Origin of the sequence: Candidatus Flexicrinis affinis, assembly GCA_016716525.1 — a bacterium.
GTDB classification, from domain to species: Bacteria; Chloroflexota; Anaerolineae; order Aggregatilineales; family Phototrophicaceae; genus Flexicrinis; species Flexicrinis affinis.
The window spans coordinates 230,687-346,029 of record JADJWE010000010.1; the positions used below are offsets into that span (position 1 = coordinate 230,687).

The following is a 115,343-nucleotide window of genomic DNA, read 5'->3' on the forward strand; positions in this document are numbered from 1 at the left end:
GCGCCGACCACATCTTTATCCACGAGAACAGCGCGTACTTCCAGAACTAGGTGGCACGCCCCTCTCCCTGCGCAGCGCGCTGCCCCGTCCCACAGGGGCGAGGGGCCGCATCAAACAACAAATCCCCGGCGCTGAGCAAAACGGCGCCGGGGGCGTGGGCCGAGGGGCATCGATTGAGCACTAAAGGGACTCGCTAATGCTTCAATTCGGACGAATGCTAGTTGACCGTATTGAGAACCGCATTCTGGTTGGGATCATCGCCTTTGTCGGCATCATGGTCCTGGTCGGATGGGTTGCGATCAACGAGAACGCGCGTATGGCCTCGTTTACCCGGCAGTACAACGCGCGGTCGATCGAGCGCGGCGCCGAGTTGTTCGCTGCCAACTGCTCGACCTGCCACGGCACCGATGGCCGCGGTGTTTCACTGCGTGCGCCGGCCCTCAACAGCCCGCACCTCTTTGGTTACGACTTTCTCGCGCAGTGGGACGATGAAATCGACACGCTCAACCGCGAGATTGCAGCACTGGAATCCGAGAAGCTCGCGCTTCAAGACGAGCTGGCGGCGGACGGCGTAACCGACCGCCGCCGCGAAGCGATCGAGACGCGTATCGCCGAGATCGACGCCGAATTGGCCGATCCGGAGCGTCAGGCTCGCATCGAGGAGCTTCAGTTCGAGCGGCAGCAGCAGGTCACCGCGATGGTCGCGGCCGTCGACAAGGGCTACGACCCCGACGTGCCGTCGCGCCTCGTTCAGCTCGGTTGGGGTGGCACGCGTGAGAGCTTCATCCAGACGACGCTGATCCACGGTCGGCCGACCAGCATCAGCTACTGGCGCGCTCCGATGGTGTCGTGGGGCCAGCGCTCCGGCGGGCCGCTGCGCGACGACCAGATTCAGGACATCGTCAATTACATCCTGAATTGGGACAAGGGCACCGACTGGACGCTTGAGGATCTCCTTGCGGTTCAGCAGTTCCCGATCATCCCCGGTGAAGGCGGCGGTGGCGAGATCACCGCAGAAGCTGTCGGCAGCGATGTCGACGCGGCGCTCGCGGCGTTGACGACCGTCGTCGGCGATCCCGTCCGCGGTCAGGCGCTGTACGAAGGCTCGGAGCGCACGCAGCGCGCGCAGCGTCTTGGCTGTTCAGGCTGCCATTACGGCGGCGTGCAAGGCCCGGCGTATGATGGTCTGTGGGAGCGTATCCTCGATGAACGCCTGACCGACCCTGCCTTGGCGGGCTACACGCCCGAGCACTACGTGATCGAGAGCATCCTGGCTCCCGGCGCTTACGTTGTCTCGGGCTGGGCGGCAGGCCAAATGCCGGCTCAGTTCGGTCAACAAATGAGCGCACAGGACGTAGCCGACATCCTCGAATTCATTAAGGCGAGCGATCCGAACTACGTCGCGCCGGAACAGCCGGCCGAGGAACCCGCCGCCGAAGGTGAAGGCGACGGCGGCTAACCGGTCCGCAGCTCTCGCGCCCGCTCGTCTGGGGTGCGCCACTGACACTGACGCAAGACCAGCCCCCGTGACGTGTTCCGGGGGCTTTTTGTCGGGCCGTGCCGGCCTCCCGAACAATCGGAAAGGACAACATCGTGTACCGTACCCTGATCGTAATCGCCGGCCTGCTTATGCTTGCGGCTGGCCTCGCCCTCGCGCAGGAGCCTGCGCCGACCGAGACACCCAACCTGTCATTCTCGTGCGACCCGGACGCGCTGCAAACGTACGCCGCAGCACGGATCATCAGCGCGCAGGTCGCGCTTGCCGAAAGCACCGACCCCGAAGGGATCAACGCGGCGTTGGGGCAGATGTACCTGATCGGCGAGGAGTTCAAGGCGCGCGCGCTGGCCTGCGGGTATATCCCCGAAAACATCGGCCAACTGCCGATCGGGGAGGATACGTCCACCGAGCGCGTGCTGGAGGTCATGGACACGCTCACCGGCGATCCGCTGCGCGGCCAACTACTGTATCTCGGGCAGGAACGCAGCAGCCAAAACGCGACGCTAGGCTGCTCCGGCTGTCACGAGACGGGCGACGTCGCGCCGATCACCGAAGGCACGTGGACGCGCTGGGACGAGGAGCGCCGCCTGCTGCCCGAGTACGCCGAACAGGAGTTCGCGTATTACGCCGTCGAGTCGATCCTGCACCCCAACGTCTACGTCGTGCCGCCCTACGGCGAAAACCTGATGCCGGCGATCTATACGCTGGCGCTCGGCTATCAAGACCTGCTCGACCTGATCCTCTTCCTTGAGAGTCAGGATCAACTTCCGTAGGCGGGGGGAAGCGATGAGGTAAGCGCGGGCGGGCCGCCCACCCGCACCTCTATCTCTCCCGAGGAGAGGGGCTTTCGGCTTGTGTCTTGCACGCCGCGCATACTCCGCAAGCCTCTGCGGTGTGGTAGGAACGCGATACATCGCGTCCGAGCAGGCAGGCACAGAGCACACAGACGATGCCGAGCTCGTAGGTCAGGATGCCGGCGTATCGCGCGATCTCGACTTGGCCCGTGCCTCGGCGATCATCCGCCGCGCGTCGTCGAGGGTCGGCGCGGTCAACACCGTGTTGGCGCTCGACGGATCGAAGCGCCGAAACGCCTCCATGATCATGTTGGCGAGCTTTGACGTCACCACCACGCCCATGCGCAGGTTCTTCGGCGCGTTCGCGATAATCTGCTTCGTATTGGTGATCGCCGAGGCCGCGTTGGTCGCCCAGCCGCGTGTGTAATCGGTGATGATGTAGCAGCGGTGCGGCTTGCTGCTAATCTTCGCATAAGCGTCTTCAAACGCCGTGAAATAGTCTATCCACTGGAACTGACCGATAAACTCAACAATCAGGACGGTCTCCTCCGGATCGTCCCACGCAATACGTATGTCAGCCATAATGCCGCAGCCTTTCACTTCAAAAATTCTTGGAACTGCGCGCCGCTCCTCGGTGGGCGCCGCTTGGCATAATTCTATAGGGATTCCCGGCCGCTAGGCTTTAGATATGGCGGAAGGGACTCGGCTATGACCTCACATCCCCGGCCACAAAGAATGCGTAAACGGTGAGGCGAAACCCGTGAATCACAGGGGATCGCCTTCCCCGCCCGCCGGCACCTGCAACCGGCGCAGTTCGTCGACCTCGATGTGGCAGCGGATCAGATGGCCGTCGCCGGCATCGCGGAACGGGGGCGCTTCGGTGCGGCAGATGTCGCCCAGATAACGCGGGCAGCGCGTGTGGAAGCGGCATCCGGTCGGGATGTTGCGCGCGCTCGGCACGTCGCCCTCAAGGCGGATGTCGGTGCGCGACGCGGTCGGGTCGGCCACCGGCACCGCCGATACCAGCGCCTCGGTATACGGGTGCGACGGCCCGACGTACACGTTCGCCGACGGCCCCTGCTCGACAATCTCGCCGAGGTACATCACACAAATCCACTCGGCCAGATACGCCACGACGTCAAGATCGTGCGAGATCAGTAGGTAGCTTGTGCCGGTGCGGGCGCGCAGGTCTTTGAGCAGGTTGAGCACGACGGCCTGCACGCTCACGTCCAGTGACGAGGTCGGCTCGTCCAGCAAAATCAGCGCCGGCTCGGCGGCGAAGGCACGGGCGATGGCGACGCGCTGTTTCTCGCCCCCGCTGAGTTCGGCCGGATACCGGTCGGCGTGCGAGGCAGGCAGTCGCACGCTGGCGAGCAGTTCTTCGACACGGGCCTTCACCGCGCCGTTGGACATCGTACGGTCGAACATGCGCACCGCCCGGCCGATCCCGTAGCCGATCGACTGGTACGGGTTGAGCGCCTCCTGCGGGTTTTGCATCACGAGGCGCAGGTGGCTGAGCATGTCCGGCGTGCGCTTGCGGACATCGTACGGGATGTCTGCGCCAAGCAGTTCGATCGCGCCTGAGTCCGCCGGTTCCAGCCCGACGATCAGGCGCGCAAGCGTGGTCTTGCCGCTGCCGGACTCTCCGACGAGGCCCAGCGTCGCGCGTGCATTCACATACAGCGAGACGTCGTCGACGGCGCGCACCGGTTTGGGCATCTGGCCCATCAGCCGTGCCAATACGCCGCCTTCCTGAAAGTGTTTGGTCAGCCGGTCGATTTCCAGCACCGCGCCCTTCCGGGCACTGTCCTGCGCCGGCAGCTCGCGCTCCGGCGGATGGATCAGCTCGAGTTCGTCACGCGCGATTTCCTGCCAACGGTGGCAGCGCACGGCGCGCCCGTCCGGGGTCTCCTCGAGCGCCGGCTTGACCTCGCGGCAGATGGCCTGCGCGACCGGGCAGCGGTCGGCAAACACACACGCCGGCGGGCGGTCGGCGAGGCTGGCCGCCACGCCGGGGATCACCGGCAGGCGCGACTCGTTCTGGTCGGCATAGCTGCGCGGCAGGCTCGCCAGCAGGCCGGCGGTGTACGGATGCAGCGGGCGGGCGTACAGCTTGGCGGCGGGCGCGGTTTCCATCACCTCGCCGGCGTACATGACCGTCACGCGTTCGCACAACTGCGCGACCGTCGCCAGATCGTGCGAGACGTACAAGGCCGCGGCGCGGTTCTCGTGAATCAATTCGCGGAACAAGTCGAGGATCACCGCCTGTGTCGTGACGTCGAGCGCGGTCGTCGGCTCGTCCAACACGAGCAAGCGCGGCTGCGTGCTGAGCGCCATCGCGATCGACACACGCTGGCGCATGCCGCCCGACAACTGGTGCGGGTAGCGCCGCGCGACCACGTCCGGATCGGCGATCTTGACCTTGCGCAGCATCTCGACCGCTGCGTCCAGCGCCGCCTTCCGGCTCAGTCCTTCGTGCAGGCGCGTGATCTCGCTGATCTGCTCGCCGATGGTGTACGACGGGTTGAGCGCGGCCAACGGATTCTGCGGCACGAGGTTCAGCTTCCGGCCCCAGATCGTGCGCATCTGCTCGGGCGATTTGGCGGCCAAGTCCTCGCCGTCCAGCAGGATCTGTCCGCTGCTGATGCGCGCGTTCGGCGCGAGGTAACGCATCAGCGCCAGCCCGAGCGTGCTCTTGCCGCTGCCCGACTCGCCGACCAGACCGTGAATCTCGTCCGGTTGAATGTCGAGCGTGATGTCGTTCAGCGCGTTCAGCCAGCGCCGCTCGATTTGGTAATCGACGCGCAGCGCACGCGCCTCAAGCACAGTGGACATGGTTAGTTTCCAATGGCCAGTAGACAGGTGTCAGAGGAAGGGCGAAAGGGGAGATGCGCCCCCTCACCCCCCAGCCCCCTCTCCCTCAAGGGGCGAGGGGGAGAAGGCGGGCGCTGCAACTTACCCCTCGCCTCCCGGAGAGGGGCGGCGGAGCGCCAGCGACGCGGGGTGAGGTTTGTGTCAGGGAGAGGGGCAAAAATACGGACGCGGGATGCGGTATGTACGTAGGGACACGGCACTGCCGTGTCCGGGGGACGCGCCCCCTCACCCCCCAGCCCCCTCGCCCTCAAGGGGCGAGGGGGAGAAGCCGAGACCCGCAGTTTGCCCCTCGCCTCCGGGAGAGGGGCGGCGGAGCGCCAGCGACGCGGGGCGAGGTTGGCTTCAGGGAGAGGGGCAAAAATACGGACGCGAGATGCGGCATGTACGTAGGGACACGGCACTGCCGTGTCCGGGACATGCGCCCCCTCACCCTCCGGCCCACTAACCCTCACCCCCTGCCCCTCTCCCTCAGGGAGAGGGGCATAACGTGCGTGACACGCCGAGTCGTGTTGTAGGGGCGACCCGGCGGGTCGCCTGCCGCGGCTCGCGTTGACTCGTGCGTAGGGACACGGCACTGTCGTGTCCGGGGGACGCGTCCCCTCACCCCCCGACCCCCTCTCCCAACCTTCGGTGCTCCCGTCGGTCGTCAAGGAGAGAGGGGGAGAAGTTACGTGGTGCAAAACCTGACACCTGGCGACTGAGAACTGGTCGCTCATACGAGACTGCCTTCGTACCGGAACACGCGGCGCAGGCCGTCCGCCATCAGGTTAACGCTGATGACCAGCACCGCGATCGCGCCGGCGGGGAACCACAGCGCCCACGGCGTCTGGTTGACGTCCAGACGCGCTTCGTAGACCATACGGCCCCAATCCGGCGACGGCGGCTGAACGCCCAGACCCAAAAACCCCAGCGACGCGGTGAGGAAGATCGCGTAGCTAAAGCGCAGCGCGGCCTCGACGGCCAGTGCCGGCAGCACGCCGGGCAAGATCTCACGGGTGAGGATGAACAGCAGGCTTTCGCCGCGCAGGCGCGCCAGTTCGACGTACGCCGCGCTGCGTAGATTCAAGGTGGCCGAGCGAATCACGCGGGCCACGATCGGCGTATACAGAATCACGATCACCAGCACCAGCCCCGCAGACGACGGTCCAAGCGTTGCCAGTACCGCCAGCGCCAACACCAGCGCCGGAATCGCCAGCAGGCCGTCGAACACGCGCGATACCACCTCGTCGATCCATCCGCCGGCGTACCCGATCGCCAAGCCGATGCTCGTGCCGACGATCACCGCCAGCACGGTCGCGACGCCCGGCAGCCCGACGATGTCTCGCGTGCCCCACAACACCCGGCTGAACACGTCCCGTCCAAGCCGGTCGGTGCCGAACGCAAACTCCACACCCGGCGCCTCTCGCCGCGCGACCCGTCCTTCCTCGTTTCGCACGAACTCGTCATACGGGTACGGCGCGACCGCCGGCCCAAGCAGCGCCAGAATCAAAAACATCAGCGTCACGCCTGTCCCCACAAGCGCCAACGGCTGACGTACCAACGGTTTCAACCGATTGAACAAAGAAAGAATCCTTGTGTTTTGGGCTCCGCCCAAGCCCGGCAGGGGTTGTCACCCCTGCACCCCGTATCGGCGGATGTGGCCGGCACGCCGGCCACATCCGCAGTACGCGGGTCAAGGGATGCAAATCCCTTGCGGGGGTTTGGGGGCAGCGCCCCCACGATACGCTACTCGGTGACGCTGACGCCGCGCAGGTCGGTGAGGCCGGGGACAGGGTTCATGTCGAGGCCTTGCACGCGGTTGGTGACGGCGCCGAGGACGGGCGCGAAGTAGGGCACGATGATCGGGCCGCGGTCGGCGAAGATCTGGGCGATCTGCTTATAGATCTCCGCGCGGGCGGCCGGATCGGTGGTTTCGGTGGCTTGGGCGGCAAGGGCGTCGAGCTCGGCGTCGTTGAAGTTGCTCTCGTTGTAAGGTGCGCCACTGATGTACGCTTCGACGAGGTACTGCTGCGGGATGGCACGGCTCGACCATCCGGTCAGGCCGAGTTCGGCATCGAGCCACTCGTTATCGCCGTAGTAGACGCCTTCGGGCCGGACGAGCAGTTCGACATCGATGCAGGCATCCTGCCACTGCTGCTGCATGACGACGGCGAGGTCGGGGTAGCCGAGGGCATCGACGACGTAGAAGTCGAAGCTGATGCGTTCGTCACCGGTCGCTTCGAGGATCAGCGCGCAGGCGGCGGCGGGATCGTACGTTTCGGGGATCGGCTCGTAGAAATCGCCGTAGATCGGCCCGATCGGGTCGTTGTTGCCGACCGCGCCGAGGCCGTCGATCGCCAGCTCGTTGAGTTCCTCACGGTTGACGCCGAGCTTGAGGGCTTGACGGATTCGCGGATCTTCGCCGCGGAAGCCCTCGGCCGTGCGGATGCGGATGACCGGGTGGATGTTGGTGGCCTTGTTCAGCACGGTGATTCCGTCGGCGTTCTCGAGGGTTGAGAGCTGCGTGACCGGAATCTTGAAGATGAAATCGGCCGCGCCGCTGGTCAGCGCCTGAATCTGCGCGAGCGGGTCTTCGATGTAGACGTGGGTGACGCCGGCAAGCTGCACGGCATCCGGCTTGAAGTAGTTCGCGTTGGCGCTGAAGACGGCGCGCTCGCCGGGGAGGAACTCGGTCAGGACGAACGGACCGGTGCCGGCGAAGTTGGCGTAAGGAGCGTCGCCATCGGCCAGCACGTTCGGCGTGGCGATGTCTTCGCTGAGGATATAGGCCAAACGCCCGCCAATACCGTATAGGAAGTCGGCATTGGGCGACTCGAGCGTGAAGGTTACGGTGTCGTCATCGACGGCTTCAATGGTGAACGCGCCGCCGCTGAGCAGGCCAAGCGCGGGCGATTCGAGGGTCTTCAGGCGCTCGAAGGTGTACACCACGTCCGAGGACGTGAACGCCGCGCCGTCGTGGAACGTGACGCCCTGCGCCAGTTCGAAGGTATAGACGAGGCCATCGTCGCTGATGGTGTAGCTGGTGGCGAGGTTGGGCGCGATCGCGTTGTCGGGCGTGACGTCGAGCAAATAGTCGTAAATGGTGCGGTTAAACAACAGTTCGGGGTCGTTCGAACCGAGGGCCGGTTCGAGATTGACCGGCGCATTGGTGGCGATAGTCAGGGTGCCGGACTGTGCGCTTGCCGGTAGGGCAATGAGCGACAGCAGCACGGCGGCAATGAGGGTCACCACGATCAGACGCGGCGCTGTGCGTGAGATGCTGAATTCCATTATTCCTCCTCAAGGGGATTGAGTGGGGGAAACGTCGACGGTGCCTATGTCCGTCAGCACGTCAGACAATTCCAAGTCTACCCGTCTTACGGATTCAAACAAGCCGCCTTTACGGGAAGGCTCGGCGGATTCTTCAAGAATACTCACGACGTGTTCTATGGTTGCGAGTGGTTGTGGGCATCCCGAAATGCCGTATACTAATCCTGTAACGTAACGTGTGAGGTGCGCCGTGCTGCCGCTGTCCAAGACCCCTAACCCGAAGATCGCCGAAGAGCGTGTGCGACGCGGCTGGGCCGAGTCGGTCGAGGAGGCATTGGTCGAACTGACGCCCGAGCAGCAGCGCAACCGCGCCGAGACGATCGATCACCTCGCGCAGCAGGCGGCCGAGAATCGGGCGAACCTCAAGTCGCTGCCGCGTTCGCCGCGGCGCGCGCCTGCCCGTCAAGGATAGCGGCAGGCGTGGCCGATCGACCGGACGCCGCGCGGCTGAAGCCCCCGCTTGCCACCCTGCATCGTGTGATTGCCGGCGGCGAGCTTGGCGCCGACATCACCTGTGAACCGCTCGCAGTCACCCACCCCCAACGCACGCTGCTGACGATCACCGACCGGCTGAACGGCGAAATGTACGTCGTGGCCGATGTCGAGGCGGCAAGCCGCGATGTCATCCTGCTGCTGGCGCTGACCGGCCCGCTGCACGTCGCCGCCGACGATCCGGCCTTTCTGCGTGCGCTCGAGTACTTCGCGTGGACGGCCAGCACGACCTCGATGATCCTGCGCGTGGCAGAAGATGCAGATGCCGGGACGCTTCAATTCGCGCTCGGCACGCGCTTCCGCGTGACTCAGGACGGGTTGGCCGTGACACTCGAACACAACCTCAGCCTACTGCGCGCGATTTACACCGAGCTGGGCGACAACATCGACGTCGTGCTGTACGAATGCGGATTGGATTGACGACATGGCCGGACAGACCGGAATATTCATCAGCCACGCGCACGCCGATCAGGAGATCGCCGACGTGATCCGCAAGAAGCTGCGCCGGTTCTTCGCCAACGGCGTGCCGATCTTTCTGTCTCCCAACACCATCGCCGCGGGCAAGAACTGGCTGCCGGAGATCGAAAAGGCGCTCAAGTGCCGCGTGCTGTTGGTGTTGCTGACGCCCAATTCGTTGTCCCGGCCGTGGCTGTGGTTCGAGGTCGGCGCGTGCTGGGACGCCCACCGCAGCGACCAGACGACCATCTTGCCTGTCACCGTCGGGCTAAACGCCGAGGATATCCCCGCGCCGCTCGACCAGATTCAGACGCCCGACCTCACGACCAAAGACGGCTGCAAGGCGTTCTTCTCCAGCCTGCACGACGTGTTCGCGCCGCTGGGGATCGTCGAGGACATGCGCAACAACCAGTTCATCAAGGCGCTGCAAGCCAAGCTTAAGCCCTCGGCCGACATGCTGCCTGCGCCGGCAACCGACGCGCTGATGGAGGCGCTCGGGCATCTGCTCGAACAGGATGCGCTCAAGCACGCCGACCTGTCCGTGTTCGGCGACGCCAACCTACTCACCGCGCAGCAAATCCGCCAGCTCAAGCGCAAGTCGTCAGGTTAGGCGGCGTTTCGGAGTGCAGGGATTTCTCGGTGCCGTGTCCGAAAGAAGAAGAACCACCGAGGCCACGGAGGACACAGAGCACACAGAGGCGGTCTGTAGGGGCGACCCGCCGGGTCGCCCGCGTAAAACCTCACTCCGGGCACAGAGAATTCCCGGTGCCGTGTCCGAAAAGAGAAGAACCACAGAGCACACAGAGAACAAAAGAGCACACAGAGGCGGTCTGTAGGGGTGACCCGGCGGGTCGCCCACTGTGATTGTTGCGCAAAATGTCGCGGTGTCGTAGGGACACGGCACTGCCGTGTCCGAGAAGAAACACGGGCACAGAGCATGCAGAGACCCTAGCGGGTCGTCCACGTAAACCCTCACCCCCGGCCCCTCTCCCTCAGGGAGAGGGGAGTTACACGACCGGACTTGCCTCACCTCAGCACCAAACTGGAGGAGGGGCCGGGGGTGAGGTTGTCTTCCTTTGCCTCATCCTTACCCGCGCACCCAACCGCCCGAAATCACCGCGCTTTGCGGCGGAAGGTCGTGAGGTGGCGCTGCGCGTCGGCCTTGTGTTTGTCGCCGGTGGCGTCGAAGCGATCATACGCGCGTTCCATCCATTCGACGGCGTCGAGCGCGTGGCCGGCCTTGTCGTGCGCGAGTGCTATCGCATAGAGCGTCTCGCCCCGCTGGGGATCGAGCCGGTACGCCGCGTCGAGGTGTTTGAGGGCATCGTCCGCTCGGTTGTCACGCAGGGCGACCAGTCCGAGGCCGTAATGTGCCAAGACCTCACCCTGAAACGACCGCAGCGAGCGCTCGAAATCGGCCTGCGCGAGGTCGTCGGTACCCAGTTCGTAGTACATCAGGCCGCGCGCCGCCCAATACTCTGCGTTCGACGGCAGCAGACGGATCGCCTCGTTGAGCTTCTCGACCGCGGCCTTCGGATTGTTCTTCATATACGCGGCAAGCGCGTCTTTGTACAGCAGGTCGGCGTCGTAACGCGCCGTCAGGCGTTGACCAATCGAGGGCATCGGCGGGTTTCCTCATGACCGTACTTTCCCAGAGGGTTTCCACCCTCTGGACTCCCGAATCTGCAATTTGATGCAGCCTGAGGCATCAAATTGCGTGAAACGAGGTGCAGGAGTGCAAACTCCTGCCGGGGTTTGGGGCAGCGCCACAAGACGAAGGCGCTTCAATCGACTATCAATTATAACGTCGGTCGGAGGCTCTACGCTGAAAACGGGAGATGCCTCCTATACTGCTGATAGGCGCTGAAGAAAATGTATCCGCTGGGCTTCGGCGCGAGGAGAAACACGGGATGGCAAACTGGCGTTCGTATACGCTTGCCCGCAAGGAACACACGGTCGTCGGAGAGCTGTTGATTACCGACGACGTCCACAGCCCGCAGCGCGACAACCGGCGCAGCGTGCTGGTGTGGCTTCCGCCGACGTATCGCCTGAGCGAGCGGCGCTATCCGGTGATCTACATGCACGACGGCGACAACCTGTTCGACGCGCATGGCAGCTACGCCGGCGAATGGGGCGTCGACGAGACGCTGACCGCACTTGCGCCGGGCGGAATCGAGGCGATCGTGGTCGGCCTGCCGAACATGGGCGAGCAGCGTTTCCTCGAATACAACCCGTTCGGCGGCGCGGGCGAAGACTATATCCGCTTCATCGTCGACACCGTTAAGCCGATGATCGACGATGAATTCCGCACCCTGCGCGATGCCGCCCATACGTGTATCGCGGGCTCGTCCATGGGCGGCTTGATCAGCCTATTCGGTTACCTGCGGTTTCCAGAGGTTTTCCGGCTGTGCGGCGCGTTCAGCCCGGTGTTCTGGCTTGAGCACGATGCGCTGGTTCAGATGGTGTTGGCCGAGACCGCCGAGCCCGGGCGCGTATATCTGGACGTGGGCGGCAAAGAGGGCGACGTCATCATGCGGCTTGCACCTGAGATGTTCCCCACGCTCGACGACGCCCACAACGCCTACCGGGATGGCGTGCGCCAGCTGCGCGACGGATTCAAACAGAACGGTTACGGCAAGAACCTGCTGTACCTCGAGGATCCGAACGCCGCGCACAACGAGCCGGCGTGGGCCGCGCGCTTGCCGTCTGCCTTGCGCTTTCTGCTGGGATAGGATTCGGGCTTCAGAGGGCGACCCACGAACCCTCACCCCTAACCCCTCTCCCGACCTGCGGTGCTCCCTACGGTCGTCAGGGAGAGGGGAACCTGACACGTGTGTTGTGTGCGAAGGGACACGGCACGGCCGTGTCCGGGAGAAAAGCGGGCACAAAGCCATCAGCGCGGGACAAGCCGCCAGATTGCCCCGCCGTCGGAGTCGACGCTGCTCATGTACAGCCCGCCGTCCGGCCCCTGTGCGATGTCGATTCGGCAGCGCGCCTCGCCGAGCGGGATCTCGACCACGGCCTCGACGGCGCGCCGGTCGTCGTCCAGCGTGACCATGCGCAGCGACGGATAGCCGTCGTTCCACACGCAGAAGAACAGCTTGCCGATCCAGTCCGGCGCGGCGTCATTGTCATACACGAGGATTCCGGTCGGCGCCTCGGTCGGCGTAAAGCTAAGAAGCGGCGCGACGTAGTAGGTCATGTTGACGCCCGCGGCCGTGCCGCCACAGCGGTAATTCGCGCCGTGGCCGTAGTGGAATCCGCGCAGGATCAGGTTAATCTCATCGTCGCACTGGTCGCCATTCTCGGTGGCGAAGATGGCCGTGCCTTCGAGGTCGAAATCGAAGTCCCACGCGTTGCGCAGGCCGTAGGCGTACACACTGCTGCCCTCGATCGGGTTGCCTGCCGCCGGCACGAGGCCGTCATCGGTGACGTCGAAGCGGTGAATCTTGCCGGGGATGACGTCGAGATCCTGCGCGTTGGCCGGGTTCTCGTAGTCGCCGACGGTCAGGTACAGCCGGCCCTCGCGGTCGAACGCGACGTGCCCGCCGTTGTGGATCAGCGGGCTGCCGACCAGCGGCACGCTGAACATCACCTCCGGGTCGCGGCCGATGCCGTTTTCCTCGGTGAAACGCACGAGCCGATTGGCCGGATAGTCGCGCTGGGTGCCGGGGTTGGTGTGGACGACCCAGATGTGTCCGTTCTCGTCGTAGTTCGGGTCGAGTGCGATGCCGAGCATGCCGCGCTCGGCCAGCCCATCGACCGGCAGCGTGATCACCGGCTCGGGCTGGAGCACGCCGTCCGCGCTCACGACGCGCACATTGCCCGTGTTCTTCTCGGTGTAGAACAGCCGGCCATCCGGCGCGAACGCCAGCTTGACCGGATAGTTGGCGGCGATGTACCGGTCGACGGTATAGGTCACGCCGCCGGCGGTGAACGTTTGCGCGGGCTGCGCGCCGGCGAGCGCAACCGTCAGCGTGAGCAGGACAAGGAGAGCGATGGAACGGCGCATGGCGTACAGCTTTCTACGTGCAGCGCGGGGCGCTGCCCAACCCACCTCACCCCCGTCTCACTGCGTTCGACTCCCCCTCTCCAACTTGGAGAGGGGGTTGGGGGTGAGGTCATCGTCGTGCCCGATTGTACCGCAGCGGCCCGAATCGGCTTGTCAGAGCGGGCGGATGCGCGGTACACTTCGTGCAGATTTGCACTACCGCCGGAGCTTCGTGGACGTGGACATTTTCACCCTCATCGTGATCATTGCGCTGATCGGCATTGACATCATCGCCGTGTATTACATCATGCGGCTGGGCCTCAAGCACGAGGGCTTGCACGAACCGCTGAAGCCGGACGAATCGGTTGCCGTGCAGCGCCTGCGCAAGCTCAATGCCGAGCGGCTGGAGAAGATCGAAGCCGCACGCGCCAAGGCGGCCCTGCCTGCTGGTGGCGAGCCTGCGCCCGAAGCGTAATCCGGCAGTGCCCGCCGGGGCGACTATCCACAACAGTCCGTATGACGCAGCAGGGCGAACTGCCTGCTGCGTTTGATTCACGGAGGGCGGCGTGCTGCGCTGCGGAATTGACTCGATCGACATTCAGCGGATAGAGGACGGCATCGCCCGATTGGGCGAGCGCTTCCTCGATCGGTTCTTCACCGCCGCCGAGCGCGCCGAGTGCCTCGATAAGCCGCACCGCCTTGCCGCGCGGATCGCCGCCAAAGAAGCGGTCGGCAAGGCGTTCGGCACCGGCATCGGCGACGTGAGCTGGAAAGAGATCGAGATCACCAGCGACCCGCGCGGACGGCCGGTCCTCACCCTGCACGGCGCGGCCGCCAAGCTTGCTGCCGAAATGGGCCTCACGGAGTGGGACGTCAGCCTGACCCACACCGACACCACTGCCTCCGCCGTGGTGGTCGCACTTGGTCATTGAGCAAACCCGCAAATCCGGGTAGCCTTCTACCAACACGTCATGGAAACGATTCACTCCAAAGGGCTTGCGCCCTCTGGACTCCCAATTCTGCGATTTCGAGCCGCGCGCGGCTCGAAATCGCGAGAGATGAGGTGCAGGAGTGCAAACTCCTGCCGGGGTTTGGGGCAGCGCCCCAACACGCCATAGCGGATACCGAGACCGTTCGTTGAACCCACAGGTCGCATAGATGCACAAATCTCCTGCCAACCGCCCGGCGCGGCGTGACCCGTACGCGGCGCTGCGCTATCGCAACTTTCGCCTGCTGATCGCGGGGCGCATGCCGGCGCAGATCGGCGAGATGATGGTCAGCGTGGGCGTAGGCTGGGAGCTGTACGAACGCACCGGCGACGCCTTCGCGCTGGGGCTTGTCGGGCTGGTGCAGATCATCCCCGTGCTGCTGCTGTCAGTGTTCGGCGGGTACGCGGCCGACCGCTACGACCGCAGGCGAATCGCGCTCATTTCGCAGCTCGTGCTGATCGTGTGTTCGCTGGTGCTGGCGGTGTTGTCGATCACCGAAGGACCGTTGGTGCTGCTGTACGGCGTGCTGATGATCATCGGCGCGGCGCGTGCATTCAACAACCCGGCCGAGGGCGCGCTCACGCCGCTGACGGTGCCGCAGGAGCAGTATCTCAACGCGGTGACGTGGAACTCGACGGTGTGGCAGTCGTCGGCCATCCTCGGGCCGGCGCTGGGTGGCCTGCTGATCGCATTGGCGAACGACGCGGCGCTGGTGTACCTCGTCAACGCGGCGGCGGGCTGTGTGCTGGTGGCCGCCCTGCTGATGATCGACGTCAAGCAGAAGACCTTCATCTCGGCCAACGAACCGCCGCTGCAAGCCATCCGCGGCGGATGGCAGTTCCTGCGCCGATCGCCGGTGATCCTCGGCGCGATCACACTCGATATGTTCGCTGTGCTGTTCGGCGGGGCGGCGTTCCTGCTGCCTGTGTTTGCCAAGGACATCCTGATGGTCGACGCGACCGGCCTCGGCCTGCTGCGCACGGCCCCGTCCGTCGGCGCGCTGATGATGGCGGTGTACTTGAGCCGGCGCGCCCCGTTCGAGCGTTCCGGTCATACGCTGCTGTGGGCGGTGGCGGGCTTCGGCGTCGCGACGATCGTGTTCGGCGTGTCAACGTCGTTCGTGCTGTCGATGGCGATGCTGTTCCTGCTCGGCGCGCTTGACAACATCAGCGTGGTGATCCGCCACACGCTGGTGCTGACGTACACGCCGGACGAGATGCGCGGGCGCGTGTCGGCGGTCAACAGCGTGTTCATTGGCGCGTCGAACGAACTCGGCGGATTCGAATCCGGCGTCGCCGCGGCGCTGCTTGGGCCGGTCGGGGCGGTCGTGACCGGCGGCATCGGGACGATTCTGGTCGTGTTGGGTATCGCGCGGTGGATACCGGCGCTGCGGAACTTCGGGCTGCTCAGCGGGCCTGCTGCGTCACCGGCCGAGCCTGCGCCGGAACCCGAGCCGGCGGAGCAAGCGGCGTAACGTCCCGCCACGCGAAGCACCGGGTATACTCTCGATTCATCACTCTCCACTCATCGCTATTCTTGAGGAGGCGGTCATGGAACACAGATTGCTTGGTGGATCGGGACTCAAGGTCCCCGTGCTGGCATTCGGCACCGGCACGTTTGGCGGACGCGGCAACTTCTTCAGCGCGTGGGGCAACACCGACGTCGCCGAGGCCAAGCGGCTGGTCGACATTTGCATCGACCACGGCGTGACCCTGTTCGATACCGCCGACGTGTACTCGCGCGGGGCGTCGGAAGAAATCCTCGGCCATGCGCTGGCCGGCAAGCGCGACAAGGTGCTGATCTCGACTAAGGCGACCTTCCGCATGGACGACACCGACCCCAACAACGTCGGATCGTCTCGCTTTCACCTGATTAAGTCGGTCGAGGGGAGCCTGCGCCGCCTGCAGACCGACTATATCGACATTTACACCATGCACGGCTTCGACGCTAAGACCCCGGTCGAGGAAGTGCTGTCGACGCTCGAGTCGTTGGTACAGAGCGGCAAGGTGCGCTATCTGGCGTGCTCGAACTTCTCAGGCTGGCACCTGATGAAGTCGCTCTCGATCAGCGAACGCTACGGATGGTCGCGCTATGTCGGGCATCAGGCGTACTACTCGCTGATCTGCCGCGACTACGAGTGGGAACTGATGCCGCTGGCGCTCGATCAGAAGGTCGGCACGCTGGTGTGGAGCCCGCTGGGCGGCGGGCGGCTGAGCGGAAAAATCCGGCGCGGCCAAGCGGCGGGACCGAACACGCGCGTCGGGCAGATCGGCGGCGAGGGGCCGGCCGTGCCGGAGGAGCGCCTGTACCGTGTCATCGACGCGCTCGACGAGATTGCCGCGGAAACCGGCAAGACGGTCGCGCAGGTCGCGCTCAACTGGTGCTTGCAGCGCCCGACGGTCAGCACGCTGGTGTTCGGCGCGCGCAACGAAGAGCAGTTGATGTCCAACCTCGGCGCAATCGACTGGAACCTGACGGCCGAGCAGGTCGACAAGCTGGACACCGCCAGCGCTACGCCGCCGGCATACCCGTACTGGCACCAGTGGGGCTTCAAAGAGCGCAATCCGCGCCCGGTGCCGGGGGCGTAGCCGGAGTAGGCCGCCTATGACCCTCACCATCCGCCCGGCCGTGCGCGAGGACGCGCCGGTACTCACGCGGCTGACGATGCGTGTGCTCCGGGCGCACGCAGACGCCTATCCGTGGCGCTTCAAGGCGCTCCACCCCGACAACCCGGCGGTGACCGCGTGGTACGAGTCGATGCTCGACAGTCCGCTGAACCCGATCGCCATCGCCTTTGACGGCGACATGCCGGTCGGGTACGCGGCGTGTTCGCTGCACATGGCGCTCGACCATCCACTGGTGTTCGGTTCGACGTCGCTCGTCATCGAGCAGATTTCGGTCGAACAGGCGTACGAAGGTAAGGGTGTGGGCCGCCGCCTGCTCGAGTGGGCGCTGGATGTCGCGCACGAGCGCAAGGCGCAGCGCGTTCAGTTGGTGGTGCATGACTTCAACACGCGCGCGATCGCCTTCTACGAGCGCCACGGGTTTGAGCGTCTTTCGCATACGATGGTCAAGCTGTTGTGAGCGTGCCGCTTTCGGTCTGGAAATCTCGAGGTCATGCCGATGTCCATTGTGGTTCGCCCTGCCCGACTCGAAGATGCCGCCGTGCTGGCACGCCTCAACTTGCGCGTGCATCAGCTTCACGTCGACGCGCTGCCGGCGCGCTATAAACCGATTCGGCCCGACCAGTCCGAGGTGATCGCGTGGCACGCGCAGCACTTGATGGACGAGAACGCTTATGTCGCCATCGCCTACGACGGCGACACGCCGGTGGGCTACATCCTCGCCTTTGTGCAGACGATTCCGGACAACCCGTTCGTGTACAGCACGCCGAATTTCCACATCGATCAGATGTCTGTCGAGATGGAATACGAGGGGCAAGGGGTGGGGCGTCTGCTGCTGGAGGCCGCGCTTGCTGTCGCCCGCGAGCGCGGGGCGGAGACGATCTCGCTGGGCGTCGCTGCCTTCAACGAACGCGCCATCGCTTTCTATGAGCGGCACGGGTTCGAGGCGCTGTCGCTGCGCATGGCGAGGCGGGTGTAGAAAACTGGGGCGCTGCCCCAAACCCCGCCAGAAGGCTTTCGCCCTCTGGCCTCCCTTTTCCGCAAATTCGATGCGCGTGCGCATCGAATTTGCCGTAATGGGGTCAAGGGGTGCAAACCCCTTGTGGAGGTGCGGAGGCGAAGCCTCTGCAAACCACTGCGAAACATCACGCCGGACGGGGGCCATTCGGCACTACAGAGTGCGACAACTTCGGGGCTACGCTGGTCACTGGGGGTAACTCAGGCCGGGACGCCTATATTTCGGCGCGCCTCCCGGCAGAAAGCGAATCGCTCGTGGCGGAGAAACGCATTCTGATCATCGGCGCGGGGATCGCCGGTCTTGCGGCCGGATGCTATGCCCGCATGAACGGCTACGACGTGCAAATCCTCGAGCAGCACACCCTGCCCGGCGGCCTGTGCATGTCGTGGAAGCGCAAGGACTACATCTTCGACGGCTGTATCCACTACCTGTTCGGCACGGCGCCGGGCAATTCGTTCTACCGCATGTGGGAGGAACTCGGCGCGATTCAGGGCCGCACGATGATCTCTCATACCGAGTATCAGCACATCACCGACGGCCAGCGCACGCTGATCGTGTACGCCGACCCGGACCAGCTCGAAGCGCACATGCTCGAACTGTCGCCGCAGGATGCCGGCCCGATCAAGGCGCTGTGCCGGGGAATTCGTCACTTCCAGACGTTCGATCTCGGTGTGTTGTACGACAGGCCGCGCAATCTGATGACGGGCAACGAGTGGCGGCGGTTCGGCATGAAGATGATGCCGTTCCTGCCCGCCATGCTGCGCTGGGGCATCTCGGCCAAGCAGTTCGCCCAGCGCTTCCGCGACCCGTTCCTACGCCGCGCCGTCCCGCAGATGTTCTCGTGGGAGGACGCGCCGGTGATGATGGGCATGATGCTGTTGGCCTATCAACATACCGGCAACGCCGCCTACCCGCAGGGCGGCTCGCTGGAGTTCGCGCAGGCGATCGAAAAGCGCTTCCTGGCGCTGGGAGGGCGCGTCGAGTACAACGCGCAGGTCGAGCGCATCCTTACGCGCGACGGGCGTGCCGCCGGCGTGCGCCTGTACGACGACCGGGAGATCGAGGCCGACTATGTCATCTCCGCTGCGGACGGACGGCGCACGATCTTTCACCTGTTGGACGGCGAGTACGCCGACGCCAAGGTGCGCCGGATGTATGACGGTCACCTGCCGATGCACACGCAGGTACAGGTCTCGCTCGGTGTCAAACGCGATATGCGCGAGCATCCGCATTGGACAACCTACCTGCTCGACAAGCCGATGACGCTGATCGGCGACCCGCGCAGTGAGATCGGCGTCAAACACTACAGCTTCGACCCGACACTGGCGCCGGAAGGCAAGTCGGTCGTGCAGGTGATGATGCGCTCGGACTACCACTACTGGGACAACATCCACGGCCGGCGTCTGTACGACACCGAACAGCGGCAGGTGACCGATCTGCTGCTGGCACGGATCGAGGCGTGGCATCCCGGCATCACCGCCGACGTCGAGTTCAAGGATGAGGCCACGCCGCTGACTTATGAACGATTCACCGGCAACTGGCAGGGCGCGACATGCGGTTGGCTCCTCACGCCGGAAACGATGCGCATGCTGATCTTCGGCGTCAAGCGCACGCTGCCCGGCCTGAAGAACTTCTGGATGGCCGGCCAGTGGGTCGAGCCGGGCGGCAGTGTGCCGATGGCCGCCGCGTCCGGCCGCACCGCGATCCAGCTCATCTGCGCGCAGGAGGGCAAACCATTCACCGCGACCGTGCCGTCGGGCACTCCGCCTGTCTACGCCCCCGCGGATACGGAAGCCGTTCACGCCTGACATTTCGGGCGCTGCCCTAACTCCACTCAGACCTCACCCCCGGCCCCTCTCCCGAGGAGAGGGGAGAAAAACACGCCGGACTCGGCCGCCCCTCTCTTCGGGAGAGGGGTTTGGGGTGAGGCAGAGACGGGTGCAAACCCCTTGTTTGCGGTGCGGAGGCGAAACCTCTGCAGGCGTGTCCCTCATTTATAGACACGTGCGCGTGAATAGCGTTACACTGAGCGGCATAGTGCTTCTTTAGACTCCCGGCAGCGACCTTATGGCAGACCCGCAGAATTTCCCGGATATCCTCGGCTACATCTCGAAGAACTTGCGCGCCGACTTCGGCCCGGTACAGGCCGTGATTGCGCTGGCGCCGAACCCGGTCAAGGCGGGGCGCGCTGTGACGGTTGTCGTCGTGCTGCAGAACGTGGTCGATGCGCCGGTCGAAGTGTTGACGACGTTGGAAGTGCCCGAGCGCGACCTTGACGGCAAACCGAAGCGTTTCATCGCGAAGTCGCAGCGGCTGGCGATCGGCATGCAGGCGGCGGAGGTCGGTATGGTGACGCTGCCGGTCACGACCATGCCGGTTACGGTGCCGGGCGTTTACAAGCTCGCGATCTCGGTGTCGGCCAAGTTGAACGGCCGCGCGACGCGCATCCGCAAGCAGGACGGCGGCGGCGAGGTGTCGATGGCGGTGCTCCCGCGCCAGCAGCAGCAGCAGATCGAAACGCTTAAGAAGCTGCGTTACTTCGGCGCGGTGCAGCGCAAAGGCGGACTGTTCGGCGGCGGCGGGCAGGTCTTGGAGGCCACGCTCAAAGTCGAAGAAGGGACAATCGGCGCGGTGGTCGACCTCAAGGCCGACTATCGCACACTGTGGTCACGCCATGACCTGCGCGAAGATTCGCGCGTACTGCTGCAACGGCATAAGGCGGCGGTGCTCGAACATCTGCTGCCTTCGCTCGATCGTACGCGCCTGCTTGAGCCGCTGACCCAGCGCACATTGGCGCGCTTCCGCGACGGCGGCTACAGCCTAACCGACGTCGAGGCGTCGCTGATCGCGCGGCTGATGGTGCACATCGTCGAATACGCATGTACGGGCGAGCAGACCTACGGACGCACGTACTTGCCGCGCTCGGAATATGAGGTTGCGCCGCTGCTGCAGCGTCAGACCAAATCGCTGACAACCCCGATCCGGCTGAATTGGCTTGACGCAATTTTGCGGCTGATGGATGACGACGACCGAATCGCGCGGTTCGCGACGAAGTTCCTGCCCGAACGCTGCTACGATCCACTGCTCCAAGATACGCTGCTGTACGCGATGCACACCGTCGAGGCGGCAGCAGGTGTCGAGTTGGGCACCGACGAAGAGCTGGAAAAGGCCGCCGAGGACTGGATGGCGAAGCTGCAGGACGGCGGGCCGTTGACCTTCGCCGACGTGTACTTGCCGCTGGTGGTGGCCGGAATCGCGCTGCACGACGATATCGTGCTGCCCGAGGAGAACGTCAAGACGCTGCAAGTGCAGATCCAGCGACTGTTGAGCAACCGCGCCGAAGAACGCACCGAAGACAATGCCGCGCTGTTCGAGATGACGCGCGGCGTCACGCAAAAAGCCCTGCTCAAGTACGGCCTTTAGGGCAGTGATGAGTCGGGAGTGATGAGTGATGAGTAAGGGCAAGAACGGGTACACAGCACACAGTGGCGGTCTGTAGGGGCGACCCGCCGGGTCGCCCGCGCCGAACCTCACCCCGATATCCCTCTCCGCCTCACGCCGGACGGGGCACGCCCCCTTCCCTACCACATCGAGACGATTTGCGGTTTCCGTGCCCGGGCACAAACGCGGGCGCAAATTGAATGTAGGGGCGATCCGCCGAGTCGCCCGCCGCGTGGAATACGCGCACGCCCAAACTTCGCGCGCTGGGGCGGGCGAGGCTGTCTCAGGTCAACCCTACGCGAACGTCGCGGCGTAGATCGGGAGATCGTAGCCGGTGCGTGCGAAGCCGAGGGCTTGGTAGGTCTTGAGTGAGCGCGTATTGCTGGCCTGCGTATTGACCGACACGGCGTCGACTTGGCGGCGCAGGAAAGCCGCCACGCACTCGCGCGTGAGCAGCACGCCGATGCCGTGGCCCTGCAGCTCGGGCAGGACGGCAAGCCGGGCCAGATGCCCCTGATCGCCGTGCCGCGTGCTGATCTGGAAGCCGACCATCCGGCCATCGAGGCGCGCGACGGTGGAGATCGCGGACGTCCGGTACGCCCGCCGCATGTCGTGCGCGCTCATCGGGTACGGCGGCGCAAAGGCGGCTTGGTCGATAGCGGTCATTTCTTCCACATCGTCGATCGTCGCGGTGTGGAGCGTCACGCCATGGGAGTCGACGGGCGGGAGCGCAGCGCCCTCGCGGCGCAGTGTGACCAGCATTTCGACCTGTCGCAAGCCGAGCGGGGCCAGCGCGTAGTCGAGCCACGGCTCGAGCGCCAACACCCAGCACTGGCGGACGCCAGCGACCACCATCGCATCGACCAGCGGCACCCACAGGCGATCCATGACCTCCTGCTCGTGGACGCCGTCGGCCAGCGCGGCCAGCCTCAACCACGCCATGCCATCGGTCGGATAGGATGCGCCGAGCATGCCGACCAGATGCGTCCCGCGCCACGCCAACTGGACGATTCCGCCGATATGGTCGAGCCACTCGTCGGCGTCGTACCAGTCGAGATGCACGTGCCGCTGATAGCTGTAGCTAATCAGGTCGAGCACTTCGGCACGGTACCGGCGCTCGTAGGGGACGACCGTCAACGGCGTGACGCTGCTCACCATCGGCCGCGTTATCTCCGGCGTTGGCGCATGACGTACGGAGGGACGGTCACTTCGAAGCGCGCGCACAGCCGTTCGTCCAGCAAGCGGACCTGCAGGCGCTCGTTGAGGCGCTCGAAATCGCCCAGCGTGACGACCGTCGGAAGGCGTTTGACGTAGCGGTAGTCGATGAGCTGGAACAGTTTCTCGCGAGCCCATTCGGTATGGCCGGTGCTGCTCAAGTCGTCGAGGATCAGCAGGCCGACGTTCTTGACCTTGTTGAACCGTTGGTCGAAGGTCGAGGCGGCGCCGGGCGAGAAGGTCGTGCGCAGGTCGTCGAGCAGGTCCGACACGGTGATAAAGAACACGTCGTCGCGCATCTGTTCGCGATACAAGCCGATAGCGGCGGCGAGATGCGTCTTGCCGGTGCCGGGGCCGCCCGCCAGCACGAGCCAGCGACCGTTGGGGTTCTGCGCATAGGCGACAGCCGCGTTGGCGACGTTGACGAGGTTGCGCTGTTCTTCGACAGACAGGCCGCTTCTCGAGTCGAACGTTTCGAAGGTCTGTTCGCGGTGGAGCGATAGGCTGCTGGTCAGGTGGTCGCGCTGGTCGACGTCGGTGTTGCGGTAATCCGGCGCGTCGATGATCACGCGACTGGCGTGGTCGACGTCGTGCAGGCGCGAGCTGATGCGCGGGTCGAGCCGTTCCAGTTCGGCATTGGTGGTGATGACCGTCGGAAGTCGGTGCATGTAGCGGTGATTCAGAAGCTGGAACAGCTTCTCTTTCGCCCATGCGCTCGGGTTCTCGACGCCGAGGTCGTCGAGGATGAGCAGGTCGCAGCCGCGGATGCGGTCGAACGTCTCGTCGTAGCCGCCGTCGGCTTCCTCGCCGTAGCTCACGCGCAGGTGATCGAGCAGGTCGGGCGTGGTGATGAACAGGACGACATCGCCGTGTTGAAGCCGCTGCAAGCCGATAGCGGCGGCGAGGTGGGTCTTGCCGCATCCGTACGGGCCTTGCAGCAGAATCCACTTGCCGGCGGGGTTGTCGGCAAAGCTGCGGGCGACGCTGAGCGCCATCGCCAGCGAACCGCGCTCGGCCGGAGTATGCATGGGGAGCTCGGTCTGGAAGGCGGCGAAGGTCTTGTCCGAAAGGGCGTCGAGATTGCTCAGCGCACGCAGGCGGTTCTGGCGTTCGACATCGCGCTCGACGGGGAAATTCGGGCAGCGGTGCAGCTTGCCCCAGCGCGGGTCGTCCATCGGGACGTCGTAGCGGATAACGCCCAGCCCCTGACAGATCGAGTCGGCCGCGCCGCACAGCGCGCACGGGCCGCCCGCGGCAAGATCAGCGCTCGAAGTACTCTGCATATTTTCCGGTTGCGGTGCGCCCATCCCGCTCAGAAGATCGTTGATCCGCCTCACGCCGCTTACCCTCCTTGCGCCAGCGCCGCAGCACCCCCCGAACATACGCCAGACTGCGCTTTTCGCGCTCGACGGCGATCTGGATTGCCTCGCGCAGCCACGCTTCGCTGAAGTCGTCGCTGAGCGCCACCAGTTCCTCGCCGATCAAGCCGGTGAGCGGGCCGATGTTTTCTTCGTACAGTTTGAACACGCTGGGGCGCGGCGGCAGGATGATCAATTGGCCGGCCGCGTCGAGGCGCGCGGCGCAGTCCCCACTGCCGACGGCCGCCGAAGCGCCCGGCGTATGCAGCACCCACACCAGTTCGATCCCGCCGTCCGGCGCGTTGGCGTAGACAGGCAGAAGTGTACCGCGTGCGACGGCGCGCGCCAGCCCTTCGACCGCGGCGGATTCCTCCAACCCGTGCACTTTGCGGTGCGTGTCGATGTCGGCTTTGCGCAGCCAATACAGCCCGCCGACCGGGTCATGCTGGCTGAAGGCCCAGATGCAGAACAGGGTCATCTTGAGTTCGGCCAGCGAATCGATCGCGGACAACAGGCCGCCGGGAATGGCATCCGGCAGGCCGGACGCGCCCAGCACATCGGGGAACGGGGGTGTGATTCGCGTCATCGCTGATCCCCAAGGTCGACTTTCTTCACCGCAGCGTCCATGAACTTGGTCAGCGCCGAGTCGAAGTACAAGTGTACCGTATCGGTGCGGCCGTTGCGGTGCTTGGCGACGATCACGTCGGCCTGATTGGGGAACTCCGTCTCCCGGTTGTAGACCGAGTCGCGGTAGAGGAACATCACCACGTCGGCGTCCTGCTCGATGCTGTTGTGAACGACGATGTCGTTGGCGACGAAGTTGTGATGCCCCGGCACGGTGAGGTCGTAGACGTCCGTCCAGCCCTCGGCGGCGATCTCCGCGATGGATTCCCATGCGGCGGCGACGGGTGCAGCAGACGTCTGCCGCGGGGCGGCGAATCCGGCCGGTTCGACCGCGCGCGCCTCGACCGCCATGGGCACGGCAATCGACATACCCGTTCGCAGGGCATCGAGGCGTGTCCAGCCGTCCGGCGTCAGGAATTTGTGGTTGGCCGTGGCGCGGATCGTCCGCCCGTCCGCCGTGATCAGGCGGAAGACCGGCTTGATCCCGGTGCAGAACGCCGCACTGACCTCGGCACGCTCGAATGCGTGCGTCTCGATGTTGAGCGCGCGGACGGCGAAGCCCGAACGCCCCGCCAGCGCGCGGATCGGCAGGGTCGTGCCGTCGGCCATCGTGACCCGCGCGTCGCCGGACAAACAACCGGACTCGCGCAGGTCGGAAAGCTGCGGGCGCTTGTCCTGCCGGCTCTCGACCGCGCGCGAAAGCTGGGACGCGCTGAACAGCGGCACGTTCAATTCGCGGGCAAGTTCCTTCAGCGCGCGGCTGATGTAGCTGATTTCCTGCACGCGGTTATTCTGGAAATTGCCGCCGGCGGACATGAGCTGCAGGTAGTCGATGACCACCATATCGAGGCCGAACTCGTGCTGCAAGCGGCGGCACTTCGTGCGCAGTTCGATGGGCGTGAGCTGGCTGGTCTGATCGAAGAAGATCGGCAGACGGCTGAGCCGCCCTGCCGCCTCGACAAACCGTTGGTATTCGCCCTGCGTCAGGCGGCCAAGCCGGAGCGCCTGACTGTTTATGCCGGTCTCCATCGACACCAGACGCTGCACGAGCTGATCGCTGCCCATTTCCATGCTGAACACGGCAATCGTGCGGTTGAGGCGCGCGGCATTGAGCGCCGCCGAGAGCAAGAACGATGTCTTACCCATGCCGGGGCGTCCCGCGAAGATGACGAGGTCGGTGCGCTGGAAGCCGCCCAGCAGTTGATCGAGGTCCTGAAAGCCGCTGGGCACGCCGTACTGGTCGTGCGGGTTGTTGATGAGGTGCTCGATGCGGTCGAAGTACTGGTTGACCGCCTCGTCCATCTGAATGAAATCGCGCCGGATCTGGCGATCCGTGACGTTGTAGAGCGCGGTCTCGGCCTTGCCGATGACGCTGTCGAGGTCGAGCGTTTCGTCGGCGGCGACGGCTTTCATCTCGTCGGCGGCCTTGAGCAGGCGGCGGCGCACGGCGGCGCGTTCAACCAACTGCGCGTAGAACTCGGCATGGATCGAGGTGGGCGAGCTGTTGGCAAGCTGCGCCAGATAGGCCGCCCCGCCGATGATTCCCAACTGTTGGGCCGCGTCCAGCTCTTCGGACACGGTCAGCAAGTCGATCGGCTCGCGGCGCTCGGACAGCCGGCTCATCGCGGCCCAGATGTGCTGGTGGCGCAGCAGGAAAAAGTCGTCCTCGCGCACGTACGAAGCGACATTGATGTACGACGCCGGCGCGATCAACACCGCGCCAAGCAGCGCCTGCTCCGCCTCGATCGAGGCAGGGACGGACAATTCGTTTGAGGTACCGCGGGGAACAGAGTCAGTCATGGTCGACACGAATACGGCGGGCGGCCACGCGGGCCGCCCACACGAACTGCGAGAATGGTGCGAAATGGCTTACTTGTCGTCGTCGCCCAAGTCTTCGAGATCGAGCGTATCGAGAAAATCGGCGAACGCGCTGAGCTTGCGGGTATCGACCGGCGGCTCGTCGGTTTCCACGTCCTCGGCTTCGACATCGACTTCGATGTCGCTCTCGGGGCGGATTCCAGCGCGATCCAGCACCGACTCGGCCACGAAGATCGGCACGCGGACGCGCACCGCCAACGCAATGGCGTCGCTCGAACGGCTGTCGATCTCGACGCGGCGGTCGTCACCGAGGTTGATGACCAGACGGGCGAAATAGATGTCGTCCTTGATGTCGCTGATGAGCACGTACGCCAGCGTTCCGCCCAATTCCTCGATGACGGTCTTGAGCAGGTCGTGGGTCAGCGGCCGGCGCTGCGCGATCTCCTGCAGCTCGTAGGTGATTGCGTCCGCCTCGAACGGCCCGATGAAGATGGCAAGGTAGCGGTCGGACGTGTTGTCCTTCAGCACCACAATCCGCTGCTGCGTCGTCAAACTGACGCGCACGCTGTCTATCGTTACTTCGATCATACGCGGAAATCCTCGCCACTCACTGTCGACGCCGCAACTGCGACCCTGATTTCATTATACCCGCCGATTCTAACACGGTCCAACAAGCACGGCGTTAGAATCTGGGGGCGTTCAACCTACGCAGAGGCTAGCCGGCGCCGGTTTGGACGCTGACGTCGGGGCTCTGCGATTCGCCTTCGTAGCGCGCGAAGATGCGCCGGTAGGCGTCGCTCTCGGCCAGAAGCTGCTCATGCGCGCCTTGCGCCACGACGCGCCCGTTGCGCAGCACCACAATGTGATCGGCCCAGCGGATTTGGCTGAGACGGTGCGTGATCAGGAGGGTGGTGCGGCCCTTGGCGGCGGCATAGATCGCGCGCTGGATTCGGTCCTCGGTGGCGCTGTCGATGGCGCTGGTGGAGTCGTCGAGGATCAGAATGGGCGGGTTGGTCAGGAAGGCGCGGGCGATGGCGAGGCGCTGGCGCTGCCCGCCGGAGAGGGTCACGCCGCGCTGGCCGATGACCGTCTCGTAGCCGTGCTCGAAGCCGGTGATGAAGTCATGCGCCTGCGCCTGCTTGGCGGCCTCGATAATCTCCTCCATCGACGCGTCGGGCTTGCCGAAGGCGATGTTCTCGGCGATGGTGCGGCTGTAGAGGAAGATGTCCTGCTCGATAATGCTGATCTGCGCGCGCAGGGCTTTCAGGTTCCACTGGCGCACGTCCACGCCGTCGACGGTGACCCGGCCGCGGCGCGTGTCGTAGATGCGGTTGATGAGCTTGGTGACGGTCGACTTGCCCGCGCCTGTCTGGCCGACGATGGCGACCGTTTGGCCCGCCTGCGCAGTGAACGAGATGTCGTGGAGCACAAGGTTGTCGGGGTCGTAGCCGAAGTCGACGTGCTCGAACACGACATCGCCGTGGACGGGCGCGCTGTGCCCCGCTTCGTTGCGGTCGAGGTCGGTCTCGGTGTTGATGATCGCCAGAATGCGTTGGGCGCTGGCGAGGCCGAGCGCGAGGCGCGACAGCGAGTTGAGCGACGTGAACACCGGGAAACCGAACAGCGACAGCAGGCCGTTGTAGGTGACGATACCGCCGATGTCGATCAGCCCTTGCTGGTACAACAGCGCCGAGTGAATGAGGCCGGCGGCGATAGACAGGGGCAGCAGCAGGTTCGAGAAGTACTGCGCCTCGATTCGGCCCTGCCGGATGAACGCGCTCTTGACCTCGTCCACGAGGCCGTCGAAGCGATCCGATTCCTGCTGTTCCTGCGCAGAACCCTTGATGATCTGCAGGCCGTCGAGCGCCTCGGCCAAGCGGGCGTTCATGAGGCCGAAGTTGCGGCGCACCTGCTGCGCGATCGGGTGGAGACGGCGGACGAAGATGTATTGGACGATAATGTGCAGGCTGACAAACGTCAGCGGCGTAAGGATCAGCGCGGGGTGGATGCCCGGCGAGAAAATAATCGGCATGATCAGGAACATGCTGCTTCCGATAAGCAGGTTCATGCCGGGGTTCATAAAGAAGTTGACCTCGCGCACGTCGTTGGTGACGCGGGCCATGATCTCCCCCACGGCCTGACTATCGTGGAACGACATGCTTTTGCCAAGCAGGCTGGCGTACAACTCGTCGCGGACGTCGCGTTCGAGGCGCTGGCTGAACGTTTCGGCGGAGCCGTTGCGCATGAGCTGCAGCACGCTGCGAATGAGCTGCGAGGCAAACAGCGCCAGCGCGATCGAGCCGATCGTCTGCATGACGGCCTGCGTCTGGTCGGCGAGCATGGCGTTGAACGCCTGCCCCGTGAAATAGGGTATGGCCGAAGCCAGCGCCGCGTTGCTGATCGCCCCGATCAACATGGTGATGATAAGCACCGGCTGACGGCGGACGTGGCTCCAGATGAAGCGAACGGGCGACCGGCGGTCGGACTGATAGGGACGTTGCGTCACGAATTCGGCTGCAGCTGCGACCATTACGCGGAATCTCGGGATCGGTTTAGAACGGGACCCACCGATGGTACAACAGGCCGACATACCAAGTTAGTCCAATGTCTTACCACAGGCTCATGTCCGGGTTCGTCAGTCGTCGGCGTCGTCGATCAGCCAGATTGCACGGGCACGTCGCGGTTCGCGGCGCAGCAGGCCGCGCGCCTCAAGGATTTCGAGGTGGATGCGCACCTGATTGATCGACATATAGCACGCCTTCGATACTTCATTCAGTGCTGGCGCCATGCCTTTACGCTCCGTGACGTACTTGCGCAGATAGGCCAATACCCGCGCGGTTTCGGGTTTCATTTCCGAGGTGTAGCCCATGATCGATCGCTCCTGATCATCACATTACAGAATTCAAACGCCAACATCGTATCACATATTGGAAAATATGTTCTATATTTATCTCTCGAATTGGGCCGAAAATGCGTGCGCAAATCTGTGCGCACAAACTTGCGCACGTCCGTGACTCGTGACGAAAGCGGCCCATGCTAGCCTGAGTCATGTCCGGGGCTGCCGGCACGGCCCGTTAGATCGCCGCGCCGTCACCAAGCTGGAGAGCAAGACGGCGGCCCCGGATCGACCGCCTTTTGCACGCCGATATATCAATGTCGAAACATCCACGCTGCAGCGCCGCGCGGTTATCGCACCGCCGGCGCAAGTCGACTACAATCGACCCGGTACGGTACGATCCGGCATCAAGGCCTCATGACCCAACCCCCTTCCTCGCGTCCCAAGGCCGTCAGTACATCGACGACTGTCCCAGTTTGGCTTGCCGCTTACCTCGAGGCGGCGCTTGACGGGATCATCGTATTGGACGCGAGCACAGGCAAAGTCACCGACGCCAACCCCGCCGCGCTCGCGCTGCTCGGCCACGAGAGCGCCACCGTGCGCGCCGCGCATTTCTCGGAACTGCTGCCGTGGGGAACGGCGAACCTGCGCACGCAGATCTCGCGCCGGTTTCGCCTCGACGGACAAGTGGCCGAGGCGCAGGTGTTCCGCCGCGCCGACGACAGCCCGGTCGAGTGCGATGTCGCGGCCACGCCCGTCAACATCGCTGGCCGCGAGCTGGTGGTGCTGCACCTGCGCGATGCCAGTGGGCGGGTAGACGCGCAGCGCGAACAGCTCGACCACGAGCGCAATCAGATGCTCACCGAGCTGGATGAAACGATCGCCAAGCGCACGGAGGAGTTTGTCGCGCATGTGTCGCACGAGCTGCGTACGCCGCTGGCGGTCATCCTGTCCTCGTCGTCGATGTTGGAACGCTACTATCTGAGGCTGAACGAAACCAAGCGCGACGAGCACTTCCGGCGTATCCACACGCAGGTCCATTACCTGACCGAATTCATCGACAAACTGCGCCTGCTCAGCCGCCTCGACGCATCGCTGATCCCGGTCCGCCGCGAGATGATCGACGCGCGCGAAGTGGTGCAGGAACTGATCTCGGAGTTCGCCAACAGCCCCCGCTTGCCGCACTTTCACTTGGCGTACAGCGAAGGGGTCGATCGGGTGACGCTCGACGGCACGCTTTGGAAACGCGCACTGGCCCAACTGATCGACAACGCGGTGAAGTACGGCCCGATCGGCGGCGCAGTGACGATTCAGCTTCGGCGGCGCATCGACGGCCTGTTGGAAGCGACCATCACCGACCACGGCCCCGGCCTGCCAGACGACTACTTGCCGGTCGCGTTCAAGCCGTTCAAACGCGGCGACAACAGCCGCGAGATTCAGGGCGCCGGCATCGGCCTCGTCATCGCGCGGCGGTGCGCCCAAATGCTGAGCGGCACCGTCACGTTCGACCAAGACCCGGTGCGCGGTACGGTCTTCACACTGCTCGTCCCCGTCGACTGAGAATTGTTGGGGCGCTGCCCCAAACCTCGCCAGAAGGCTTTCGCCCTCTGGACTCCCTTTTCCGCGAATTCGATGCGCACGCGCATCGAATTCGCAGTAATGGGGTCAAGGGGTGCAAACCCCTTGCGGAGGTGCGGAGGCGGAGCCTCTGCTACGTTTTCGCGGCCATAAGGGTCGCAGTCGCGTGAACAGCGAGTGTCCCGTCGGCGGCGAAGAGTTTGCCTTCGACAAACGTCACGCTTCGGCCCGAACGCAGTACCTGTCCCTCGCCGACGGCCGGCGCGATGGGCATGGGTGTGACGAAGCTGGTCTTGATCTCGACGGTGGGTATCCATTGGCGAGTTTTGACGAACGCCGCTAGCGATACGACGACATCCATCATGGCGACGCTGAATCCGCCCTGTATGTTTCCAAAATGATTCTCAAAGGCCGGCTGTGGGGAAAATTCGACGCGCACAATTCCGGCGTCTCCGTCTGCAAATAGGACGCGGAATGGCGTCAACTGCGCGCATACGGGCTGAGGTTGGCCGGCGAGCAGCGTCTGAATCTCGGTCGTAGAGTCCATGGGACGCGCCTCTGAACCCGACAGGATAACTGCAAGCATAGCAGATGATCGGCCGTGGGGCGCCGCGTGTGGTCGGCCAATTTGGACTGATGCGGTAGGTTTCAACCGTTGTCGGCCGTGCTACTGTAGTCCCATTGAGCGATTCGCACGCGTACCGAGGCAGACATGGCAAATCCGAAACACGAGCAGGTCAACTACGTCCGGCGGCGCGACCGCGCTGTGGAAGACGACGCATGGATTGTCGAGTTCTTGCAGCGCGCGGCAGTCGGTACCACGGCGACAGCGGTCGGAGATCAGCCGTTCGTCAACACGAACCTGTTCGTATATGACGCCGAACGCGACTGCATCTACATTCACACCGCAATGGCCGGGCGCACGCGTTCCAACTTCGAGCAACCAGAGCCGGTCAGGGTGTGCTTTTCGGTGATGGAGATGGGGCGTCTGCTGCCTGCCGACGAGGCGTTGGAGTTCAGCGTCGAGTATGCCGGCGTGGCCGTGTTCGGCACGGGATGCGTGATCGAGGACGACGCCGAGGCGACCGAAGCCCTGCAACTGCTGTTGGACAAATACGCGCCGCATCTGATCCCCGGCGAGGATTATCGCCCGCCGGTGGTCGAAGAACTGCGCCGGACGACGGTCATGCGCATCGACATCGAGTCGTGGAGCGGGAAGAAGAAGGAAGTGGGCGATTTCGAGGGCGCGTACTGGTATGCCGCGCCGTCGATTCTGGCGTCGGTGAGGGCGCGGAACGCGAAGTAGGCGATTCTATGCGTAGGGACACGGCACTGCCGTGTCCGAGAAGATAGAGGAGGCACAGAGGGTGTCGTAGGGGCGACCCTCGCCCCCTCACCCCAAACCCCTCTCCCTCAAGGGGAGAGGGGCTTTTATCCTGTGCGTAGGATTGCATTTCGACTTGATTACCATGTGTCTGTCTCACTGAGACGGCTGCTGCTTTTTGCAGCGTCTTGCTTCCTCTCCCAAGGAGGGGGCTCTAGTTCCGGCACGTCTTTCTCCCCCTCTCCTCGCTTGCCAAGGGAGAGGGGCCGGGGGGTGAGGGGCCGCGAATCGAAAAGGGCCGGTACATACACCGGCCCTTTCTGATTGCAGACGCCTGAGTCCTGAAGACTTCCCTACTGCTCGTGGATGACGCTCATTACGAGCGGGCGACGGCGGGTCTCACTGTAAAGCACCTTGGACAGGTTCTCCTCCAGCATCGACTGACGGCGTCCGTTCATGCGCCCGGCGGCGAGCGTGTCGGCCACGACCGACTTAATCTGACGCATCAGGTCGGGGTCGTTGGCCTCATAGGCGAAGCCGCGACTGACGATTTCGGGATCGCCCAACATCGTGCCATTCTGGCGATCGATGTTGACGACGACCACGAGGAAGCCGTCGCGCGAGAGGATTTCACGGTCGCGGATCACGGCACGGCCGACGTCTCCGACACCGCTGCCGTCCACGAACACGTAACCGCCCGGCACGCGCTCGGCCCGGCGCACGCCCTTATCGTTGATCTCGATCACCTGTCCGTTTTCGCACATGAACACGTTCGACTCGGGGATACCCGCCTCTGTCGCCAGCTTGGCGTGCGCGCGCAGATGGCGCAGTTCGCCATGGACCGGCATGAAGTGGCGCGGCTTGACAAGGTTGATCATCAGGCGCATTTCGTCCTGGCTGCCGTGGCCGGACACGTGGACGGGCAGCACCGGATCGTAAATGACGTTGGCGCCGCGGCGGATGAGCTGATTGATAGTGCGAAACACCATCTCCTCGTTGCCGGGGATCGGATGCGAGGAAAGCACGATTGTGTCGCCATCCTCGATTTCGAGGTTGCGATGGCTGCCGTTGGCAAGGCGTGCCAGCACGGCCGATGGCTCGCCCTGCGCGCCGGTGACCATGATGACGACTTGATCGTCAGACAGGCTGTCGATGCGCTGCACGTCGACGAACAGGCTGTCGGGGGCCTTCAGGATGCCGAGATTACGCGCGATCTTGATGTTCTCGTTCATGCTGTAGCCGGCGATGGCGAGCTTGCGCCCGTAACGCATCGCGGTGTTTGCGACCTGCTGCACGCGGCTGATCAGCGAGGCGAAGGTGGCGACCATGATGCGCCCCTTGGCCTCGCGGAAGACCTTGTCCAACGCGCCGTCGATGACGGCTTCGGACGGTGTCCATCCGGGCCGGTCGGCGTTGGTGCTGTCGGCCATCAGCAGGACGACACCGCGCGCCTTGTCGGGGTTGGTGGCGTTGTGCGGCACGATGGACTGGAACGCGGCAATGCGCGCGTAGTCGGCGGGTTGGCCGTCGACAGGCGTGTTGTCGAACTTGTAGTCGCCGGTGTGAACGATAATGCCCCACGGCGTGTGAATGCCGAAGCCGACACACTGCGGGATGCTGTGGTTGACGTGGAAGCTGTCGACCGTAAACGGCCCGACCTTGAGCGTATCGCCAGCGTTGAAGGTGTGTACCTTCGTCATCTGGGTGAGGCGCGCTTCCTTGAGCTTGTTGCTGAGGAGGCCGGCAGTCAGCGGCGTGGCATAGATCGGCACGCCCTGAAACGCGTTGATGACGTGCGTCACGGCGCCAGTGTGGTCCTCATGGCCGTGGGTGTACAGGATGGCATGGATCTTGAGGTCCTTGCGCTCCTGTAGATAGCGGAAGTCCGGAATGATGTAGTCCACGCCAAGCATGTCGTTGGCGGGGAACATCAGGCCCGTGTCGACAATGATGGCATCGTTGCCGAGTTCAAACACGGTCATGTTCTTGCCGATCTCGCCCAAACCGCCAAGCGGAATGATGCGCAGCTTCGGCTGCGTACTGCTGTTATGTGATTTTGCCATAACGTGGAACGGCCCGGCGCATCAAAGCGGCGGGCAGAATGTCCTTTCTACTCCAGCGTTGATCGTACGATAGAAGTCACTTCGTCAAACGTCGTCGGATGTCCCGTACAACGTGAATGGCCGATGATTTGAGGCGCATTTTGGGGCGCCCTGCCCAAGATTTCCCAAGTATATCACAACTTTTTGACTGCGGACGATCGGGGTGGGCGAGGCCGAAGGTCAGTCTTGGCGATTCATCGGCAACGTGCGAACGCGAACCCGCGAGGGTTCAATGACGACGACCGCTCCAGATACCAAGTCTGCTTGCACAGCCGGTAGATTGGCCGTGATGACTCTCACGTGATCGGAAGAACGCCGAAGACCCGGCCAGCGTAGCAAAATGAAGGAGGGATACGGTGTATTGGTTCGGGCGAGAAGCGTTGTCAACCAGGAACTTCACAGCGTTACGATTTGCGGAAGTTGCCGTTCGCGCACGGCAGCAGACGCGTACCGCAACGCCTCGGTGATGTCCTCTCGTTCGAGATCCGGAAAGTCAGCGAGAATCTCGTTCGGGGTCATTCCTGCGGCGATCATATCGACAACCGTTGCGACCGGGATACGCAATCCCCGGATGCATGGTACGCCATTCATCTGCGCCGAATCTATCGTAATTCGTTCGAACACGGAAACAGCCTCCACTACATCCTCACATTCTACCATGACCGGCGGCGGGCTGAGGGAAACGCAAAGAAGCCCGCATGAACGCGGGCTTCTTTGGGCTAACGGTAAGCGTTGGGAAGGGTTCGAGCTAGTCGCCGACGGCCGGGGGAGTCGCTGCGGTGGTGCTGGCAGGGGAGCGGCGGATACGAGCTAAAAGGTGCGTGGGCCGGAACCAATGACCACAACATGCCCCGGTTGAATGGACGCGAGCGACTGTTCGACCTCGGCCATCAGGGGCTGCAATGTGGCCAACGTGTTGTCAGGAGCACGAAGCACCACAACGGCAAGCGGGTACCGATCGAGATTCTGTTGCGCTCGGAGATTGCCGTCAACGGTAACAAACGCGTCGAACTCATCTGCCATAAGCCGCAGCAGTTCACCGTTCTTTTTGCCCGCCCAACCGGCTTCGGGCACGGTCGTGACGTCGTGATCTGGCAACGCATTCTTGAGTCTGCGCGGCAGACACTCGTCAAGGAGTACTTTCATGTACGATCGCCGACTCGGCAAGTTGAAGAAATGCGATGACTTGGTCACGCGATACTGTGGGGAAATCGACGAGGAATAAATCGATCGATTCGCCGGCAGCTAGATAGTCTATGAGCGTCTTCACCGGAACACGCGTGCCCCGAAAAACAGGTGCGCCGCTGAGTATCTCGGGATCTTTGGTGATGAGTTTCTCTGCCATCGTAGAATGCTCCACTACATCGTCACATTCTACCATGACCGGCGGCGGGCCGAGGGAAACGCAAAGAAGCCCGCGTTCATGCGGGCTTCTTTGGGCTAACGGTAAGCGTAGGGAAGGGTTCGAGCTAGTCGCCGACGGCCGGGGCAGTCGCTGCGGTGGTGCCGGGCACGGGAGCCTCGTCGCCGGGGACCGGAAGGATGTCGGGCCAGACGGTGGTGCCGTGTTCGTATATGTCGATACCGATCTCGTCGGCCTTCTTGTTGACGCGCAGGCGGCCGACGGCCTTCAGGCCGAGGAACATGAGGGTCGAGGTCACGCCGACCCACAGCGCCACACCGACCACACCGATCGCCTGATTGACGAGAACGGTCGCGCCGCCGCCGGTGAACAGACCGGCGTTACCGCCCATCAGTTCCGGTGCGCCGAACAGGCCGATGGCGAGCGTGCCGAACACGCCGCAGACACCGTGCACCGCGAAGGCGCCGACCGCGTCGTCAATCTTGAGGCTTTCGATGACGTCCATCGCCAGCACGACGATGATGCCAGCGGCGATGCCGATCACGACGGCGAAGACCGGGCCGACGAAGGCGCAACCCGCGGTGATGCCGACCAGACCGGCCAGCGAGCCGTTAAGCGAGTACGCCAGATCCCACTTCTTGGTGCGAAGGAAGACAAAGATAGCGGTGCCGAAGGTGCCGGCGCAGGCGGCAAGCGTGGTGTTGAGCGAGACCAGACCGACCAGATCGTGCTGCCCGACGACGCCGAGGGTCGAGCCGGGGTTGAAGCCGTACCAGCCGAACCACAGGATCATCGTGCCGAGGGTGGCCAGCGCGAGGTTGTGCGGGCGGGGCGGCTTGCCCCAAACGCGGCCCGGGCGCGGGCCCATGATGATGGCGCCGATCAATGCTGCGAAGCCGCCTACAAAGTGCACCACCGTGCTGCCGGCGAAATCGTAGAAGCCGCGCTGCGCGATCCAGCCCCCGCCCCAAATCCAGTGCACGACAACGGGGTAGATCAGCGCGCCGATGATGACCGACTTGGCCTGATCGCCGAAGAAGTCGGTGCGCTCGGCGAGGGCGCCGGTGGTAATTGTCGCGGCAGTAGCGGCGAACGCGAACTGGAAGACGAAGAACACGAGGATGGGGATGTTGAAGGCGAACGGCGCCTGACCCATCTCGCCGATGCCGACGGCGAACATCGAAGTGCCGAACAGGCCGGAGCCGTTGTCAGCGCCGAAAGCGATGCCAAAGCCGACCAGCCAGAAGACGAAGCCAGTGATCGTCGCGTCGACGAAGTTGACCGACAGGGCGTTGACGGCGCTGGTCTGGCGGACCAACCCGGTCTCCAGCATCGCGAAGCCCGCCTGCATGAAGAAGACAAGGAAGGCCGTCAGCATCACCCAACCGGTGTCAATAGCGATCGACAGGTTGAGGAAGTCTTCCGCGCTCGGGGCCGCGACTTCGGCGTCCTGCGCAAACGTAATCTGAGTGCCGAATGTTGCCAGAATCAGGGCGGCGATACCGATGACCAGTACGCGGCGCCAAAGTGAGGAACGGAAACGCATCTGGGTACTCCTCCTGCTGAATGCGGTAGTCACAGGTGGTGTGGCGTGACATGGGCGAGTCTAGGAGGTCGGCGGATGCGATAAAACCGCAATGAAGACCCAACTTTAACCGGTGTTTTTGTGGACTGCTGTCAAAGGCCTGCCTGTTTTTCAGCACTTCTATCCAAAAACGCGCGACTCGTTATTCACACTGCACGTTGCGCTTGGAGATTTATTCGTCAAGACATACAAAGCCTATCGAGCGACAAGGATGCGGTAATCCGTTTTGGCATGGCCGGCATTGGCAAAACGTGCTAGTTCTCGAGAGTCCGGCGCGCATCGCAGGCTTCAGGGAGGGTCGGAACTCGTACAAAATCCCCGAAGGCCGGCCCCTTTGCGGGGTGTAATCGTGCAAACCGCGATTCGGCCGAAGGTAAGACGCGATCACCACCCTCCATCAGAAGTGAAATCGACCGAACCCACCCGCCCCCGCTAACCCCATCGCACCCGGTGCTGCCGAGCACGACCTGCTAGACTGCGGGGCGGCTTGTACGAATGCGCAACGAGCTATGACAACTCTACAGAAGCAACTCACCACCTATCTTGCCGCCCAACCCGGCGTCTACACCGACGTGAAAGTCGAGGACTTTCGCAAGGTCGGCGGGCGCTGGACGACTGGCGTCTACGCGTTCAAGCTGAGCTACACCGAACAGGGACAACGCAGCGTGCAGCGGCTCGTCCTCAAGACCTATGCCAACGACGCTGAGGGCATAGACCGGGCCATGAAGGAACGGCATGCGCTGTTCAACCTGCGCGCGGCGCGCTATCCGGTGCCGGGTGTGATGCTGGTCGAGATCGACCCTAAGCCGCTGGGCCGGCCGTTCGTCGTCATGGAATATGTCGAGGGCACGGTGCTGGCCGACTTGCTGAAGGCGGCCGATCCGCAGCAGCGGCGCGCGCTCATCACGCAGTTCGTTGGCCTGCTGGTCGACCTGCACGAGCGCGGCCCGAAGGTGCTGGTCAAGACGCTCAGCGCGATGACGCCGCTGGCGTTGATCAACCGCGAAATCCACGTGATGCGCGGCCTCGCGGACAAGCGCCAGCAGCGTGAGTTCCTGCCTGCGATCGATTGGCTGTACGCCAACCGCGACCGCGTCCCGTGCACGCAGCCCGTCGTGACTCACCGCAACTATCACCCGTGGAACGTGCTAATGACTGACGACGGCACGCCCTACGTAATCGACTGGATGTGGCAGATCAGCGACGCACGCTTCGACCTAGCATCGACGCTTCAGAGCCTCGAACGCGAAGGGCTGGGCGAGCTGCGCGACGACGTGCTGGCCGAGTACGAACGCGCGACCAGCGGTCCGGTCGCTGATCTCGATTACTTCGAGGTCGCGGCGGCCCTGCGCTGGCTGATGAGCGTCTCGCACGAGGCGCGCCAGCAGCTCGGCTACGGCAAAGCCAGCCATGCGCCGTTTATGTTGTCGATGCGCGAGCCTGTCGCGGCCGCTACCGCGCTCATTGCGGACATCAGCGGCGTCGAACTACCCGATCCCGACGTGCTGCTCACTTGAATGAGACGTTGCAAGTGCTGAGTGATGAGAATCGGTCAGCATTCACCGTGTTGAGGCAGACTTGAAACAGACTCACGCAGTTGGGGCGCTGCCCCAAACCCCGCCAGAAGGCTTTCGCCCTCTGGACTCCCTTTCATGCAAACGAGGCCGCACGCGGCCTCGTTTGCAGAGACGGGGTCAAGGGGTGCAACCCCCTTGTGGAGGTGTGGAGGCGAAGCCTCCGCATACACGCTACGCGGCGCCCATGCCGCGGCGGACGGAGTCGATGAGGGCGACGAGCGTGGTCTGCGTATAACCGCGGCCGTGCAGCGCGTGGATGAAGGCGGCGACGGCGGTGCCCAGACCGTAATCGAAACGCGGCCCGGCGACCTTTTCGGCGATCAGCACGGCGGAAAAGCCGGCGACGTCCATATCCTCGGCGCACAGTGTCACGATGACGGCAGCAGGCAGCAGCGCCCACGGCGGCAGCGGACGATGGTCGAGGGTTTGGCGCTGGCGTGCGGACTGCCATGTAAAGACGGCGCGCCCGCCGCGATCGGGGCAGGCCAGCGTGAACCGGCCGTCGTCGGTAGGGATGGCGGCGATCCATGCGTCGTAGCCGGGCGCTTGCAGCGTGAGCAGCGGCGTGCGCTGCGGGAAGTATCGCTCAAATGATGACAGCAGGTTCAGCGGGATATCTTGTTGCACGATGGTTCCTCTACGAGGGCGGGGATAACGATACACTCTCACGACCAAAGACGGTATTATAGCAAAGCCCAGCCGCCAATATGATCATGGACTCTGCATTGAAACGACTGACCGCTGCCCTCGCCGCCGTCCTGACATTTGCCTCCGTGATCGTCATGGCGCAAGACACCGCTGCTCCGCAGATTGTGCCGGCCGATCAATGTGCCGAGCCGTATGCACTTGCCCTGCTCAACGCGAGCAATGCGTGTGTCGGCCAGCCGTTCGGCTATGTGTGCAACGCAGGAGGCGCGCCGGCAGTCGAGCCGCCGGGGCCGGTGGCGAACTCGCTGGCCGCGACCGGCTCGCTGGTCGAAACCGGCGTGATCGAGTCGGTGCGTACGCCGCCGCTGAGCGCGCCAAGCGGGCCGTACGGCCTTGCGTACCTGCGGGTGGCGGTCGAAGACTCGCCGGTCACGTACAGCGCGCTGCTGTTGGGCGACGTGAGCGTCCGCAATGTGACGCCGCCGGACTTTCCGGCGTGGCAGGCGATTCAGGTCGAAACGATCGATCCGCCGGTGCAGTGCGAGTCGGCGCCGTTCAGCACGCTGGTGCTGCAGAATCCGGTTGCCGGCAACCCCGCGCGGCTGGTGGTCAACGGCGTCAGCATCGACCTGAACGGCACGCTGGCCGTGCAGACGACGCCCACAACGACAATCTTCTTTACGCTGTCCGGCACGCTGCGCGCGGTCGCCAACGGCGTGATTCAGACCGCCAGCCCGGGACAGGAAATGCGCGTCGATCATGCGCCCGGCGACGTAAGCCGCCCGCTCGGGACGTTGAGCGTGCCGGCGGCGTTCAACCAGCAGCGGGTGGATCATCTGCCGCTGCCGTTGTTCGACCGGCCGATTCTGGTGGCGCAAGGCGGCGTGGCGACGACGACCGGCGCAGTCAACCTGCGCACGGGGCCGTCGACCGACTTCGGCGTGATCGTGCAGGTGCCGGCGCAGACGCGCGTGACGCTGTTGGGCCGCAACGAGGCGGCGACGTGGTATCACGTGCGGATTCCGGACGGCGCGACGGGCTGGATGCTGGGCGAGCTGTTGATCGGCGACTTCTCGCAGGTGACGAGCGCGTACGAGGCGACGCCACAGCCGGTGCAGCGGTTGGGCGACTTGGGCCAGAAGGCGCGCGTGATCGCCCCGAGCGGGTTCGATTTGCGCGTCGCGCCGGACATCGGTTTTCCGGTCATCAACTACGTTCCGGCCGGCACCGAAGTCTCGCTGATCGCGCGCAGCCCGTACAGCCCGTGGGTGGAGATCAACGCGGCCGACGGGGTGACCGGATGGATCGCGCTGCTGGCGATCGAGACGCGGGCGGTCATCGACGCGCTGCCGATCGACTTCGACGTGCCGCCCCCGCCCGAGCCGACGCGCATCCCCGGCACGTTCGGCAACGCCTTCCCCGACCCGAACTGCTACCCGAACTGCACGTTCGACGACTAACGACCAAGCGCGCCCGAGACCTCCAACCGGGCGCGCTTTTTTCGCCTGAATACCAGAACAAATGTGCGCACGAACTTGCGCACGTTTTTGAATCTCGAAGTGCGCGGATGGCCGTACCGTGAGGGTATGCACCTTACCAACGGCCGATCGGCCGTACATCGCCGCCCACACGCCCCGGAACGGCCACGCCCGGCGCGCGGAACGTGGCGGCACACGATCAACGACGTGACGACGGCCCGGGCCTCCCCGCGGCCGCAGTGTTCTGCGAGGAGGGATCTATATGACGGCACGTGCCGCGCCACGCACCGTAAAGGCGCTGGATGCGACCGGTCGCATCGGCGGGTACTTGGCGGTGTGGGGAAACGCCGATCAGCGCGACCTGCACGACGAGTACTTCACCCCGGCGACCGACTTTGGATTGGACTGGTACGAGACCCGTCCGGTGCTGTACCAGCACGCGCTGGACGACGCGGTGAAGACGGCCGCGCTCGGCGTGATCGACACACTGCGCAAAGACGAGGTTGGCCTGTGGGCCGAGGCGCAGCTCGACAAGCGCAACCGATATGTGCAGGCTGTCCTCGACCTGATCGCCCGCGGGGCGCTGAGCTGGAGCAGCGGCAGCATGCCGCATCTGGTGAAGACCGCGCCCGACGGCGGCATCGAACGGTGGGTGATCGTCGAAGGCAGCCTGACCCCCACCCCGGCCGAACCCCGGCTGACGGACGTCCGCACGCTGAAAGCGGCAATCAACGCCCTGAACTTACCGGAAATTGGAGGACTCATGAACGACATGACCGATTATCGCCCGACCGAAGCAATCCCTCACACGCCGAAGCGCCTGCCGTCCGCCGTGGACGAGGCGGTCAAGACCGGCCACGTCGAGGTCGGCAGCCCGTACGACACGCTCGACGCGTTCGACCTGCTGCACGGGTGCCTGCTGCTGGCAGGGACACGCACCGGCAAGGGCGTCAGCGAACGTTACGCCAACGCGCTGGCCGCGAAGGTGCGCCGCGCGGGGTGGTCGGCGCGCAAGAGCGACGAACTGAGCTACACCGCCCAGTCCGACTACGGCGCGGAGTGGGTGCCGGCGCTGTGGAGCGCGCAGTTGTGGGCGAAGGCACGGCAGGAGAACGTCGTGCTGCCGTTGTTCCGGCAGTTGGAGATGCCGAGCAACCCGTTCTACGTGCCGGCCGAAGGCGTCGACCCGAAGGTGGTGTACGTGCCGGAGACGCGCCACGAGGCGCAGTTGGCGCTCAACGCCGCCAGCCCCGCCATTCCGTCGGACAAGATCGGCACGGCGAAGGTCGAACTTACGGCGCAGAAGCTGGCGCTGCGGGTGGGCTTCAGCGCCGAACTGGTCGAGGACGCCGTGCTGCCGGTGCTGGGGATCTACCGCGAGCAGGCCGTGCGCGCGATCCTCGACAGCATCGACAACGTGCTGCTCAACGGCGACACGACGACCGGCGGCGGCAACTTGAACGACAGCGACGGCCTGCTCGACGATACCGAGGCGTTTCTGGCGTTCGACGGCCTGCGTCATCTGCCGCTCGTGACCAACACGGCCAACGCGGTCGACTTTGCCAGCGCGCCGACCCTCGCCAAAATGCGCTCGGTGCGCTTCAAGATGGCCGCGCGTTACAGCGCCAAACCGACCGACCTCGCATGGATTGTCGATTCGAACACGTACGCCGCCCTGCTGGCGCTTCCGGAGTTCCTGACGATGGACAAGGCCGGCGTGCATGCCACGGCGCTGACCGGACAGCTCGGCTTCATCGACGGGATTCCGGTGCTGGTGTCGGCCGAGATGCCGCTCACGCTGGCGACCGGACTGGTCGAGTTCGCCGGGGCGAACGACAAGGGCACGGCGGTGCTGGTATACCGCCCGGGCTGGCTGATCGGGACGCGCCGGCGCGTGGCGGTGAGCGTGGACTATCTGCCGTACTACGACGCCTATCAGATGACGGCGACGGTGCGGCTGGCGTTCGCGCGCTACGACGACGACGTGGCGGCGGCGGGGTACAACATCACGGTTTAGCGACAGTTGACAGGAATCAGGAGTCAGTTGTCAGTGTAAGGGCGGTAGACCGCACCCTCTGGCCCGAAAAGCCAACCTCACCCCCCCGGCCCCCTCTCCCGAGGAGAGGGGGAGAACGCCAAGTGCAGAATCCTGCCGCCGGACGCGATGTATCGCGTCCCTACCACACTGCCACACTGCGTCGATTTACGGCACAGGCAGCAGATCCCCTCTCCCCGTTTGCGAGGGAGAGGGGTAAGGGGAGAGGGGCTAGGGGTGAGGTCTCGCCGGGCGACCCGCCGGGTCGCCCCTACGCGCGGAGTTCTCGTTGGCGGCGCAAATTCTCGCACCCACTACGCCCTGAACACTGAAACCTGACTCCTGACTCCTTCCTATCGGGCCAGCGTAATGCTGAAGCGATAGATCAGGCCGGCCTCGTCGCCGGCGCCGGACATCGCGGCGCTCTCGAACACGTCGGTGATCTCGGCCGGGATTTCCGCGAAGCCCTCTAGCGCAGGTACGTTGATGAAGCCGATGAACTGCGCGCCCGGCAGCAGTACCGACTCAAGGAAGTGTTGGTACGCCGGGGTATCGAACAGCGAATCGCCGTCCGGCGACAGCGCGAACTCGGCGGCGGACGTGCTGCCGACGATCATCAGCGAGTCGTTGTGCGCAATGGCGAAGTCGTAGGCCGGGTCTCGGGCGGCAAGCGGGTTGAACTCGGCCTCCAGCAGCGGATCGGTCAGCGGCGACAGGTCGAGCAGCGCGCCCGCGCTGTCACGCACCGTAGTAATCGTGACGGGCAGTTCGGCTTTCTCGAGCGCGCCCGAGAACGCTTGCAGATAGCGCGGGCCGGCCGCGCCGTCGGCGGTGAGCAGGCCGAGCGACGGGGCGAACCGCAGCGACGAGCGGACCGGCAGAATGCTGGCGAACAGCGCGAAGTCGCCGTCGAGCAGGTTGATGACATCGTCGTCGATGTCGAGGCCGAGCGCGGCGGTCAATCCGAGGTTCGCCGCCGCCTTGAGCGTATCGCCGAGGCGGTCGCTGCGGACGGGCAGGTCACGCAAGCCGCGTTCGAAGCCGGGCATGTCGGACGCGAACGCGCCAAATCCGTTGAGCGACTCGAACATCTGATTGATTGCCCCGCCGAGGTCACGGCTGTGCAGCACGAACTGCGTGTTGGCGGGCAGGTTCGCCATGAATGCCGGATCGACCGCCGGGCCGGAGTACAACGCGCTGGACAGGCCGTACTCCTCAAGGCCGGACAAGTCGCCGTAGGTGAAGGCGAAGTCGAGCAGCAGATCGCGGCCGCCGCGGTTGACGCCAGCCACGGCGATCGAACCCAGCGCGTCAAGGTATGCGGCTGGCAGTTCGAAATCGCTCCCGTTCATCTCTGCCGCTTGGGTGAATACCGCGCCGACGTCGACATAGGCGGCGAAGTCGTAGGCGGATTCGGACAGGCGGGCGATGACATCCGTGAAGGCCGGCGCGTCGGCGAGCGAGGCGTAGTCGCCGCTGAGCACGGACTGGATGTAGCCGGCATCGGGCGTGACGATCAGCAGGTCGTTTTTGAGGGCGGCGAATACGGCGTTCTCGACCGAGTACAGGGTCCAGTCGCCGCGCTGTTCGGTGACAACCATCTCCAGCTCGGCCAACGCCGGTTCGAGCGCCACGCGGTCGCGGACGCCAAAGAGGAAGGCGGCCTGCGCGTCCATGTCGGTGAGTTCGTCGAGGTTAGCGGTCGCGGCGGTCGTGCCGACACCGATCCACGAGGCGGCGTCGATCAGCGGCTCGGCATCGGGGCCGAGGCTGTCGATGAGAGCCTCGCGCACGTCGGCCTCGGCGCCGAAGTCCTCAAAGCGCGAGAGCAAGGCGGTGGTCTGTTCCAAGTAGCCGGGGTCGAGGCGGATGGCCGCGAACAGCGACGCATCGGCGGGGAGGTAATTGGCGCCATCGAGGATCGGGATAGCGGCGTCCGATCCGGTCTGCGCAGCGGCCGGAAGCACGATCACGGCCACCAGCAGGAATACAGCGATCAGGCGGTGCATGAGAGGTCCTCCAAGTAACGGGTTATGACTCCATCATACGCCGAAAGCATGAGCCGGGTTGTCGACTCCGGCCCGACTTTACCGGACTTTTACATGCTTTTTACGAGTCATCAGGGATCAGGAGTCAGTTGTCAGGAGTCAGGGGAAAGATAGTGCGCATTACGTCACTAACCTCCCCCGGCCGGGAAGAAACCTCACCCCCGGCCCCTCTCCCAAGGAGAGGGGAGAAATGCCCGGGTGAACCGTTCGAAGCCTTGCGGGACGGGCAGCGGAAGTCGTTGCTGCCGCGGCCTGACGACTGACTTCTGACAACTACAAGGCAATCTCCCGGCCTTCGTACACGAGGGTGAGCGTGCCGTAGCTTAGGGTGGCGGCGAAGTGCGCGGTAAGCAAATTCGCATCGCGGCGGTGGCTGCCGGCGCCGGGGGCGAACTCGATCAGCTCGGCGATGGGGAGCAGTTCGTCGAAGGCGGCGTGGGCGTAGGTCTTCCAGCGCAGCTCGCGGCAGTCGGTGAAGCGCAGGCGGAACGGGATAGGTGGAGCAGGCGGCGCGATGTACTCGCATACGAACACCAGCTCTCGCCCCCACTGGTTCATCTCGAGATCGGTAATGAACATGTCGCCGGCAGGGTCGAGTTGCATCGCTTCCGCGAGCTGAATTCGGCTCATCCGCTGGCTCCCCGCGCCACCAAAGTCGGCACATTATAGCACTTCAAAGGAGCAGACGATGCAAGACACACGCTGGCTGACGCCGGACGCACTCATCCGGCGGCTTGGCCTAGAAAACGTGACGTTGAGCGAGACCGACAGCGCGCGCATCGAGACGGCGCTGCGAGCCGCTCAAGCGGAAATCGAAACGCTGACAGGGCGGCGCTACGTGCCGCTGATGAAGACCGATCATCCATTGGGCCCGCCCCGGCGATACAGCCCTTGCGCTGCGCGACGATCTGCTCGAATTGACATCCGTGCGCGCTGCGGACGGCGTCGAGTACGCCGTCGCCGATGTCGGTTGGCACGGGGGACTGCTGTGCCTGCCCGACGGCGTGCAGTTCCCCGGCGGGCCGGTCGAGATCGGCGGGCTGTGGGCGTACCATCCCGCGCCGGATCAGGCCTTTCGCGAGACGGGCGCGGTGCTCGCTTCCTCCGCAGACAGCGCGGCAGTGACGATCACCCTCGACGACGCGGACGGCACCGATGCGTGGGGCGACACGCCGCGCGTGCGGGTCGGCCACATCCTCCGGCTTGGCGACGAACTGCTGCGCGTGACAGCCATCGCCGGCGACACGCTGACCGTCCGCCGCAGCGAGAACGGCACCACCGCCGCCAATCACGCATCCGATACGCCCGTTCTGCGCTTCGTGCCGGCCTATCAGGCCAAAGCTCTCGCCCTCAGGCTGGCAAGCTGGCTGTACCGCGAAAGCGACGGCGAACACGGCCGCGCGTGGCCGGCAGGCATCGACCGCGGTCTGGCGCATCTGCGCCGCGTGACGGTGTAGCACAACCGCCACAAAGGGTTTACACCCCTTGACCCCTTCTCTGCAAACGAGGCCGCACGCGGCCTCGTTTGCGGGAACGGGAGTCCAGAGGGCGTAAGCCTTCTGGCGGGGTTTGGGGCAGGGCCCCATGTAGTTAGGACAAGGAGGACGTATGACGGCATTTGAGGACGCGCTGGAGGCGTTGGCGAGCTTGGACGTGGCCGGCGTGGCGCACAGGTTCGGGATGGAGGCGCTGCCGGGGCCGGTCGATCCGGCGCTGCTGCCGGCGTTGATGATTCAGTTGGCCGACCCACGTGACCGGTTGTTTCCGCACTCGTCGGGCGGGTTCGACGTGCTGCCGTTCGAAGGCGGGCCGGCGCGTTACAGCGTGTCGGTGCGGCATCACCTGTTGGTGGCGGTGTCGGGTGCGGCGGCCAATCCGCAGCCCAAGCTGGCGCAGATGATCGACGCGTATTTCGCGGCGCTGGAGGCCGACCCGATGCTGGGCGGAGCGCTGGCGCTGCCGGCGCGTGTGCAGGTCGAGATCGGCGAGGTGCGGCAGGGTGCTGGGCGGTTCGTCGGCGCGGTGTTTCGCCACGTGTGGGCGTTGGAGGTCGAATGAGTGTGCAGGTGACGTTGAGTGACGGGATCATCAGCCGCGAGGTCACGGCGCAGGTGCGCGCGCTGCGCTGGCGAATCGGGATGCGTGCTCCGTACGACGTGGTCGCTCCGCCGGCCGAGTGCGAGGTCGTGCTGCGCAACGCCGACGGGAGCGCCAGCCCGGCGCTGGACGAGGACGGACTGCTCGACCCGGGCACGGAGGTGAGCATCACACGGTTGACGGAGCTCGGGACGCAGGGGTTCTTCGCCGGGCGGATCATCGCGGTCGTGCCGGATACGGGCGGGCGTGGACGGCGGCAAACACGGCTGATCGTACGCAGCGGCGATTCGTGGCTGGACGACGTGCGGGTGCGCGTGCCGGTGATGGCGAACGTGCGCAGCGACGTGCTGTTGGACGCCGTGCTGGACGTGCCGCCGCTGGATCAGTTGACGCGCTCGCTGGACACCGGCACGCAATCCTTCGCCTACGCTGGCGATCAGTGGGGCGGCGGACTCCGCGCGGGGAACGCGGTGCGGCAGATCGTCGAGGCGGAGCGCGGACGGTTCTATGCCACGCGCGGCGGCGTCATGCGGTTTCTGGCGCGCGATGCGCTGGCGAGCAGCCCGACGCCGGACGCGACGTTCGACCGGATGGCGGAGAAAATGGAACTTCTGCACGGCGCAGACGTCATAAACAGCGTGCGTGTCCACGTGCGCCCGCGCGCGCTCGGGGCGGCAGGCTCGACGCTGTGGACGCTGGCGAGCGCGCAGAAGGTGCGCGCTGGCGGATCGCTGCGGCTGGTTGTGCCGATGCGCGACGCGCAGGGACGGCAGGCGGGCGCGACCAGCGTCATCACGCCGGTGCCGGTGACCGATTACAGCGCCAACACCGCGCCGGACGGCAGCGGCACGGACGTCACGGCCTCGCTCAGCGTCACCGTGCTGTCGCTGGAAGGCAGCGCGGCCAAGCTCAAGTTCACCAACGCCAGCGGATCGCCGATCTACGTGCTGCCGGGGGCGACCCTGCGCGGGACTCCGCTGCTGGGCGGTCAGCCGGCGGTGATCGAAGCGACGGACGACACCAGCGCGGCACGTTACGGCCCGCGTCTGCTGGAGATCGACGCGGCGCTGATCGACACCCTCGACGACGCCGACCAGACGGCAGCGCTCGAACTGGCGAGGCGCGCGGAGCCACAGTCGAACGTGCGCACGCTGACGCTGAGCGAACGGGTGCGCTATGACGACGCGCTGGCGCTCACGCTGTTCGACGCAGTCCGCGTGATCGACACGCACTGCGGCGTCGATGGCGTGTACTGGATCGTAGGCGAAGCGCATGAGGTCACGCAGGGCGGCGCGCGGCATACTGTGGCGTGGACGCTGGAGCCTGTGGGCTAGCGTGTTTCAAGACTGAAACACCTAACGAAGATTTAACACAAATGTGCGAATCTGTTGTTGGAAATTTGCACATTTGTGCTACAATTACGGGCGTAATCAGCGTGGATCACCGAGGGGGACGGTATGGCAGAACAGAACGATCCACTGCGCCAGTATATGATCGCCGCGCATTTCAACCTCGATGGCGTCAAAGCCGGGCTGAAAGACCATCCGGAATGGCTGACCGTCGAATACGACTGGGGGCCGGAAGGCGGCCTAGAGACGCCGCTGGGCGCAGCGGCCCATGTGGGTAACCGGCGCATCGCGGAGTATTTGCTGGGGCTGGGCGCACCGCTCACCCCCGCCGCCGCCGCGATGCTCGGCATGACGGGCGCGCTCGAAGCGTTCATTGACACGGATCCGGCCAACGCCAACGCACGCGGCGCGCACGGGATCCCCATACTGGGACACGCCGCCATGAGCGGGCGCGTCGACGTCTGCGATCTATTGATGGCCAACGGCTGTGACGGCGCCGGGGTAACGCTCGGCCTGCTGAACGCGGCCACGGATGGAGACCTCGACATGGCGCGCTGGATGCTCGAACACGGCGCCGATGCCACCAAGACGAACTATCAGGGTAAGACGGCGCTCGAGCTGGCCCAAGCCAGCGGCAACGCCGACCTCGCAGCCCTCATTGAGCAGCACCTCTAATTCAACCTGCACGGCCAAGCAACAGTCATCTAAAAGCCTCAATCGAACTCACGTCGACGCCGAGCGCCGCACCCTCACCGGGGCGGCGTTTTGCTTTTGAGGAGTCAGGAATCAGGAGTCAGTTGTCAGTTGACAGGGCGATGTGCCGAGCGCGTTGACTTGTCACGCGGCGCTCAGGGTTCCGCACTCCAACTGGCGCTATACTTGTCGCCATGCGCCGACTGATCGCCGTCCTCGTGTTGATGCTGTGCGCCTTCGCTCCGGTTCGGGCGCAGGACGTGCAGGCATTGACGTTCGGCCAATCGGTCGATGGGCGGCTGGACGGCGCGACGCCGACCGCGGCCTATTCGTTCGATGGTTTGCGCGGCGAGTACCTGCGGATATCGCTGCGCGTGACGCGCGGCGACCTCGACGCGACGCTGGCGTTGTTTGCGCCGGACGGATCGCTGGTGCTGCAGCGCGACGACAGCCCCGACAGCGACACCCTGACGGTACAGTTCCGGCTGACGGCCAGCGGCGTGCATCGGCTGGTGGCGGCCCGCTTCGGGCACGGGCGCGGCACGACGGCGGGCGACTTCACGCTGTCGATCGACCGCGTAGGCGTGAGCGCGGAGAGCGGCTCGGCACTGCGCTTCGGCGATACGGTCGCCAACAGCATCACCGACGAACAGCACGAGGTGTACTACAGCCTGCGCGCGCGCCGCGGAGACTTGATCACGCTGGCGATGCGGCTTGACAGCGGCAACCTCGACCCACTGCTGCAGATCGTGGACGCCAACCGGCGCATTCTGGTCGAGAACGACGATTTCGAAGGCAACCCCGACGCGCGCATCGAACGCTGGCTGGTGCCGGAGGACGGGCAGTATCTGATCGTCGCAGGCCGATACGGCGGCGCGGCGGGCACGACGACCGGCACGTTCCTGCTGACGGTGGATCGCGTGCCGGAGTCGGCGTTGGGCAATACGCCGCAGGCGGCCGTGCGGCTGTTCCCCGGTCAGCCGGAAGAGCGCGACATCACGGCCGACCGCTCCGCGATCTGGTACGTGTTCGAAGCCCGCGCCGACGATCTCATCACCCTGAGTTTGAACCGCGTGAACGGCACGCTCGATCCGTTCCTCGTCCTGCTCAATGCCGACTTGCAGGAACTGGCGACGCACGACGACATCGTGGACGGTCAACAGCGCGACAGCCTGATCTCCGGCTATCGCATCCCATCCGACGGGTTGTATTACGTGCAGGCGACACGCTTCGAGCGCGCGGCGGGCACAACCATCGGCCGGTTCCGCCTCACGCTGACCATCCTCGGCAACGCGTTCGACACGGTCGAGCCGGATGTCGAACGGATCGCCTACAACGCCTCGGCGGGTGGCGTGTTGAACGTCGCGCTCCCGCGCCGGCGCTACGCCTTCTACGGCAACGGCGGCGACACGCTGACGATCGTCGTCAACCGCGTGGACGGCGACCTCGCGCCGACGGTCGTGCTGCTGGACGAAGGCGGCGCGACGATTGTCGAAGGCAACGCCAGCGGCTCGAACGCGGTGATCCCGCGCATCACGCTGCCCCGGAGCGGACTGTATACGATCATCGTCAGCCGCTCGGATGGGGCCGGGGGATTCCTGCTGGCCGTCGCCCAGAGGCAGTAGGCAGTTGTCAGAAGTCAGGTTTCAGTCGTCAGATGACAGGTCATGCTGGACGCTGGAGATTCCGTAGGGATACGCCCCCTCATCCCCCGGCCCCCTCTCCCACAAGGGGCTAGGGGAGGAACGCGGCGCTGAGTCTCGAGAGAACCGTACTGCCCGAACGTAAGGACACGGCAGTGCCGTGTCCGCCCGATGTTTGAACCACAGAGGCTGCGGGGGAGGGCCTCACAGGGACGCGATACACGCCCGGCGGGCAGACCGGGGCGCGAGCGGCGAGGAAAAGGAACCCCCCCCGGACGCCAAGTCTCGCGCCCGGCAACGCCTGTCGATGCGTTCCGGTCGAAGTTTCACGCCACTTCCAGATGGAGGTCGTCGACGAGCGTACGTATCCTGCTAACCGCAGGCGGTAATCACGAGATAGCAGGGCCGGGAGACCGGCCCTTCGCGTTGAGGATACGCCCCTCATCCCCCGGCCCCCTCTCCCACAAATAGGGGAGAGGTAGACGAACGGACGCCGACATGGCTGAGACTCTGACAGCCGGGCCCAGTACCGTCATCGGTAGGGACGCGATATATCGCGTCTGGTGATGCACTGATCTCTGACAACTGGCCCCTTATACCTGACTCCTTTCCCCAGAAGTTATCGACATCGCTGCCGCATCTGCGATAAGCGGTTGCGATAACGCATCCCGATATATCCCAAACTTATCCCAAATATCGCAGATATCCCAAGTTCGTGCGCCGATTCGATTGCGAGTCCGGCGCGTTCGTGTTCGTCCACACTGTGTAGGAGGGTCCCGTGTTCAAGCTGTTGTCGAGTGTGTTTCCGTCGTTTCCGACCCATCGCGGGCTGCGGCCTGCGCTGCCGATCACGGCGGCTCCCCCGCTGCCCGCACCGCCGGCGGCCCCGCGCGATCTGGACGCGTATGCCGGATCGCCGTGGGTGTACGTCGCCGTCAGCCGCATCGCCGAGGCCGGCGCGCTGGTCCCGCTGCACGTTTACCGGCGTGAAGGCGAGCGCAAGGTCGCGGTCGAGAATCATCCGCTCGAGCTGCTGCTCGAACGCCCCAACCCGTTCCTCAGCCGGTTCGAGCTGTTCGAGCAGACGTTGGGCTTTCTAGAACTGACCGGCAGCGCGTACTGGTACCTGTCAGGCAGCGGCGGCGCGCCGCAGGAAATCTGGCCGCTGCGACCGGATCGCATCAGCGTGGTGCCGCACCCGGAACGGCACGTCGCCGGCTATGTGTATGAGGTCGGGTCGATGCGCGTGCCGCTGGCGGCGGAGGAGGTCGTGCACTTCCGGCGCTGGCACCCGACCAACGACTACCTCGGCTTGTCGCCGGTGCAGGCGGCGCGCACGAGCATCGACGGCGACCGCGCAATGGCGCAGTGGAACCGGTCGGCGTTCAGCGAGGATCGCGGCATCCCCGCCGGAATCGTCACGATCAACGACCCGATCACCGACGCCGACTTCGAGCGCATCAAGCGCGAGTGGCGGGTCAACTACGGCGGCGGTCAGCGGCGGACGGCGTTCCTGCGCGGCGGGTCGGTGCAGTGGCAGGCGATCGGGTTGAGCCACACCGACCTCGACTTCCTGAACGGGCGGCGCGCCCACCGCGACGAAATTCTGAGCATCTTCGGCGTACCGGTCGGGCTGATCGACGCGAACGCCACCGAGGCCAACGCGACCGTCGCCGAGCGGCAGTTCGTCGAGCGAACGCTGTGGCCCAAGCTCGTGCGCGTGGCGCAGAAGATCACGTCAGATGTGCTGCCGTTCTGGGGCGCGGGCTATCTGGCCGAGTTCGCCGACATCCGCCCGACCGATCACGCGGCGCGTCTGGCGGAGATCGAGGCGGCGCGCGGCGTGCTGACGACTGACGAACTGCGTGCACGGTTTTTCCAGCTCGGGCCGGCAGACGGCTGAGCCTTACGTGCGCCGTAGAGACGGGCGTGCTGCGTGCGGTACAATGGCGCCGTTTCGCCGTCTTGTCAGGCCAATACGCCTCGATGCTCGACTTTGCTCTGCTGCTCATCCTGCTCGTCTGGTTCATCGCGACGGTGATTCGCGTTTATCGCCTCGCGCGGTTCTATCAGATCGACGAGTACAAGTCGAACCGGTTTGCGCGCTGGTGGTTCGGCAAGCTTGACCGCGTGCTGCCGAACCGCTCGCCAGTGATCGCAGGCGTGGCGGCGGCGTTCGGCGTGTTGTTCGGCGAGGGCGGCCCGCTGCTCCCGTTGGCGATCTGGCTGGTCGCGGCGGCGTGGATCGGGTGGCCGCGGCCCGAACGCGAGGTAAAGAAGCGCTTTGTGGCGACGGCGCGGGCCAAGCGTATCCTCGGCGCGGCGTTCGTCATCGCGGCCCTCGGCAGCGTCGCCTCCGGCTTGTTGATCGGCGGAGCGGTCGACTCCGACCGGCTGACGATTGTGATGGCCGGCTTGTCAGGCTACCTGACGTGGCTGCTGGCCCCGCTGTGGCTGATGCTCGGCAACATCGTGATGACGCCGGTCGAATCGCTTTACCGGCGCGCCTACATTCGGCAGGCCCGCGCGATCATCCAGCGCATTAACCCGACCGTGATCGGGATCACCGGCAGCTACGGCAAGACGACGACCAAGAACTTCATCGCCGACCTGCTCAACGGCCGTTACCGCGCCTACGCCACGCCCAAGAGCTTCAACACGATGATGGGCATTTGCCGGGCGATCAACACCGATCTGGCCGACAACTACGCCATCGACTACTTCATCGTCGAGATGGGCGCGTACTTCCCGGGCGAGATCAAACGCATCGCCGACCTCACGCCGCCGCATATCGGCATCGAGGTCGAGGTCGGCCCGCAGCATCTGGAGCGCTTCAAGACATTGGAGCGCACCGCCGAATCGAAATACGAGGTGATCGCCTCGCTGCCGCCGGACGGCGTGGGCGTGTTCAACTGGGACAACCCGTACATCCGCGCCATGCAGGAAAAGGGCTATCCGGCGACGCGCATCGGCGTCAGCCGGCAGATCGACCCGGCGACGGCCCCGCGCGACGTGCGCTTCGTGGCGGCGGACGCGCGCGAGTCGCTCGATGGGCTGACGTTCACCGTGCATGACACGCACACCGGCGACGTGCAGGCGTTCGAGGTGCCGGTGCTGGGCATCCACAACGTGACCAATCTGCTGATCGCGATCGCCGTGTGCGTCAACGAGCGCATGTCGCTCAAGGAAATTGCCCAGCGCGCGCGGACGCTCAAGCCGGCCGAAAGCCGCCTCGTGCGGCAGTCCACCGCGCAGGGCATCACGATCCTCAACGACGCGTACTCGGCCAACCCGGTCGGGTCGCGGAGCGCGCTGGCGGCGCTGGCCCTGCACACCACCGGGCGGCGCGTGTTGATCACGCCGGGGATGATCGAGCTTGGCCCGCTGCACGCGCAGGAGAACAAGGCGCTCGGCGAGGCGGCAGCGGGCGTCGCAACCGACATTCTGCTGGTCGGGCCGGAGCTGACCGCACCGATCAAGGCCGGGGCGCTGGAGGCGGGATTCTCCGAGGCGAATCTGCACACCGTTGACGTGCTGAGCGAGGCGGTCGCGTGGACTCAGCGCGAGCTCAAGCCGGGCGACGCGGTGCTGTACCTGAACGATCTGCCCGATACGTACTAGAGTCGGCAGGAGTCAGAAGTCAGTTGTCAGAGGATGCGTGGCGGGGCACGGTCCGGTAGAGGCGACCGGTCGGTCGCCCTGCTGTTACGGGATGTGCGGATGTAGGTGGCGGGCGACCCGCCGGGTCGCCCCTACACCGTTCTCTGGGGTTCAATCAGCCCGGCGGACACGGCACTGCCGTGTCCCTACGTCAGGGCGGTAGGGTTCTCTCGTGACAGGGCGAGGGGGCGGCACGAATCACGAGGGGCGACCAATTGGTCGCCCCTACGGCGGGATGTGCGGATGTAGGTGACGGGCGACCCGCCGGGTCGTCCCTACACCGTTCTCTGGGGTTCAATCAGCCCGGCGGACACGGCGGTGCCGTGTCCCTACGTCAGGGCGGTAGGGTTCTATTGTGACAGGGCGAGGGGGGTACGAGTCAAGACGGGCGACCGATCGGTCGCCCCTACGGGTGCGGTGCGTGCGGATGTAGGTGTCGGGCGACCCGCCGGGTCTCCCCTGCACCGTTCTCTGGGGTTCAATCAGCCCGGCGGACACGGCGGTGCCGTGTCCCTACGCACGGGCGGTAGGGTTCTCTCGTGACAGGGCGAGGGGGCGGCACGAATCACGAGGGGCGACCAATTGGTGGCCCCTCCGATTGGATGGGAGTTGTGGGTTTCCTTTCCCCTCAACCCTTTCCCCGTTGCCCTTAGTTTTGGCCGCGGAAGGTCGCGGCGTCGCCGGAGCGCCACGCCGGCGCCGGCAGCGGCAGCAGGCCGTCGCCCTTGCGCTCGCGGGCCGGGTTGCCGGCGTAGTCGAGCGATATGTCGTCCACGCGAATCTGGCCGCTGGTGCTGCTGTTCTTGAACATCATGGAGACCTTGTTGACGTTCTTGCTGGCGATCGGCGCCACCAGATTGATGGTCTGGTAGCCCGCCGTGATGCGCAGCGTGTTGTACGTCAACTTGGTGGTCGGCGTGCCGTCGGTGTAGGTCACCTTGAGGATGAACTTGGCGTTGTTCGACAGCGAAACGGCGTTGTAGTTGGCGAACATGCGGAACGCGCCGCCCTCTTCCGCCTTGTCCAGCAGCACCGTCGACGGTGTAACGCTCTGCTTGATCTTGGCGTTCTTGTTCAGCGCGCCGAAGAACCGGAAGACGTTGTCCCCACCGTCATTGAAAACGCCGTCCGACCCGGACGTGTTCTTGAGTGTCCAGCCACTCGTGCCGGAGTCAAAGGCGGGGTTCGTGCCGAGGCCGCTCATGTACTCCGGCGAGATCATGATGCGGTACTGCGACCCGGCCAGCAGGTTCGCACTGCTGAACGTGCCAACACGCACATACACCTCGGTGCCTTGGCTGATGAATACGCCGTTCACCACGCTGTACAGCGTGCCGTAGCTGTCGTCGCTGCAGCCTAACTGCGTGAGGTTGGCGAAGACCGGCCCGCCGCTCGAGCTGTAAACCGCGAGCTTCGTGTCCTGCGACTCGAATGCCCGCACTAACCGCGAGCCGTAGGTCGAGAAGGTGAAGTACCCCGAACGCGGCGCGACGAAGCGGTGCCAGACCGAGTGGTACATGTTGCAGGTTGTAAGGTCAGGGTCTGTAGTTTCGAGCGTCTCGCGCGATGCAAAACCGATGTTATCCACCTTGACGGCCTTGTTGAACGTGATCGGCTGATTGCCTGCGAGATTGTTGCTGTTAGGTGTGGCTCCGATAGGCGGGATGAACGAGATCGACAGCGCGAGGTCGATTACTCCGCCGCAAAGATCCTTGCAGGAGATACGGACTAGGTATGGCGCGCTGCCAAGGATAGTGTTTACACGGGCGTCGTTGCCAGCCGAGCCGCCACCGCTGTCGTCGTCACACCGGACCTCCAGAAGATCCGTAATTGACTGCGTATCGTAGGCGAAGACTTGGATGACTGTGTCGTAGGCACTACCAGTAGCATACGCCGTATTGATATCCAGTGTTCCGCCGGGGTGATTGAGGGCAAACCAGACGCTGTATGTCCCCAATACACCGCCGCTGCAAGATGGGGTTGGCTCACTTGCCTCGGTCGGGGTGCCCGCAGAGATGTCGATGGCATCGCCGGTGTCTGGCATGGCGTAGAAGGCTGAGACGCCGCTGGCAAATGTCGTCGGCAGGCTCACGATGGTACGCGGGGTTTCCGCGCGCTCTTCTTGCGCTGTCGAGACGAAGGCGCTCCCCAGCAGCAAGGCACAGATGAACAGGATGAGTATGGAATGATGTTTGCGCATGTTTCCCCCAAATCAGTGGTGCAATGGTCAGGATTGACCAGCCTATGCTCACATTATATGCGTGTTTTTAATCGCGTGCTCATTTTAGCCGGGTTTGAATCAGGTGGCGTTTCGGTATGTACGGTGGGCGCCCGGTGCAGCATGGTGGGCCATGCGCTGGCCGGGCGCCCTATGGCGTTGTTGTCAGCCTCCAACAGCACCTCCTTTAACGGGCCGCGGGCGGGACTGGCAGCACGCCGTCCGGCACGCTCCGCAGCAGGCCACCGTCGTAATCGAGCATGACGTAGTCCAAGTAGGTCGAGCCGCTGGTTGCCTTGTTCTTGAACATGACCTTGATCGCGGCGACATTCGGGCTGTCGAAGGTTGCGCCGACTTTGCCCCACACGATAGTTGGCTTGGACGGTGCTGTAGACCACGCTCGCTTTAGTGGTGGGCGTGCCGTCCGAGTAGCTGATGCACAACTGCATTTTCAGGTTCGGGGCTGTCGACGCTTTGTAGTAGCTGTAGACCTCGAGGCGGTGCGCCTCGTGCCCGACGACGATCCAGATCGACCACGTCCGCGACTGTTGAATCTTGGTCGCTTCGTCAACCCCGCCGACGAACTTGAACGAACAGGTACCCACGGCAGCGGTCGTGCAGTCGCGCCCATCGCCGTTGTAGGCCTTCTTGACGGTCCAGTCCGCGGGCGAAATGGCGCTCTCAAAACTCTCGTTGACCAAGCCTACCGGATCCCAGTCGCGGGCGTCGAGGATAACCGCGCGCACCTTGAGCGTGCCGTTGAAGACGTCGTTGTATCCGGTGCCAACCCGAACGTAGTACTTGTTGCCGCCGACGATCCCGACAGACCCGATGTTGGCGATTCCGCTGGCATCTTCCAGCGCACATGCTTGCTGAGTGAGGTTCGCGAGAGTCGTTCCCGTGTAGATCGCCATTCGGGTCGACACGTCAAGCCTATCGGGTAGGCTGTACACCGTGCTGCCGGCGGTCGAGAGCGCGAGATACCCGCTGAACGGCGCCATGAAGGTGTACCACACGGTGTGATACATCGGGCATGACGTCAGGTCGGGGTCGGAGGTCTCGAGCGACTCGAGCCCCGCGAACCCGAGCAGGCCGATAGTCTTGGCGCGCTGGTTCAGGACGAGATCGGCCGCGTTGACGAAGGTGTCATTGGGCGGGTTGAGCGGCGGGATGAAGCTCGGTTCCTCAGCGGCGGTCACCGGCGACACCACAAGCAGCACAAGAATCAGGACTGCGCTTCCCAAACTGAGCAGGTGAATCAAACGTGACATACGCATGATCGGAACCTCCTTCCGGCAGGCCCCGGCGTTCTGCCCTTAACCCTATGATACGCCCGTAATGTGTTTCGTAATGCGGTCCCGCCTCAGACCCCCAATTTGTGGGGGTGGGACTGAGGGGAAAGGGAAACGGGCAAAGGGGAAAGGTTACAGGGTGTGCAGCTTGCGGACGCGATTTATCGCGGTTCTACCACGCCGCGACGACGTGCGAGTGGCGGGCGATCCGGCGACCCCTGTTACATGTCTCTCTGTGGATCAATCAACCAAGCGGACACGGCGGTGCCGTGTCCCTACGGACGGGCGGTAGGGTTCTGCCCCTCGATCGTTGACGACCAACGGGAGCACCGAAGGTCGGGAGAGAGGTGAGGGGGCGTGCGGCACAGCTTGCGGACGCGATGTATCGCGTCCCTACCACGCCGCGACGACGTGCGAATTGGCGGGCGACCCAGCGGGTCGCCCCTGCGTCTCTCTGTGTGGTTCAATCAGCCCGGCGGACACGGCGGTGCCGTGTCCCTACGGACGGGCGGTAGGGTTCTATCGTGACACGGAGCCCGAGTCTCTCCCCCCGCGCCCTTTGTGGGAGAGGGCGGCACGAATCACGAGGGGCGACCGATCGGTCGCCCCTGCTGTTACGGGATGTGTGGATGTAGGTGGCGGGCGACCCAGCGGGTCGCCCTTAGGGGGGGGGGCGGGGGGGGGGGGGGCTTTAAAGTCTACGTCTCTCTGTGTGGTTCAATCAGCCCGGCGGACACGGCGGTGCCGTGTCCCTACGGACGGGCGGTAGGGTTCTGCCCCTCTCCCTGACGACCAACGGGAGCACCGAAGTTCGGGAGAGAGGTGAGGGGGCGTGTTCCTTTCCCCTTACCCCCCGGCCCTTTTCCCTTAGAACACTTGCCAGACCACCAGCAGGCCGTCGTCGGCCGAGGAATACAGCGTCGTGCCATCGGGCGAGAACACCAGCCCGTTGATCATGCCGATGTGGCCCCAATTCGACGTGATTCGCTCGCCGGTGGCGGTGTTGAACAGCGCGAGTTCGCCGTCCGACATGCCGACTGCCAGCACGGTCGTATCTGGCGACCATGCCACAGCGCCGATCACGCGGCCGAACGGCGGTTCGATGGTGAGTTCAGGCGATTCGCCCCGCCCGACCGTCCAGATGCGCACCGATCCGCTGTCCTGACCGGCGGCGAGGCGGCGGCCATCCGCGCTGAACGCGACGCTGGCGATGCCGGAGTCGGCGCCTTCCAGCAGCGAATCCCATGAGCCGGTCTCGACGCTCCAGATGAACACCGTACCGCTGGCATCGGCCGACACCATCCACTGCCCGTCCGGGCTGAAGCCGACGACCGTCACCGGCGCGGGATGCGTATCGACTGCGCCATTCTGCGAACCGCTGACGGCATCCCACCAATACAGGCTGCCGTCGGCGAGGGCGGCGTTGATCACCGGATTGGTGGGATGGACGGCCAGTGCGGTGATGCTTTGGCCGGCGTCATACTCGACGCTGGAGGTTGTGCCGTCGACGCGGCCGACACCGAGGCGCGAATCGGCGGTTGCGGCCAGCACGGTCGAGCCGTCGGCGCTGAACGCCAGTCCGCGCAATGGCGGAAGCCCCAGCGCGAGGTCGCGGCTTTGCTTGCCGGTCAGTGTGTCGTAGAGCCGGATGTGACCGCTGGGTTCGCCGGCGGCCAACAGCGCGCCGTCGGGGCTGAGCGCGATCGCGGCGATGGCCGGCACGTAGGCAATGCTGCCGATCTCCTGTAGGGTGCGCACGTCGTACAGGGTGACTCGTTCGCTGCTCACGGAAGCCAGCAGCGAGCCGTCCGCGTTGAACGCCATGTCGAGCAGCGGTCCGTCGTGCTGGCCGATTTCGGCAATCTGCGCGCCGGTCTGCGCGTCGACCAGCAGCACGCGTCCGTCGCTCCCGCCGACCGCTGTCGTGCGGCCGTCCGGGCTGAACGCGCCCGCCGCCGATCCGGGTTCGCCCTCAACCAGCACGAGCAGTTCGGCGCCGGTCTCCCGGTCCCACACGCGCACGCTGCCGTCGTCGCTGCCGGTGATCAGCCGGTCGCCGTCGTCGGAAAAGCCCACGCTGCCGATCGGCGCGTCATGGCCGAGCAGCGTGAGGGTTTCCACGCCGTCGGCGCCGTTCCACACCTTGACCGACCCGTCGCTGCTGGCGCTCGCCAACCACTTGCCGTCGGCGCTGTAGGTCATCGCCAGCACGCGGCCGGCGTGGCCGGTCAGGTCGCGCACGGGCTGATCGGTGGCGGCGTCGAACACGCTGATGACCTCGCCGCCCGAGATGGCGTAGAAGCGGCCCTGCGGATCGTACGCGGCGGACCCGGGCGACCCGCCCAACGGCGGATACAGGTCGCCGACCTTGTCTCCGCTGAACGGATCGAACTTGCGCACGTTGTAGCCGAGGCTGGAGGCAATCATCACTGCGCCGTCCGGGCTGAAGTCGACGCCGGTCGCGGGGAACGGGTCGCCGTCGAGCGTGTCGCCCGCGCCGATCGCGCCGACCTCGAACAGACGTACGCCCGAACTGGACGCCACGGCCAGCAGTTTGCCGTTCGGCGAAAACGCGGCCGATCCTGCGCGGCCGGGGCCGTACAGCCCGGTCGGCACGAGATCGGCGGCGGTCTGCGAGGTAATCGGACGGCCGCTCTGGGCGGTGCTTGCCCCAACCCATACCAGAATGACGATCAGGATCGCGGTGATGCGTCGCATAGCGGCCCCCGGTCAGTGTCTACACCCGCGTTGAATTCGAGTGTACCCCGGCTTTGACAAGTGCGCGCGGTCATCTGCTGCAAAGTGTGTTACCTTATAGTCAGGCTGTGTAACCTTGATTGCCACCTACACCCCTCACCCCCTGCCCCTCTCCCTCGCAAGCGGGGAGAGGGGAGCAAAACGTTGTGCGAAGCAACGGGCGTCTGAGGGAGAGAAGAATATCCAGCAATCAAGGTACATGCAGGTATACACTGAAAATCACCATCGTCCGATGACCCCCTTAAACGTCCTGATTCTCGATGAGAGCGCGGAGGATGCTCTGCTGCTGCAAAGCGAACTGCAGCGTGCAGGGTACGACCTCAGCGCCGTCGTGGTGCGGACAGAGGACGAGTTCGTCAAGCATCTGAACCCGGCACTGGATGCGATCCTCGCCGATGTCGAGACTCCGGAGTTCAGCGCAGAGCGCGCATTCGACCGGGTGCAGGAAGGCGCGTTCGACATTCCGTTTATCGTCGTGCATGGGCCGGAAGGCGAGCCGACCAGCGCCGAACTGGTCGAGCGTGGCGCGGCCGATCGCGTCTCAAAGGATCACCTTGGCTTGTTGGGGCCGACAGTCAACAAGGCGCTGGCCGACCGCGAAAGCCGGCGTGCGCAAATGCTCACCGCGCGCGAACTGGCCTTGTCCGAGCAGCGCTTCCGCCGTATGTTCGAGGTCTCGCTCGACGTCATCCTGATGATCGACGCGGCAGACGGCACGGTGCTGGACGCCAACCCTGCAGCAAATATCGCGCTTGGCTACCCGCTGGCGGATTTGATCGGCAGCAGTTGGTCGCGGCTGTTCAACAAGCGCTACCCGCCCTACGCCAACGACGTGCGCAACGCCGCGGCGGCCGGCGATACGGTCGTGCTGACGCATCGCTTCCGCCACGCCAACGGCCGGCTTGTGCCGATGGACTTGACGGCTATCCTGCTCGAGCCCGGCGACGAGACGCGGTCGGGCCGCCTGCTGGTGACGCTGCGCGATGTCAGCGAACGCCTGCGCGCCGACTTGCAGCGCGAGGAAGCGCAGCGCATGCGCGGTCAGTTCGAGCGCGAGCGCGTGCTCAACGATCAGCGCCAGCAGTTTCTCAATTTCGCCGTGCACGAGTTCAAGAATCCGCTGTCGGCCATCCGGTCGTCGAACGCCACGCTGCAAGAGTACGGCGAACGGATGACCGAACCGGCGCGCCAGCGGCACTATCAGACGATCGAGGCCGAAGTCCAGCGCATGCTGGAGCTGATCAACGACATGCTCACGCTCGGCAAGCTCAACGCCGGCGCGACCGCGCTCGATCTTCAGCAGCTGGATCTCGAAGCGACGACTCGCAGCGTGCTGGACGAGGTACGCCGCGTGCATCCTGAACAGACCTTCGACCTGACGATACAGCCCGGCGTATACGCGATGAACGCCGATACCAAGATGATTCGGCAGGTGCTGTTCAACCTGTTGGGCAACGCGGCGCGCTACTCGCCCGACCACCTGACGATCCTCGTCGACGTGCGGCGCGAGGGCGCGGCCATCGTGGTGACGATTACCGACCGCGGGATCGGCGTGCCGCCGCAGGACTTGCCGACGCTGTTCGACCCGTTCAAGCGCGGCAGCAACGTCGGCTCGATCGCCGGCACGGGCCTCGGTCTGAGCATCGTGAAGCAGTCGGTCGAGCTGCACGGCGGCAGCATTGGCGTGCAGTCCGAGCTAGGCGTCGGCACGACGTTCCGTATTCGCCTTCCGGCGGCGGTGGCTTCGTAGACCCTCACCCCCAACGCCTGTCCGAAGAAACCTCACCCCAACCCGGTTACCGAAACCTCACCCTAACCCCTCTCCCGAGGAGAGGGGCTTTCCGTTCTGGCGTGTCGGGACACGGCATTGTCGTGTCCGGGAGAAGAACCGACACAGAGGCGCTGTAGTGGCGACCCGGCGGGGCGCCCTCGGTATGCTCCACTCGCCCTAACCCGGTTACCGAAACCTCACCCCGACCCGGTTACCGAAACCTCACCCCAACCCCTCTCCCGAGGAGAGGGGCTTTGCGTTCTGGCGTGCTGGGACACGGCATTGTCGTGTCCGGGAGAAGAACCGACACAGAGGCGCTGTAGTGGCGACCCGTCGGGTCGCCCTCGGCATGCTCCACTCACCCCAACCCGGTTACCGAAACCTCACCCCAACCCCTCTCCCGAGGAGAGGGGCTTACGGTTCCGGCGTGTCGGGACACGGCATTGTCGTGTCCGGGAGAAGAACCGAGACAGAGGTGTCGTACGGGCGACCCGACGGGGCGCCCTCGGCATGCTCCACTCGCCCCGACCCGGTTACCGAAACCTCACCCCAACCCCTCTCCCGAGGAGAGGGGCTTTGCGTTCTGGCGTGTGGGTCTCCCCTCTCGAGGGAGAGGGGCCGGGGGTGAGGGCTTCATCGTCGGGACTCTAGATCCATCCAATCGTTCAGAAAGGTCGTCCATGAACATTCAACTGCCGCCCCTGCACGCGGCGCAGGCGGCGATCTATGCACATCCCGCGCGCTTTAAGGTCGTCGCTTGTGGCCGGCGTTTCGGCAAGACCGAGTTGGGCAAGCATCTTCTGCTCCAGCACGCAATAGAAGGCGGCACGACGTGGTGGATCAGCCCGACCTATGGCATGGCCGGGCAGGTGTGGCGCGACTTGCGCAGCGTGCTCGCTCCGCTCAAGCCGACGGTAACGACTGCCGAGAGGCGCATCGACCTCGAGAACGGCGGCGTGGTCGCCGTGCGCAGCGGATTGAATCCGGAGTTTCTGCGCGGGGCGGGGCTGGACTACGCCGTGCTGGACGAGGCCGCGTTCCTGCCTGCCGACCTGTGGCCGGAGGTCGTGCGTCCCATGTTGATCGACCGGCGCGGTGGCGCTGCGTTCCTGTCGTCGCCGAACGGACGCAACCACTTTTACCACCTGTACGCGCAAGGGCTTGACCCCGCGCTCTCCGAATGGGCGGCCTTCCACCATCCCAGCCACGACAATCCGCTGCTCGACCGCGTCGAACTGGAGGCACTGCGCGCGACGCTGCCGGACACGGTCTACAGGGCGGAGATTCTGGCGGAGTTCGTCGACAGCGCCGGGCAGGTGTTCCGCAACGTCGACTTGCGCGCCACCGCGCCGATTGACGCCGTGCCGCATGCGGATCAACGCGTGGTGATCGGCGTAGACTGGGGCAAATCGGTCGACTTCACGGTGTGCGCCGTTGTCGATGCCAACGGCGGCACCATGCTCGCGCTAGACCGCTTCAATGGCTTGAGCTGGGCCGAGACACGGTCGCGTGTCGCCGATCTGGCGCGATACTGGAACGCGCAGGTGGTGTGGGCCGAGGCGAACGCGGCGGGCGACGTCAACATCGAGGCGCTGATCGCTGACGGCGTGCCGGTGTGCGCGTTCACCACGACCGCGCGCAGTAAGCCCGTGCTGATCGACAAGCTGGCGCTGGCGCTCGAACACGGGGAGCTGGCCCTGCTGCCCGATCCGGTGCTGCTGGCCGAATTGAACGTATTCCGGGTCGATCCGATGCCGCTGGGCGGGTATCGCTATGGCGCGCCTGCCGGCATGCACGACGACACGGTGATCGCGCTGGCGCTGGCATGGCACGGCGCGCGGACGGGAGGCGCGGGGATCGGTTTTGCATAGGGGAAGTCGTCAGGAGTCAGACATCAGTTGTCAGGAAGGGCACGCCAGGGCGGGGTGTGTTCGCGCGACGAAGAAAGGATTGAACCACAGAGAGGGCACAGAGGACACAGAGATAAGGGAGCACACTGAGGGGAAAGGGGAGAACCTCACCCCTAGCCCCTCTCCCGACCTTCGGTGCTCCCGTTGGTCGTCAAGGGGCGAGGGGGACTTCTAACCTGCGTGCGTTTCCCTCTCTCTCCCCCTGCACCTTACCCCTGTTCCCTCGTCCCTATTCGCCCCTCACCCCCCGGCCCCCTCTCCCTCGGCAAGCGGGGCGAGGGGGAGACAGGCGTGCGCCGGAACAAAAGCCCCTCTCTGTGGGAGAGGGGTTGGGGTGAGGTTTCGGTGGGAGAGGGTGCTGAGGGCGACCCGCCGGGTCGCCCTCTCTGTGATCTCTCTTGTGCTCTGTGCGCTCTGTGCCCGCTTTTCCCTTTCCCCCTGCACCTTACCCCTGTTCCCTCGTCCCTATTCGCCCATCGGCACCCAGATGTTCTTGATGTGAGTGGACTGGTGCAGGAACTCGTGACCTGCGCCCTGCTGCTCGTCGGCCCAATCGCGCGACTCGCCGTAGTTCACCCACGTGCGCTTCATGTTGTAGGCCGAGAGCTGCTCGACCATCGCGCTGCCGACCGCCGACCCGAAGTACCACATGCCGTCGATGTCGTCGTGCTCGACCAGCGTCTTGGTCAGGTGGTCGCGGTCGCCGGTGACAATGTTGATCACGCCGGCGGGCAGGTCTGATGTCTCCAACACCTGATAGAAGTCGGTGGCGGCCAACGGATGCGCCTGCGACGGCACGACCACCACGGTGTTCCCCCGCGCAACGGCCGGCGCGACGAGCGACACAAACGCCAGCAGCGGGTGCTCGTCCGGGCAGGCGATTCCGATCGTGCCAAGCGGCTCGGTGAGCGCGATGGTCAGCCCGCGCAGCTCGGTCTCCTGTACGGTGCCGCCGTACTTGTCCGCCCACGCGGCCCACGTGAACCAGCGCGAGATGCTCAATTCGACCTCGCGGCGCGCGGCATCGGGCTTAGCGCCGGTCATGGCGGCGATGCGCTGCGCGAATTCCTCGGCGCGGGCCGACAGGTTCTCGGCAATGTAATACAGGATCTGCGCGCGCTGATGGCCGGTGCGGAAGCCCCACCCTTCGGCGCTGCGGGCGGCGCTTACGGCATCGCGGATGTCCTTGCGGTTGCCGTCACCGACGAGGCCGACCTCGTGGCCGTCCGGCGACAGGATCGGGCGCGAGTAGTTGCCGTCCGGGCGCTTCTGTTTGCCGCCGATGAACATCTTGGCGGTGCGATCGACCGCGAACCCCCTCACCCCTAGCCCCTCTCCCTCAGAGGGGAGAGGGGAACCTTTCGCCCCCTCGGCCCTTGAGGGGGCAGCGCCTAGCGCCGCGGGGCCGGGCGGGGTGGCCTTGCCCCAATTCTTGAACGCCTTGCTGTCCTTGCCGGGCAAGTCGGGGTGCGGGCGCGCATGCCACTTGGGACGCGTGTACTCGTACAGCCCTTCCTTGCCGCCTTCGCGCCCGAAGCCGCTCTCGCGGTAGCCGCCGAAGCCGCTGGCCGCGTCGAACAGATTCGTGCTGTTGACCCACACGCTGCCCGCCTTGACCGCGCGCGCGACCTCCATGGCAAGGTTGATGTTGTCCGACCACACGCTGGCGGCGAGGCCGTAGCGGGTGTTGTTGGCGAGTTCGATTGCCTCGGACGGGGTGCGGAACGTCATCGCGACCAGCACCGGCCCAAAGATTTCCTCCTGCACGACGGTCGACGCGGGCTGCACGTTGGTGAGCAGCGAGGGCGGGTAATAGCACCCGTTGGTCGGTATCGGCGTCTCGGCCTGATAGAGCAGCGCGCCTTCGGCCAAGCCCTTCTTCACGAGCCGGTCGATCGTCTCGTACTGCACGGGCGCGACCACCGGCCCCATGTCGACCGCCTTGTCGAGCGAGTCGCCGACGCGCAGCATGTTCATGCGGCGGCGCACCTTGTCGAGGAAACGGTCGGCGATGCTCTCCTGCACCAACAGGCGCGATCCGGCGCAGCACACCTGACCCTGATTGAACCAGATCGCGTCGACGAGGCCTTCGACCGCCGCGTCCTGATCGGAGTCGTCGAACACGACGTACGGTGACTTGCCGCCCAGTTCGAGCGACAGCTTGACGCCGCGGCCCGCCGTCACGCGGCGGATGATGCGGCCGACGTTGGTGCTGCCGGTGAAGGCGATCTTGTCGAAGCCGGGATGCGCCGTGATGGCCGCGCCGGTCTGGTCGCCGCCGGTAACGATGTTGACGACGCCCGCCGGCAGGCCGGCCTCGGCGCAAATTTCCGCGAACAGCAGCGCACTCAGGTTGGTGAACGGCGCGGGCTTGAGCACGACCGTGTTGCCCATCGCCAGCGCCGGCGCGATCTTCCACGCCAGCATCAGCAGCGGGAAATTCCACGGGATGACCTGCCCGATCACGCCGACCGGCGCGTAATCGCGCATCTCGGTTTCCATCAACTGCGCCCATCCGGCGTGATGGTAGAAGTGGCGCGCGACCAGCGGAATGTCGATGTCGCGGCTCTCGCGGATCGACTTGCCGTTGTCCATCGATTCGAGGACGGCCAGCAGGCGCTGATGACGTTGGATGCCGCGCGCGATGGCGTACAGATAGCGGGCGCGGGCGTGTCCGCTCAGCGCCGACCACGACTCGAACGCCGTGCGCGCCGCCTGATACGCCGCGTCGACGTCCTCGGCGGAGGCGTCCGCGACCTCGGCGATCTTCTGCCCGTTGGCCGGGTTGCTGGTGATCAGCGTCTTGCCGCCGGACGGCGCGTGCCACCTGCCGTTGATGAACAGGTCGAACTTGCGGTCGTGGGCATCCAGCCACGCGTTGGCCGCCGACGGCGACTCCGGCGCGGGCGCGTAGTCGAGGCTTTCGAAGTAGTCTTTGACGGTCATGAATCGGTCTCCAGTTTTTCGCGCAGAATGTCGAGGAGGTCGTTGGCGATCGGATCGTAGGTATCGGGATCGCCACCGCTGAAGTAATCGCTGCGCTGTAAATGGAACAGCATCAGGCGCAGGTCGAGAATGGGAAAATCGCGCAGATCGTCGGGCGAGAAGGTGTGACGGCCGCGATACACGGCCCGGTTCACCCATGTGTTCAAATCCTCGCCGTGGACTTCATAGGCGATGTTGTAACCGTCGAACGGGAAGGCGAAGCGGACCCACCAGCCCGGCGTGCGTTCGGCACGGGGCGGAATGTTCAAGGTCTGCGCCTCGGCCATGGCGCGCGTGCGCACGATGTTCCGGCCAAGCTCTTGATCCTGCTTGAGAATGCGCGCGAGTTCCTCAGCAGAGTAGGGCGGCTTCACGACCATACCCGTTAGCCTAACCGACTGCCTTGTAGATCGCCGGACGATAGCGCGGCTCGGGGATCGGAAGTCCTTCCTCGGCAGCAACGCGGAGCCACAGATCTCTTGCGATCTGCACCTCGCGGACAGCGTCTTCAGGCGTTGCGCCAGACGCCGAACAGGGTTCGAGGTCTGGAATATCGGCGATCCATTCGCCGTCCGCTTCGCTCCAGAATACGTTGATGTGATAATCGTGCATGGGTCACGGTCCCACGAGCGACTCAAGGTCGATGACCGCCACAGGCTCAAATCGATCAGGTACCGCGCCGTCATGAATCGAGTGCACGATCATGTCGTGTACGTCCGGTCTGAAGTACTTCTCGCCACACTGACTGCACACAAGAACGGGCACGTTCTCGAACAAGTAGCGCGTACCATCGACTTCGAGAAAATGCGTAATTCGTCGTTCAATCAACTCGCCGCCGCAGTGGCACTTGTCATCCATGCTGCTTCCTCGTCCTCATGTCTGCTTCCCAGCGATCGGAACTGGGTTCGTATACGGTGATCACTTTGCGATGTGGCGGATACGAGACCTGTATATGAAGCGGCCGTCCAGCCTTCGTTAAGCCAAGCAGAAGGCAAGAAGGTCCGTACTTGTCGTTCGGGTAATCCTCTATCACTTCACCTGCCTGTATCGCCTCGTCGATCTCGTCACTTAGGATACGCCGCTGAGCGGACTTCTCGTGTGCGTGTGCGCTCAGTATGAAATTGCGGTCTCTATAGTGTTTGCGAATTTCTTCGTCCGCCGGTGGCATTTAGCCCTCATCCCATCGGCATGTGGTGCTTGGCGGCGTAGCGGCCGGTAACGTGGTGCGACAACTGCCGTTCGATGTCCGTCAGCAGGCCGGACGCGCCGAAGCGGAACAGGTCGGGCTGCATCCAGCGCACGCCGAGCTCTTCGCGCATCAGGGATTGATAGTTGAGCGCGTCTTTCGCCACGCGGATTCCGCCGGCCGGCTTGTAGCCGATCAGGTAGCCGGTGCGCTCGTAGTATTCGCGGATGGCGCGCGTCATCACGAGGCTGACCTCCAGCGTCGCGTTGACCGACTCCTTGCCAGTGCTGGTCTTGATGAAGTCGGCACCGGCCATCATGGCGACGAGGCTGGCTTTGGCGACGTTGGTCAGCGTCCCCAGTTCACCGGTCGCCAGAATGGTCTTGATGTGCGCGTCACCGCACGCCTCGCGGAACGCCTTGACCTCGTCGTACAGCTTCTGCCACTCGTTGCGCAGGGCGTATTCGCGGGTGATGACGATGTCGATTTCGCGCGCGCCGGCCTCGACCGACGCGTGAATCTCTTCCACGCGCTGCTTGAACGGGCTGAGTCCGGCGGGGAACCCGGTGCTGACCGCCGCGACCGGAATGTCGGTGCCTTGCAAGGCGGCGATCGCGTCCGCTACGCGCTGGTGGTAGACGCACACCGCACCCACGGTAATTCCCGCGTCTGCCATGCCCAGCGCTTCGAGGATGTCCTCGCGGACGGGATTGCGCGCCTTCGCGCAGAGGCGCTGCACATTCGAGGGCGTGTCGTCGCCGCTGAGGGTGGTGAGGTCGATGCAGGTCACGGCCTTGAGCAGCCATGCGGCCTGCGCGTCCTGCTTGACGCTGCGACGGGCGGGGATCGTCTTGGCGCGGCGCTCGGCGGCGCTGCGGTTGACCCGCGCCCGGTTCACCCAGCCGAGGTCGAGCGGCATGCCGGGGTTACGTTTGAGTTCGGCGGACGGTTCAGGGACGGCGGCCTGCTTGACGCCGTTCCCGTTGATCGAGGCTGTTTTTCGGGCCATCGCACGCGCCTTTCAAAATGATCGTATAATCCAGTATAGCACGGCGGACTATCGCTGCGCGGCACCTCCCCCCGTCGGTCGATCGAGGAGGCCTGCATGCCGGTCACCAGCCAGTGGGACGACTCGGACGAGACGATCGTCCGCAACGAGTTTTCCGGAAAATGGACGTGGGACGAGTTCTTCGCGGCCAATAAGACGGCGGCGGATTTGATTGCGTCCAAGCCCTATCGCTGCGACATCATCGCCAATATGCGCCCCGGCGTGATGGAATCGGCCGCGCCGGCACTGTACAACGCCCGCGAGGTGATGCGCACCTACCCGGGTAATTTCGGCCTGCTGGTGGTCGTCATCAACCCGTTGATCGGGATGCTCGCCAACGTGTTTAAGCGCTTCGACGCCGAGTTGGGCAACAAGGTCGTCAGCGTCGCCTCGGTCGAACAGGCCCGCGAGCTGATCGCACGAGAGCGCGCGCAGTAAGCCGCCTGATCAACGCACATCCTGTCCCTTTGGTTCGGACAAGCTTGAGAGGAGGAGGCACGTCATGGATGATGCGAGCAAACTTCTGATTCTCGGTGGAGTCCTCAATATCGCGTTTGGCTTGGTCAACGGGATTCCCATTGCGTTGCAGCGCCAATCGCAGCCGGACTACTCGAAATATCTCCGGCTGATCCATGTCGGCGCGCTGATGTGGGGACCGATTCTGATCAGCCTTGTGCTGGCGCTGCAGCTGTCGCCGCTTGACGCAGGGATTGAACTGGTCGCGGCGGGTCTGATGGTTGCGGCGTCGATCCTGCTCAACGTCAAAGATACGCTGAACTGGCGCATGGGCGTAAAGGACGAGTTTGCCGAGAAACCGCGCATTCCGCAGGTGATGGGCGGGCTGTTCTTTCTCACGAGTCTCGTGAGCATCGCGATCATCACGCTGGGAGTCGTGCAAGGGGTCTTCAGCACGTAAGCGCATCCGACGTCCTTAATCTTTGCCGTCACAATCGTGACCTATAATCCTGCCAACTGCGTTCTCAAGTGTGAGAACGACTCTAGTGTCCGAATGATTGGCTGGAAGGCAGTGGCGATATGGCGGATGTAACGGTAGAGTGGGACGACGCCGACGAGACGATCGTTCGGGTGACGTTTATCGGGCGCTTCGCGTGGGACGAGTTTTTTGCGGCACAGGAACAGGCTAACGTCCTGATCGCAAGCAAGTCCTACCGCTGTGACCTGATCGCCGACCTCAGCCGCGGCCGCTCGACCAACGCCGCCCCTGCGCTGATGAACGCCAAGAAGGTCCTCGAGACATCCCCCGACAACCTCGGCCTGTTCGTCGTGATCACGTCGACTCTGGCGAACATTATCATCACGGCGCTCAAGCGCCTCGATCCGGCGCTCGCGGCCCGCGTCCTGACGGCGACACGGCTTGAGCAAGCGCGCCATCTGGTCGCCATGTCGCGCGAGCGGGCATAGCGGGCAGCCGGACCGCGCCCTCCGGAGAGACCGAGCGAGCGACACGTGAACACGAGGCGGTTCGTCGCGAATGCTTTCGATTGTCACCCCGGGAGGCATACCCCGTTGAACCGGCAGAGATGTAACTTGGCGGGTAGACGACACGAGCAGGCCGCGGAACGGCTTGTAGAGGCGACCCGCCGGGTCGTCCCGTGGGGGGGGGGGGGGGGGTGCGGGCCCGCGGCCCCGGGCCCCCCCCCCGCCCCCCCCCCGGGGGGGGGGGGGCCCAGCCCGCGGGCGCCCCCCCCCGGGGGGAGGGGGGGGGGGGGGGGGCGGGGCAGGGGGGGGGGGGGGGGGGGGGGGGGGGGGGGGGAGGGCGGCCGCCGGCCGGCCCCCCGCCCCGGCCCCCCCGCCCCCGGGGGGGGGGGGGGGGGGGGGGGGGGGCCCCCCCCCCCCCCCCCCCGCCCGCCGCCGGGGGGGGAAGGGGAAAGGGGGGGGCCGGAGGGCGGAGGGCGGCCGGGGGGGGGGGGGTGAGGTCTGTGCGACGCGGGGTGAGGCGCCATGACTCGCTTCCTGATCCGCCGTATCGCCCTGCTGGGCGTGACTATGCTGTTCACGTCGATCGTGATCTTCGCGCTGACGCAGGTGCTGCCCGGCGACATCGCGCGCTTGCAGCTCGGGCGTGAGGCGTCCGAGGCCGCACTCGAGGCCTTCCGCGATCGGGCCGGCCTGAACGATCCGCTGCCAATGCAGTACGTCCACTGGCTGGGCGGATTCCTCACCGGCGACTGGGGGATCAGCTACAGCGCCGGCAATCCACCCGTTCAGCCGCTGGTGCTGGCGCGCCTGTCGAACACGCTGCGCCTCGCCGCGCTGACGCTCGTGATCGCCGTGCCGCTGTCGATCGCGCTGGGCGTGGTGGCGGCGCTGCGCCAGAACTCGTGGGTCGACAACCTCATCTCGCTGCTGTCGCTGTCGGTCGTCGGCCTGCCCGAGTTCGTCACCGGCGTCGTGCTGATCAACGTGTTCGCTACGGGGTTGGGCTGGTTCCCGCCGACCGCGCTGATCGCGCCCGATTTCACGTTCGGCGATTGGCTGCGCACGCTGACCCTGCCGGCCATTACGGCGACGTTCGTGCTGCTCGGCTACGTCGTGCGCATGACCCGCGCCGGCATGCTGGAAGAACTGCGCCAGCCCTACGTGCAGACCGCCACGCTCAAGGGGCTGCCGCGGCGCACGGTGATCGTCAAGCACGTGCTGCGCAACGCCCTGATGCCGACCGTGACGGTGGTGGCGCTCAGCGTGGGCTGGCTGATCGGCGGGCTGATCGTGATCGAGAACGTGTTCAGCTTCCCCGGCCTCGGCGCGCTGCTGATCGAGGCGGTGGAGGGCAAGAACATCCCGCTGCTGCAAGCGTGCGTGATGGTGGTGATCTTCTTCTTCGCGCTGGCGAACCTGATCGCCGACCTGCTGTACGCCGCGCTCAACCCGCGCATCCGGTTGGGATAGGGGCGCGGCGGCGCACACGTCGGCCACCTTTCGTGCTAGAATCAGCGGGTAGAATTTGCCCGGACAAAGCTAATCTATGCCTAAAGTCAGCAAGCTCACGTTTATCGATCTCTTCGCAGGTATCGGCGGGTTCCGAATCGGGTTTGAACGTGCCGGATGCACCTGCGTGTTCTCGTCGGAGTGGAATAAGTATGCGCAGGAGACGTATGTTGCCAACTACGGCGAGTGCCCGGCAGGCGACATTACGAAAATCGCTTCGGAGATAATTCCCGATCACGACATATTGACGGCCGGATTCCCCTGCCAGCCATTCAGTATTGCTGGCGTCAGCAAGCACAACGCGCTGGGAAGTGCGCACGGGTTTGAGCACGAGACACAAGGCACGTTGTTCTTTGATGTCGCGCGGATCATTCGCGACAGGCAGCCGGCGGCATTTGTTCTTGAGAACGTCAAGAACCTGAGAACACACGATAAGGGCCGGACATTTCGAGTCATCATGGAAACGCTTCAAGATGAGCTGGGATATCACGTCGAGTATCAAATCATTGATGCCCGGCGTGTTGTGCCACAACATCGTGAGCGGATCTATATCGTCGGATTCCGCGAGCCGCGTGCGTTCAAGTTTCCGGAGCTGACGGACGCAAAACACAGCGTTGCGGACATTCTGGAGCCAGAGGTTGAGGACAAATACACTTTGACTGACAATCTTTGGGCGTATCTGCAGGACTATGCCCGTAAGCACAAAGCAAAAGGCAATGGCTTCGGTTTCGGGCTGGTCGACCTCGCTGGAGTGACCAGAACGTTGAGCGCCCGATACTACAAGGATGGCTCGGAAATACTCATCCCGCAGGACGGCAAGAATCCACGGCGCCTTACACCGCGCGAATGCGCGCGGCTCATGGGCTATCCGGACACGTTCAAGATCGTTTGCAGCGATATGCAAGCCTACAAGCAGTTTGGAAACTCTGTCGCTGTACCGGTCGTGGAGGCCATTGCGAGGGAGGTCGTAGCGTGCCTGAACAGCCCCGTGGTCGACACACAGGATCGAGAGAAGCTACCAACACAGCCGATCTTGATCTAGGCACAATTGAGACAATTCGCGATGTCTTGATCCGCTGGGGTGCCGAAAACTACCGCGAATTTCCCTGGCGCGCCCCGGAGCAACCATGGCACGGTCTGACTGCGGAGATTCTGCTGCAGCGGACGCGCGCGCAATCGGTTATCCCGGTATATCTTAAGTTCACGAACAGGTTCCCCACGCCACTTGATTTGGCAACAGCATCGGTAGAAGAAATCGAGGATGTCATACGTCCGCTCGGGCTCCGGTGGCGCGCGCCACTGCTCAAGCGGCTCGGAGATACTCTGCAGCGGCTGTACGGCGAGGTGCCGGAAACCGAGAAGGCGCTTCGGAAGCTCCCCGGCGTGGGGCCGTACGCAGCTGGCGCGTATCTCAGCCTTCACGCGAACAAGCGCAGCACCATTATCGATGCTAACATCGTACGCTTCGTGGGGCGATTGATGGATCGACCGACCGACGCGGAGTCGAGACGCAAGAAGTGGGTCCGTGACGTTGTTGATGCGCTTACGCCCGGTGACGAGGTGCGCAATTTCAATTACGCGCTCTTGGATTTCACGATGGAGATTTGCGCACCGAAACCGCACTGTGATAAATGTCCTGTCGGAGAGCAACTATGCGCTTACAAACATCGACTATCTGTTGGAAGTGTGACTCCAGATGAGACTGACTGATCTATTTTCCTCAGTTGCAGTAAAGGTCTTGCGCACTGTAGATCTACCTGGCCGAGGTTCCAATCAACACGAAGTGAACGGTGCGGCCGCGCTGCGAGACTTCTTCCAGACGAGCGAACGACTTCAAGGCGAAATCAAGTGGTATTACTTCAGCGAAGACGAAGAGGTTGTGACTGCTGACAGTACGTTCACGTTTTATGACGCCAGAGTGAAGAGTGCAGCCCGTACAGGCCGCTCTGAGTGGCGACTGTACTACTACGGTGATTTTCTCTCAAGGGCAACCGAAGGCGACTTACTTGTGCTTGCCCGCGACAAGAATTCGAGCGTTCACGCTCTTGTGTTCGAGAATGATTCCAGTTGGGTACATGCTGCACGTTATCTCTTCGGGTTCGATAGCGAAGCGGAACAGCTCGTCCTGCTTCCGGAGGAGAGTTTGTCAGCGACTTCCATCGAGTTTGCAAGATCACAGATTCTTGAAGCTCTCGAGATCGCAGTGGACATGTTTGATGGCGATCGCTACCTGGACCTTGTCACGCGAAGGTTCGGGAACCACTTTCCATCAACCAAAGACATGTCCGACTTCGCGCGATCAGTTGAAGAAGTTGATGCGAAGGTCGATCCAGACACTGCACTCACAACCTGGATTCAGTGCGAAGAGAATCTGTTCCGGGCTATTGAGGCCGTGCAGGTGAAGGAGAAACTTGCGGTTGGTTTCGAGGATGTCGATGACTTCATAAGCTACTCGCTTTCGGTGCAGAACCGCAGGAAGTCAAGGATGGGGCATGCGCTCGAAAACCATCTGGCTGCCATCTTCGACGCACACGGCCTAATGTACGAGCGTCAAGTGAGGACTGAAAAGAAGAAATCGGCCGACTTTCTGTTTCCCGGCGGCAGCGAGTATCATGATCCAGACTTCAACGCTTCGCTGCTGGTTATGCTTGCGGCGAAATCCACACTAAAGGATCGATGGAGGCAGATACTCACCGAAGCTGACAGGATTCCTTCAAAGCATCTTTGCACGATCGATACGCGAGTTTCTCGTGAATCGATAGATGAAATGCGCAGCAAGGACGTGATTCTGATCGTGCCCCAAGCTGTCAGACCTGCATATCTCCCCGACCTGCAACGGGTCATGCTTTCAGTTGGTGACTTCATCGCGCAGGTGCAGCAGAAGCAGTTACATTGAATAGAGAGTCAGGACATTGCCGCACGTACGAATCCTACGGTAGAAACAGACACAAGGGATAGAGATGCAATTCGATACCAAGTATGATGACCCGTTTCGACGTATCTCCTCACTTGATCTGCGGCGCGAAGCGGACAATGTATCAGTGCTTAAGCGAGACAATTATTCATCTCATGTTTTCGACCGGCACGCGGCGAAAATCAGATCAGAGATTCTAGTCCAGAGGAAGTAAGTTCTCAGGAGAGGCGAGGAAGCGATGTCTCCGCGCACGTCTCGGAAAGCCTCCTAGTCGCCGCATCCCCGCCACCCACCTACGGCTTGATAACGCCGTGCGGCGCGCACTTGCATCCCCTCGCGCGGTGCGCCAAAATGGACGCCTGCTGCCCCGGTCTGCACGCAGGTCACAGGATCCGAGTCGACATGGAACTTCCGCTGCCGTCTAACGAAACGCTTGTCGAGTACAGCGAGTCGATTCCGTGGCAGATGATCGAAGACCGAAAGCGCGCCTTCAACGACGCCGTCAAGGAATTGGCCGACTCTGGCAGCGACGCCCCGCTCGACCTCGACGCGCTGCATAACCACGTCGGCCTGCCGATCACCGCCTACTATCCCGACGCGCCGCCCGAGCAGGGTAACGTGTTCCTCGCCGAGCACAACGGCCACACGTTCGTGATGGGCAGCACGGTCAGCGCGCGCTACCGCAGCGGCAAATCCCACGCCAAGGCCGTCGTGCCGTACAACTTCAACCCGTCGGTCAATCACACCAATCTGGCGGTCACCGACGCGCCGACCACCCAAATGCGCGCGCTGGGTGCCGAACTGGAGCTGGGCCTGCTGCACCCGGACGGGCGCGGCCCGGTCGAAAACGAGATGCAGACGTTCATCCGCGCGTACTCGCAGCACGCGCGCCGGATCGGCGTCACCCCGCAGATCGACCGCGAGGCGTGCCAGTATCAGGTCGAGTGCCACGTCGCGCCCGGCGTCGGCTATCAGCTCACGCGGGCGTCGCTCGACGGCATCATGGCGTCGCTGATCGCCGCCAGCGAGGTCACCGGCCTGACCACGGCCATCCTGTCGGCCTACCCGATCCTGAGCGACTTCAAGCTCAGCGAAGACTCTAAGGTGATGACCGCGCGCGATCTGATGGTGTGGGTCAACGCCGCGGTCCCCGAATACGGCGAAAAACTGGCGCGCACGAAGGATAAGTACGGCATCGACCCCGACGCCAACGTGATCGAGGTCTTCCGTATTCAGGGCTGCCACATCCACCTCGACGTGGCGGCGCGCTCCGGAGGCGCTCGGCCTCTTGCAGTTCATGACCTTGCTGCGCAGCGCCACGGCCATCGCCAACAGCGCGATCCTCAAGGGCGGGCCGTTCGTCAACGGCACGTGCGACGCCGAGCTGTTGTGCGTCCGCGAGTCGATCCGGTCGACCACCATCACCGGACGCACGCTCGACATGCCGCTGACGCCGCACCTGCGCCCCGGCGACCTCGACAAATACGCCGATTTGCTCAAGAGCGAACGCGTCAACTCGGTCGTGCGCGCGCTGTTGTACGAGGACGGCCTCGGCATCCCCAACAGCGCCATGCACAACCCGATGGGCCGTCTGCGCCCCGACCTGGGCAGCACCAAGCGCATCTGCACGCTGGAGTCGACGGGCATGCCGGTCAACATTTCGGCGTCGCGGCAGGCCGCCGTGCTGACCGACTTCGAGTTCAGCCACGCGCTGATGGAGAACTACTTCCGCGAGCACGGCCTCAACCTCGACCCGATGCGCGAGGACAAGACGCTGTGGGCGATCCTCGGCCCGCTCGACATCGACACCTTCCACGCGCAGCACGCGCAAAGCGACCGTCTCGGGCATGAATTGACGCTCACGACCGCCGCCGGCACCGAGATGAGCGTGCCGGAGTTCTATGAGATGAAGCGCATCTACCTGCACAAGCATCTGGTCGACGTGGCGCAAATCCGCCCGCGCGACATCGACGACGTGTACAGCAGCTTGCAGCGCATGCTCGTGCCGCCGTCGGGTCAGCAGGCCCAGACGGTCGAGCAGTATATCTGCGACACCAAGCTGCGCAGCACGGGCAACTGGGGCCGCATCCTGCGCAACGCGTTCATCGAGGAAGGCGGCACGCCCGGCACCTCCAACCCCGACGCCGTGCTGCGTGTCGTCACGCGCATGCACGCCGCACTGCGCCAGCGCTACCTGCAAGATTGAGGCGCGCAAAACTGGTGCAGCAGTCGATCTCCGTCGTCATCCCGGTCTACAACGGCGCGCTCAGCATCGGGGAACTGGTGCGCCAGCTTCACGAGGCGCTGCCGGCGCTGGCCGCACGGTTCGAGATCGTGCTGGTCGAGGATGACGGGCGCGACAACAGTTGGGACGTCATCCAGCAGCTTTCCGAGCAGTACCCCGGCACCGTGCGCGGCTTCAAGATGGCGCGCAACTTCGGGCAGCACAACGCGCTGCTGTGCGGCCTGCGCGCCGCCACCGGCGACGTCATCGTCACGATGGACGACGACTTGCAGCACCCGGTCGATCAAATTCCGCTACTGCTGGCCGAACTCGACAAGGGCTTCGACGTCGTCTACGGCACGCCGCAGCGCGAGGAGCACAACCGTCTGCGCGCGCTCGCCAGCCAAATCACTAAGCTGGCGCTGCAGAGTACGATGGGCGCGGAAACCGCCCGCAACATCAGCGCGTTCCGGGCGCTGCGCCGGCACATCGTCGCCGCGTCGAACGACTACAACGGGCCGACCGTCGTGCTCGACTCGCTGCTGACGTGGGGCACGCGGCGCTTCTCGGCGGTGAAGGTGCGTCACGATCCGCGCACGCTCGGCGCGTCGAACTACACGTTCCGCAAGCTGCTGAACTACGCCGCCAACATGGTCACCAGCTTTAGTATCGTGCCGCTGCGGATCGCCTCGGTGCTGGGCTTCGGCATGACGCTGTTCGGGATCGGCGTGCTGATCTACGTGCTGGTGCGTTACATGTTCGAAGGCAGCCCGCCGGGGTTCCCGTTCCTCGCGTCGATCATCGCGCTGTTCGGCGGCGCGCAGCTCTTGGCGATCGGCATCATCGGTGAATACCTCGCCCGTATGCACCTGCGCACGATGGGTCGCCCCTCCTACGTCGTCCGCGAGACGACGTCCCCCAAGCCGCCGAGCGTTGAAACGCCCGGCTAAACGAGGTGGCAGTCGTCAGGTGCGGCGCAGCATGCTGCGCCCCCTCACCCCAAACCCCTCTCCCTCGCAAGCGGGGCGAGGGGCTTACAAAGACGCGCATATAGTGCGTAAGGATGCGGCGGCCGTGTTAGAGTGAAAGACGGACCCAGAGGCCACAGAGAGTGCCGTTAGGGTGTCCCGCGGCGGGGTATGCGCCCCCTCACCCCAAACCCCTCTCCCTCGCAAGCGGGGCGAGGGGCTTCAGAAATCTCACGCGTGCCCTACACCCCTCTCCTCGGGAGAGGGGCCGGGGGTGAGGTCAGCGGGGTGAGGGCTTTGTCTGCGGGCGCAGCATGCTGCGCCCCTACGACTACGACGCACGATCGGCCAGCGCGCACTCCGCGTGATGGCTGACGACTGATTCCTGACTCCTGACGACTATTCCCGCGATGACCAGACGACATCGGGCACGCCGGCGAGCATATTCTCGAGGCGGGCCAGCGTAAACAGCCAATCCGACAGGCGGTTGAGGTAAACCGCGGCGGCGGCGTTGACGGGTTCGTTGTCCGACAACGCGACAGTCAGGCGTTCGGCGCGACGGCACACCGTCCGCGCGACGTGCAGTTGGGCGGCGGCGGCGGTGCCTCCGGGCAGGATGAACTGCGTCAGCTCGGGCAGGCGCTCGGTCATCGCGTCGATGTCGCGCTCCAACGCCGTCACGACCTCGTCCGTGATGCGCACGACCCACGCCGGTTGGGCGTCGAGCGGCGTCGCGAGGTCGGCGCCGAGGTGGAACAGCGTATTCTGCGCGGCGACCAACGCTTGCCCAACCTCGGCCTGCGGGCTGCACGTGCGCGCCACGCCGATCACCGAATTCAACTCGTCCACCGTCCCGTACGCCTCCACGCGCAAATGCGCCTTGCTCACGCGTCCTCCTGCGAATAGGCTGGTATAGCCATCGTCGCCGGTCTTTGTGTAGATCTTCATTGTTGGACTCTCCACTCGGTGATCGACCGTTGACCGATATAGACCAAATGTGCTAAAATTTGGCGGTAACATTCCATGCGATAGACTCACGACTATGTATACCACATACGCAGAGAAGGACGATCGAGCGATGGCACCTCGGCGCAAGGCAAAGCAGGACGACGGCGATCTGTTTGACGGCGCCGACGGCGCACCGGTCGAAGAAGGCAAGCGCAAGGCGCTCGAAAGCGCGCTTTCCGACTTGACCAAGCGGTTCGGCGACGGCACGATCGTCGCGCTCGGCGAGGCGACGCACATGGTCGTCGACACCATCCCGACCGGGTCGCTCACGCTGGACATTGCGGTCGGCGTCGGCGGGGTGCCGCGCGGGCGCATCACTGAGATTTACGGGCCGGAGTCGTCGGGCAAGACGACCCTCTGCTTGCACGTGGTGGCCGAAGCGCAGAAGCGCGGTGGCCTGGCGGCGTTCGTCGACATGGAGCACGCGCTCGACCCGACCTATGCGGCGCGTATCGGCGTCGACCTCAATCGCCTGTACGTCAGCCAGCCCGATACCGGCGAGCAGGCGTTGGAGATCACCGAGACGCTGGTGCGGTCCGGCGCGTTCGACATCATCGTGATCGACTCGGTCGCGGCACTGGTCCCGCGCGCGGAAATCGAAGGCGAGATGGGCGACAGCCACGTCGGTCTGCAAGCTCGTCTGATGAGCCAAGCCCTGCGCAAGCTGGCCGGCGCGATCAAGCAGAGCAACGTGTCGGTCATGTTCACCAACCAGATTCGCGAGAAGGTCGGCATTATCTACGGCAGTCCAGAGACTCAGCCGGGCGGGCGCGCGCTCAAGTTCTATGCGACCGTGCGCCTCGACATCCGCCGTGTGCAAGCGATCAAGGTCGCCGGCGAAACGATTGGCAACCGCACCAAGGTGCGCGTGACCAAGAACAAGGTGGCCGCGCCGTTCCGCGAGGCGGAATTCGACATCATGTTCACAGCCGACGAGGCCGGCATCAGCAAGACCGGCGAGATCGTCGACTTAGGGGTGGACCTCGGTATCATCGACAAGCGTGGCGCGTTCTTCCGCTATGGCGAGTTGATGTTGGGGCAAGGGCGCGAGAACGCGAAGGTGTTCCTGCGCGAAAACCCGCAGACGGCCAGCGACATCGAGGCGCAGATCCGGGCCAGCAACGTACGGTTGGCGGTCGGCGGAGACGAGTAGCGATCGCGTGATTTGTGGGCGAGTCCGTCAGCAAACGGCGGATTGAACCACAGAGGACGCGGAGAACACAGAGAAGGACACAGGGCGAGCCCACGGCTCGCCCTGATGATTCCCACGATATCGTGGTCTCCGTCGGACGCGATGTATCGCGCCCCTACGAATCACCGCGCCGGATTGCGGAGCATGCACGCGGGCGACCCGCCGCCGGGTGCGCTGCAGCCTTTGTGGATCAACGTCTTTCCCGTGGACGCGATGTATCGCGTCCCTACGACACCGCGCCGGTTTCGCCCCTCTCCCTCAGGGAGAGGGGGTTGGGGGTGAGGGCTAGTGCCGGTCGCCCCTACGACCCACCGCTGGGTGCGCTGCGTCAGTTCTTGCCCTTACTCATCACTCAAGACTCATCACTCATCACTTCCCCTACCCCCGGCGCGCCTGAGCGAACAGGCTGACGAGCAGTTGGGCGGTGTCGCGCAGATAGTCGATTTGCGCGGGCGAGCCGTCGAACCGGCGCGAGACCAGCGTGCTGCCGATGCCGAACGCGACCGCCCCGGCGCGCACGAAATCCGCGAGGTTCGGATCGTCGATGCCGCCGGTGGGGACGAAATGTACGTCGTCCAGCGGCGCGCGAAGCTGCGCGAGGTACTTCGGGCCGGCCGGCATCGCGGGGAACAGCTTGACGTAGCGCGCCCCTGCTCGAACGGCCGTGCGCACCTCGGTGGCCGTATACGCGCCGGGGATCGGCTCGATGCCCCGCTGGCGCGCGCGTTCGATCACCGGCGGGAACGTGTCCGGCATCACCACGAACTGTGCTCCGGCCCCGACCGCTGCGTCGAACTGCTCGACGGTCAGCACGGTGCCGGCGCCGACCAGCATGCGTCCCTGCCACTGACGCGCCAGTCCGGCGATCATGTCGAGCGCGCCCGGCGAGTTCATCGTGACCTCGACCGCGCGGACACCGCCTTCGTGCAGCGCGGACGCGATCGCGTGGACCTGTGCCGCGTGATCGCCGCGTACGATGGCGATGATGCCGGTCGACGTGATGATCGACATATCGGTCATGGAACATTCCCTTTCAACGCAGCAGTTGGGGCGCTGCCCCAAGCCCCGGCAGGAGTTTGCACTCCTGCACCTCGTCACTCGCGGTTTGATGCCGCATGCGGCATCAAACCGCAGAAACGGGAGTCCAGAGGGCGAAAGCCCTTTGGAAATCGTCTTCTCTTGTTGCCCCTCACCGCCGAAGCAGCGCGGACTGATCGCGCATGACGCGCTCGACCTCGGCGCGGGTGACGAAGGCGATATCGCCGGCCAGCGACAATTTTAGCGCGGCGAGCGCGGCGGCAAAACGCAGGGCGGTCTCCAGCGGTGCGCCGGCCCGCAGTTGGTCGATCACGCCGGACGTGAAAGCGTCACCTGCGCCTAGGCGGTCGATGATCGTGGTCGGCACGGCGTCGACATGATGCGCCGTCGTACCGTCATACGCCGCCGCACCCTGCTCGCCGGACGTCACGATCACCGTACCGCCCCAGCGGTCGTGCAGTATGTGCGCGACATCGCCCAACTCGCCTTTGACGCCAAACAGCGCATCGGCGTCACGGCGGGCGACGAACGTGATGTCGGCAGCTTTGCACAACGGTTCGAGGGCCGCGCCGGCGGTCTGCGGCGGCCACAGCAGCGCGCGATAGTTGACGTCGAACGAGACTGTCAGGCCGGCAGCGCGCGCGCGGTCGAGCGCGGCGCGTACGGTCTGCGCACACGTGTCGCTCAACGCCGGCGTAATGCCAGTGAGATGCAGCCAGCGCGCCTGCTCGATCCATCCGGCCGGGACGTCCTCGGGGCGCATCAGGCTGGCGGCCGAGTGCTTGCGGTCGTACCAGACCTGAATCCCGCGCGGTGACGGCCCCAGCTCCACGAAATAGAGCCCAAGCCGCGCCTTCGGATCGAACGCGACGGCGTCGCAGTCGACGCCGTAGCCGCGCATGGTGCGCACGAGTTGATGTCCGAGCGGGTTGTCCGGCACGCGCGAGAACCACGCCGCACGATGGCCGAGCCACGCGAGGTTGGCCGCCACGGTCGACTCGGCGCCGCCGAAGCTGATCGCCAGCGTTTCGGCCTGACCGAGGCGCAGCGGCGGCGGCGGAACGATCCGCAGCATGGTCTCGCCCAGTGTCACGACATCGAAGCGGCGTGGTTCGTTCATCGTCACACGCTGGCGACGACCCGCCGCGTCGCCGCGTCGTCGATCATCTTGAAAATGTCGTACTCCGGCACGTAGCCGAGCACGTCCATGGCCTTCTGGATGCTGGTTTCGTAGCGGTAGTCGGTGGTGAACAGCCGCACCTCGCGCACCGGCAGGCCGGTGATCCGCGACATGTAGCGGATCGCCTCGTCGAACTTGAAGCTGTGCCGCCCGCCGATGTTGAACGTCTCGCCCACGGCGGCATCATGCGTGAGGCCCAGCGCGATCCATTTGCACAGGTCGCGCACGTCGCACACGCCCATCATGAACGGCTCGCCGTTCTGGTTGAGGCTGATGTAGTGCTGCTCGGATTCGGTGGCTACGGCCTGTAACGCCGCGATCGTCTTCTGCACCGGCTCGGTCTGCGGCATGCCCTGAAGCTGGCGAATCTTGGCGTTGACGTGGAAGCGTGGGCCGGAAACAGGCCCGGTCGCGTCGAGCAGCTCGTCAGCCGTCTGCGTGTGCGAGAAGCGCAGGATGACATACGGGATGTCGTGCTGCTCGCCGAGGTTGCGCACCATCGTCTCACCCAGCAGTTTGGTCATGCCGTACGGGCTGGTGGGCAGGGTCGGGTGGTCTTCGGTGATCGGCAGGCTGCGCGGGTTCAGCTCGGGATAGACCTCGCCCGAGCTGGCAAACGCGAAGCGCTTCAGCCCGCGCCCCTTCGCTGCCGACAGCAGTTGAAACGTGCCGGTGACGTTGATCTCGAACAGCCGCGTGAGATCCTTCGGATGCCACGCCATGAGCGCGGCGAGATGCGCGACCGCCTCGACCCCGTCCAGCGCCCGTTCGAGCGCATCGTTGTCGTTGAGGCTGCCTGCGAGGGCGTCGTCCAGTCGGTCCGACGGCTTGACGAGATCGAAGCCGCGCACCCAATGGCCCTGCGATTTCAGATAGTCGGCCAGCGCGGAACCGATCCGCCCGCTGGCCCCGGTAACGAGGACACGCATAGTAACGCTTTACCCTTTCAGGCCGCCTAGCGCGAGGCCGCCCCGCAAATACCGCTGCATAATCGCAAACACGACTAACGCCGGCAGCGCAGCGACTACCGACGTCGCCATCATTTGCTCGATCTCGATCACGTATTGGCCGATGAACGAATACAGGCCGAGGGAGATCACCCACTGCTGCGTGTTACTGGTCAGCACGAACGCCAACAGGTAGTGATTCCAGCCTTCGAGGAAGATGAACAGCGCCGTTGCGGCGATGCCGGGCATCGCCAGCGGAAGGGTGACGCGGATGAAGGCTTGAAAGCCGTTGCATCCGTCCACCAGCGCCGCCTCTTCGAATTCGTGCGGGATGGTTTGGATATACCCCCACAACACCCAGATCGCCATCGGCAGCATGAATGTCGTGAACGCGATCGTCACGCCCAGCGTCGTGTCGATCAGCTTGAAATCCCGGAAGATCAGGAAGATCGGCACGATCAGTGCCGACGCCGGCAGCAGTTGACACAACAAAACCAGAAAGATGAAAACCATTCGCCCGCGGAAGCGGAAGCGATTGAGGCTGTAGGATGCCAACAGCGCGGCAGGCAGGACGATAGCCGTCCCGCCGAGCGTAATCGCGATGGTGTTGCCGAGCCACGTCGCCAGCGGGCGTTCGGCGAAGATCGACTGATAGGCTTCGATACTGAACTGGTCGGGCAGCAGCAGCGGCGCGTTGGTGAGGCTGTACCCTTCCGGTGTGAACGAGGCCATCACCATCCAGTAAAACGGGTAGACCACCGCGATGGTCGATGTCACCACCAACACGAAGAAGCCGAAACCGGCGATCATGTGGCGGCGGCGAGCTTGCGCCTTGAGTGCGAGGTCGACTTCGAGGGGAGTGGGCGGCAAAGGCGCTCATGTTTCAACCCTCTTCTCGTCGCGGCGCAGGATGACGAAGTAGGTCACGACCAGCACCAAGCTCAGCACGAACGACAGCATCGCCAAGGCCGAACCGCGCCCGAGACGGTTGTTGATGAACGCCTCTTGATACGTGTAGACCGACAGCACGCGCGTCGCATCGCCCGGGCCGCCCTGCGTCAGCGTCCATGCGATCGTGAACAGCTTGGACGACCAGATCGTCAGCAGCGTGATCATCGTGATGCTGGCCGTACGGATCGACGGCATCGTGATGTGCAGGAAACGCTGGCGGGGGTTGGCCCCATCGACCTCGGCCGCCTCGTACAGCTCGGCCGGGATGCTCTGCAGGCTCGCCAGCAGGATCAGCGTGACGGCAGGGAACAGCCGCCAGCTCGTCGTGATGATGATGCTGAGCATGGCCGTGTCGGACGAATACAACCATGTTCGGCCGGATTCGATGACCCCAAGCCCTTTCAGAACCTGATTGATCGGCCCGATCTGCGGGTTGAACATGACGAACCAGATCAGCGTGACGACCAGCCACGGTGTTGCCCACGGGATGATCATCAACGTACGCACCAGCCACCGCATGCGGAAGTTCTGATTCAGGATGACCGCGACGAACAATCCGACGGTGTAGCTGATAACCACCGTGCCGGCCGTATACACCAGCGTACGCGTAACCGACGTCCAAAAGTCGTCGCGGTTCAGCATGCGCGTGTAGTTTTCGAGGCCGACGTATTCTCGCTGCGAGAAGCGCAAGAGCTGCGCATCCGTAAAGCTGATCTCTGCGCTGTACACCATCGGATAGAAGATGACCAGCACCATGATAATGGCCGCCGGCACCAGCAGAAGATACGGGATCATTCTGCCGCGAAGCGTGTACGTCACCGCGGGCACCCTTTCTACTCAGTAGCCAATACGAGGCAGACCGGGTTTGCCCGATCTGCCTCGTTGGAGCGCGGCGGATTACATCTGGTCTTCGAGGAATTCCTCTACTTCTTCCTGAAGCTCGGCCATCGCCTCTTCGACCGGCTTGTCGTCATACATGACCTCAACCAGCTTGTTGTTGATCATGGATTGCAGACTGCCGTGGTAGATCTCGAGGCCCGGCGCGGCAACCGGCACGTAATTGGCGAGGTCTTCGGCGAAGAAGGCGAACCACGGGTTGTCGCCCAGATAGCCTTCGGAGACGGAGCCTTCGACCGGGTTGATCGTGCCGCTGCTGTTGGTCCAGACCTGCCCCCACTCGGTGGTGGCGATCGACTTGATGTACTCGCACGCCACTGCAAACGTCTCGTCGTCGAGGCCGGCGGCGATGCCGATCAGGTTGTTCGGGCCGCCGGTCGGCAAGCCGCTGTCGGTCGGGATACGGTGGATCTCGACGTTAGCCGCCAGTTCCGGATTCTGTTCGCTGACGACCGCCCAGTACCACGGGCCGTCGATCGTCATAGCGACCTTGCCGCTGTTAAAGAACGCATACTGCGACGGCGCGCCGTCGACGCCGATCGGCATTACGCCGGCATCGAAGAGATCCTTGAAGAACTGCACGCCCTGAATGACCTCAGGTTCGGTGAACGCGGGTTGTCCGTCCTTCGTCCAGTGGCCGCCATAGCCGACCACCATGTCGAGCACCGACTCGTAGAAGCGCGAGTGCGCAGTGTTGGTCAGCACGAGGCCGAACTCTTCGTTGGCGGGGTTCGTCAGCGCGATGGCCGCGGCCTTGAACTCTTCGAAGTTCGTCGGGATTTCAACGCCGGCGGCTTCGAACATTGGCTTGTTGACCCACAACGCGAGCGTGCGGGCCGACAGGTTCAGCGCATAGATGTTGCCCTCTTCATCGACGGCATAGCTGTCCTGTCCGTCGACCTTCTCGACGATGTCGGTGCCGGCGAAGCAGTCGTTCAGCGGGGCCAGCACGCCGAGGTTCATGTACTCGAACACGTTGAAGCCGGTGACCTCAAGCAGCTCGGGTGGGGTGCCTGCAGCAACCTGCAAGTTGATCTGGTTCCAAAGTTGGTCGATCGGGAACGCAAAGCGCTCGATCGTGACGTTCGGATTGGCTTCCATGAAGGCATCAGTGGTGCCTTCCCAGAACGGCAGGTAGGCGGGATCTTCCCACTGCCACGAAGCTAAACGGAGGGTCACCGGGTCGTCCTGTGCAGAGACGGAGAACACGGCAATTAGGCTCAAAAGTGCGACGACAACAATCAGACGGCGCTTCATGGATTAACTCTCCTTAGTTTCCAACGGATCGAAAGCGCGGATGGGGGACTGGTAACGGCAGTCATCAATCAAAGGCCTCCCTCCTTGACTGAATCGCCCTCAGCGATCGACAGCGAGAATATAGAATACATTCCTATATTATGCAAATCCCTCCTATGTTATGCACGTCGATGCCGTTAAGGTTTCGCCTCCACACCTCCACAAGGGGTTTGCACCCCTTGACCCCGTCTCTGCGCCGGTGGCCACTTGCGGCCCGCCGGCGCGGGATCGGGGGTCCAGAGGGCGAAAGCCTTCTGGCTGGGTTCGGGGCAGTGCCCCGGCAGAACGAGAGATTTCACGCAGAGTCACGCGTCGGCCTCCTACGACTGCAACTGGCGCAGGCGCGCTTCGTCGATCTCGATGCCCAGCCCCGTGCCTTCGGGCAGGTGATAACGTCCGCGTTCGCACACCAGCGGCGTCTTGAGCAATGCGTTCGCCAGTTCGAATACCGGCGGCTGGTATTCGAGCATGTACAGGTTCGGGATCGCGGCGGCGGCGTGGATCGACGCGCTGATACACGCGCCCAATCCGACGCTCAGATGCGGCGCGACCGGGATGTTGAACGTCTCGGCCATCTGCGCGATCTTGATCAGTTCGGACAGCCCGGCACGCCCGACATCCGGCTGAAGCAGGTCGGCGCCGCGCCGCGTGAGCCACGGCTGGAACTGGTAGCGTGTGCGTTCGGTCTCGCCGATGGCGACCGGGATCGCAATCGCGCGGGCCAGCTCAACGTGCGCGTCGATGTCTTCCGGGTTGATCGGCGCTTCCAGCACTGCCGCGTCGAGCGCCTCCAGATTGCGCCCCAACCGCACCGACTCGTCCAGCGAGTACACCCAATGCGCGTCGAGCAGCAGCGGCGAGTCCGGCCCCAGCGCGTCGCGCAGCGCGGCGATGCTGGCGGTGTCTTCCTTCACGCCAAACCCGGCCGCGAGTTTGAAGGCGTGGAATCCCTTCGTCGTCCAGTCGAGCGCCAAAGCAACGCGCTCGGGGTCGGTCGGCTTCGGCAGTCCGGAGACGTAACACGGGATGGTCTCGCGGTACGCCCCGCCGAGCAGTTGATACACCGGCTGACCCAGCAGCTTGCCGCGCAGGTCCCACAGCGCGATGTCGCACGCGCTGATGGCGTCCAGCATGAACCCGCCGTAGTAGCCGCGCTCGCGCATCAGGTCGTACATCACGTTCCACAACACGCCGCCATCGAGCGGGCTGCGGCCCACCAGAACCGGCGTCAGAAGCTGCGTGACGATCGTCTGCACGACCTCCGGCGCGACCGGCGCCAGCGCCTCGCCCCAGCCCACCGCGCCGTCGTCGGTGACGATCTTGACGAACGTCGTCTCGAAATACGCCGAATACAGCGCCCGGTACGGCGGACGCACGAAATACTGCCGGTCGCCCGCACCCTGCGGCAGCGCGCCCAAATACGCTACGTCGCGCTTGATGCGGACGGGAATGGCTTCAACGGTGGTGATGCGGCTCATGCCTACTCCTGTGACTTACCCGGTCCATTCGGGGCGCTGCCCCGCCCCCCGCCAGAAGGCTTTCGCCCTCTGGACTCCCGATCCCGCGCAGCAGAGACGGGGTCAAGGGGTGCAAACCCCTTGTGGAGGTGTGGAGGCGAAGCCTCCGCAATCGTGTCCATTCCTACATCATCCCGGCGGCGGTGATGTACCCCAGCCGCATCGAGACGCGGTCGCACAGTTCGATGATGTTTTCGACCAGCTCGGCCCGGCGCGCGTCCCAGCGCGTTTGGCTGAGCGGCCCGCTGAAGCTGATCGACCCGACGACGCGCGCGGATTTGTCGCGGACCGGACCGGCGATGCACAGTCGTCCGAGCGCCAGCTCTTCGTTTTCGATGGCGTAGCCCTGCTGGCGAATCTGATCGAGCTGTTCGAGCAGGGCGGGTTTGGTCGTGATCGTCTTGACGGTGTAGGGGATCAGCCTGAGCCGGTCGACCAACTTGATGCGCTGCGGTTCTGGAAGATGTGCCAACAGCGTCTTGCCCATGGCGGTGGCGTGCAGCGGGTTGCGCTTGCCGATCAACGTGTACGGGCGCGGATTGTCCGGCGTCTCGATGTGCGCCAGATAGATGATCTTGTCGTCGTCCAGCACCGATAGGTTGACCCCGAGGTTCACCCGCTGCGAGGCGGCCTGCATCTCGCTGAGGGCCGCGTTGCGCAGGTGGTTGTGGTTGAGCGTCACGCCGGCCAGCGTCAGGATCGCGCGGCCAAGCCGGTACATACCGGTCGCCGGGTCTTGTTCGACGAAGCCGTCATGTTCCAACGTGCCGAGGAGGCGCGAGACCAGGCTGGGGGTGAGGTCGAGCCGCTGGCTGATGTCAGTCATGCGCAGTTCGGGCGTCTCATCGGTGAAGCAGGTGAGGATGCTGAGCGCACGCGACACGCTTTGCGTCAAGCCGGTTGCCACCGTCGGACTCTTGGTTCTCATCGCCATGCCTCTCTCAAAATACGAAGCCAGTTGCCGTGCATGATCGCTTCGACGTCGCTATCGGAAAAACCGCGCGCCTGCAGCAGCGGGATCAGGCGCTGCAAGTCGCCGATGGTGTCGAGGTCGTCCGGCGCCTGCTCGCGGCCGAATCCGCCGTCGAGGTCGGAGCCTATGGCGGCGTGACGGGCGTTCCGGTCGCCTGACACACGTGGTCGATATGTTCCGCCACGCGCGCCAAGCCGATGCCACGGTTGCTGCTCTGGCCTTTCACGAAGCCGAACTCGAGCATCCATACGTCGAGCGCCGCGCCAATGACCGCGCCACGCGCCGCCAGCGCCTTGATCTGCGCGTCGTCCAACTGGCGCTGATGCGCCACCAGCGCGCGGCAGTTGTTGTGGCTGGCGATCACTGCGCCGTCGAAACGATCGAGCGCCTGCCAGAACCCGCGGTCTGACAGGTGCGTAACATCGAGGATAACACGATGCGCAGCCATTTGATCGAGAAGGTCGAGTCCGGCAGGCGTCAAACCGCCCTCGACGCCGGTGCCGCCAGCGTAGCGGCCCATGCCCTGATGCGCCGGCCCAATGACCCGCACGCCGACCTCCACCCAATCGCCGAGCTGGGCGGGATCGAGGATCGCGTCGGCGCTTTCCATGGCGATCACAATGCCGACGCGCGGAGGGGCTGCGCCGGTGCGCGCCAGCGACTCTTCGACGGATGCGACATGGGCGTCGAGCGCCGCGGAGTCGGTGATGATCGCCGCCTCGCCGCTGTACGCCAGCGCGTGGTAGTAGGCGAGGTGTCCGCGGGCGATGCCGTAGGTCTGGGTCGGCGATCGAAAGTCCACGATCGGGTTGAATACACCGGTGCTGCGCGCCATCAAGGTCGCAAAGCACAGCGCGACCTTGCCTTGCCGCATCTCGGGCAGCGCCACGGTGTTCTGCGCGCGGCCTTTTCCGGGCGTGCCGGCCTCTTGCGCGCGGATCGTGTGCACGGACTGGGTGAGGTCGCGGCCCCATTGGAGCGCGTTCCAACCCAAGTCCAGATGTGCGTCCACGATCCAATTCATAGGAAATCATCCTATATTGTAGAAATAATTCACATCATGCGATACAGTATAGAGCATCCTGCGGAGACCGGCAACTCACCGCCGAGCGAGGAGTCCTTATGGCGCTGGCAGGCATTTTCCAGATTCTGCACACCCCATTTTCCGACGACGGCCGCATCGACTGGGAGAGCTTCGCCAACCAGATCGACTACTGCATCGCGGCGAAAGTGCACGGGCTCGTGCTGCCAGCGATGGCCAGCGAGTTCTTCTCGCTCAGCGACGAAGAGCGCTTCGAGGTGGTCGAGTTCGCGTCCACGGCGATCGACGGGCGCGTGCCGTTGGTCGTGGGCGTGCAGGCTATCACGCTGCACATGGCGCTCAGATTTGCCGAGCACGCCATCGCCCACAAGGCCGATGCGCTGATGGCGATGCCGCCCTACCTGCGCAAGGCCGCCAAGCCGGAGGTCGAGGCCTACTACAAGGCGTTGGCCGGCCTCGGCATCCCGCTGATGATTCAGAACGCGCCGGCCCCGGTCGGTACGCCGCTTGGCCCTGCCGAGCTCGCCACCCTGCTGCAGACCGTGCCGAACCTGTGCTACATCAAGGAAGAGGTTCCGCCGATACTGCAGCGCATCACCAAGATCCTCGATCTCGCCGGCGAGCACTGCGACGGCGTGTTCGGCGGTGCGAACGGCATCTACCTCGTGGACGAGCTCGAACGCGGCGCATGTGGCAACATGCCCGCCGGTGGGTTGGTCGACGTGCAGGTGAAGATCTACGACCTGTATGTTGCCGGCCACAAAGCCGAGGCCGAGGCGCTCAGCAACCGCGTGCTTCCGCTGCTGAACTATGCCGCGATGTACGGCGTGTCGTTCCACAAGTTCGTGCTGTGGCGGCGCGGCGTGCTGAAATCCCCGCACGCACGCGATCCCCAGCGCACCGACCTCGACGCCGGCGACATCCGCGCTATCGATCATCTGTGGCCAATGATCGCCGATGCGTGCCTGCCGGAGTACCCGTATCGCTAAAGGCGGTTCGTGATGAATGCGTTTCAAGATCGCGTTGCGATCGTCACCGGCGGCGGGCTGGGAATCGGGTTCGGGACGGCGACGGTACTGGCTGAGCGCGGCGCGGCGGTCGTCATCGCCGAACTTAACCCGGAGTCCGGCCAGCGCGCGGCGGAAAAACTGACCGAGCGCGGCCTGACCGCACACTTCATCCAGACCGATGTCACCGACCCAGCCAGCGTCGACTCGCTGGTGATGCTGACTGCCGCGCAGTTCGGGCGGATCGATGTGCTGGTCAACAACGTCGGAATCGTCGTGCGGCAGGCGTTCGACGACCTCACGCTGGAGGCGTGGAACGGAGTGTGGTCAGTCAACATGACCAGTATGATGCTGTGCGTGAAGGCATGCCTGCCGCATCTGCGCGCCAGCCCACACCCGGCCATCGTCAACATCTCGTCCATCAATGCGCTGCGGACAATCGCCGGAATGGGCGCGTACCCGGCCACCAAGGCCGCCATCATCGGATTCACACAGAGCCTCGCCATCGACCTCGCGCCGCACATCCGCGTCAATGCCGTCGCCCCCGGCGTCATTATGACCGAGATGTGGCAGTCGCAGATGGACGACGTCGAGTCCGCAATCGCCTACCGCCTGCCGTATATCCCGCGCGGGCGTGTCGGTCAAGCAGTGGACATCGGCAAGGCGGTCGCGTTCCTCGCCAGCGACGACGCCGACTTCATCACCGGCGAGGTGTTGATCGTGGACGGTGGACAACATGGCAAGCTGTACGCGGGGTAGGCATGAACCTCTTCAAGGGGTTTGCACCCCTTGACCCCATCTCTGCGCAGCGGGATCGGGAGCCCAGAGGGCGAAAGCCTTCTGGCAGGGTTTGGGGCAGCGCCCCAACACAAAGGATGCGAAATGACTCTTCTGTGTGGACAAATGATCGCTGAATTTGAGGGGACGACCCGCCGGGTCGCCCCTACAACGCGTCTCCGAATCCGTGTGGCTGTCCCCCTGACTCATCACCCATCACTTCACCCTCATCACTCAACATAGGAGCGTGTTATGAAGATTGCGTCGGTTGAGGCGATCCCGATTCAAGCCTCGATGCAAGAGGTCTACTGGGGCAATCAGTCGTGGGGGCACGCCAAGTCCAGTGACAAGGCCGCGCCCGGCCTGCCACCCGGCGACGACCGCAGCACGTTCCCCTACTTCTGGCGAAGCCGCGCCGCCTATTCGACCACCGTCGACACGACGATGATCAAGATCACAACCGACAGCGGAATCGTCGGTTGGGGCGAGGCAAAGTCGCCGGTCGCGCCGCGTATCACGGCGACTGCGGTACGCGACCTCGCCGCCGGCCTGTTGATCGGCCAGGATCCGACCGACCCCGAGCTGCAGTGGGATCGGCTGTACGGCGCGATGCGCATTCGAGGCGGATCGCACGGCTTCTGGATGGACACCATCAGCGGGATCGACATTGCGCTGTGGGACATCACCGGCAAGGCATACGACCTGCCGGTCAGCACGCTGTTGGGCGGGGCGTTCCGCGACCGCATCAAAATCTACGCCTCCGGAATCCCCGGCATGCGCGCCGATTCGCCGCCGGAAGCGTGGGATCGCCTGCAAGCCACCGCCGAAGACGTTCGGTCGCGCGGGTTCCACGGCACCAAGATGGGCATCGGACTCGGCGTCGAAGGCGATTTGCGCTCGGTGCAAACCGTCCGCGACACGCTCGGCCCCGACTTTATGATCTTCGTCGACGCTGCCGGTATGTACGGCCTGACCGACGCCCTGCGCCTCGGCCGCGGGCTTGAGCCGCTCGAGGTCGGCTGGCTGGAAGCGCCGGTGCCGCCGGAAGACTTCGAACTCAGCGCACAGTTGACGCAGGCGCTCAGCATCCCGATCGCCAGCGACCAGATCTTCAACCGCTGGCAGGTGCGCGACCTGATGCTGGCCGGCAGTATCGACGTCGTTCAGCCGGACGTGTGCCGCACAGCAGGGATCAGCGAGTGCCGGCGCATCGCGGAGATTGCCGACGCGTTCGGCAAAGCGGTAACTCCGCATGTGAGCATCGGATCGGCGGTGCAGTTTGCGGCCAGCGCGCACTTGGCGGCGTCGTTCCCGAATCAAACATGGATGGAGTTTTGGTACGGGAACAACCCGATCGGCAACACCATCCTGAAAGCCCCGATGACGGTCGAGAACGGCTACCTGCTGGTACCGGACGGCCCCGGCCTCGGCATTGAAGTCGATGAAGACGCGCTTATGCGGTTTGCGGTGTAGGAACCCTCACCCCTAACCCCTCTCCCTCAGGGAGAGGGGAACAGAAACACAAAGCAATGACAGAGACTGTCAATACACGAAAAGGTCCCAATTGGTCTCACACACTTCACCAGATTTAGCTCGTGCGACCTTCAGAGCGATTTGAAGTTGGACCAACGCAGAGGCGCGCGCCGGCTGGCGAAACCCCTCTCCATGAGGGAGAGGGGCAGGGGGTGAGGGTTAGAAAAGCGAGGGAAACACTATGAAGATCGCCACTATTGAAACCTTTGTCGTGCGCATCCCGTTTGACGACGGACGGCCAATCTTGACGGCGGGCCAATCGCACGCCGCGCCGGATGTACCGGCCATGCTGCCGGCGGGGCATCCCGGCAGCGCACGCACCGAGTATCCTCCAACGTGGCGGCTGAAGGCGGTCTACACCGATTTCGTCGAGGCCGTGATCGTCCGCATCGAAACCGACGGCGGGCTGGTAGGCTGGGGCGAGATGCACACGCCGGTTGCCGGCGAGGTCGCCAAAGCCGCCGCAGACGACCTGCTCGCGCCGCTTCTGCTTGGCCGCGACCCGCGCCAGATCGGGCCGTTGTGGGACGCGATGTACGCCAGTATGCGCATCCGCGGGCATTTCACCGGCTTCCTGATGGAGGCGATAAGCGGCATCGACATGGCGCTGTGGGATATTCTCGGCAAGGCTGCAAATGTTCCGGCCTGCAAGCTGATGGGCGGACAGGTGCGCGACCGCGTGCCGCTGTATGCCTCGTGCCTGCCGTCGGTCAGCGTGTCTGCCGGGGAGGCGGGCATCGCCGACGTCGTCGCGGCGGCCCGTACGTTGGTCGCGCGCGGATTCACGACGCTCAAGGTCAAGGTTGGCGTGCGGCTTGACATCGACCGCGCGCTGATCGGAGCGCTGCGGTCGCGGCTCGGCCCGCGCGTTGGAATCGCGGCGTATGCGGGCGGCGCGTACGATTTTCCCTATGCGCGGCAGGCTGGCCGGATGCTTGAGGACTTCGACGTGCTGTGGCTGGAAGAGCCGCTTGCGCCGGAACTGCGCCGCGATTACGCCCGTCTGACCCGTGCCCTCGACATTGCGATCGCGGGCGGCGGCGCACTGGCCGGACGCTGGGCGTTCAACGACTATCTGGCCGATGGCGCATTCGACCTGATCAAGCCGGATGTCGGCCGTGCCGGTGGATTGAGCGAGTGCCGCAAGATCGGCATGTTGGCCGATACCTACGGCCTGCCAATCGCGCCGCATATCAGCCGCGGCACGGCGATCTATATGGCCGCCAGCATTCAGTGGGCCGCCGCCGCGCCCAATCTGATGATCTGCGAATGGCCGATGGATCAAACCCCTGCAGGCGACGGCATACTCGCGACACCATTCGACGTGTCCGGCGGGTTCGTCACGGTGCCGAGCCTTCCCGGCTTGGGCGTGGACGTTGACGAAAGCGCGCTGCGCCGCTGGCAGTCCGCGCCGGTATGAACATCACACAGGTCGCCGTAACGCCGCCGATGCTGGCGGATTATCCCGAGTCGTTCGCACCGCTCCGCGACCGGGGTATTGTCGTGCGCGTTAATGACGGGCATTACCCGATGGACGTGCTCGCCCTCGCTCAATTCGTCGGGACAGCGGAAGCCGCGATCATCGGCCTGGACGACATTTCGTCAGCGTTCTTTGACGCGTGTCCGGCCCTGCGCATCGTCGCGCGCAACGGCGTCGGTATGGACAACGTCGATCTCTCCGCCGCGAATAGACGCGGCATCCTCGTCACCGCCCCGCTGGGCGCCAACAGCACGTCGGTCGCCGAGCTTGCGATCGGCTTAACGATCGCGCTCGCACGGCATGTCGTGCCGACTCACAACCGCGTTCAGCGCGGGGAGTGGCGGCGCACGCAGGGCATGCAGTTGTCCGGCAAGACGTTCGGCATCATCGGGCTGGGGCGCATCGGCAAGAAGGTGGCCGTGCGTGCGCAAGCGTTCGGCATGCGTGTGATCGCCAACGACATCGCGCCCGACATCGACTTCGCTGCCCGGCACGGCATCGAAATGACGACGTTCGGCCGTGTGCTGGAAGACTCGGACGTGGTCAGCCTGCACGTGCCGCTGACCGATCTCACTCTTAACATGATCGACCGGGCGGCGCTGGCGCGCATGAGACCCGGCGCGCTTCTGATCAACACCGCCCGCGGACCGGTCGTCGACAGCGCGGCGCTGGCCGAAGCGATCCGGACAGGCCGAATCGCAGGCGCTGCGCTCGATGTCCACACTGTGGAAGGGCAAATCGACGCCGTGCTGGCGGGTTTGGAGAATGTCCTCACGACGACCCATCTGGGCGCATACACCCGCGAGTCGCTGATCGCCACGACCGACATGGCGGTCGACAGCATCGTCCAAATCCTTGACGGCGCTGCACCCGTGGGGCTGATGAATCCGGCCTGTTGGCCGCCCCGGGAGTAAGCCGATGACCGATATGCAGCCGTTGATCCACGACATCGCGCGGGCCACGATGGCCCACCCGTTCAAGATGTGGGGCTTTGGCGAGGGCATCGCGCTCGAAGCGCTGTGGCTCGCTGATGCGCACGCGCCGGAACTGGGCTGCCGGCGTTTCGTGCTTGACCTTTACGAGACATGGCTGGCGCGGCCGATCGAGGAACGCGACCATTCCGCGTCCGGCACGCTGCTGCTCGACCTCTATCAGCATACCGGCGATGAGCGTTTCCTAGCGCGCGCGCTCGAACTGGCCGAATACATGCGTGGGCTTCCGACCACCGCGCACGGGGCCGCCCTGCACCGCCCGCAGCACGCGGACTATCACGACTTTCTGTACGTGGACTGCATGGAGGTCGATGCGCCGTTCCTGTGTCACTTGGGCGCAGTCACCGGCGATGCGGCGTGGACGGATGCCGGTGCGGCGCAAATCCGCGCGTACTGTGCACTGCTGCAGGACAACGCCTCCGGCCTGTTCTATCACCAGTACGACGCGGAGACCGGCACGGTCAACGGCGCATTCTGGGGGCGCGGCAACGGCTGGGCGCTGTTGGGGCTGATCAAGACGCTCGGCGTGCTGCCCGACGCACATCCGGCCTTTCCCGAACTGGCGGCGCGCTTCCGGCGGCTTGCGAGCGCGCTCATTACGCGGCAGTTCCCGGCCGGCGGATGGCCGACCGTGCTTGACCGTCCGGATACGTATGAAGAGTCGTCGTTGGCGGCCATGTTCGGGCTGGGGCTGACGTGGGGAGTCGAGCGCAGGCTGATTGACGACGGCGTGCGGTCGATGGTCGATCGCGCGTGGACGCGCACGTTAGAGCGCCTCGCGGACGGCTTCCTCGACGGCGTGTCGGTCGCAACCCCGCCGGGCGACGCCGACCATTACGCGCAGATCGCTACCGGGCGCGGCTTCCCGTGGGGACAGGGGCCGGCGCTGTGGTTGGCGCTGGGCATGGCGCGCTAAGTGCCCGCCCGTTGGTGCGTTTGCTGCGCGTGGACTTAAATCTGCCTTAAATCGTGCGCGACGGGAGTAAAATGTGGGCAGAAGGACGCACATGCCTATGCCCCATATTCTACTTATCGATGACGAAACGAAGTTGACCGACCCGTTGCGCGGATCGTTCGAGCGCATGGGCTATACGGTGATCGTCGCTAACCACGGCACGGTCGGACTGGGCCTCGCGCTCGTCGCCAAGCCCGACGTGATCGTTTTGGACGTGATGATGCCCGGTCTGGATGGCTGGCAGGTTTGTCAGGCCATCCGCGAACACAGCGCCGTCCCCATTATCATGCTCACCGCATTGGACGACACCTCCGACCGCATCAGAGGCTTGGAACTTGGGGCGGACGACTACTTGGTGAAACCGTTCGGGTTCGGCGAGCTGGAAGCGCACGTACGCGCCATGCTGCGACGGGTCAAGCTCGATCGCGGCGATCACGGCCCGTCGTACCTGAATGCCGGCGACATCATCCTCGACCTCGATGCTCATACCGTCACCAAAGCCGGGGTGGAGCTGTCGCTGCGGCACAAGGAATTCGAGATTCTGTCGCTTCTGATGGCGAATCTCGGAAAGGTCGTCACTCGCGAGCGTCTGTTCGACGAGGTGTGGGGGACGGACTGGCTGGGCGACACCCGCACGCTGGATGTCCACGTCAGTTGGCTGCGCTCCAAGCTGGAAGCCGATCCGGCGAATCCTGTCTATCTGCAGACCGTGCGCGGCGTAGGCTACCGCTTTATGGACCCGGGCTAAGAGACAGCGTGTCGATGCTCAGACGCTTAACCATCCGCCAGCGCATCCTGACGACATTTATCGCGATTGTCATTGTGGGCACGGTCGTACCGCTCATCGTTGGCGGAAGCCTCATCCAACAGATGACGCTCGAGTTCCACCAGCATCACGTCGAGACCGACGCCCTATCTGTGGCTGTCACGTTTGTCGAGCCTTTGGAGCGCTACCTTGAGGGGGAAGGCACCACGGGCATGCAGCGTCTGCTGGTGGCCATTCAGCAAGAGATCGGGCATGACTACATCATCGTCGACCGGGTATTCAGTGTGGTCGGCTATACCGAGAACGCCGATGTCACCCCGAACCAGCGCCTCGTCACCCCGGAACTGCTCGGATCGCAGGCGAACCGGATCGGAGCCGATGTCCGTGCGGGTCCCAACGGCATGGACTGGCTGTACCTCGCCGTGCCGGTTCAATACGAACGGGAGACGATCGGCTATATCGTCGTTTCGGAGCCGATGGAGCCGGCCTATCAGGAGGTCCGCCAGCGGTGGTTGGAGCTGGTGACCGGGACGCTGCCGGTGATCGTAGCGGTGATCGCCGCCAGCCTGTGGATCTCCGGGACAATTTCGCGCCCGATTCAGCACCTGCGAGATTCCGCGCTCAAAATGGCGGGCGGCGCGTTCGACACCCGCATCGAGGGCGAATCGCAGGACGAGGTCGGTCAGCTTGCGCAAGCCTTTAACCACTTGGCCCATCAGGTCGAAAACCTGCTCAATGCCCAGCGCAGCTTCGTGAGCAATGCCGCGCACGAGCTGCGCACACCGCTGATGACGATTAAGCTTCGCATATCAGCGCTGGACGACGAAATGCTGTCAGCCGATGAACGCACAGCGTATCAAACGGAGATCCAGCAGGAGATCGACCACATGGCGGAGCTGGTGTCGTCACTGCTCGTGCTGGCGCGCATCGACGAAGGCCGCCACACCCAACAGGAACCGGCATCGGATCCGGTATCCGCACTCCACGACCTTGCCCGCAACTGGCGTATCGAAGCCGCGAAGCGCGGCTTGCGCCTTGAAAGCGAGATCGCGCCCAACCTCCCGGAACTGCCCATCAGCCAGAATGACCTGCGGCTTGTGCTCGATAATCTCCTCGACAACGCCGTGAAATACACGGCATCCGGCACAGTCCGCTTGCGGGCGATGCGCGAACCGTACGACGTGGTCATTCAAGTCGAGGATTCCGGTATCGGCTTCACGCCGGAGCAAGGCGAACACCTCTTCGATCGCTTTTTCCGGTCGGAGGATGTGCGCGGCAAACACCCGGGCAATGGGCTGGGTCTGTCCATTGTGAAGGCCGTGCTGGACCAGTACGGCGGTCGAATCGTAGCGCATAGTGCAGGGCCGGATCAGGGGACGGTCTTCACGCTACACATCCCCTTTGCCCGCAGCTCAGCCGGCGCAGTGAGTGTCCTGACGCCGGCACCAACGTGAGGCGAATCGTCCGGGACTAGCGTTCCGGCGCGGTCCGTGCGGCCCTGCCACGGGCGGCGGCAGGTGCGGGCTTGGCCTGATCCTTGCCCATCCGAATGCCGAGCAGCAGCACCACAACCACGACGCCGACGCCGACGAGCAGGCGAAACCCGAGCAGCTCGCCGTCCGTGCCGGCGAACAGGCCGTGGATCGAGACCAGCGCAAACGCAATATAGCTGGTGTAGTGCAGGCGTTTCCACGTGAGGTTGCCCAGCCGCTTCTTGAACGGGAAGCTCAGGCTGATGATCACGAGCAGCCAAAACGCGAGCGTCCCCAATCCCACGACTTCGGGGCGATAGGGGCCGGTGAACGGCACGAAGATGTCGGCGAGCGTGTACGTGAAGTAGTCGTCGAACATCAGCAGCAGCGCGTGCACCAGCCCAAGCAGCAAGGACAACCACGAGATCGTGCTGTGCAGCGTGAGCGATACAGGCCCCGGCGACCAGTTCTTCACGAATTGGCTGCTGAGGAACAGCCCCCATACCGTCGATGCAAGCAGCAGCACGTAAGCGACGATGCCGGAGGAGCGCACCAAGTGCCAAGCGAGCTTGGTGTCCTCCGTCAGCGTCATGTTGAACGTACCGCTGTAAATCATCCACAGCACCGATGCCGCGATGACGACCAAACTGGCCGCGATCAGCAGCACGTCGGTCAGTTTGGTCGATTTTGTCGTTTCCATCTACGTGTCCCTTCGTCGGTTCGATAGCCGTAAGCTGCCCGCGAGGCCCGCCCGGCGCACGGACGGGCCTCTGTTTCTCCGCAACTAATCGTCGTCGTCATCCTCGCGGTCGTCGTCGTCATGATCGTCGTCGTCATCGTCGTCGTCATCATCGTGGCGGGACGGCGGTGCGCTGTTCGCCGGAACGACGGAACCCTGTGGCGACGCCGATGTCGTGATGACGATGGGCGCGGGTTGGGCATTCCGCGTGGGAATGTTGAAGACGGTCAGGTTGTCGCACGTGCCCTCGGTCTTGATGTTGCTGCGCGCGATCCATGCCGACCCGTCGTCTGTCCCGATCACGACCCAACTGTCTGACGGATTGATGCCGCCGACCGCGAAGGTCTCGTCACGATAGCCGTAGCCGAGCACGCTGTAGCCGGTGCCGGGGCCGCTGCGCAGGTTCGACGAGCTGACCGTAATCGTTGCGTTGCACGGATTGGCCACCACGGCAGGACTCTCCGGCGCCTTCAGTACGGTGAACCCGCCCTCCTCGGCGCGGACGGCCCGCAAGCCGACGACTGCCCGGCTCGTCAGCGCACTGCTCAGCAGCGTGAACTGATAGCTGCCGGCGTCCAGCACGAGGTTCATGCCGTCGACATGGCCGTTGGCGGATTGAGCGACGACCATTCCGCTGCTGTCAATCACCTGAGTCGTTGAGCTGGTGCCGGGGAACGTCGCCGTGATAAGGCCGACCGTATCCGATGGGATGGCGACAGTCGCGGAACCGCCCGGACTGCTCGGGTCGATCGTGAGCGCGAGCTGCTGATTCAGGCCCAGTGCCGTGCTGTCGACCAGCATGGCCTGCCCGCTCATCGTCATGGACGGGAGCGACACGACCGTGACGTACGCCTCGGCGGTGCCGGGCAGGCGCTCGATCGTCAGGGTATGGGTACCGCTGTTCGGCGCGATGTTGAGTTCGAGGGCATGCAGGCGCGGGTCAGCGGCAAGGAATACAACCGCGTTGGATGAATCTTTGAGCGTGACGGCGACCATCGCCATGTTCAAGGAGACCGTGCCGGTGCTGTCGGGCGGCAGGGTAATCACGACGTCGACCGCGGGAGTCGCGTCGTTCAGCGTGATGATATTGGCGCCATCCTGCGCCATAGCAGGTGCGGCCACTGCGGCGAGCAGTGCGACGAGAACGAACAGCAGGCGTTTCATGACAGGGTCCTTTCAACGAACAGCAGGGTTATCGAATCGGTGGCGAGAACGGTACCATCGTGTTTCACCACCAACCCGGCGGCGTACCAGCGTTGATTGAGCCATTCGAGGCCGGGTTCGGCCCCGAGCAGCATGACGGCTTTGGTATATGCCTCGGCAGTCGGGGCGTGCGGGTGGACGACAGAGACGCTCAACACGTCGGATTGAGCCGGACGGCCGCTGCGCGGGTCGATGATGTGGTGCTGCTCGCGGCCGTCGGCCGTCCGCCAGCGGCGAAAGTCCACGCCGCTGGTGGCGATGGAGGTGTTCTTGAGGGCAAGCTGCCCGACACTGCCGTTGTTGAACGGGTCGCCGATGTCGACGGGCCATCCGGAAAGGCCGGCGGGCGCGCCGCGCGCCACCATATCTCCGCCGATGTTCACCAGCACGGGACCGTAGGCCGCCAGTTCGTCGGCGATCTTCGCCGCTGCCCAGCCTTTGGCGATGCCGCCCAGATCGATCGCGCTGCCGGCAGGAATGCGGACAAGCCGGCTCTGCGCCCGCAGTTCGATATCTTGCCAGCGCGCGGCCGGGCCTGACGGAACGGGGTTCGGGCTGTCAATCTGCTCGAACGACCGGTCGTAGCCAAGCGAACGGAGTGCCGGCAGAACCAACGGGTTGAACAGCCCATCCGTGATGAGCGCCGCGTGGCGTGCCGCACGGACCGTGTCGAACAGCGCCTCCGTGACCGCGCACCATTGGCCGGCGCACCGGTTCAAGCGCATCAACCCGCTGTCGGGCCGGAAGCGCGAGAGTTCCGACTCGAGCGCCTCGAACTGGCCGGGGACCGCGCGAAGCAAGGCGTCACCGTCCGCTGAGGTCGCCAGTTGAACCGTGACTTGACAGCCCATCGCGCGAAACGACGTGTAGTACACGGGAGTCATCGGGTCGACCGGCTTTGCTGAACGGCCGGGGCGGGTGCCACCGCGACTTGCTGCTGCGGCGCCGGCGCTTGCTGCTGGACGATGATGGGGGCTGGCGGGGCAAGCTGTGCCGGCACGGGCGGTTGAATGACGGCGGTCGTCGAGGACGAAGCGGCGGCCTGAGGCGCTTGAACCTGACCGGCCTGCCGCAAGATGATGATGCTTGGCGCGGCCCGCACAATCGAGAGTTGCGGTGCCGCTTGTAGGACTGCGGCCGTGTCAGCCGGAGTGTCAAGCACCTGAAGGGGGATATCCTGTGCGGGTGGCGTCGCTTGTAACTGGAGCGCGTCCAGCATCGCGATGTTTTGCGCGCCAACGACGGTCGCGATCGTCGTGCTGGTCACGAGCGCGGTGCGGACGAGGAGCTTTCGAGTGCGGTCGGTGTTAGCCATAGTCGGCGTCTCCGCTGGGTACGAGGTACGCTTTCTACGTTACGCCAGTCGGAGCGCCGATGATTAAACGCCCACTCAACTTAACCTTAAATCTCTGTAAACAGGGTTGAGTACCCCTCAAAAAAACAATCCCCTCGCCGTGGTGGTGAGGGGATGTTTATGAGACTGGAAGCTGAAAGGTCGATCTGTCCGTGGGCATCGTTGGTTACCGGTTAACCCCGCCGTGCGTGCTGATGCCGTAGTAGGCCAGATCGATCTCCTGCGTGGTGAGGTCGGGCCGATACTTGACCGGCGTCGGCAGTTCGATCACGTGTGCTTGGATCGTCTTGGCGCCCAACTCGTGCGCGACCGAGACGCGGTGGTTGCCGTCGATCACGAAGTAGATGTCGTCGACCTTGTAGACGTCGATCGGCGGCAAGCCTTCGGGGCTGATCGCCTGCGCGTAGACGCGGCTCCAACGTTCCTTCGTGCGATCGCGCATCGGCAGGAAGCGCTTCGAGAACTCCGTCGCGCGGCCGACGCTCCCAACGATCTGGTTCAGCGGGATGTCCTGAATGCCGCGGTCGTACTGGATGTTCAGACGCAGACGCGCCTGCACCTTGCCGAAGGTGAGCAGTTCGATCGGCTTGCGGCGGATGCGTGCCCACAGGTTCTGCAGCATCGCCCTTCGTTTGGCCTTGATGAAGGCCGTTTCTCCCTGTTGATAGGGACCCCAGTGATGGTCGTACATTAGGTTCTACCTCTGTTGATATGTGATGATTTCAGTCTAGGGCTTCAACGTTTAGAGATCGTTCAGAACACAACCTCGTCAACAGTATCTATGCCCTTCTACGTTCAGGATACGGTTTTGGTTTCATCTGTGGCCCACACCAATTGGGGGGATGATGAATATCGCGGAATTGCAGGCGGCTGCGGTACGGGATTCGTGCGTTTAGCCGACGATCTTTGCCGTGGGCGGACGGCAACTGCGCCGTTGTTCGGAGTCTGCTCATAGTTTTGTGGCACAGTGGTGTATTGGCATCCGTACCCCTGTGTGCGGGTTAGCCCCAATCTAACGAAGGAGCGAAACGCATGAACGTACAGACGCAAAACATCGTCGGCAGCGTACTGCCGGTCATCAACAGCGTTGTCGGCGGCGTGATGAAGTCCGGTGACAGCGGCGTGTGGGGCAAGGCGCGCGAGATTGTCGCCGTCAAGGAATTCCTTGAGAACGCACCCCAATACTACGGCGACAACGACGTGATCCGCGGCATTGTCGACAGCCTCGGCGAGTTCGACCTCAAGAAGATCGACCTTTCGACCATCACCGTCGAAGGCGCGCTGGGTCAGGTTGCGGGGCTGCGCGGTGTGTTGGACGGCCTCGGCCAGACCGGCAACGACATCAAGCAGTTCCTGTATGGATTGGCGGAGTTCGTGGCGAATGCGGCGGGCGGCGGCCTGATGGGCAGCGGCACCAAAGTCACCGCGGGCGAGGCCGGGTTCCTCAACAGCCTGAAGGCGACGCTCGGGCTGTAGCACCCCCGGCGACATCGACAGTAAACATCACGGGCGATCCATCGGGTCGCCCGTTCTTATATTACCCGGTTCCGGTGCAGGCTAGTTGACGTCCGGCTCAGGCTCGACGAACCCCAGCCCTTCGATCCCGCGGTCGATTTCCCACGGGAAGACGATATAGGCATCGGTCGTCGCGGCGTAGAAGTCCGGCTTGGATTTCGTGAACAGCGAACGGTACGGGTTGAAGTGCAGCACGCAGTTGAACGGAATTCCGCCCGAGCCTTCGACACGGCCGCGCACGGCGGTGCTGGTACGTCCACTGCCCCATACGTCGTCCACGATCAACGTGCGGCGGCCTTCGAGCAGCTCGGTGTCTGGAAACTGCAAGAAGGCGGGCCACGCCATCAGGCCGGCGCGCTCGGTGCCGGGAAAGTCCACGGCGGCAATCAGTGTGTGGCGCACGCGCAGGGCCTCGGCCAACAGGCCACCGGGGATGATCCCGCCGCGGGTGATCAGCAGCATGGCGTCGAACGGGCCAGCCATCTGCAACTGCGGCAGCAGGTAGTCGATCAACTTGTCGACATCCGGCCACGTCAGCACTTCGGTACGCATCGGCCCGCGCGGGCTTGCGCTCATGGTGGTTGCTCTCTCACACGTCGTCCGGCCAAAACTTGGCGCGCATTATAGCGCGTTCATCAGGTCTTGGAAATCGGCGTCGTGGGCGATGGTACGCCACAGAAGATCGCGCACAGGTTCGCTGGCGGCGTGCAGCGCGGCGCGCACCTTCGCCAATCCGTCGGCCACGCTGCCGCGCTTGACCAGCGACCAGCCGAGGAAAAAGCCGGCCGCAGGCTCGCTGGGGATGAGCGTGGCGGCGGTCGCGGCGTCGCGTGCGACCTCGTCGGGCAGGTAGCGGCGCATGTTGACGCCCGCGCGCGCCAGCACGATCCGCGCCCGGAACGGTCGTGTCCAATCGGCTTCGGGCAGGCTTACCAGCGCCATCGTGTACAGGTCGTCGGCCTCCGCCAGCAGATCGTCGGCGCCGGGCGCGTCGGCGAACGCGGCGGTGAGGTCGGCAGCGTATTCGAGCATGCGCCAGTCGTCGGGCAAGCCGCGAACCGCCCGTTGGGCTTTCGGCAGGTCGCCGGCTTTGAACGCCGCTTCCCATGAAGCGCTGGCGCAAACGGGCGTGGCCGGGCCACTGTTCGACGGCGCGTTCGAGATGATCCAGCGCGGCATCGGGGACGTCGAGGCGTTCATACACGAGCGCGACGAGCAGGGCATCGTCGGCGGTCGGATCGGGCAAGGTGTCGAAGTCGGCCAGCGCGGCCTTCAGCGACTGTGGCGTGCTGCGTGCGGTGAGCGTTTCGGCCCGCAGGCGGCGCGCCGCGATGTCGTCCGGATCGGCGGCGAGCGCCGTATTCAGGACTGTCAGCGCCGCGTCGAAGTCGCCGTCGTGCAACAGCGCCGCGGCGGTATCGACTGCATCGCTCACGCTAGTACCCCCGTGTACGGTCGAGGACGTTGAGCAGCGGCTTGCGCTCGACGTAGCGGCGCAGGTTCTCGGCGAACACCTTGCCGGCGGCCTCGGCGTAGTCGGGAAATCCGCCCGACACATGCGGGCTGACGATGACGTTCGACAGCGTCCACAGCGGGCTGTCGGCGGGGAGCGGTTCGGCGGCGAACACGTCGAGCGCGGCGCCGGCGATGTCGCCGTTTTGCAGTGCCGCGATCAACGCCGGTTCGTCAACGATGCTGCCGCGCGCGATATTGATGAAGTGGGCCGTCGGCTTCATGGCGTCGAACACGCGCGCGTCGATAGTGTGGCGCGTGGCGTCGGTCAACGGCACGGTGACGACGAGGAAGTCGCACTCGCGCGCCATCGTCGCCACGGCCTGCCCCGGGTAAAGGCGTGCGGGGATCTCGCCCGTCGGGTCGCCAGTTCCCACGTGCAGCGTGAACACGTCGCCTACTTCCGGCTTCATGGCGTCGCGCTTGGCGGCCAGCACGGTCATACCCAGCGCGGCGCACAGGCGCGCCAGCTCGCGGCCAATGCTGCCATAGCCGATGATTCCGACCGTTTGCCCGCGCAGCGGCGGCGGACGAAAGAGGTCTTCGTCACGGCCCCACTTCTTCTCGCGCTTGAGGTCGAGCATGGCCGGAATCTTCTGGTTCAGCGCCAGCATCATGCCGAGGCAGAATTCGGCGATGGCGGTGGCGTGGATGCCGCTTGCCGATGTCAGCGTAATATCGTTGAGCTGCGCGACCGGGCGGCGCAGCGGGCCGTCGAACCCGGCGGACATGGTTTGAATCCAACGCAGGCGCGGGGCTTGCTCGGGGCCGGATACACCGTGCCGGCAAACAACACCTCGGCATCCCCCAGACCGAATTCGGCACCTCATCCTTATAGCGGTCGATGCGGTAACCGGGTGCGGTAGCGCGGTACTGCTCCATCAGCGCATCGCTCACCGGAGCGGTCACGACGATGCGCGGCGGTTTGCTTTCAGCATCGGGCATGGTCAACATTCCTCTCGTACGTAATGCGGCTTGCTCGCGTCTGTCAGGCTTCGGGCGATGAGATCAGGCAGGTTCGGGCTGACGAGGTTGACCCTCGGCAGCGTGTCGAGCGGCACCCACTCCACGCCGACCTGATACGGGTCGGGCTTGCGCGGCAGGCGCGGCTCGCTGCCCGGTTGCAGCAGTCCCTCGAAGACGAGGTTGAGCTTGTGGCGCTTGCCATAGGCATTGCGGCAGCGTACCGGGCTCGTATTCGCGCACCAGCATCAGCCGGCCGATGTCTATTCTAGCATCGGCTTCCTCGTAGACCTCGCGGATGCACGCTTCCTCGGCCGTCTCGCCCGGATCGGCGCCGCCCCCCGGCAGGTTGTAATGCGGGCCGGTATTGTCATCGAACTTGACCAGTAGGATATGGCCGCCGCGGATGATCACGGCGCTGGCACTGACACGGATGTGCGGTGGCATGTCGCTCCTTGTCGGGTGCGCGGTGCGGCTAAGCAAGAAGTTGAAAGTGCTGAGTGCTGAGTGATGAGAAACTGCAAAAGTTCATCGCTCACCGAGCGCTATACGGCTCGATTACAAGCCTTACGACATTCGGCCAGCGACTAGTACGTTACCCGACGCTCGGCCGGTTCGCCAATGGGCAAGGAAGAAGGTGATGAGTTGCAAGTGATGAGTGATGAGATATAGGGACGGGTTAGCGCGTCTCGTGCGTAGGGACACGGCACTGCCGTGGGGCGCTCTTCGGTAAACCCTCACCCCTGACCCCTCTCCCTCAGGGAGAGGGGAAAACGGCATGCATGCTCGGCGCACGCCCCTCACCCCCTAAATCCCCCTCTCCCGACCTTCGGTGCTCCAGTTAGTCGTCAAGGGGCGAGGGGGACTTCTCCCCGACGCACGGATTTCTCTCCCTCTCCACCGGGCCGGGGGGTGAGGTTCCTTGGGGCCGGGGGGTGAGGCCGGCTTCACCTATGCATAGGCCCGCAGATATTGTTTTGGCGGGGCGGCCTTGTGCCCCAAGGCTTGCGCGGCGTGCAGTGCCCAATGCGGATCGCGCAGCACGGCACGCGCCAACAGGGTCAGGTCGGCGCGGCCTTCGGCGATGATCGCGTCGGCCTGTTCGGGCGTGGTAATCATGCCGACGGCGGCGCTGCGGATACCGGCGTGCTGCTTGACGGCCTCGGCCAAATGCACTTGATAGCCGGGGGCGGTCGGAATCTGTACGCCGGGGATCACGCCGCCGGACGAGCAGTCGACCAGATCGACGCCGTGCTGCGCGAGGATGCGCGCCAGCTCAACGCTGTCTTCGCCGGTCCATCCGCCGTCGACCCAATCGGTCGCGGACAGGCGCACGAACAGCGGACGGTCGTCCGGCCACGCCGCGCGCACGGCGTCGACGACCTCGATCAGGAAGCGCGTGCGCCCCGCGAACGATCCGCCGTAGTCGTCGGTGCGGGTGTTGCTCAACGGCGAAAGGAAGCTGTGCAGCAGATAGCCGTGCGCGGCGTGGATTTCGACCACATCCATGCCAGCGGCGAGCGCCCGCTTGGCAGCGGCGGCGAACGCCTGCACGAGGTCTGCGATCTCGTCGGCGGTCAGGGCATGCGGCACGAGCGACTGCGGGCTGAACGGCGTGTCGGTCGGGCCGACGACCGGCCAGCCGCCCTGCTCCGGCGTGAGCGACCCGCCGCCGTTCCACGGCAGTCCGCTCGACGCCTTGCGGCCGGCATGGGCGAGCTGGATGCCCGCGGCGGCGCCGTGGCTGTGGATGAAGTCGGTGATGCGCTTGAGCGGCGCGATGTGCATGTCGTCGTACAGGCCGAGGCACCCGGGCGAGATGCGCCCGCGCGCTTCGACGCCGCTGGCTTCGGCAAACACCAGCCCCGCGCCGCCCATCGCGAACGAGCCGAGATGCGCCAGATGCCAGTCGTTGGCGATGCCGTCGTTGGCGCTGTATTGACACATCGGCGAGACGCCGATTCGGTTCTTGAGGGTCAGGCCGCGCAGGGTCAGCGGATCGAACAGGTTCGGCATTGTGGTGGGTTCCTCTTTGTACGTTGGACCGGGCGTGATGCGTTTGGCGCGTCATGCCCCTGATGACTCGAGTACGAGACATCATACATAGGTCGCGCCGGATTGTGCTATTGGTCATGTGACACTGCGAACGACTCGCTGTACGCTGAAACTGAGCGAGCAATGCTGCAAATAGGGTTTGGGTGCCGTGGGAACAATCGTGGAACTTGCCTTCAAGATCTACTTCGCCCTACTCGCATTCCTGGTTGCTGCGATACCGATGGGAAAGAATCCGCTGCAGGCTGCTTTCACTCACCTTGCGGCACTGGCGCTGCTACTCAGCGGTCCGGGTTTCGCAGCGCTGGCAGTTTACGCGGCTTCGATGGGAGATTGGGGTGACGCAGCCCTGTTCTTCATCCTATCGCTGCTGTCGGTCGGGGTGCTGATCGCCATTTCGGTGTTCGTCCTGCGGGGAAGTGGCAAGACTGCCGACCTCAAAAGCAAGCCCAAGGACAATGCCGAAGCAAAGTCGCGCGTGGTGCAGCTCCGCGCGCAAGACGCGCTGAGCGGCGACGAGGGCATGCTCATCGGTGCAAACTGGGACGGTGCCGATCTGCATGACGTCAACTTCTCAAAGGCCAACCTGCGTCAAATTCATCTCGAATCAGCGAACTTGAGCGGCGCGAATCTGCGAGGATCGAATCTACGCAGCGCGATCGCGGACAACGCCATCTTTGCCGGGGCGAATCTGAGCGGGGCCAACCTCATGTATGCCCGTCTCGTGGGCGCGAACCTGACCAAAGCGCGCCTGACCGGCACCGACCTGACGGCGGCCGACTTGACCGGGGCGCTGCTGTCCGGGGCGAATCTGCTCGGCGCCAAGCTGGACGAATTCACAACGCTGCCGGACGGAACCCGCTGGACCCCGACCACGAACCTCACGACCTTCGTTACGCGGCGCTAGGTCCTTGGTCTGCGGTACCCAAACGGGCTGAATCTCGTCCACTTCACCTACACAGATTCAGCCACTCTGCACGAGGGCCGTAGGGCACGCGGCACTATACAGCCCGCCAAAAACAGGCGTAGACTCTACTGAATATGGCCCCGATTTCGTCAAGCGATGACCCGCGCATCGGCGTTGCGACGCACCGTGTTCTGGCGTTCACCGACCGATTGCAGCGGCTGCCACGACTGGCAGTCGCGGCGCTGTTGGCTGCCTGTGCGCTGCCGGCGTTTTGGGCCGCAGGGTCGGGGCTTGGCGCGCTGACTCTGATCGCCGCGGCCGCCAACTGGGCGGCGCTGATCGGCCTGCGGGTCACGGATCGCAGCCGCGGGCCGGATGCCGCGTCGGCGCTCGGGCTGGGGATCGTGCTCTCGCTTGGCGTCACACTGGCCGGCCTACTCGGCGCGGTGTGGCTGGGTGTGCTGTGGCTGATCGCGATCACCGGCGTGGCGGTGTACAGCACGTGGGTCGAGCCGTTCCGGTTGACGGTTACGCACGAACGCAAGCGCATCGACGGGTGGAAGCCCGCGCCGCCGCTGCGCGTGCTGCATCTCGGCGACCTGCACGCGGAACATTTCGGCCCGCGCGAACGTATCTTACAGCAGCAGATCGCGGCGCTTCGGCCGGACGTGATCGTGTTCAGCGGCGACTTCATCAACCTGTCGTACGTCGGCGATCCGCAGGTCGAGGCTGACGTTCGCCGGATCGTGGCGGGCTGGCAGGCGCCGTTGGGCGTGTATGCGGTGTCCGGCACCTCGCCGGAGATCGATCAGCCGTCCGATCCCGCACGCTACTTCGACGGGCATCCGTGCGGGGAAAGCGTGGTCGGGCGTTGGGCGACGATCCACACGCCCGGCGGTCCGCTGCACATCGGCGGGGTGGAGACGTACCACGCGCTCAAGCGCGACCGCGCGGCGTTGGCAGACCTGCTCGCGTCGCGGCCGGAAGGCGGGGCGGCACTGCTGCTCAGCCATTCGCCAGATCTCGCGCCGGAGGCGATCGACGCCGGGATCGACCTGATGTTGAGCGGGCATACGCACGGCGGGCAGTTGTGCTTGCCCGGAGGGGTCGCGCTGCTGACCGGAAGCCATCTTGGCCGACGGTTTGTGCGCGGGCGCGTCGATGTGGGCCGCACGACGGTCTACACGACGCGCGGGATTGGTTTGGAAGGACTGGGTGCGCCGCGCGCGCGCCTGTTTTGTGCGCCGGAAATCACACTGTGGGAGGTGGGTGCATGATCGGCATTCGCATACTGCAAGTGACATTTATGGCCGGGACGTTGTTTCTGGCCTTGTTTACCTTATCGCAAGCCTATTTGCTGGCCCGCTGGCTGCTGGTGTGGCTGCGCGGACGTCATACGCTGCCCGATCCGCCGAAACCGGCTAAGTGGCCGCGTGTGCTGGTGCAGCTCCCGATCTACAACGAAGGCGCGGTCGTGCGGCAGTTGTTGGCCGCAGCGGCCGCGCTTGATTACCCGCGCAATCGGATGACCATTCAGGTACTGGACGACAGCACCGACGACACCGCAGACCGCGCCGCCGCGCTGTGCGCGTACTACCGCCGCGCCGGGATCGACATGCAGCACATCCGCCGGGAATCGCGCGCAGGGTTCAAGGCGGGCGCGCTGGCGTACGGGCTATCGCTGCGGCCGGACGTCCCATTCGCGGCGGTGTTCGACGCCGACTTTATCCCGCCGCGGAACTTCTTGCGCCGCACGATTCCGCACCTGCTGGCCGAACAGCGCGCCGCGTTCGTGCAGACGCGTTGGGATCACCTCAACCCGAGGCAGAACTGGCTGACGCGCGCGCAGCAATTGGCGTTCGATTCATACTATCTGATCGAGCAGACGGCGCGCTCGCGCACGGGGCTGTTGATGACGTTCAACGGCACCGGCGGCGTTTGGCGCACGGCAGCGATCACCGACGCGGGCGGGTGGAGCGCCGAGACGCTGACCGAGGATTTCGACCTCAGCTACCGCGCGCAGATTCGCGGGTGGCGCGCGGTATTCCTGCCGGACGTATCGGTCCCGGGCGAGATTCCGCCGGCGGCCGAAGCCTACAAGCGCCAACAGATGCGCTGGGCGACCGGCAGCGATCAAACGTTCCTCAAGATGATCGGGCCGGTGTGGCGGTCAAAGCTGTCGTTGATCCAGAAGCTGATGGCGACGACGCACCTGATGCAGTACCTGCCGCATCCGGTCATGCTGCTCCTGCTGCTGCTGGCCCCGCTGATGATCGCCACTAGCGCGTATCGCGGCCTGCCGCTGGGGCCGCTGGCGGTGCTGTCGCTGGTCGGCCCGGTGATGACGCTCATCTCGCAGGTGCTGATCGGTGGCGCGTGGTTGTGGCGGACGGCGCATTACCCGCTGGTAATGGTGCTCGGCACGGGCATGATGTGGAACAACACGCGCGCGGTGTTTCGTGCCGTGCGCAGTTGGCGCGCCCGCCGCGAGCTGACGTTTGACCGCACGCCCAAGTTCGGCGCACAGCGTCCGCCGCGCTTGCCGGCCTCGGCGCATACGTTCGTCGAGTTAGCACTGGCGGGGTACGCACTGTTGGTGGCGTTCATGGCGTGGCGGTCGGTGCCGGCTGTGGCGCCGCTGTTCGGGCTGTATGCCGTGTCGCTCGGCCTGATGTCGACCTCGGCGCTGTGGTATGCGTGGCGTTGGCCGCGCAACCGCCCAATCCCGCGCGCCTCGGCCCGCGCCGTGGACGCCCGCCCCGCAACCGAGTCCCGGCGGCCGTAGGGGGAGTTGTCAGGCGTCAGTTGCCAGTTGTCAGAAGCGGTGAGATGTAGCCATCCGGCGGCGATCGAAGTCTCGGGATGGTTTGGCGATGAGGGCGCAGCATGCTGCGCCCCTACCGTTACCGTGTGTGTGATTGTAGGCGGCGGGCGACCGGATCGGTCGCCCCTTGTATCTTGAGATTGGGGTATGCTGGAAGCAGAGGATGCCCCGAGGCGCGTGGGAGCAGACCGGGTCGCCCCTGAGGCAGAAAGCCTGGAATGTAGATCGGTCACCCACGTGCAGCACGCCAACGTCGAACGGTATCTGAGGCCACGAGCCTGCATGCACAAGGGAGACGGCGCGCGTGCGTTCGGACGGGCCGAGTCGGTGAGGGAAGCGCATGGCCAGTTACCTGGGGATCGACGTGTCGAAGGATCAATTGGATGCGGTGCTGCTGCGGGAAGATGGCCAACGCGAGAGCGGCCGTTTCGACAACACGCGCAAGGGGTTTAACCAGCTGCGCCACTTTCTGAAGAAGCGGGGCAAAGGTATTGTCCACGTTGGACTGGAAGCGACCGGACATTACGGCGACGAGGTGGCGTTGTTTCTGCACGAAGCTGGCTACCTCGTCAGCGTCATCAATCCGGCGCAGATCAAGAGCTATGCCGACAGCCAGCTGCGGCGCACCAAGACGGATGCCAGCGACGCCGCGGTCATCGCCGACTTCTGCCGCACCCAGCAGCCCACACCTTGGCAACCGCCCGCGCCGGAAGTGCGCGAGCTACAAGCGCTGATGCGACACCGCGGTGCCTTATTGCAGATGCGTCAGCAGGAGAACAACCGGCTGGCCTCGGGTCAACACTCGGCCACGGTTCGCCACTCCATTCAAGAGCACGTGGCGTTCATTACCCAACAACTCGACGACCTCGACCGCCGCATTCGCCAGCATCTGGACCAGTATCCCGATCTGCGTCGCCAACGCGACCTGCTCACCTCGATCCCGGGCATTGGCGATGTGACTGCGGCACAGTTGCTGGCCGAACTGCCGTCCTGGGCGGCCAGTGCCTCCCCACGCCAGATTGCCGCTTACGCCGGACTGGCGCCGCGTCAACATATCTCGGGCAGTTCGGTGCGTCGGCCTTCCCGGTTGTCCAAGCGCGGGTCGACCCGTCTACGCCGGGCTCTCTACATGCCGGCCATCTCCGCTAAGCGCTACTTGCCCGCCCTGCATGCCTTCGCCCAGCGATTACTGGACGCAGGCAAGCCCACCATGGCCGTGATCGCCGCCGTCATGCGCAAATTACTGCTGTTGGCCCATGCCATCCTCAAGTCCGGCCGGCCCTTCGACCCCAACTATGCTCTTCACTTCACGCCGACCACTTGACATTTAAGACGGTATCTACATGCCATCTATTTGCGCTCTGTCTTCTCCCGGACAGGGTACACCCTTGCCCGACCGGACACGAGGAACGGATACCCCTGTCGCTGACGACCAACAAAAGCCCCTCGCCCTGAGGGAGAGGGGTTTGGGGTGAGGGTTTTCGTGCGGCGGGCGACCGGATCGGTCGCTCCAACGTGCCGCCCTTTCTGACAACTGACGACTGATGACGACCTACTGTGCGACGCCTACTGCGCCGGGCGGGGCTGCAGAGTTACCGGCACGTCGATGGTCTGGCCGTCGCGCAGGACATTGAGCGTCACCGTGTCGCCGGGGACGGTGTACTTGGCGAGGTACGAGATCAGCGTGTCGAACCCTTGCAGCGGCTCGCCCTCGATGCCGACGATGATGTCCGCGGTCGAGATGTCCTCGCGGTTGTTCTGCAGCAGGGTGGACGGGCGCAAGCCGGAAGCAGCAGCGGGGCCACCGCGGAACACGGTGGTCACCACCACGCCGCGCACATTGTTGGGCAGCCCGAGCGCCTCGGCGTCGGTCAGGCGCAGGTCGCGGCCCTGAATGCCGATGTAGCTGTAGTTGACCGTGCCGGTCTCGATCAGTTCGGTCGCCACGCGCAGGGTCAGGTTGCTCGGTACCGCAAAGCCGATGCCGCTGTTGCTGCGCGTCTCGCTGCTGATCTGCGAATTGACGCCGACCACTTCGCCGTTCAGGTTGAGCAGCGGACCTCCGCTGTTGCCGGGGTTGATCGGCGCGTCGGTCTGGATCACGCCGCCGATCTGGAACTGCGTGAAGCCGCTGATGGCGCGGTCGAGCGCGCTCACGATTCCGGCGGTCATGGTCCAGCGCTGGCCGAACGGGCTGCCGATCGCCAGCACCTGCTGGCCGGGCACAAGTTCATCGGACGAGCCGAAGGTGACCGGGATCAGCCGGTCGGCCGGGACGTCCGAGACCTTGATGACGGCCAAGTCGCTGTTGAGGTCGGTGCCGATGATTTCGGCGCGTGTGATGGTACCGTCGAGGAAGTTGACCTCGATGGCGGTCGCGCCGTCGACAACGTGGAAGTTGGTGACGATGTGGCCGTCTTTGTCGATGACGAAGCCTGAGCCGCTGCCGGCCGACGTGCGGCTGAGGACGTTGATCGCCACGACGGACGGGCTAACGCGGTTGTAGACGTCG

The 115,343-nt window shown here is 64.5% G+C and carries 104 protein-coding genes and 1 pseudogene (2 of these 105 running past the window's edge); 52 read left to right on the forward strand and 53 right to left on the reverse strand.

Annotated features, from left to right (window positions below):
• The 3 genes from IPM16_23200 to IPM16_23210 all read left to right on the forward strand — a co-directional run.
• Positions 1-50: the 3' portion of a cytochrome bc complex cytochrome b subunit gene (locus IPM16_23200; GenBank protein ID MBK9126014.1), read on the forward strand. 1,753 nt of this gene lie to the left of the window's left edge; only the last 50 of its 1,803 coding nucleotides appear in the window; its start codon lies beyond the left edge, outside the window; the stop codon is at positions 48-50.
• Positions 51-196: 146 nt separating this feature from the next.
• On the forward strand, positions 197-1,459 hold the full coding sequence (locus IPM16_23205; protein ID MBK9126015.1) for a c-type cytochrome: 1,263 nt from the start codon (positions 197-199) through the stop codon (positions 1,457-1,459).
• A 134-nt stretch (positions 1,460-1,593) separates the two neighbouring features.
• Complete coding sequence (locus IPM16_23210; protein MBK9126016.1) at positions 1,594-2,271, forward strand: hypothetical protein; 678 nt, start codon at positions 1,594-1,596, stop codon at positions 2,269-2,271.
• A 192-nt stretch (positions 2,272-2,463) separates the two neighbouring features.
• On the opposite strand, the gene IPM16_23215 is transcribed toward IPM16_23210, so the two are convergent.
• From IPM16_23215 to IPM16_23230, 4 genes are all read right to left on the reverse strand, one after another.
• Complete coding sequence (locus tag IPM16_23215; protein ID MBK9126017.1) at positions 2,464-2,874, reverse strand: hypothetical protein; 411 nt, start codon at positions 2,872-2,874, stop codon at positions 2,464-2,466.
• 183 nt (positions 2,875-3,057) lie between these two features.
• Positions 3,058-5,127: an ABC transporter ATP-binding protein gene (locus IPM16_23220; protein MBK9126018.1), complete on the reverse strand. Its 2,070-nt coding sequence runs from the start codon at positions 5,125-5,127 to the stop codon at positions 3,058-3,060.
• Between the two features lie 751 nt (positions 5,128-5,878).
• On the reverse strand, positions 5,879-6,661 hold the full coding sequence (locus IPM16_23225; GenBank protein MBK9126019.1) for an ABC transporter permease: 783 nt from the start codon (positions 6,659-6,661) through the stop codon (positions 5,879-5,881).
• 230 nt (positions 6,662-6,891) lie between these two features.
• Positions 6,892-8,436 (reverse strand): ABC transporter substrate-binding protein, encoded by a 1,545-nt coding sequence (locus IPM16_23230; GenBank protein ID MBK9126020.1) that lies wholly within the window; start codon positions 8,434-8,436, stop codon positions 6,892-6,894.
• A 229-nt stretch (positions 8,437-8,665) separates the two neighbouring features.
• On the opposite strand from IPM16_23230, the gene IPM16_23235 reads away from it, so the two are divergent.
• Genes IPM16_23235 through IPM16_23245 form a run of 3 tightly spaced genes read left to right on the forward strand, consistent with a single transcriptional unit; the run spans position 8,666 to position 10,033 of the window.
• Positions 8,666-8,887, forward strand: a complete 222-nt coding sequence (locus tag IPM16_23235) for a hypothetical protein (protein MBK9126021.1) — start codon at positions 8,666-8,668, stop codon at positions 8,885-8,887.
• 8 nt (positions 8,888-8,895) lie between these two features.
• Entirely contained in the window at positions 8,896-9,387 is a 492-nt protein-coding gene (locus IPM16_23240) for a hypothetical protein (GenBank protein ID MBK9126022.1), read from the forward strand.
• Between the two features lie 4 nt (positions 9,388-9,391).
• Positions 9,392-10,033, forward strand: a complete 642-nt coding sequence (locus IPM16_23245) for a toll/interleukin-1 receptor domain-containing protein (GenBank protein ID MBK9126023.1) — start codon at positions 9,392-9,394, stop codon at positions 10,031-10,033.
• A gap of 503 nt (positions 10,034-10,536) precedes the next feature.
• On the opposite strand, the gene IPM16_23250 is transcribed toward IPM16_23245, so the two are convergent.
• The gene (locus IPM16_23250; protein ID MBK9126024.1) at positions 10,537-11,046 is read right to left on the reverse strand and encodes a tetratricopeptide repeat protein; all 510 of its coding nucleotides are present in this window, start codon (positions 11,044-11,046) and stop codon (positions 10,537-10,539) included.
• A 287-nt stretch (positions 11,047-11,333) separates the two neighbouring features.
• Between IPM16_23250 and IPM16_23255 the strand changes: the two genes are divergently transcribed.
• A complete protein-coding gene (locus IPM16_23255) occupies positions 11,334-12,155 on the forward strand; it encodes an alpha/beta hydrolase (GenBank protein MBK9126025.1) in 822 nt (273 codons plus the stop codon).
• A 161-nt stretch (positions 12,156-12,316) separates the two neighbouring features.
• Here the strand turns inward: IPM16_23255 and IPM16_23260 are convergent, their stop codons facing one another.
• A complete protein-coding gene (locus IPM16_23260) occupies positions 12,317-13,435 on the reverse strand; it encodes a PQQ-dependent sugar dehydrogenase (protein ID MBK9126026.1) in 1,119 nt (372 codons plus the stop codon).
• Between the two features lie 217 nt (positions 13,436-13,652).
• Between IPM16_23260 and IPM16_23265 the strand changes: the two genes are divergently transcribed.
• The 8 genes from IPM16_23265 to IPM16_23300 all read left to right on the forward strand — a co-directional run bounded on the left by IPM16_23265 (position 13,653) and on the right by IPM16_23300 (position 21,468).
• The gene (locus tag IPM16_23265; protein ID MBK9126027.1) at positions 13,653-13,889 is read left to right on the forward strand and encodes a hypothetical protein; all 237 of its coding nucleotides are present in this window, start codon (positions 13,653-13,655) and stop codon (positions 13,887-13,889) included.
• 91 nt (positions 13,890-13,980) lie between these two features.
• Positions 13,981-14,346: a holo-ACP synthase gene (gene acpS / locus IPM16_23270; protein MBK9126028.1), complete on the forward strand. Its 366-nt coding sequence runs from the start codon at positions 13,981-13,983 to the stop codon at positions 14,344-14,346.
• A gap of 226 nt (positions 14,347-14,572) precedes the next feature.
• Positions 14,573-15,877, forward strand: a complete 1,305-nt coding sequence (locus tag IPM16_23275; GenBank protein MBK9126029.1) for an MFS transporter — start codon at positions 14,573-14,575, stop codon at positions 15,875-15,877.
• 76 nt (positions 15,878-15,953) lie between these two features.
• On the forward strand, positions 15,954-16,991 hold the full coding sequence (locus tag IPM16_23280; protein ID MBK9126030.1) for an aldo/keto reductase: 1,038 nt from the start codon (positions 15,954-15,956) through the stop codon (positions 16,989-16,991).
• Positions 16,992-17,007: 16 nt separating this feature from the next.
• On the forward strand, positions 17,008-17,487 hold the full coding sequence (locus tag IPM16_23285; protein ID MBK9126031.1) for a GNAT family N-acetyltransferase: 480 nt from the start codon (positions 17,008-17,010) through the stop codon (positions 17,485-17,487).
• A gap of 39 nt (positions 17,488-17,526) precedes the next feature.
• Positions 17,527-18,006: a GNAT family N-acetyltransferase gene (locus IPM16_23290; protein MBK9126032.1), complete on the forward strand. Its 480-nt coding sequence runs from the start codon at positions 17,527-17,529 to the stop codon at positions 18,004-18,006.
• A gap of 293 nt (positions 18,007-18,299) precedes the next feature.
• Positions 18,300-19,853 (forward strand): NAD(P)/FAD-dependent oxidoreductase, encoded by a 1,554-nt coding sequence (locus tag IPM16_23295; GenBank protein MBK9126033.1) that lies wholly within the window; start codon positions 18,300-18,302, stop codon positions 19,851-19,853.
• Positions 19,854-20,112: 259 nt separating this feature from the next.
• On the forward strand, positions 20,113-21,468 hold the full coding sequence (locus tag IPM16_23300) for a hypothetical protein (GenBank protein ID MBK9126034.1): 1,356 nt from the start codon (positions 20,113-20,115) through the stop codon (positions 21,466-21,468).
• 312 nt (positions 21,469-21,780) lie between these two features.
• Here the strand turns inward: IPM16_23300 and IPM16_23305 are convergent, their stop codons facing one another.
• The 7 genes from IPM16_23305 to IPM16_23335 form a co-directional block, all read right to left on the reverse strand.
• Complete coding sequence (locus IPM16_23305) at positions 21,781-22,644, reverse strand: GNAT family N-acetyltransferase (protein MBK9126035.1); 864 nt, start codon at positions 22,642-22,644, stop codon at positions 21,781-21,783.
• An 8-nt stretch (positions 22,645-22,652) separates the two neighbouring features.
• A complete protein-coding gene (locus IPM16_23310; GenBank protein ID MBK9126036.1) occupies positions 22,653-23,984 on the reverse strand; it encodes an ATP-binding protein in 1,332 nt (443 codons plus the stop codon).
• Positions 23,962-24,645, reverse strand: coding sequence for a DnaD domain protein (locus IPM16_23315; GenBank protein MBK9126037.1), 684 nt, complete (start codon positions 24,643-24,645; stop codon positions 23,962-23,964). The genes IPM16_23310 and IPM16_23315 overlap by 23 nt, the downstream gene beginning before the upstream one ends.
• Positions 24,642-26,483, reverse strand: a complete 1,842-nt coding sequence (dnaB, locus tag IPM16_23320) for a replicative DNA helicase (GenBank protein ID MBK9126038.1) — start codon at positions 26,481-26,483, stop codon at positions 24,642-24,644. The genes IPM16_23315 and dnaB overlap by 4 nt, the downstream gene beginning before the upstream one ends.
• 69 nt (positions 26,484-26,552) lie before the next feature.
• Complete coding sequence (locus IPM16_23325; GenBank protein MBK9126039.1) at positions 26,553-27,089, reverse strand: bifunctional nuclease family protein; 537 nt, start codon at positions 27,087-27,089, stop codon at positions 26,553-26,555.
• 127 nt (positions 27,090-27,216) lie between these two features.
• Positions 27,217-29,031, reverse strand: a complete 1,815-nt coding sequence (locus IPM16_23330) for an ABC transporter ATP-binding protein (protein ID MBK9126040.1) — start codon at positions 29,029-29,031, stop codon at positions 27,217-27,219.
• Between the two features lie 105 nt (positions 29,032-29,136).
• Positions 29,137-29,370 (reverse strand): hypothetical protein, encoded by a 234-nt coding sequence (locus tag IPM16_23335; GenBank protein ID MBK9126041.1) that lies wholly within the window; start codon positions 29,368-29,370, stop codon positions 29,137-29,139.
• A gap of 384 nt (positions 29,371-29,754) precedes the next feature.
• Between IPM16_23335 and IPM16_23340 the strand changes: the two genes are divergently transcribed.
• Complete coding sequence (locus IPM16_23340; GenBank protein ID MBK9126042.1) at positions 29,755-30,897, forward strand: PAS domain S-box protein; 1,143 nt, start codon at positions 29,755-29,757, stop codon at positions 30,895-30,897.
• A gap of 151 nt (positions 30,898-31,048) precedes the next feature.
• Here the strand turns inward: IPM16_23340 and IPM16_23345 are convergent, their stop codons facing one another.
• Positions 31,049-31,462, reverse strand: a complete 414-nt coding sequence (locus IPM16_23345) for a PaaI family thioesterase (protein MBK9126043.1) — start codon at positions 31,460-31,462, stop codon at positions 31,049-31,051.
• Positions 31,463-31,627: 165 nt separating this feature from the next.
• Between IPM16_23345 and IPM16_23350 the strand changes: the two genes are divergently transcribed.
• Positions 31,628-32,221, forward strand: coding sequence for a pyridoxamine 5'-phosphate oxidase family protein (locus tag IPM16_23350; GenBank protein ID MBK9126044.1), 594 nt, complete (start codon positions 31,628-31,630; stop codon positions 32,219-32,221).
• Positions 32,222-32,592: 371 nt separating this feature from the next.
• On the opposite strand, the gene IPM16_23355 is transcribed toward IPM16_23350, so the two are convergent.
• The 5 genes from IPM16_23355 to IPM16_23375 all read right to left on the reverse strand — a co-directional run bounded on the left by IPM16_23355 (position 32,593) and on the right by IPM16_23375 (position 37,250).
• On the reverse strand, positions 32,593-34,302 hold the full coding sequence (locus IPM16_23355) for a ribonuclease J (GenBank protein ID MBK9126045.1): 1,710 nt from the start codon (positions 34,300-34,302) through the stop codon (positions 32,593-32,595).
• A 435-nt stretch (positions 34,303-34,737) separates the two neighbouring features.
• Positions 34,738-35,001, reverse strand: coding sequence for a DUF433 domain-containing protein (locus tag IPM16_23360; protein ID MBK9126046.1), 264 nt, complete (start codon positions 34,999-35,001; stop codon positions 34,738-34,740).
• Between the two features lie 150 nt (positions 35,002-35,151).
• Positions 35,152-35,487, reverse strand: a complete 336-nt coding sequence (locus IPM16_23365) for a DUF5615 family PIN-like protein (GenBank protein MBK9126047.1) — start codon at positions 35,485-35,487, stop codon at positions 35,152-35,154.
• Complete coding sequence (locus IPM16_23370) at positions 35,471-35,722, reverse strand: DUF433 domain-containing protein (GenBank protein MBK9126048.1); 252 nt, start codon at positions 35,720-35,722, stop codon at positions 35,471-35,473. The genes IPM16_23365 and IPM16_23370 overlap by 17 nt, the downstream gene beginning before the upstream one ends.
• Before the next feature lie 88 nt (positions 35,723-35,810).
• Positions 35,811-37,250, reverse strand: a complete 1,440-nt coding sequence (locus IPM16_23375; protein ID MBK9126049.1) for an ammonium transporter — start codon at positions 37,248-37,250, stop codon at positions 35,811-35,813.
• Positions 37,251-37,798: 548 nt separating this feature from the next.
• Here IPM16_23375 and IPM16_23380 point away from each other — a divergent pair.
• Complete coding sequence (locus IPM16_23380) at positions 37,799-38,806, forward strand: phosphotransferase (GenBank protein MBK9126050.1); 1,008 nt, start codon at positions 37,799-37,801, stop codon at positions 38,804-38,806.
• Positions 38,807-39,037: 231 nt separating this feature from the next.
• Here IPM16_23380 and IPM16_23385 read toward each other — a convergent pair whose 3' ends face one another.
• Entirely contained in the window at positions 39,038-39,493 is a 456-nt protein-coding gene (locus IPM16_23385) for a hypothetical protein (protein ID MBK9126051.1), read from the reverse strand.
• 98 nt (positions 39,494-39,591) lie between these two features.
• On the opposite strand from IPM16_23385, the gene IPM16_23390 reads away from it, so the two are divergent.
• Positions 39,592-40,974 carry an SH3 domain-containing protein gene (locus tag IPM16_23390; GenBank protein MBK9126052.1) on the forward strand — a complete coding sequence of 461 codons (1,383 nt, stop codon included), beginning with the start codon at positions 39,592-39,594 and terminating at the stop codon, positions 40,972-40,974.
• A 280-nt stretch (positions 40,975-41,254) separates the two neighbouring features.
• On the forward strand, positions 41,255-43,009 hold the full coding sequence (locus IPM16_23395; GenBank protein MBK9126053.1) for a phage major capsid protein: 1,755 nt from the start codon (positions 41,255-41,257) through the stop codon (positions 43,007-43,009).
• A 371-nt stretch (positions 43,010-43,380) separates the two neighbouring features.
• Here IPM16_23395 and IPM16_23400 read toward each other — a convergent pair whose 3' ends face one another.
• Positions 43,381-45,036, reverse strand: coding sequence for a hypothetical protein (locus IPM16_23400; GenBank protein MBK9126054.1), 1,656 nt, complete (start codon positions 45,034-45,036; stop codon positions 43,381-43,383).
• Between the two features lie 312 nt (positions 45,037-45,348).
• A complete protein-coding gene (locus IPM16_23405; protein ID MBK9126055.1) occupies positions 45,349-45,705 on the reverse strand; it encodes a hypothetical protein in 357 nt (118 codons plus the stop codon).
• A gap of 287 nt (positions 45,706-45,992) precedes the next feature.
• Between IPM16_23405 and IPM16_23410 the strand changes: the two genes are divergently transcribed.
• The 7 genes from IPM16_23410 (at position 45,993) to IPM16_23440 (ending at position 54,478) form a co-directional block, all read left to right on the forward strand.
• Positions 45,993-46,532, forward strand: a complete 540-nt coding sequence (locus IPM16_23410; protein ID MBK9126056.1) for a hypothetical protein — start codon at positions 45,993-45,995, stop codon at positions 46,530-46,532.
• Positions 46,533-46,683: 151 nt separating this feature from the next.
• Positions 46,684-47,133, forward strand: a complete 450-nt coding sequence (locus tag IPM16_23415; GenBank protein ID MBK9126057.1) for a hypothetical protein — start codon at positions 46,684-46,686, stop codon at positions 47,131-47,133.
• The gene (locus IPM16_23420) at positions 47,130-48,506 is read left to right on the forward strand and encodes a hypothetical protein (protein ID MBK9126058.1); all 1,377 of its coding nucleotides are present in this window, start codon (positions 47,130-47,132) and stop codon (positions 48,504-48,506) included. Before IPM16_23415 ends, IPM16_23420 begins: the two co-directional genes overlap by 4 nt.
• A gap of 123 nt (positions 48,507-48,629) precedes the next feature.
• A complete protein-coding gene (locus tag IPM16_23425; GenBank protein ID MBK9126059.1) occupies positions 48,630-49,196 on the forward strand; it encodes an ankyrin repeat domain-containing protein in 567 nt (188 codons plus the stop codon).
• Positions 49,197-49,408: 212 nt separating this feature from the next.
• Positions 49,409-50,839 carry a PPC domain-containing protein gene (locus tag IPM16_23430; GenBank protein MBK9126060.1) on the forward strand — a complete coding sequence of 477 codons (1,431 nt, stop codon included), beginning with the start codon at positions 49,409-49,411 and terminating at the stop codon, positions 50,837-50,839.
• 796 nt (positions 50,840-51,635) lie between these two features.
• Positions 51,636-52,760: a phage portal protein gene (locus tag IPM16_23435; protein MBK9126061.1), complete on the forward strand. Its 1,125-nt coding sequence runs from the start codon at positions 51,636-51,638 to the stop codon at positions 52,758-52,760.
• A gap of 83 nt (positions 52,761-52,843) precedes the next feature.
• The gene (locus IPM16_23440; GenBank protein MBK9126062.1) at positions 52,844-54,478 is read left to right on the forward strand and encodes a UDP-N-acetylmuramoyl-tripeptide--D-alanyl-D-alanine ligase; all 1,635 of its coding nucleotides are present in this window, start codon (positions 52,844-52,846) and stop codon (positions 54,476-54,478) included.
• 688 nt (positions 54,479-55,166) lie between these two features.
• Here the strand turns inward: IPM16_23440 and IPM16_23445 are convergent.
• The 3 genes from IPM16_23445 to IPM16_23455 form a co-directional block, all read right to left on the reverse strand.
• A complete protein-coding gene (locus IPM16_23445) occupies positions 55,167-56,717 on the reverse strand; it encodes a hypothetical protein (protein ID MBK9126063.1) in 1,551 nt (516 codons plus the stop codon).
• A gap of 53 nt (positions 56,718-56,770) precedes the next feature.
• The gene (locus tag IPM16_23450; GenBank protein MBK9126064.1) at positions 56,771-58,012 is read right to left on the reverse strand and encodes a hypothetical protein; all 1,242 of its coding nucleotides are present in this window, start codon (positions 58,010-58,012) and stop codon (positions 56,771-56,773) included.
• An 882-nt stretch (positions 58,013-58,894) separates the two neighbouring features.
• On the reverse strand, positions 58,895-60,745 hold the full coding sequence (locus IPM16_23455; protein ID MBK9126065.1) for a PD40 domain-containing protein: 1,851 nt from the start codon (positions 60,743-60,745) through the stop codon (positions 58,895-58,897).
• Between the two features lie 271 nt (positions 60,746-61,016).
• Between IPM16_23455 and IPM16_23460 the strand changes: the two genes are divergently transcribed.
• Positions 61,017-62,534, forward strand: coding sequence for a hybrid sensor histidine kinase/response regulator (locus tag IPM16_23460; GenBank protein ID MBK9126066.1), 1,518 nt, complete (start codon positions 61,017-61,019; stop codon positions 62,532-62,534).
• Positions 62,535-63,235: 701 nt separating this feature from the next.
• Positions 63,236-64,426 (forward strand): hypothetical protein, encoded by a 1,191-nt coding sequence (locus tag IPM16_23465; GenBank protein ID MBK9126067.1) that lies wholly within the window; start codon positions 63,236-63,238, stop codon positions 64,424-64,426.
• A 504-nt stretch (positions 64,427-64,930) separates the two neighbouring features.
• Here the strand turns inward: IPM16_23465 and IPM16_23470 are convergent.
• The 6 genes from IPM16_23470 to deoC are packed head-to-tail and all read right to left on the reverse strand — an operon-like array spanning position 64,931 to position 69,645.
• Positions 64,931-67,411: an aldehyde dehydrogenase family protein gene (locus IPM16_23470; protein MBK9126068.1), complete on the reverse strand. Its 2,481-nt coding sequence runs from the start codon at positions 67,409-67,411 to the stop codon at positions 64,931-64,933.
• Positions 67,408-67,830 carry a hypothetical protein gene (locus tag IPM16_23475; GenBank protein ID MBK9126069.1) on the reverse strand — a complete coding sequence of 141 codons (423 nt, stop codon included), beginning with the start codon at positions 67,828-67,830 and terminating at the stop codon, positions 67,408-67,410. Before IPM16_23475 ends, IPM16_23470 begins: the two co-directional genes overlap by 4 nt.
• A gap of 10 nt (positions 67,831-67,840) precedes the next feature.
• Positions 67,841-68,062 (reverse strand): type II toxin-antitoxin system HicB family antitoxin, encoded by a 222-nt coding sequence (locus IPM16_23480; protein ID MBK9126070.1) that lies wholly within the window; start codon positions 68,060-68,062, stop codon positions 67,841-67,843.
• Between the two features lie 3 nt (positions 68,063-68,065).
• Positions 68,066-68,308 carry a YgiT-type zinc finger protein gene (locus tag IPM16_23485; GenBank protein ID MBK9126071.1) on the reverse strand — a complete coding sequence of 81 codons (243 nt, stop codon included), beginning with the start codon at positions 68,306-68,308 and terminating at the stop codon, positions 68,066-68,068.
• Entirely contained in the window at positions 68,301-68,618 is a 318-nt protein-coding gene (locus IPM16_23490; GenBank protein MBK9126072.1) for a DUF4258 domain-containing protein, read from the reverse strand. The genes IPM16_23485 and IPM16_23490 overlap by 8 nt, the downstream gene beginning before the upstream one ends.
• 7 nt (positions 68,619-68,625) lie before the next feature.
• Positions 68,626-69,645: a deoxyribose-phosphate aldolase gene (deoC, locus tag IPM16_23495; protein ID MBK9126073.1), complete on the reverse strand. Its 1,020-nt coding sequence runs from the start codon at positions 69,643-69,645 to the stop codon at positions 68,626-68,628.
• Positions 69,646-69,741: 96 nt separating this feature from the next.
• Between deoC and IPM16_23500 the strand changes: the two genes are divergently transcribed.
• The 7 genes from IPM16_23500 to IPM16_23530 all read left to right on the forward strand — a co-directional run bounded on the left by IPM16_23500 (position 69,742) and on the right by IPM16_23530 (position 75,529).
• Positions 69,742-70,122 carry a hypothetical protein gene (locus IPM16_23500; protein MBK9126074.1) on the forward strand — a complete coding sequence of 127 codons (381 nt, stop codon included), beginning with the start codon at positions 69,742-69,744 and terminating at the stop codon, positions 70,120-70,122.
• Between the two features lie 64 nt (positions 70,123-70,186).
• Positions 70,187-70,600 (forward strand): hypothetical protein, encoded by a 414-nt coding sequence (locus IPM16_23505; GenBank protein ID MBK9126075.1) that lies wholly within the window; start codon positions 70,187-70,189, stop codon positions 70,598-70,600.
• Positions 70,601-70,719: 119 nt separating this feature from the next.
• On the forward strand, positions 70,720-71,106 hold the full coding sequence (locus IPM16_23510; protein ID MBK9126076.1) for a hypothetical protein: 387 nt from the start codon (positions 70,720-70,722) through the stop codon (positions 71,104-71,106).
• 540 nt (positions 71,107-71,646) lie between these two features.
• Positions 71,647-72,594 (forward strand): ABC transporter permease, encoded by a 948-nt coding sequence (locus IPM16_23515; GenBank protein ID MBK9126077.1) that lies wholly within the window; start codon positions 71,647-71,649, stop codon positions 72,592-72,594.
• A gap of 76 nt (positions 72,595-72,670) precedes the next feature.
• Entirely contained in the window at positions 72,671-73,675 is a 1,005-nt protein-coding gene (dcm, locus tag IPM16_23520) for a DNA (cytosine-5-)-methyltransferase (protein MBK9126078.1), read from the forward strand.
• On the forward strand, positions 73,606-74,343 hold the full coding sequence (locus IPM16_23525) for an A/G-specific adenine glycosylase (protein ID MBK9126079.1): 738 nt from the start codon (positions 73,606-73,608) through the stop codon (positions 74,341-74,343). The genes dcm and IPM16_23525 overlap by 70 nt, the downstream gene beginning before the upstream one ends.
• On the forward strand, positions 74,330-75,529 hold the full coding sequence (locus IPM16_23530; protein ID MBK9126080.1) for a restriction endonuclease: 1,200 nt from the start codon (positions 74,330-74,332) through the stop codon (positions 75,527-75,529). Before IPM16_23525 ends, IPM16_23530 begins: the two co-directional genes overlap by 14 nt.
• Positions 75,530-75,814: 285 nt before the next feature.
• Here IPM16_23530 and IPM16_23535 read toward each other — a convergent pair whose 3' ends face one another.
• Positions 75,815-76,792: a hypothetical protein gene (locus IPM16_23535; GenBank protein MBK9126081.1), complete on the reverse strand. Its 978-nt coding sequence runs from the start codon at positions 76,790-76,792 to the stop codon at positions 75,815-75,817.
• Positions 76,793-76,835: 43 nt separating this feature from the next.
• Between IPM16_23535 and IPM16_23540 the strand changes: the two genes are divergently transcribed.
• Both IPM16_23540 and IPM16_23545 read left to right on the forward strand, forming a co-directional pair.
• Positions 76,836-77,753 carry a hypothetical protein gene (locus IPM16_23540; protein MBK9126082.1) on the forward strand — a complete coding sequence of 306 codons (918 nt, stop codon included), beginning with the start codon at positions 76,836-76,838 and terminating at the stop codon, positions 77,751-77,753.
• Between the two features lie 14 nt (positions 77,754-77,767).
• Positions 77,768-78,721: a glycosyltransferase family 2 protein gene (locus IPM16_23545; GenBank protein ID MBK9126083.1), complete on the forward strand. Its 954-nt coding sequence runs from the start codon at positions 77,768-77,770 to the stop codon at positions 78,719-78,721.
• A 417-nt stretch (positions 78,722-79,138) separates the two neighbouring features.
• Here the strand turns inward: IPM16_23545 and IPM16_23550 are convergent, their stop codons facing one another.
• On the reverse strand, positions 79,139-79,687 hold the full coding sequence (locus IPM16_23550; GenBank protein MBK9126084.1) for a cob(I)yrinic acid a,c-diamide adenosyltransferase: 549 nt from the start codon (positions 79,685-79,687) through the stop codon (positions 79,139-79,141).
• A gap of 130 nt (positions 79,688-79,817) precedes the next feature.
• Between IPM16_23550 and recA the strand changes: the two genes are divergently transcribed.
• Positions 79,818-80,900 (forward strand): recombinase RecA, encoded by a 1,083-nt coding sequence (gene recA / locus IPM16_23555; protein ID MBK9126085.1) that lies wholly within the window; start codon positions 79,818-79,820, stop codon positions 80,898-80,900.
• A gap of 417 nt (positions 80,901-81,317) precedes the next feature.
• On the opposite strand, the gene IPM16_23560 is transcribed toward recA, so the two are convergent.
• From IPM16_23560 to IPM16_23600, 9 genes and pseudogenes are all read right to left on the reverse strand, one after another.
• Positions 81,318-81,959 carry a bifunctional 4-hydroxy-2-oxoglutarate aldolase/2-dehydro-3-deoxy-phosphogluconate aldolase gene (locus IPM16_23560; GenBank protein MBK9126086.1) on the reverse strand — a complete coding sequence of 214 codons (642 nt, stop codon included), beginning with the start codon at positions 81,957-81,959 and terminating at the stop codon, positions 81,318-81,320.
• A 169-nt stretch (positions 81,960-82,128) separates the two neighbouring features.
• Complete coding sequence (locus IPM16_23565) at positions 82,129-83,097, reverse strand: sugar kinase (protein MBK9126087.1); 969 nt, start codon at positions 83,095-83,097, stop codon at positions 82,129-82,131.
• A 2-nt stretch (positions 83,098-83,099) separates the two neighbouring features.
• Positions 83,100-84,086 (reverse strand): NAD(P)-dependent oxidoreductase, encoded by a 987-nt coding sequence (locus tag IPM16_23570; GenBank protein ID MBK9126088.1) that lies wholly within the window; start codon positions 84,084-84,086, stop codon positions 83,100-83,102.
• Positions 84,087-84,095: 9 nt separating this feature from the next.
• Complete coding sequence (locus IPM16_23575; GenBank protein MBK9126089.1) at positions 84,096-84,974, reverse strand: carbohydrate ABC transporter permease; 879 nt, start codon at positions 84,972-84,974, stop codon at positions 84,096-84,098.
• A gap of 6 nt (positions 84,975-84,980) precedes the next feature.
• Positions 84,981-85,874: a sugar ABC transporter permease gene (locus tag IPM16_23580; protein ID MBK9126090.1), complete on the reverse strand. Its 894-nt coding sequence runs from the start codon at positions 85,872-85,874 to the stop codon at positions 84,981-84,983.
• 78 nt (positions 85,875-85,952) lie between these two features.
• A complete protein-coding gene (locus tag IPM16_23585) occupies positions 85,953-87,209 on the reverse strand; it encodes a sugar ABC transporter substrate-binding protein (protein ID MBK9126091.1) in 1,257 nt (418 codons plus the stop codon).
• Positions 87,210-87,568: 359 nt separating this feature from the next.
• Positions 87,569-88,726 (reverse strand): mandelate racemase/muconate lactonizing enzyme family protein, encoded by a 1,158-nt coding sequence (locus tag IPM16_23590; GenBank protein MBK9126092.1) that lies wholly within the window; start codon positions 88,724-88,726, stop codon positions 87,569-87,571.
• 163 nt (positions 88,727-88,889) lie between these two features.
• A complete protein-coding gene (locus tag IPM16_23595) occupies positions 88,890-89,693 on the reverse strand; it encodes an IclR family transcriptional regulator (protein MBK9126093.1) in 804 nt (267 codons plus the stop codon).
• A pseudogene (locus tag IPM16_23600) lies at positions 89,690-90,762 on the reverse strand (dipeptidase). The gene IPM16_23595 and the pseudogene IPM16_23600 overlap by 4 nt, the downstream one beginning before the upstream one ends.
• Positions 90,763-90,860: 98 nt before the next feature.
• On the opposite strand from IPM16_23600, the gene IPM16_23605 reads away from it, so the two are divergent.
• The 8 genes from IPM16_23605 (at position 90,861) to IPM16_23640 (ending at position 99,744) form a co-directional block, all read left to right on the forward strand.
• Positions 90,861-91,769 (forward strand): dihydrodipicolinate synthase family protein, encoded by a 909-nt coding sequence (locus tag IPM16_23605; GenBank protein ID MBK9126094.1) that lies wholly within the window; start codon positions 90,861-90,863, stop codon positions 91,767-91,769.
• Positions 91,770-91,781: 12 nt separating this feature from the next.
• Positions 91,782-92,546 carry an SDR family oxidoreductase gene (locus IPM16_23610; protein ID MBK9126095.1) on the forward strand — a complete coding sequence of 255 codons (765 nt, stop codon included), beginning with the start codon at positions 91,782-91,784 and terminating at the stop codon, positions 92,544-92,546.
• A gap of 270 nt (positions 92,547-92,816) precedes the next feature.
• On the forward strand, positions 92,817-94,037 hold the full coding sequence (locus tag IPM16_23615) for a mandelate racemase/muconate lactonizing enzyme family protein (protein ID MBK9126096.1): 1,221 nt from the start codon (positions 92,817-92,819) through the stop codon (positions 94,035-94,037).
• Between the two features lie 241 nt (positions 94,038-94,278).
• Positions 94,279-95,517, forward strand: coding sequence for a mandelate racemase/muconate lactonizing enzyme family protein (locus IPM16_23620; protein MBK9126097.1), 1,239 nt, complete (start codon positions 94,279-94,281; stop codon positions 95,515-95,517).
• Entirely contained in the window at positions 95,514-96,491 is a 978-nt protein-coding gene (locus IPM16_23625) for a phosphoglycerate dehydrogenase (GenBank protein ID MBK9126098.1), read from the forward strand. Before IPM16_23620 ends, IPM16_23625 begins: the two co-directional genes overlap by 4 nt.
• 4 nt (positions 96,492-96,495) lie before the next feature.
• Positions 96,496-97,485, forward strand: coding sequence for a glycoside hydrolase family 88 protein (locus IPM16_23630; GenBank protein MBK9126099.1), 990 nt, complete (start codon positions 96,496-96,498; stop codon positions 97,483-97,485).
• A 97-nt stretch (positions 97,486-97,582) separates the two neighbouring features.
• Positions 97,583-98,272, forward strand: coding sequence for a response regulator transcription factor (locus IPM16_23635; GenBank protein ID MBK9126100.1), 690 nt, complete (start codon positions 97,583-97,585; stop codon positions 98,270-98,272).
• A gap of 14 nt (positions 98,273-98,286) precedes the next feature.
• Entirely contained in the window at positions 98,287-99,744 is a 1,458-nt protein-coding gene (locus IPM16_23640; protein ID MBK9126101.1) for a HAMP domain-containing protein, read from the forward strand.
• Positions 99,745-99,760: 16 nt separating this feature from the next.
• Here the strand turns inward: IPM16_23640 and IPM16_23645 are convergent, their stop codons facing one another.
• The 5 genes from IPM16_23645 to IPM16_23665 form a co-directional block, all read right to left on the reverse strand.
• The gene (locus IPM16_23645; GenBank protein ID MBK9126102.1) at positions 99,761-100,462 is read right to left on the reverse strand and encodes a ferric reductase-like transmembrane domain-containing protein; all 702 of its coding nucleotides are present in this window, start codon (positions 100,460-100,462) and stop codon (positions 99,761-99,763) included.
• A gap of 84 nt (positions 100,463-100,546) precedes the next feature.
• Positions 100,547-101,665, reverse strand: a complete 1,119-nt coding sequence (locus IPM16_23650; GenBank protein ID MBK9126103.1) for an SH3 domain-containing protein — start codon at positions 101,663-101,665, stop codon at positions 100,547-100,549.
• The gene (locus tag IPM16_23655) at positions 101,662-102,588 is read right to left on the reverse strand and encodes an FAD:protein FMN transferase (protein ID MBK9126104.1); all 927 of its coding nucleotides are present in this window, start codon (positions 102,586-102,588) and stop codon (positions 101,662-101,664) included. The genes IPM16_23650 and IPM16_23655 overlap by 4 nt, the downstream gene beginning before the upstream one ends.
• On the reverse strand, positions 102,585-103,019 hold the full coding sequence (locus tag IPM16_23660) for a hypothetical protein (protein ID MBK9126105.1): 435 nt from the start codon (positions 103,017-103,019) through the stop codon (positions 102,585-102,587). The genes IPM16_23655 and IPM16_23660 overlap by 4 nt, the downstream gene beginning before the upstream one ends.
• 205 nt (positions 103,020-103,224) lie before the next feature.
• Entirely contained in the window at positions 103,225-103,749 is a 525-nt protein-coding gene (locus tag IPM16_23665; protein MBK9126106.1) for a ParB N-terminal domain-containing protein, read from the reverse strand.
• A 341-nt stretch (positions 103,750-104,090) separates the two neighbouring features.
• Here IPM16_23665 and IPM16_23670 point away from each other — a divergent pair, with 341 nt between their 5' ends.
• Complete coding sequence (locus tag IPM16_23670; GenBank protein MBK9126107.1) at positions 104,091-104,534, forward strand: hypothetical protein; 444 nt, start codon at positions 104,091-104,093, stop codon at positions 104,532-104,534.
• A gap of 81 nt (positions 104,535-104,615) precedes the next feature.
• Here the strand turns inward: IPM16_23670 and IPM16_23675 are convergent, their stop codons facing one another.
• The 5 genes from IPM16_23675 to IPM16_23695 form a co-directional block, all read right to left on the reverse strand.
• Positions 104,616-105,149 (reverse strand): phosphoribosyltransferase, encoded by a 534-nt coding sequence (locus tag IPM16_23675; GenBank protein MBK9126108.1) that lies wholly within the window; start codon positions 105,147-105,149, stop codon positions 104,616-104,618.
• Between the two features lie 13 nt (positions 105,150-105,162).
• The gene (locus tag IPM16_23680) at positions 105,163-106,008 is read right to left on the reverse strand and encodes a tetratricopeptide repeat protein (GenBank protein ID MBK9126109.1); all 846 of its coding nucleotides are present in this window, start codon (positions 106,006-106,008) and stop codon (positions 105,163-105,165) included.
• Position 106,009: 1 nt separating this feature from the next.
• Complete coding sequence (locus IPM16_23685; protein MBK9126110.1) at positions 106,010-106,816, reverse strand: D-2-hydroxyacid dehydrogenase; 807 nt, start codon at positions 106,814-106,816, stop codon at positions 106,010-106,012.
• A 277-nt stretch (positions 106,817-107,093) separates the two neighbouring features.
• A complete protein-coding gene (locus tag IPM16_23690; GenBank protein ID MBK9126111.1) occupies positions 107,094-107,495 on the reverse strand; it encodes an NUDIX domain-containing protein in 402 nt (133 codons plus the stop codon).
• A 504-nt stretch (positions 107,496-107,999) separates the two neighbouring features.
• Positions 108,000-109,064: an NADH:flavin oxidoreductase/NADH oxidase gene (locus IPM16_23695; GenBank protein MBK9126112.1), complete on the reverse strand. Its 1,065-nt coding sequence runs from the start codon at positions 109,062-109,064 to the stop codon at positions 108,000-108,002.
• Positions 109,065-109,623: 559 nt separating this feature from the next.
• Between IPM16_23695 and IPM16_23700 the strand changes: the two genes are divergently transcribed.
• From IPM16_23700 to IPM16_23715, 4 genes are all read left to right on the forward strand, one after another.
• Positions 109,624-110,007, forward strand: coding sequence for a pentapeptide repeat-containing protein (locus IPM16_23700; protein MBK9126113.1), 384 nt, complete (start codon positions 109,624-109,626; stop codon positions 110,005-110,007).
• Positions 110,008-110,141: 134 nt separating this feature from the next.
• Positions 110,142-111,284 (forward strand): metallophosphoesterase, encoded by a 1,143-nt coding sequence (locus IPM16_23705; protein MBK9126114.1) that lies wholly within the window; start codon positions 110,142-110,144, stop codon positions 111,282-111,284.
• A complete protein-coding gene (locus IPM16_23710) occupies positions 111,281-112,792 on the forward strand; it encodes a glycosyltransferase (protein MBK9126115.1) in 1,512 nt (503 codons plus the stop codon). Before IPM16_23705 ends, IPM16_23710 begins: the two co-directional genes overlap by 4 nt.
• Before the next feature lie 379 nt (positions 112,793-113,171).
• Entirely contained in the window at positions 113,172-114,155 is a 984-nt protein-coding gene (locus IPM16_23715) for an IS110 family transposase (protein MBK9126116.1), read from the forward strand.
• Positions 114,156-114,397: 242 nt separating this feature from the next.
• Here IPM16_23715 and IPM16_23720 read toward each other — a convergent pair whose 3' ends face one another.
• Positions 114,398-115,343 carry the 3' portion of a trypsin-like peptidase domain-containing protein gene (locus tag IPM16_23720; GenBank protein ID MBK9126117.1) on the reverse strand. The gene runs 179 nt beyond the window's last position, so the window shows 946 of its 1,125 coding nt (coding positions 180-1,125); its start codon lies off the right edge, out of view; its stop codon occupies positions 114,398-114,400.

Coding starts and splice junctions, on each gene's coding strand:
- IPM16_23670 (MBK9126107.1), top strand. CDS start 104,091: ATGAACGTACAGACGCAAAACATCGTCGGCAGCGTACTGCCGGTCATC.
- IPM16_23590 (MBK9126092.1), bottom strand. CDS start 88,726: ATGAGCCGCATCACCACCGTTGAAGCCATTCCCGTCCGCATCAAGCGC.
- IPM16_23510 (MBK9126076.1), top strand. CDS start 70,720: ATGGCGGATGTAACGGTAGAGTGGGACGACGCCGACGAGACGATCGTT.
- IPM16_23430 (MBK9126060.1), top strand. CDS start 49,409: ATGCGCCGACTGATCGCCGTCCTCGTGTTGATGCTGTGCGCCTTCGCT.
- IPM16_23460 (MBK9126066.1), top strand. CDS start 61,017: ATGACCCCCTTAAACGTCCTGATTCTCGATGAGAGCGCGGAGGATGCT.
- IPM16_23585 (MBK9126091.1), bottom strand. CDS start 87,209: ATGAAGCGCCGTCTGATTGTTGTCGTCGCACTTTTGAGCCTAATTGCC.
- deoC (MBK9126073.1), bottom strand. CDS start 69,645: ATGGCCCGAAAAACAGCCTCGATCAACGGGAACGGCGTCAAGCAGGCC.
- IPM16_23695 (MBK9126112.1), bottom strand. CDS start 109,064: ATGCCGAACCTGTTCGATCCGCTGACCCTGCGCGGCCTGACCCTCAAG.
- IPM16_23355 (MBK9126045.1), bottom strand. CDS start 34,302: ATGGCAAAATCACATAACAGCAGTACGCAGCCGAAGCTGCGCATCATT.
- IPM16_23225 (MBK9126019.1), bottom strand. CDS start 6,661: ATGTTTTTGATTCTGGCGCTGCTTGGGCCGGCGGTCGCGCCGTACCCG.
- IPM16_23530 (MBK9126080.1), top strand. CDS start 74,330: ATGAGACTGACTGATCTATTTTCCTCAGTTGCAGTAAAGGTCTTGCGC.
- IPM16_23565 (MBK9126087.1), bottom strand. CDS start 83,097: ATGAACGAACCACGCCGCTTCGATGTCGTGACACTGGGCGAGACCATG.
- IPM16_23255 (MBK9126025.1), top strand. CDS start 11,334: ATGGCAAACTGGCGTTCGTATACGCTTGCCCGCAAGGAACACACGGTC.
- IPM16_23415 (MBK9126057.1), top strand. CDS start 46,684: ATGACGGCATTTGAGGACGCGCTGGAGGCGTTGGCGAGCTTGGACGTG.
- IPM16_23645 (MBK9126102.1), bottom strand. CDS start 100,462: ATGGAAACGACAAAATCGACCAAACTGACCGACGTGCTGCTGATCGCG.
- recA (MBK9126085.1), top strand. CDS start 79,818: ATGGCACCTCGGCGCAAGGCAAAGCAGGACGACGGCGATCTGTTTGAC.
- IPM16_23675 (MBK9126108.1), bottom strand. CDS start 105,149: ATGAGCGCAAGCCCGCGCGGGCCGATGCGTACCGAAGTGCTGACGTGG.
- IPM16_23330 (MBK9126040.1), bottom strand. CDS start 29,031: ATGGTCGCAGCTGCAGCCGAATTCGTGACGCAACGTCCCTATCAGTCC.
- IPM16_23515 (MBK9126077.1), top strand. CDS start 71,647: ATGACTCGCTTCCTGATCCGCCGTATCGCCCTGCTGGGCGTGACTATG.
- IPM16_23395 (MBK9126053.1), top strand. CDS start 41,255: ATGACGGCACGTGCCGCGCCACGCACCGTAAAGGCGCTGGATGCGACC.
- IPM16_23710 (MBK9126115.1), top strand. CDS start 111,281: ATGATCGGCATTCGCATACTGCAAGTGACATTTATGGCCGGGACGTTG.
- IPM16_23420 (MBK9126058.1), top strand. CDS start 47,130: ATGAGTGTGCAGGTGACGTTGAGTGACGGGATCATCAGCCGCGAGGTC.
- IPM16_23245 (MBK9126023.1), top strand. CDS start 9,392: ATGGCCGGACAGACCGGAATATTCATCAGCCACGCGCACGCCGATCAG.
- IPM16_23595 (MBK9126093.1), bottom strand. CDS start 89,693: ATGAGAACCAAGAGTCCGACGGTGGCAACCGGCTTGACGCAAAGCGTG.
- IPM16_23250 (MBK9126024.1), bottom strand. CDS start 11,046: ATGCCCTCGATTGGTCAACGCCTGACGGCGCGTTACGACGCCGACCTG.
- IPM16_23300 (MBK9126034.1), top strand. CDS start 20,113: ATGGCAGACCCGCAGAATTTCCCGGATATCCTCGGCTACATCTCGAAG.
- IPM16_23480 (MBK9126070.1), bottom strand. CDS start 68,062: ATGCACGATTATCACATCAACGTATTCTGGAGCGAAGCGGACGGCGAA.
- IPM16_23440 (MBK9126062.1), top strand. CDS start 52,844: ATGCTCGACTTTGCTCTGCTGCTCATCCTGCTCGTCTGGTTCATCGCG.
- IPM16_23350 (MBK9126044.1), top strand. CDS start 31,628: ATGGCAAATCCGAAACACGAGCAGGTCAACTACGTCCGGCGGCGCGAC.
- IPM16_23635 (MBK9126100.1), top strand. CDS start 97,583: ATGCCCCATATTCTACTTATCGATGACGAAACGAAGTTGACCGACCCG.
- IPM16_23425 (MBK9126059.1), top strand. CDS start 48,630: ATGGCAGAACAGAACGATCCACTGCGCCAGTATATGATCGCCGCGCAT.
- dcm (MBK9126078.1), top strand. CDS start 72,671: ATGCCTAAAGTCAGCAAGCTCACGTTTATCGATCTCTTCGCAGGTATC.
- IPM16_23275 (MBK9126029.1), top strand. CDS start 14,573: ATGCACAAATCTCCTGCCAACCGCCCGGCGCGGCGTGACCCGTACGCG.
- IPM16_23715 (MBK9126116.1), top strand. CDS start 113,172: ATGGCCAGTTACCTGGGGATCGACGTGTCGAAGGATCAATTGGATGCG.
- IPM16_23305 (MBK9126035.1), bottom strand. CDS start 22,644: ATGGTGAGCAGCGTCACGCCGTTGACGGTCGTCCCCTACGAGCGCCGG.
- IPM16_23625 (MBK9126098.1), top strand. CDS start 95,514: ATGAACATCACACAGGTCGCCGTAACGCCGCCGATGCTGGCGGATTAT.
- IPM16_23310 (MBK9126036.1), bottom strand. CDS start 23,984: ATGCAGAGTACTTCGAGCGCTGATCTTGCCGCGGGCGGCCCGTGCGCG.
- IPM16_23260 (MBK9126026.1), bottom strand. CDS start 13,435: ATGCGCCGTTCCATCGCTCTCCTTGTCCTGCTCACGCTGACGGTTGCG.
- IPM16_23400 (MBK9126054.1), bottom strand. CDS start 45,036: ATGCACCGCCTGATCGCTGTATTCCTGCTGGTGGCCGTGATCGTGCTT.
- IPM16_23615 (MBK9126096.1), top strand. CDS start 92,817: ATGAAGATTGCGTCGGTTGAGGCGATCCCGATTCAAGCCTCGATGCAA.
- IPM16_23405 (MBK9126055.1), bottom strand. CDS start 45,705: ATGAGCCGAATTCAGCTCGCGGAAGCGATGCAACTCGACCCTGCCGGC.
- IPM16_23655 (MBK9126104.1), bottom strand. CDS start 102,588: ATGACTCCCGTGTACTACACGTCGTTTCGCGCGATGGGCTGTCAAGTC.
- IPM16_23335 (MBK9126041.1), bottom strand. CDS start 29,370: ATGGGCTACACCTCGGAAATGAAACCCGAAACCGCGCGGGTATTGGCC.
- IPM16_23640 (MBK9126101.1), top strand. CDS start 98,287: ATGCTCAGACGCTTAACCATCCGCCAGCGCATCCTGACGACATTTATC.
- IPM16_23375 (MBK9126049.1), bottom strand. CDS start 37,250: ATGCGTTTCCGTTCCTCACTTTGGCGCCGCGTACTGGTCATCGGTATC.
- IPM16_23650 (MBK9126103.1), bottom strand. CDS start 101,665: ATGAAACGCCTGCTGTTCGTTCTCGTCGCACTGCTCGCCGCAGTGGCC.
- IPM16_23505 (MBK9126075.1), top strand. CDS start 70,187: ATGGATGATGCGAGCAAACTTCTGATTCTCGGTGGAGTCCTCAATATC.
- IPM16_23465 (MBK9126067.1), top strand. CDS start 63,236: ATGAACATTCAACTGCCGCCCCTGCACGCGGCGCAGGCGGCGATCTAT.
- IPM16_23365 (MBK9126047.1), bottom strand. CDS start 35,487: ATGAAAGTACTCCTTGACGAGTGTCTGCCGCGCAGACTCAAGAATGCG.
- IPM16_23370 (MBK9126048.1), bottom strand. CDS start 35,722: ATGGTAGAATGTGACGATGTAGTGGAGCATTCTACGATGGCAGAGAAA.
- IPM16_23685 (MBK9126110.1), bottom strand. CDS start 106,816: ATGTCCGCCGGGTTCGACGGCCCGCTGCGCCGCCCGGTCGCGCAGCTC.
- IPM16_23290 (MBK9126032.1), top strand. CDS start 17,527: ATGTCCATTGTGGTTCGCCCTGCCCGACTCGAAGATGCCGCCGTGCTG.
- IPM16_23205 (MBK9126015.1), top strand. CDS start 197: ATGCTTCAATTCGGACGAATGCTAGTTGACCGTATTGAGAACCGCATT.
- IPM16_23660 (MBK9126105.1), bottom strand. CDS start 103,019: ATGGCTAACACCGACCGCACTCGAAAGCTCCTCGTCCGCACCGCGCTC.
- IPM16_23500 (MBK9126074.1), top strand. CDS start 69,742: ATGCCGGTCACCAGCCAGTGGGACGACTCGGACGAGACGATCGTCCGC.
- IPM16_23470 (MBK9126068.1), bottom strand. CDS start 67,411: ATGACCGTCAAAGACTACTTCGAAAGCCTCGACTACGCGCCCGCGCCG.
- IPM16_23340 (MBK9126042.1), top strand. CDS start 29,755: ATGACCCAACCCCCTTCCTCGCGTCCCAAGGCCGTCAGTACATCGACG.
- IPM16_23560 (MBK9126086.1), bottom strand. CDS start 81,959: ATGACCGATATGTCGATCATCACGTCGACCGGCATCATCGCCATCGTA.
- IPM16_23280 (MBK9126030.1), top strand. CDS start 15,954: ATGGAACACAGATTGCTTGGTGGATCGGGACTCAAGGTCCCCGTGCTG.
- IPM16_23570 (MBK9126088.1), bottom strand. CDS start 84,086: ATGCGTGTCCTCGTTACCGGGGCCAGCGGGCGGATCGGTTCCGCGCTG.
- IPM16_23485 (MBK9126071.1), bottom strand. CDS start 68,308: ATGGATGACAAGTGCCACTGCGGCGGCGAGTTGATTGAACGACGAATT.
- IPM16_23445 (MBK9126063.1), bottom strand. CDS start 56,717: ATGCGCAAACATCATTCCATACTCATCCTGTTCATCTGTGCCTTGCTG.
- IPM16_23620 (MBK9126097.1), top strand. CDS start 94,279: ATGAAGATCGCCACTATTGAAACCTTTGTCGTGCGCATCCCGTTTGAC.
- IPM16_23605 (MBK9126094.1), top strand. CDS start 90,861: ATGGCGCTGGCAGGCATTTTCCAGATTCTGCACACCCCATTTTCCGAC.
- IPM16_23380 (MBK9126050.1), top strand. CDS start 37,799: ATGACAACTCTACAGAAGCAACTCACCACCTATCTTGCCGCCCAACCC.
- IPM16_23475 (MBK9126069.1), bottom strand. CDS start 67,830: ATGGTCGTGAAGCCGCCCTACTCTGCTGAGGAACTCGCGCGCATTCTC.
- IPM16_23490 (MBK9126072.1), bottom strand. CDS start 68,618: ATGCCACCGGCGGACGAAGAAATTCGCAAACACTATAGAGACCGCAAT.
- IPM16_23630 (MBK9126099.1), top strand. CDS start 96,496: ATGACCGATATGCAGCCGTTGATCCACGACATCGCGCGGGCCACGATG.
- IPM16_23345 (MBK9126043.1), bottom strand. CDS start 31,462: ATGGACTCTACGACCGAGATTCAGACGCTGCTCGCCGGCCAACCTCAG.
- IPM16_23220 (MBK9126018.1), bottom strand. CDS start 5,127: ATGTCCACTGTGCTTGAGGCGCGTGCGCTGCGCGTCGATTACCAAATC.
- IPM16_23690 (MBK9126111.1), bottom strand. CDS start 107,495: ATGCCACCGCACATCCGTGTCAGTGCCAGCGCCGTGATCATCCGCGGC.
- IPM16_23315 (MBK9126037.1), bottom strand. CDS start 24,645: ATGACGCGAATCACACCCCCGTTCCCCGATGTGCTGGGCGCGTCCGGC.
- IPM16_23285 (MBK9126031.1), top strand. CDS start 17,008: ATGACCCTCACCATCCGCCCGGCCGTGCGCGAGGACGCGCCGGTACTC.
- IPM16_23550 (MBK9126084.1), bottom strand. CDS start 79,687: ATGAAGATCTACACAAAGACCGGCGACGATGGCTATACCAGCCTATTC.
- IPM16_23230 (MBK9126020.1), bottom strand. CDS start 8,436: ATGGAATTCAGCATCTCACGCACAGCGCCGCGTCTGATCGTGGTGACC.
- IPM16_23215 (MBK9126017.1), bottom strand. CDS start 2,874: ATGGCTGACATACGTATTGCGTGGGACGATCCGGAGGAGACCGTCCTG.
- IPM16_23705 (MBK9126114.1), top strand. CDS start 110,142: ATGGCCCCGATTTCGTCAAGCGATGACCCGCGCATCGGCGTTGCGACG.
- IPM16_23450 (MBK9126064.1), bottom strand. CDS start 58,012: ATGCGTATGTCACGTTTGATTCACCTGCTCAGTTTGGGAAGCGCAGTC.
- IPM16_23610 (MBK9126095.1), top strand. CDS start 91,782: ATGAATGCGTTTCAAGATCGCGTTGCGATCGTCACCGGCGGCGGGCTG.
- IPM16_23360 (MBK9126046.1), bottom strand. CDS start 35,001: ATGGTAGAATGTGAGGATGTAGTGGAGGCTGTTTCCGTGTTCGAACGA.
- IPM16_23665 (MBK9126106.1), bottom strand. CDS start 103,749: ATGTACGACCATCACTGGGGTCCCTATCAACAGGGAGAAACGGCCTTC.
- IPM16_23700 (MBK9126113.1), top strand. CDS start 109,624: ATGCTCATCGGTGCAAACTGGGACGGTGCCGATCTGCATGACGTCAAC.
- IPM16_23325 (MBK9126039.1), bottom strand. CDS start 27,089: ATGATCGAAGTAACGATAGACAGCGTGCGCGTCAGTTTGACGACGCAG.
- dnaB (MBK9126038.1), bottom strand. CDS start 26,483: ATGACTGACTCTGTTCCCCGCGGTACCTCAAACGAATTGTCCGTCCCT.
- IPM16_23455 (MBK9126065.1), bottom strand. CDS start 60,745: ATGCGACGCATCACCGCGATCCTGATCGTCATTCTGGTATGGGTTGGG.